Genomic DNA, 115,343 nt, shown 5'->3' on the forward strand with positions numbered 1-115,343 from the left:
CAGCAAGTTGCCAAGGGCGGGCGTGCCGCGAAGCACCGACGCAAGCTGGGCGCATGACAACGGAAACGATCACCGCCGCCGCGGCGGGTACCTGGCAGCTGGGCGACCGCACCGTCAACCGGATGGGCTTCGGCGCCATGCGGCTCACCGGCACGCCCCCCGACCGCGACCGCTCCATCGCGGTGCTGCGCCGGGCGGTCGAGCTCGGTGTCAACCACATCGACACCGCCGCCTTCTACTTCTCGCCCCAGCTCTCGGCCAACGAGCTGATCAACGCCGCGCTCCGGCCGTACCCCGAAGACCTGGTGATCACCTCCAAGGTCGGCCCCGGCCGCGACCCGTCGGGCGAGTTCCTCACCGCGCGCCCGGAGCAGCTGCGCGGCCAGGTCGAGGAGAACCTGCGCCAGCTGGGCCGCGACCACCTCGACGTGGTCAACCTGCGCATAGGCCAGGGGCTCGAGCGCGGCACCGGCTCCCTCGCCGAGCGCTTCGGGGTGCTCGCCGAACTGCGCGAAGAGGGCTTGATCCGGCATCTGGGCATCTCGAACGTCGGACCGGAGCACCTGGCCGAGGCACAGGCGGTCGCGCCGGTCGTCTGCGTGCAGAACCAGTACGGCCTCGGCGTCCGGCGCGAGGACGACGAGCTGCTGCGGCTCTGCGGCGAGCAGGGCATCGCGTTCGTGCCGTTCTTCTCCGTCGCGCACGGGCACGAGGACGAGGCCGTGCTGGCACTCGCACGGGCACACGGCGTGACCGCCGCGCAGCTCCGGCTGGTCTGGACCTTGCACCAGGGGGCACATGTGCTCGCCATTCCGGGCACCGGAAATCCCGCACACCTCGAGGAGAACATCGCCGCCGGCGCGCTGCGACTGTCCGAAGAGGAGCTGCGCCAACTCGACCCGATCCGGTGACGGTGGCAGTCACGGCCGGGCGGCGGGTGCGTGAACAGGGCCTTAACCCGGGGCCAACAGTTCCCCTGGAGGTGTCAGAGGCGTCACGACTGGCCTGCCAAGGCTAGGTCAAACGGACATCTTCGTGCTTACGATTCAACCGTGAGCGTGAGTGCTGCACTCGCCCTGGCTGTCGGCTGCCTGGTCGTCGGCACGGTCACCGGCTCCCTGGTCGCGCGGGGCCGGCACCGGCGGGCGGACCGTCGCCCGGCCGGGCCGACAGTGGCGGAGCTGCTGTTGCGCCTGGTGCGCTCCTCCAACAACGGGGTCGTCGTCCTCAACCGCTTCGGCGACATGGTGTTGCACAACAACCGCGCCGAGACGCTCGGGCTGGTCCGGGACAACCGCGCGGACAACCGGGCCCGCCAGGCCAGCGAACAGGTCATCGAGACCGACGAGGGCGTCGAGGTCGACCTCTCGCCGCTGGAGGCCCGCGGCCGCCAGCCCGAGGCCGTGGTCGGGCACGTCCGGCCGCTCGGCGACGGGTTCACCGTGGTCGAGGCGGTCGACCACTCCGAGGCGGCACGGCTGGAGGCGGTCCGCCGCGACTTCGTCGCCAACGTCAGCCACGAGCTCAAGACCCCCGTCGGCGCGATCGCGTTGCTCACCGAGGCGGTGCTGGACGCCGCTGAGGACGTCGAGGAGGTGCGCCGGTTCGGCGGCAAGATCCTGCACGAGTCGACCCGGCTCGGCACCCTCGTCACCGAGCTCATCGCGCTGTCCCGGCTGCAGGGCGCCGAGCGGCTGCCGGACCTCAACGTCGTCGAGGTGGACGCCGTCGTCCGGGAGGCACTCGGCCGCACGAAGCTGTCCGCCGAGTCCGCGGACATCCAGGTGACCGCCGACGCGCCGAGCGGGCTGCTCATCGAGGGCGACCGGACGCTGCTGGTCACCGCGCTGTCCAACCTGCTCGAGAACGCCATCGCGTACTCGCCCGCGGGCAGCCCGGTGTCGGTCAGCAGGCGGCGCGCCGACGACATGGTCGAGATCGCGGTGACCGACCGCGGCATCGGCATCGGCGAGGAGGACCAGCAGCGGGTCTTCGAGCGCTTCTACCGGGCGGACAAGGCGCGCTCGCGCGCCACCGGCGGCACCGGGCTGGGCCTGGCGATCGTCAAGCACGTCGCCGCGAACCACGGTGGCGAGGTCAAGTTGTGGAGCCTGCAGGGCACCGGTTCGACGTTCACCCTGCGGCTGCCGGTCTACCAGGGCGCGAGCGGCAACGGTAGCGCCCACAGCACTGCCCCCGAAACCCCCGAGCGGATACCCCGGCTCGTGGTGACCAGTCCGGAACAGGGAGGAAAACAGTGACGAGGGTGCTCATCGTCGAGGACGAGGAGTCGTTCGCCGACCCGTTGGCCTTCCTCCTGCGCAAGGAGGGCTTCACCGCCGCCGTGGCAGGCAACGGCCAGCAGGCGCTGGAGGAGTTCGACCGCAACGGCGCCGACATAGTGCTGCTGGACCTGATGCTGCCCGGGATGAGCGGCACCGACGTGTGCAAGCAGCTGCGGCAGCGCTCGGCCGTTCCGGTGATCATGGTGACCGCGCGGGACAGCGAGATCGACAAGGTGGTCGGCCTGGAGCTGGGCGCCGACGACTACGTCACCAAGCCCTACTCGGCCCGCGAGCTGATCGCGCGGGTGCGCGCGGTGCTGCGCCGCGGCGGCGAGAACGGCGGGGAGGGCGAGCTCGCGCCGTTGGTGCTGGCGGCCGGACCCGTGCGGATGGACGTCGAGCGGCACGTGGTGACCGTGGACGGCGCCGAGGTCTCGCTGCCGCTCAAGGAGTTCGACCTGCTGGAGTACCTGCTGCGCAACGTCGGCCGGGTACTGACCCGCGGCCAGCTGATCGACAGGGTGTGGGGCGCGGACTACGTCGGCGACACCAAGACCCTGGATGTGCACGTCAAACGGCTGCGATCGAAGATCGAGCCCGACCCGGGCTCGCCGCGGCACCTGGTGACGGTGCGCGGTCTTGGTTACAAGTTCGAGACTTAAGCCGCCTTCCGGGTAGCGTAGGGCTTTGTGCGCCTAGGGGTACTCGACGTGGGGTCCAACACCGTGCATCTGCTGGTGGTGGACGCGCATCGTGGTGCCCATCCGACGCCGATGCATTCGGAGAAGATCGTGCTGCGACTCGCCGAACAGATCACCAAGCACGGCGAGTTGGCCAAATCCGGGGCGGATGCGCTGGTCGAGGCCGTACGCACGGCGAAGAAGTCCGCGGCCGAGCTGGGCTGCGCGGAGGTCATGGCCTTCGCGACCTCGGCGGTGCGCGAGGCGACGAACTCGCCGAAGGTGCTGCGCAAGGTCGTCGAGGAGACGGGCATCGAGCTGAGAGCGCTTTCCGGGCCGGACGAGGCGCGGATGACGTTCCTGGCCGTGCGCCGCTGGCTCGGCTGGTCGGCAGGGCAGCTGCTGGTGCTCGACATCGGTGGCGGCTCGCTCGAGGTCGCGATGGGCATCGACGAGGAGCCGCTGCTGGCCGAGTCGCTGCCGCTCGGCGCCGGGCGGATCACCCGGACCCGGTTCTCGCACGATCCGCCGAGCCGCTCGGAGCTGGTCGCGACGTCGGCGTGGCTCGAGGAGCAGCTGGCGCCGCTCGCGCACAAGGTCACCGAGCTGGGCAGACCCGACCGGGTGGTGGCCACGTCCAAGACGTTCCGCTCCCTGGCCAGGCTGGCCGGGGCGGCTCCCTCCGCCGCGGGACCACGGGTACGCCGTACCCTGTCCGACACCGCACTGCGGCAGCTCATCGCCTTCATCTCCCGGATGACGGCGGCCGACCTGGCCGAGCTCGAGGGAGTCAGCGCGAGCCGGTCGCACCAGCTGGTCGGCGGCGCGCTGGTCGCGCAGGCCGCGATGCGGGCGCTGTCGCTGCACGAGCTGGAGATCTGCCCCTGGGCGCTGCGAGAGGGGCTGATCCTGCGGCGACTGGACCGTTCGAACGGTGAGGACGAAACTGCACCGGGAGCGTGGCGCAGTTCGCCGCGCGAACGGACCGATGACAGCACCCCGGTAGACGGGAGCGACGCGGTGAGGGCACGGTGGAAAGGTGGAAGGGATGCGTGAGGTGGTGCGCGCGTGCCGTGTCCGTTGCCGCGCTCGGAGGCTACGCGATGACGCACGTGCGGTTGGGGTGAAACGCTGATGAGTCGAGAAAGCGGTCAGGACCGTTCCCAGAAGACGGTCGCCGAGCTGCTCGCGCTGCACGGCGGCAACGTCGAGGGCAGGCGGCGGCACCGTCGTGCCGCCGACGAGGAGGACGAGCAGCAGCCGAACCCGGGCCAGAACGGCTCGGCGAACGGCACCGACGCGCCGCGGCGTGCTCGCGGCGTCACCGACACCGGCCCGCAGGCCATCATCGACCGGGTCCGCGGGGACAACCCGCCGCCGCCCAACGGCCGCCGCAACGGCGGCCGGCGGGCACTGCCCGAGGACGAGGCGCCCGCGGCGCCGCCGGTCCCGCCCGCCGCGCCGCGGCAGGACCCGCCGCCGTTGCCGCCTCGCGCGAACGGCGCACCGCCGCAGCACCCGTCGGGCACCTTCGGCCGCCCCAACGGCGCGGTCCCGCCGCCCGCCCCGCCTGCGTCGGGCGCGTTCCCCAAGCCGAACCTCAACCCGCCGCCCGCGCAGCCGGAGTCCGGTGCGTTCCCGCGGCCCCCGCAGGAGTCCGGCACCTTCCAGCGCCCCGGTGGCGCCCCCGACTCGGGCGGGTTCCCGCGGCCGAACGCGCCGTCGCCGGAGTCGGGCGGATTCCCGCGTCCCAGCGGTCCGGGTGGGCTGCCCGGCCGCAGACCGCCGCAGGATTCGGCGCCGATGCGCCGCCCGCCGCAGGACTCCGGCGGGCTGCCGCTGCCCGACCAGGGGCCGAAGGACGGGCCACGGCCACCGGCCCGTGGTCCCGAGGAGACGCGTCAGGTGCCGCCGCTGCGCCGTGCCCAGCCCGGTGGGCTGGCCGCGCGCCTGGACGGGCTCGATGTCCCCGCCCCCGAGGACACCCCGGACCCCGGCCCGCCGCCGGGCGGCATGCCCAGCGGCGCCTTCCCGGCCCCGCCGCGCCGTCCGCGCCGCCCACCGGCGCGGCGCCCGGCCGAGCAGGAGCCGCACACCGAGCAGTTCCGGGCGGTCAACGGCAAGCGGCCCCCGGAGGCGGCCGTCCCGCCCGAGGCGCCGCCGGCCGGCCTGTCGCGCTGGCGCCGCCAGCGTGAGCAGGTCAGCTCCGAGGACACCGAGATCGGCGTGATGCCGCCGGTGCGTGGCGAGCAGGACGCCCCCGCGCACCCATCGGGTTTCGCGCGCGGGCCGCAGGCGCCGGACGAGCACCTCGAGGCGACCGGCTTCCACGACCCCTTCGCCGACGACGACGAAGAGGTCGACGAGTTCGGCGACTTCGGCGAGGCCGAGCCCGAGCGGCTCGGCGCCGGGTACGACTACGAGCCCGAAGCCGCGCAGGCCGAGGACTACGAGGACGAAGAGGAGCCCGAGGGCGAGGCCAGCCCGGCCAGGCAGTGGCTGTCCATGGCCGCCCAGCTCGCGCTGGGCGTCGTCGGCGGCGCCGCGGTGTGGCTCGGCTTCAACTGGCTGTGGGGTCAGCTCCCGGCGGCCGCGCTCGTGGTGGCGCTCGTCGTCATCGTCGGCCTGGTCTGGATCGTGCGGAAGATCCGCCGCGCGGACGACATCCAGACGATGGTGCTGGCGGTGCTGGTCGGCCTCGTGGTCACCGTCTCGCCCGCGGCCCTGCTGCTGCTCTCGCGTTGATCCCGGTCGGTCTGTCGACCGCTTCGGTGTGGCCGTTGCGGGCCGGCACGGGCTTCGAGCTGGCCGCGGACCTCGGCTACGACGGGGTCGAGGTCATGGTGTGGGTCGACCCGGTGAGCCAGAGCGTGCCGGAGCTGCGCCGCTGGTCGCGCCGCACCGGCATGCCGGTGCTGTCGGTGCACTCGCCGTCGCTGCTGATCACCCAGCGGGTGTGGTCGCCCGACCCGGTCGTCCGGCTGCGCCGCAGTGTCGAGGCCGCGCTCGACCTGGAGGCCCGCACGGTCGTCGTGCACCCGCCGTTCCGGTGGCAGCGGCGCTACGGCGACGGGTTCGCCGACCTCCTCGCCGAGCTGGAGGACGAGAGCGGCGTCGAGATCGCGGTCGAGAACATGTTCAAGGTCCGGCCGCCGGGCGGTAAGCGGGACGCGCGGATGTCGGCGTTCCGGCCGTCCATCGACCCGACCGACGTCGGCTACCGGCACTACACGCTGGACCTGTCGCATTCCGCCGCCGCTCAAATGGACGCACTCGAGCTGGCCGGGCGGATGGGGTCCGGGCTCACCCACGTGCACCTCGCGGATGGCACCGGGGTGCCGAAGGACGAGCACCTCGTGCCCGGCCGGGGTGGCCAGCCGTGCGCGGAACTGCTCGAAAAGCTCACCACGAGCGGCTTCGGCGGACAGATCGTGCTCGAAGTGAACACCCGGCGAGCACCAAGCTCCGCCCACCGGATGAAGGACCTGGCGGAGGCGTTGTTGTTCGCCCGGTTCCACCTCGGGCACTGAACCGTCAACAAGATCAACTTCACTCTCACCGTGCGGCGAGGAGCATGGGCTTCCGATATGTGAACACGTAAAGTTTCCGACGTGAACCCGCTGCGCTCGTTGATCCTCGCTGCCGCCGGAAGCGACGCGATCCGTCGTGTCGTGACTGCCTCTCCCGGGACCAGGGGTGTCGTCGAGAGGTTCATCGCGGGAGAGACCGTGGCCGACGCCGTGACCACGGTGGGCCGCCTGGTCGACGACGGCCTGTACGTGAGCCTGGACCACCTCGGCGAGAACACCACCGGCGCGCGGCAGGCGGAGCGGGCGGTGCAGGCGTACCTGGAACTGCTCGACCGGCTGCACACCGAAGGGCTGTCCACGCGCACCGAGGTGAGTCTCAAGCTGTCCGCGGTGGGGCTGCGGCTCGACGAGAAGCTGGCGCTGGACAACGCCTGGCGGATCTGCGCCGCCGCGGAACAGAACGCCACGACCGTGACCCTCGACATGGAGGAGCACGACACCGTCGAGGCGACCCTGCGGGTGCTGGCGGAACTGCGGCACACCTGGCCCTGGGTCGGCGCCGTGCTGCAGTCGTACCTGAAACGAACCCAGGGCGACGCGGCCGCGCTCGCCGCACCCGACTCCCGGGTCAGGTTGTGCAAGGGCGCCTACGCCGCGACGTCCGATGTCGCCCACCGGAGTGGCCATCACGTCGATCTGAGCTACGTCCGGGCGGCGAACACCCTGCTGGCCGGGGATGGTTACCCCATGTTCGCGACGCACGACCCTCGGTTGATCACGCTGCTGCACGAGCGGGTGCGGTGGTACGGCCGCAAGCAGGGCAGCTACGAGTACCAGATGCTCTACGGCGTCCGGCCGGACGAGCAACGACGACTCGCCGCCGAGGGCGAGACCGTGCGCGTCTACGTGCCCTTCGGCGCGAACTCCTACGGCTACCTGATGCGGCGGCTGGCCGAACGGCCGGCCAACCTGGCCTTCTTCCTGCGCGCACTGGTCAGCCGTTCGTGAGCACGGTGGAAGCCCAGGACCCCGCGGCCTTCGAGGTGGCATGCGCGGTGCGGTCACTGGGAGACGGCACGCTGACCGCGGACCTTCGCCAAGAGTGGTCGATCGGTCACCATCCGCACGGTGGGTTCCTGTTGTCGCTCATCGCGAAGGCCGCCGTCGCCGTGCTGGCCGAGCACGGCGACCCGGCCGCGGAACCGCTGGTCGTCAGCGCGGAGTTCCTCCGCCCGCCGGCGATCGGGCCGGTGCTGCTGCGCACGGACCTGCGCAAGGTCGGCCGCCGCGCGACGGTCGTCGCCGTGCGGCTGGAGCAGCGCGGCCGCAGCTGCGTCGAGGCAACGGTGACCGCGGGCCGGCTGCCGATCCGGCGGCCGGAGTGGACCGATCTGAACCCGATGCCCGCCGAGCCGCCGCCGCGGGCGATCCCGCTCGGCGGGGACACCGCGGAGGGGGCGTTCAACCTCGCCAAGGGCTGTGACGTCCGGCTGGACCCGGCCACCGCCGGATACCTGACCGGCCGCACGGGCGATCCGCCGCGGCTCCGGTTGTGGGTCCGGCCGCGACACGGCCTGCCGGACCCGTACTTCGTGCTGCTGGCCGGGGACATCAACCCGCCGGTGGTGTTCAACCTGGGCCGGTTCGGCTGGGCGCCGACGGTGCAGCTGACCGCGATGCTGCGGGCCCGCCCGGCGACGGGCTGGCTGCGGGTGCAGGTCGAGTGCCGCTCGATGCACGAGTCGTGGTTCGACTCGGACGCGACGGTGATCGACTCGGCAGGCCGGCTGGTCTGCCAGGCCCGGCAGCTGGCGCTGGCGCCCGCGCCCTAATCTCAGGGGTATGACCACGATTGCTGTGCTGGGTGCGGGAAAGATCGGTGAGGCGCTGCTGGGGGGCCTGCTGCAAGGCGGCCGTGGCGCGGAGGAACTGCTGTTCACCGAACGGCACCCGGAGCGCGCGGCCGAGCTGACCGCGCGGTACGGCGTCGCGGGGGTCGAGGTCGACGAGGCCGCCAAGCGGGCCGACGTGCTGGTCGTCGCGGTGAAGCCGCAGGACATCGAGCCGGTGCTCGCGGAGCTGGCCCCCGTGGTCGGCCCGTCCTCGCTGGTCGTGTCCCTGTGCGCGGGGCTGCCGACGGCGCTGTACGAGCGCCGGCTGCCCGAGGGCGTGCCCGTCGTCCGGGTGATGCCGAACACCCCGATGGTCGTCGGCGAGGCGATGAGTGCCATCTCACCCGGCACGCACGCCACCCCGGAGCACGTCGCGCTGGTCAAGGACCTGCTGTCGGCGGTGGGCCAGGTGATCGAGGTCCCCGAGTCGCAGCAGGACGCCGTCACCGCGCTGTCGGGCTCCGGGCCTGCCTACTTCTTCTACCTGGTCGAGGCCATGATCGACGCCGGGATACTGCTCGGCCTGCCGCGCGCGGTCGCGGAGAAGCTGATCGTCCAGTCGGCGGTGGGCGCCGCGAAGATGCTCGCCGAGAGCACCGAGCACCCGGTGATCCTGCGCGAGGCGGTGACCTCGCCCGCCGGCACGACCATCAACGCGATCCGCGAACTGGAGAAGCACGGCGTCCGCGCGGCCCTGCTCGACGCGATCGAGGCCGCCCGCGACCGGTCCGCCGAACTCGGCCGGTGACTCTCCGTCGAACACCGATCCACAGCGCGCTGCGCCAACCGAAGCAATAACAGGCTATTTGTCCGTCCGGAAGTCGACAATGTGCTGGTCGGCGCGCCCGGTTGGACCAATTCTGGCGTCAGACGTCGCACTGGTCCCACCAGTCCCGCTACTCTCAGGGATGAAGCACGTGCGTGTCGAACCGCCGGTGGGGAAGCCGAGCGGCACGACGCGTGTCGAAGGGCACGGTGACGTATGCCGTCGAACAAGAAGGACGTGCCCGCTGTCGGGCAGGTCCAGTTCCTGACGGTCGCCGAGGTGGCCTCGCTGATGCGGGTCTCCAAGATGACCGTCTACCGCCTCGTGCACTCGGGCGAGCTGCCGGCCGTACGGGTCGGCAAGTCGTTCCGGGTGCCGGAGAAGGCTGTGCACGAATATCTGGAAGGCGCCTATTTCGACGTCGGCTAAGAAGGGGGGCCCGCGCCCCCGCACGGACCCGCGGGTAGTCTGGGAGACCGCTCGCGCCTGATGCGCTCCATTCCGCTGGACGCTGCGCGAGGCAGCGTCGACCAGACGAAACGTGAAGGAGCACCCGTGGGCTCAGTGATCAAGAAGCGCCGCAAGCGCATGTCGAAGAAGAAGCACCGCAAGCTGCTTCGCCGCACGCGGATGCAGCGTCGGAAGCAGGGCAAGTAACGCCCAGGCGAACGGCATCTTTCCGCGACCCGTCCGGTTACCCGGGCGGGTCGCACCCATTTGGGTGACCGCGTTGACCTGCGTTAATAGCGTGTAATTGGTCCTGACTTCGCCGCGGCGGCGGGGGTAGCATCGCCTGCGCCGCCGGAAACCAACCCTGTCGCAGGGGGTTCAATGCCGTCCAACGTCGTGCTCGTCACCGGGGTCGGGGGTGAGCTCGGAGGCAGGCTCCTCGCCCGCCTCGGCACCAACCCGGAGTTCGACCGCGTCCTTGGCGTGGACACCACGCCCCCGGGCAAGCACGTGCTGCGCAGGCTCGGCCGGGCCGAGTTCGTCCGCGCCGACATCCGCAACCCGCTGATCGCCAAGGTCATCGCGGACGCCCACGTCGACACCGTGGTGCACGCCGCCACCACCTGTCATCCCGCGGCTCCCGCCCGCCGGGGCGCGCTCAAGGAAGTCAACGTCATCGGCACGATGCGCCTGCTCGCCGCGTGCCAGCGGTCGGCATCGGTGCGCAAGCTCGTCGTCAAGTCCACGGCCGCCGTCTACGGTGCCGGCGCGCGCTCGCCCGCGGTGTTCACCGAGGACTCCGAGCTGATCCCCGCCTCCGCCGACGGCTACGCGAAGGACGCCGTCGAGATGGAGGGCTACGTGCGGGGCCTGGCACGCCGCCGGCCCGACCTCACCATCACCCTGGCGCGGTTCGCCAACGTCATCGGGCCCGACGTGGACACCGTCCTGGCCCGCTACTTCGCGCTGCCGGTGGTGCCCACGGTGCTCGGCTACGACGCCCGGCTGCAGCTGCTGCACTCCTCGGACGCGCTCGCCGTGCTGGAGCTGGCGACGCTGGAGGACAGGCCCGGCGTGTTCAACGTGGGCGCGGACGGGGTACTCACGTTGTCTCAGGCGATCCGGCGGGCGGGCCGCCTCGAGCTTCCGGTTCCGCGCGCGGTGATTCCGTCGGTCGCCAAGATGCTGCGGGGCGCACGCGTGGTCGACTTCTCGCACGACCAGGTGCGCCTGTTGAACTACGGCCGGGTCGTGGACACCTCGCGGCTGAAGGAGGCCTTCGGCTTCCGGCCGCGGTGGACCACGGCTGCGGCGTTCGACGATTACGTGCGCGGCCGCGGACTACGCCCGTCGTCGACGGCGAGCAGCTCGCCGCGATGGCGGACAAGGTCGTGACCGCCGCGGCGACCGGCCAGACCAGATGAACCCGGAACCAGGAGCGTCACGAGTGACCACCACCGTAGAAGCCCAGGTCATCCCCCTCCGCCGAACGCGGGAGAAGCCCACCGCGCCGCCCCGGCCCGTCGAGGCAGCGGTGGCGCGGCCGCCCGTGCCGCCGCAGCCCGATCCGGTGACCAATGCGCTGACCTTCCTGCGTAACCGGCTCACCGGCGAGTACGAGGTGGACGAGTTCGGCTTCGACCGCGAGCTGACGGAGACACTGCTGCTGCCGCCGCTGCGCCTGCTGTACGAGAAGTGGTTCCGCGTCACCACGCACGGCATCGACAACGTGCCCAAGGACGGCGGCGCGCTGATCGTGTGCAACCACTCGGGCACCCTGCCGCTGGACGCCGTGATGACGGCGGTGGCGGTGCACGACGAGCATCCCGCGCGCCGGCACCTGCGGATGCTGGGCGCGGACCTGGTGTTCCGCACGCCGCTGCTGAGCGCGCTCGCCCGCAAGTCGGGCCAGACGCTCGCGTGCCACCCCGACGCCGAGCGGCTGCTCTCCTCGGGCGAGCTGGTCGGCGTGTGGCCGGAGGGCTTCAAGGGCATCGGGAAGCCGTTCTCGTCGCGGTACAAGCTGCAGCGCTTCGGCCGGGGCGGCTTCGTGTCGGCGGCGCTGCGGACCGGGGTGCCGATCGTGCCGTGCTCCATCGTGGGCGCGGAGGAGATCTACCCGAAGATCGCGAACCTGAAGCCGCTGGCGCGGTTGCTCGGGCTGCCGTACTTCCCGGTGACCCCGTTGTTCCCGCTGCTGGGGCCGCTGGGCGCGGTCCCGCTGCCGACGAAGTGGACCATCGAGTTCGGCGAGCCCATCCGCACGGACGCCCTCGACCCGGACGAGGCCGACGACCCGATGCTGGTGTTCAGCCTGACCGACCAGGTGCGCGAGTCGATCCAGCAGACGCTGTACCGCCACCTGGCGCAGCGGGAAAGCGTTTTCAAGGGCTAGCTAGCGCCGCCGGTAGGCCCTGATGACAGGGGCGGGCGGAGCTATTTCAGCAGCTCGATCACCGCTGCGAAGGCGGCCATACTGCGCTCGACGACGGTGACGTAGGTGATTCCAAGCCGCTCGCGGTGCTCGAGCAACTGTTCCGCTATCTCTTTCGGAGTGCCGATGAGCACAGAGGGCACCCGCAGCATTTCGTCGGCGGACAAGGAACGTAGCGGCTCCAGCCGACGTGCTTCTTCCACCCTGTCCTCGGTAATCAGAACTCGCCAGACCAGGATGTTCAGTTCGACTTTCGCAAGGCGTTCGCCCAAGAGTCCGCGGGCGAACAACACTCGCTCCGTGACAGCGTCGAGGTTGTCGAGGTAGGAGCTACTGCCGTCGCGGCTGGTGGTGAACCCGGTAAATCCCACGATGTCAGCCTTTTGCGCAGCCATCGTCAGAATTCTGTTGCCGTGCCCCGCGAGCCATAGCGGTGGTCCAGATGGTTGCACGGGACGCGGCTTGTAGCCGGGGTCGGAGAACAGCTCACGCAATCTCGTTGTCATTCGATCGAGATGATCCACTCGCTCCTTTGCTCGCAAGAACGGCAGGCCAGCTTCATCGAACTCCGATTTTACGTAGCCCGCACCGAGCCCGAGTTCGAGGCGGCCGCCAGTCAGCTGATCCGCCGTCGCGACGTCTCTGGCCAGCAGAGTTGGATTGTAGAAGCCAGCGTTCAGCACTGCGGTAGCAAGGCGAGGATGGGTGGTCGCTTCGGCGGCTGCTACCAGCGCCGAGAACGGGGCCGGATTGCCCAGGTGGTCGGCTACGGAGAGGACGTCGTAGCCGAGGTCCTCAGCCTTCGTGCACTTGCCCACCCAATCCTGCCGTGAATCCGAAATCGCCAGACCGACTCCGAATCTGAACGGACGGGCCGAAGGATCCGTCAACAGGCTCATGGCAGTAAACTCTGGTGCTGCCGGACGGGGCACGGGGAGGGACCGACTTCACCTAGCTAGCGCCGCCGGTAGGCCACCCCCGCCGCGACCGCGCCGGCCAGGGCTCCCGCGCCGAGCACCGAGGGCACGCCGATCTTCGCCGCCTTGCGGCCGGTGCGGAAGTCGCGGATCTCCCAGCCGCGGGCGCGCGAGATCTCCCGCAGGCCCGCGTCCGGGTTCACCGCGACCGCGGTGCCCACCACCGACAGCATCGGCACGTCGTTCGACGAGTCCGAGTACGCCGTGCAGCGCCGCAGGTTGAGCCCTTCCCGCGCGGCGAGTGCGCGCACCGCGTGCGCCTTCGCGCGGCCGTGCAGCAGATCGCCGACCAGCCGCCCGGTGTACACGCCGTCGACGTGCTCGGCGACGGTACCCAGCGCGCCCGTCAGCCCCAGCCGCCGCGAGATGATCGCCGCCAGCTCGACCGGCGTCGCCGTCACGAGCCACACCCGCTGCCCGGCGTCGAGGTGCAATTGCGCGAGCGCGCGCGTGCCCGACCAGATCTTGTCGGCCATCAGCTCGTCGTAGATCTCCTCGCCGACCTCGGTCATCTCCTGCACGGTCTTACCGGCCACAAAGGACAGTGCCTGCTCGCGGCTGGACTTGACGGTGTCGGAGGTCTCCCGGCCGCCGATCCGGAACTTCACCTGGCGCCAGGCGAACCCGGCCAGGTCGGAGGTGGTGAAGTACTTGCGCGCGGCGAGCCCGCGGGCGAAGTGGAAGATCGACGCGCCCATCATCATGGTGTTGTCGACGTCGAAGAACGCGGCCGCGGTCAGGTCGGGGGTGACGGGCGGCGGCGGCAGCTCGACGCCGTCGAGCTGCGCGGTCTCCATCGCGACCGCGGCATCGGCCGACGCTTCGCCGGCCAGCGTGGCGAGTCGTTCGAGTTCCGGGCCCTTGCCCCTGCCGCGCCACACGCAGACCGCCTCCTGACTCGGGTGTCTGAGCCAAGGGTAGCGAGCGCGCTCAGCCGATCCCTACCCCGGGAAGGCCCGGGAGCAGGGGCGGAATCGAGATCAGCGGCGGCTGCGGAACGGTGGGCGTGGGCAGGCGCGGGCTGGTCGGAGCCAGCACCGGCGGGCTGAACACGGGCGGCGCCTGGCCGCCGGTCGACGGCGGCAGCGGGCTGGTCGGCGAAGGGGTCGACGGTGCGATAGGGGTCACCGAACTGGTCATTTGCTGTGCCGGCGCCGGTTCGCTGCGGGGCGGGGCGGGCAGCGGCAGCAGCGGCTGCTGCCCCCGGACCGCGTCCGTCGGCGGTTCGCAGGAGCCGGACTGCGGGACCGCGCCGAGGTCGTCGGTCTCGCCGGTGGTGATCTGCTGGCAGTTGAGCCGGGCCAGCAGCGTCTGCGCCCGGGCCTCGATCCGGGACAGGAGTTCCGCCGAAGAGGTGAACTGGGTCAGTGCCGCCTGGGGGATCGCGGACCGGGTCGCCAGCAGTTTCGCGCGCTGGTCGAGCGACCACGACCGCAGCTGGTCCAGCGGCTGGCCGCTGCCCTGTGTCGCGGCCCCGGTCAGCTCCGCGGTGCCCGCCCGCGCCTCCCGCTGGAAGTCGGCCAGCGTCGACTCGTAGGCGCGCGGGTTAGCCGTGCCGAGCTCCTTCAGCTCGTCCAGCCGGTTCGCCGCGAACTCCAGGTGCTTCTGGGCCTTGGCGGAGTCGCCGAACGCGAGCCCCAGCTCGGCGGACTCGCCGGCGCGCTTGATCCCGTAGAGGGCGTCGCCGGGCAGCGCGTCCTTGGACAGCAGCATCCCGACCCCGCCGAGCGCGATCGCCAGTGCGACCGCGGCCGCCAGCACCTCGGCGACGATCCGCCGCCGCCGGCCCGGCCTGCGCCGTTCCTGCTCGGTGAGCCGCTCGAGAATGCCGGTGTGGATGCGTTCGCGGGTGGCGGCGTCCGGTTTCGCGGCGTCGCCGAGTTGCCGCAGCCCGGAGATGACTTCCAGGTCGCGCCCTGTCCACCCGGGTACGTCCACGTCCAGTGAACGAACGATGACCAGGTCCGTTACGGTCCTCAGCGCCAGGTTGGCGGGAGCAACTGGGCCAGCTTGCGCACGGCGCGGTGCTGCAGTGCCTTGATCGCGCCCTCGTTGCGCTTCATGATCTGCGCGGTCTCGGTCAGCGAGAGGCCCTGGATGAACCGGAGCACGATGCATTCGCGCTGGTCATCGCCCAGATCGGCGATGCACTTGAGCAGTGCCTCCCGGGTGGCGCCGGTCATCGCCTGCTGCTCGGGGCCGGTGCCTTCGCCCGTGCTCTGCCCGGCGAACGGGGCGGAGCCGGACTCGGAGACCTCATCGGTCACGATCTCGAGCTTGTAACGGCTCGACTTCACGTGGTCGAACACGATGTTGCGGGCGATGGTGATGAACCACGCGCCGACGTCGCGGCCCTGGTAGCTCACCGACGTGATCCGGCGCAGCGCACGCAGGAAGGTCTCGCTCGTGATGTCCTCGGCCAGCTCCCGGTCGCCGAGCCGGAAGAACACGTACCGGTACACGACGTCCACGTAGCGGTCGTAGAGCGTGCCGAAGGCGATGCTGTCGCCCTTCTGCGCGGCGTGCACGAGGTCCCAGGACTCGGGCTGCTCGTCCGGCGGGTCCATCGGGCGCGCGAGCGTGCCCACGTGCAGCCCCGGGGGGCGTGCAGCAAGCCAGTTCGTCACGTCTGCTCCTCTGTCCCGGCCTCGAGTGACCATCACCACTCCGGCGCTAGAGCAGCATACGTGTTGTTACCCGGAAGTAGGTAGTGGTCCCGGTTGCGGAAGTGCGACGATCCGCGAGCTTTCCCAGGATGGGGGAGGAGAGGGGACACTGGGGTCATGGGCAACATCGCCGATCTGCTCGCCGGGGCCGCCGCGCGGTGGCCGGATGCCGGGGCGCTCACCGACACCACCGCGGGGACGGCCGTCACCTGGGCACAGCTCAATTCTGCGGTCGACGGCCAGGTACGCAAGCTGGCGGAGCACGGAGTGCGCCCGGGTGATCGGATCGTGCTCAGGTTGCCGACCTCCGCCGACTTCGCCATCGCGCTCTTCGCGACCGCTCGCGCCGGCGCCGTCGCGGTGCCGATCTCCCCCTTGGCGCCCGAGCCCGAGCTCGCGACCGTCGTCGAGCACAGCGGCGCCCGGTTCGTCTTCAGCCGCAGCCCCGGCGACGCGCGGCCGGAGGTGCCGGTGCTCACGCCGTCGGCCGAGCCGGGGGAGCCAGTGGACGCGATCGGCGGCGACGAGGACATCGCCGTCGTGTCCTACACCTCGGGCACGACCGGCCCGTCCCGTGGCGTGATGCTGTCCCACCGGGCGCTGCTGGCGAACCTCGAGCAGGTCGGCGCCGTGCCGGGCACGCTGGGGCACCTCGACCGGGTGTTCATCGCAATCCCGCTGTTCCACGTCTACGGCCTCGGCCCCGGCCTGCTGCACGCGACGTCGGTCGGCGCGACGGTGGTGCTGGCCGAGCGCTTCGACGTGGTCAAGGCGCTGGAGGTGTGCGCGGCGCAGCGGGTCACGGTGATCGGCGGGGTGCCCGCGATGTACGCCGAGTTCGCCCGGATGCCCGCCCACGAGCTGGGCGAGGGGCTGGCCACGGTCCGGCTGCTCAGCTCGGGCGCCGCGCCGCTGCATCCCAAGGTGCTCGCGACGATCCGGGAGAAGACCGGGCTCGCGATCTTCGAGGGCTACGGGCTGACCGAGACAGCGCCGGTGGTGACCTCGACGCTGGTCACCGGCTACGCGAAGCCGGGCTCGGTCGGCCGGCCGGTGCCCGGGGTCGAGCTCCGGCTGGTCGAGTCGGACGGGCTGGCCGAGCCGGTGCCGCTGGACCCCGACGACCTCGACGACGCGTTCGTGGAGGACGACGCGGGCGCCGGGCTGGTGTCGGTGCGCGGGGCGAACCTGTTCTCCGGCTACTGGCCCGAGGGCGCCCACGGCCCGGACGAAGAGGGCTGGTTCCGCACCGGCGACGTCGGCTACCTCGACGTCGACGGCGACCTGCACCTGGTCGACCGCGCGAACGACCTGATCATCGTCAACGGCTTCAACGTCTTCCCGCATGAGGTCGAGGAGGTCATCGTCGCGCTGCCGGAGGTCGCGGAGGTCGCGGTGGTCGGCGTGATCGACGAGCGCAGCGGCGAGTCGGTCAAGGCGGTCGTCGTCCCCGCGCCCGGGGCGTCGCTGTCGGAACAGCAGGTCGTGGACCACTGCGCGGAGAAGCTGGCCGGGTACAAGGTGCCCCGCACGGTCGAGTTCGCCGAGGCCCTGCCGCATTCCGCGACCGGGAAGCTGCGGCGGACACGTTTGCGGTCGTAGGATCGAGGACCGCACGAAGCGGGCGCGACGGAGGAATGTCCCGCGGAGGAGGACCGGACGGGTGCGGAACACCGCGAAAGCACAGGTGACGGTGATGAGTCGCGAGGGTTGTCACGCCTGTGAGCAGGCCGAACAGGACGTCGAGCGGATCTGCGGCGAGCTGGGTGTCGGGTGGACGACGGCCGATGTCGACTCGGACCCCGAATGGCGCGCCGAGTACGGCGACCGGGTGCCGGTGATCCTCGTCGACGGGGTCGAGCACGGGTACTGGAAGGTCGAGGAGGACCGGCTCCGTAAGGCACTCGTAACCAGCACCTGACGGTGTTTTCGCGGTACTCGGGCGAAGAATGAACCCGTGAGCACCGACCTGCTGAGCCCAGCCCCCGCCGACGCGCCGCCGAGGCTCAGCGCGGCCGTCGCCGGTCTGATCGGCGTGCTGTCACTCGCCGCCGCGCTGGCCGCCGGGCACCTGGTCGCCGCCTTCGTCGGGGCGGGCGCTTCGCCGTACCTCGCGGTCGGCAACGCCGCGATCGACCTCACGCCGACCTGGCTCAAGGACTTCGCGGTCAGCAGCTTCGGCACGAACGACAAGCCGGTGCTGCTGGGCGGCATGGCCGTGGTGATGGTGCTGCTGGCGATCCTCGCCGGGCTGATCTCGCGGAGCCGTCCGCTGCCGGGCCAGATCGTCATCGTGGTGTTCGGCGCGGTCGGCATCGCCGCGGTCTACGGCCGTTCGGACCTGGGGCAGCTCGCGCTGGCCGCACCGGCCGCGAGCCTGCTGGCCGGGGTTTTCGCGTTCCGCCTGCTGCACCGCGCCGCGCTGTCGCAGGGCGTCTCCGCGAGCCGCCGGCAGTTCCTCGTCGTCGCGGTGGCGGCCGGGGTCGCGGGCGTGGTGGGGCAGTGGGTGGGTTCGCGCAAGGACGCGACCGGGTCCCGTGCCGCAGTCGGGCCGCTCACGCCCGCCCGGCCCGCGCCGCCGGTCCCCGCCGACGCCGACTTCGCGAAGCTGGGCACCCCGACGTTCATCACCCCGAACAGCGACTTCTACCGCATCGACACCGCGTTGGTGGTGCCGCAGGTGCCGGCCGAGGACTGGAGCCTGCGCATCCACGGCATGGTCGACCGCGAGCTGACGTTCAGCTACGACGACATCCGCAACCGGCCGCTGGTCGAACGCATCGTGACCCTGTGCTGCGTGTCGAACCCGGTTGGCGGCCCGTACATCTCCACCGCCCGGTTCCTGGGTGTCGACCTCGCCGAGCTGCTCGGCGAGGCAGGCGTCCAGCAGGGCGCCGAGCAGCTGTACTCGACCAGCACGGACGGCTTCACGGCGGGCACGCCGGTGTCGACGATCATGGAGCCGGGGCGTGGGGCGATGCTCGCCATCGGCATGAACGGCGAGCCGCTGCCGATCGAGCACGGCTTTCCCGCACGACTGCTCGTGCCGGGCCTCTACGGCTACGTGTCGGCGACGAAATGGGTCACCGAGCTGGAACTGACGACGTGGGACGCGAAGCAGTCCTACTGGCTGGAACGCGGCTGGTCCGAGCAGGGCCCGATCAAGACGGAGTCCCGCATCGACGCGCCCACCGGCAGCGTGGCCGCGGGCAAGGTCCGGGTGGCGGGTATCGCGTGGGCGCAGCACACCGGGATCGACAAGGTCGAGGTGCAGGTGGACGGCGGGCCGTGGCAGCGGGCCGTGCTCTCGACGGAGGTCACCACCGACGCCTGGCGCATGTGGTGGGCCGAGGTCGACGCCACCCCGGGCCACCACACCGCGACCGTCCGCGCGACCGACCGCACCGGCTACACCCAGACCGACCAGATCGCCGACGTCGTGCCCGACGGCGCGACCGGCTGGCACACGATCACGTTCAGTACGCGGTAAAAATCGCAGTGTGTCTCTGGTCATGCCCTCCGACCAGCGACTTTGTGCCTGCGTTCACAAGTGGCTACCGTATTGCCAGACCCTCCGCGCGGGCCGGGTATCAAACCGGACTTCGTCCGCCGGGTCAAGGGGAAGTTTTCGGAGCGGTAGCGAAGCGTGTTGACGGTGTCTGACGAGGAGGCCAGCGTGGTGGCACGGCGTGGCCGGCGGAACGGCGCCGAAGTCAAGCTCGACGCCGACAACGCACCCACCGCCGAGATGCCGGCCGTCACCGGCGCCGCCCCCGACCCGGTCCGGGTGAAAGCCATCCCCGAGGCCGCCGTCGCGCGCCTCGCCGTCTACCTGCGGGTGCTCTCCGCGATGGCCGAGCAGGGCGCGACCACCGTCGCGAGCGAGGAGCTCTCCGCCGCGGCGGGCGTCAACTCCGCCAAGCTGCGCAAGGACTTGTCGTACCTGGGCTCCTACGGCACCCGTGGTGTCGGCTACGAGGTGCAGGTGCTCGTCGGTCAGATCGAGCGCACGCTCGGGCTCACCCGGCAGCACAAGGTGGCCGTGGTGGGAATCGGCAACCTGGGCCATGCGTTGGCTAACTACGGCGGGTTCCCCGGCCGGGGGTTTCCCGTCGAAGCGCTGTTCGACGTGGACGCGGACCTGATCGGCGTGCCCGTGGGCGGGATCCCGGTGTCGCACCTGGAAGACATTCCGGCGGTGTGCGCCGAGCGCGGCATCTCCATCGGCGTGATCGCGACGCCACCGACGGCGGCGCAGTCGGTGTGCGACCGGTTGGTCGCCGGGGGTGTGCAGTGCATCCTGAACTTCGCGCCCGTGGTGCTGCAGGTGCCCGAGCAGATCGAGGTTCGCAAGGTGGATCTCGCGGTGGAGCTGCAGATCCTGTCCTTCCACGTCGCCCGGCGCGCCGAGGAAACGAATAGCTCCCACCCGGTGGGCAACGGAATGGTGGTGCGGTAAGTGTCTGTCCTGGCCGTCGGGCTGTCGTATCGCACCGCGGACCTGCGCACCCTCGAGCGTGCCGCCATCGGCGCCGCTGAGCTGGACAAGGTCCTGCACCAGCTGCAGCAGTCCGAGCACGTCGACGAGGCGATGCTCGTCTCGACGTGCAACCGGATCGAGGTATACGCGGTCGTCGAGACCTTCCACGGCGGGCTGGCGGACGTGTCCGAGGTGCTGGCGCGGCACGCCGGATGTGCCGCCGCCGACCTCTACGACAACCTCTACGTGCACTACGCGGGCGCCGCGGTCGAGCACATCTTCTCGGTGGCCTCGGGCCTGGACTCGATGGTCGTCGGCGAGACCCAGATCCTCGGTCAGGTCCGCAACTCCTACGCCGTCGCCCGTGCGGCCGGCACCGTCGGCCGCACGCTGCACGAGCTGATCCAGACCACACTGCGCGTCGGCAAGCGCGTGCACACCGAGACCGGGCTGGACACGCTCGGTGCGTCGGTCGTGTCCGAGGCGCTGGGCGAGACGTCCGGCCTCGAGGGCAAGCACGCGGTGATCGTCGGCGCGGGCTCGATGGGGGCGCTGTCCGCGAGCCAGCTGCGCAAGGCCGGGGTCGGCCGGATCACCGTGGTGAACCGGACGCCGGAGAACGCGCAGCGGCTGGCGGCGAACGTCCGCGAGCTGGGCGTGCCCGCGGTGGGCGTCGGGATGGCCGAGCTGACCGTGCGGCTCGCCGAGGCCGACCTGGCGGTGAGCTGCACCGGCGCCCAGGACGTGGTGCTGGCGGCGGAGCACATCCTGCCGCGCAACGGGCGTGAGCTGGTGATCTGCGACCTCGGGCTGCCGCGGGACGTCGACCCGTCGGTCGCGGCGGTGCCGGGCGTCCGGGTCGTCGACCTGGAAACCGTGCGGCGGCGCATGGACGACACCGGCGGCACTTCGTCGGCGAAGCAGATCGCCCGTGCCACCGGGATCGTGCTCGACGAGGTGCGCGAGTACCTGGCCGGTCAGCGCAGCGCGGCGGTCACCCCGACCGTCACCGCGTTGCGCAAGCGGGCCGCCGAGGTGGTCGACGCAGAGCTGCTCCGCCTGGACCACCGGCTGCCCGAGCTCGAGCCGGGCGTGCGCGACGAGTTCGCGCGCACCGTGCGCCGGGTGGTCGACAAGCTGCTGCACGCGCCGACGGTGCGCGTCAAGCAGCTGGCCGCCGACGCGCAGGGCACCGATTACGCGAACGCGTTGCGGGAACTCTTCGAGTTGGACCCCGCCTCGCCCGCCGTGGTCGCCAGCCCCTCTCCCCAACCCAACACAGACGGTGAAAGCAAGTGACGAGAACCATCAGGATCGGTACGAGAGGCAGCGCGCTCGCCCTCGCCCAGACCGGCATCATCGCCGACGCGCTGCGCCGGGCGGGCGAGAACGTCGAGATCGTCAAGGTCTCCACGCCCGGTGACCGGTCACACGCCCCGATCGCCGAGATCGGCGTGGGCGTGTTCACCTCCGCGCTGCGCGAAGCCCTGCTGGCCAAGCAGGTCGACGTCGCCATCCACTCGTACAAGGACCTGCCGACCGCGCCCGAGCCCGGCATCGTGCTGGCCGCCGTGCCACAGCGGGAGGACCCGCGGGACGCGCTGATCGCCCGCGACGGCCTGACTCTGGGTGAGCTGCCGCCGGGTTCCACGGTGGGCACCGGTGCGGCGCGGCGAATGGCGCAGCTGCGTGCGCTCGGGCTCGGTTTGGAAATCGTGCCGATCCGAGGCAATATAGACACCCGGTTGCGCAAGGTTACCGACGGCGAGCTCGACGCCGTCGTGCTGGCGCGAGCCGGTCTCGCCCGGCTCGGCCGGGCGGGCGAGATCACCGAGACCCTGGACCCGATCCAGATGCTGCCCGCGCCCGCCCAGGGTGCGCTGGCGGTGGAGAGCCGCGTCGACGACGTGGACATCGAACACCTGCTTCGGTCCACTGTGGACGACGAAGCGACACGGGCCGCCGTGACGGCGGAACGTGCCATGCTGGCCGCGCTCGAAGGTGGGTGCAGTGCACCCGTCGGGGCGCTGGCCGAAGTGGTGGAGGACCTCGACGCGGACGGCTCGGTGCTCGAGCGGATCTCGCTGCGCGGGGTCGCCGCCGCCGGGCTCGACGGCGAGTCCGTGGAACTGATCCGCGCCTCGGCACTCGCGGACAAGGGCGAAGCGGAGCGACTCGGCCGTGACCTGGCCGCGGAGCTGCTCGACCTGGGCGCCGGCGCGTTGTCCGGCCCCGGCCGCAACTGACGTTGACAGAGATATTCGGTACTGGAGAAAGAAAGACAATGACCCCCGCGCGGAACACCGCTGGGCGCGTCGCGTTCGTGGGCTCAGGCCCCGGCGACGCCGGATTGCTGACCGTTCGTGCCCAGGAACTGCTGGCCAAGGCCGAGGTCGTGGTGACCGACCCCGACGTGCCTGCCGGTGTGCTCGCCACTGCCAGCGCGGACGCCGAGGTGCGTCCCGCCGTCGGCGAACCGGGCGAGGTGGCCAAGGACCTGGCCGGTGAGGCGAAGGCCGGGCGGCTCGCGCTGCGCCTGGTCGGCGGCGACCCGCTGACCCTGCCCGCCGTCGTCGCCGAGGTGCAGGCGGTGGCCAAGACCAGCGCCGTGTTCGAGATCGTGCCCGGTGTGTCGCCGGGTGCCGCGGTGCCGGCGTACGCCGGTATCGCACTCGGCGGCACGCACACCGAGGTCGACGTCCGCGGCGACGTGAACTGGGCCGGGCTGGCCGGCACGCCGGGCCCGATCGTGCTGCACGCGACCTCGGCGCACCTCGCCGAGGCGGCCGGCGCGCTCGTCGAGCACGGCCTCACGTCGCAGACGCCCGTCGCGGTGACGTCGAACGGGACGATCAACACGCAGCGCACCCTCGACAGCACCCTCGCCACGCTGGCGCAGGACGCCGGCGAGCTCGTCGGCCCGCTGGTGGTGACCATCGGTGAGGCGGCCGGGCACCGCGCGAAGCTGTCGTGGTGGGAGTCGCGGGCGCTGTACGGCTGGAAGGTGCTGGTGCCGCGCACGAAGGAGCAGGCGGGCGAGATGGCCGAGCGCCTGCGCCAGCACGGTGCGACTTCGCACGAGGTGCCCACGATCTCGGTCGAGCCGCCGCGCAGCCCCGCGCAGATGGAGCGCTCGGTGAAGGGCCTGGTCGACGGGCGGTACCAGTGGATCGTCTTCACCTCGGCCAACGCGGTGCGCGCGGTGTGGGAGAAGTTCGACGAGTTCGGCCTGGACGCCAGGGCGTTCTCGGGCGTGAAGATCGCCTGTGTCGGCGAGGCCACGGCGGAGCGCGTGCGGGCGTTCGGCATCAACCCGGAGCTGGTGCCGAAGGGCGAGCAGTCCAGTGACGGATTGCTGGCGGAGTTCCCGCCGTACGACGACATCCTTGATCCGGTGAACCGGGTGCTGCTGCCGCGGGCCGACATCGCCACGGAGACGCTGTCGGCAGGCCTGATCGACCGAGGCTGGGAAGTCGACGACGTCACGGCGTACCGGACCGTGCGAGCGGCCCCGCCACCGGCGGAGACCCGCGAGATGATCAAGACCGGCGGTTTCGACGCGGTGTGCTTCACATCGTCGTCGACGGTGCGGAACCTGGTCGGCATCGCGGGCAAGCCGCACACGCGCACCCTCGTGGCGTGCATCGGCCCGAAGACCGCGGAGACCGCGGTGGAGTTCGGCCTGCGGGTGGACGTCCAGCCGGAGAAGGCGGACATCCCTCACCTGGTCGACGCCCTGGCCGCCCACGCGGCGAAGCTCCGCGCCGAGGGCGCGTTGCCGCCGCCCCGGAAGGCCAAGCGCACGCGACGTTCGTGATGTGATCTATCGGAAGAGTGCCCTCCTTCACCTTCGAAGGAGGGCCTTTTTCGTGCGGAGTACCGTCGATGACGTGTTTCCCGAGCATCGTCCCCGCCGGTTGCGTACCACTCCGGCGATGCGGCGCCTGGTCAGTGAGACCACGCTCCGCCCGCGTCAGTTGATCCTGCCCATGTTCGTCGCCGAGGGGGCTGCGCAACCGCGGCCCATCGCCAGCATGCCGGGTGTCGTCCAGCACACCCGGGAGTCGCTGCGCAAGGCCGCCGTGGACGCGGTGCAGGCCGGCGTCGGCGGGCTCATGCTCTTCGGGGTCCCGGCGACGCGGGACGCCGTCGGCTCCGGGGCGACCGACGAGAACGGCATCCTCAACGTCGCGCTCCGGGACCTGCGCAGCGAGCTGGGCGACGACACCGTGCTGATGGCGGACACCTGCCTCGACGAGTTCACCGACCACGGTCACTGCGGCCTCCTCGACGCCGACGGCGGCGTGGACAACGACGCGACCCTCAAGGTGTACGCCGAGATGGGTGTCGCGCAGGCCGAAGCCGGGGCGCACCTGCTCGGGCCCAGCGGCATGATGGACGGCCAGGTCGGCGTCATCCGCCAGGCGCTCGACGACGCCGGCCACCAGGACACCGGCATCCTGGCCTACTCCGCCAAGTACGCGAGCGCGTTCTACGGCCCCTTCCGAGAGGCCGTCGACTCGCAGCTCAAGGGCGACCGCAAGTCCTACCAGCAGGACCCGGGCAACGCCCGCGAAGCGCTGCGCGAGATCGAGCTGGACGTCGCCGAGGGCGCGGACGCCATCATGATCAAGCCCGCGCTGTCGTACCTGGACGTCCTGCGGGCGGCGGCGGAGGTCTCGCCGGTGCCGGTCGCGGCGTACAACATCTCCGGTGAGTACGCCATGGTCGAGGCCGCCGCGGCGAACGGCTGGCTGGACCGCGAACGCACCATCCTCGAGGTCCTCACCTCGATCCGCCGCGCGGGCGCCGACATGGTCCTGACCTACTGGGCGACGGAAGCAGCCGCCTGGCTGGACTGAGCCACGAACGGGCGAAGTAAACTCCGCGCGTGACCGCAGCCGAATCGGACGACGAGCGCCGAGCCAAGGGCCTGCCGCCCGCGCCCCTGCTGCCCGGCGAGGAGCCGGAGCAGGTGGATCCGCCCGGGCCGGTGCAGGTGTCGTTCTGGCTCTGGATCGCGTCCGGGATCGTGTTCGTCGTCGGCTACGCGATCATCTTCTTCGCGCGTGACAGGATCATCGACCAGCTGATCCAGGCCAACACCAACGGCGCGGTGAAGGCGGACCAGATCCGCTCCGGCACCACCGTCCTGCTCGCCGTCCTCCTGGTCGGCGCGGTCTCCTTCGCGGCCCTGTACGTCCTGTTCGCGTACAAGGCGCGCCAGGGCACCCGCTCGGCCCGCACGGTGCTCACCGTCCTGATGGTGATCACGCTGGTGTTCCAGCTGATCCTGCAGTTCGCGAGCTTCGTCACGCTGCTGGCGACCCTGATCGGCCTGGTCGCGCTGGTGCTGATGTACCTGCCGAAGGTCGCGCCGTACTTCCCGAAGGTCGGCCGCAGGAAGTCGTGAGCGAGACGCGGTACCTCGAGTCCGGCGCGAAGTGGACGGCCCTGCTCTACGGGCCGTTCTTCGCCGTGTTCGGGTACCTGGCGGAGCTCGCGACCGGTGCCACGCACGCCGTCGCGTGGGTGCTCGTCGGGCTCGGGCTCGCGGCGATCACCGCCCCCTGGGTGTACGCGCGCCGCCGGTTCCTCACCGTCCGGGTCACCGGCACCGAGCTGTGGGAGGGTCGGGAGTCGTTGCCGCTGGCCGAGATAGCCGAGACGCAGGACGTCGGCGCGCCCACCGGCGCGCGGGTGCTGGGCGGCGGCTGGAGCACCCCGCGCAAGTACGACGAGCTGCCGATTCGCCTGAAGGACGGCACAGTGGTCCTTGCCTGGGCGAAGGATGTCCACGCGTTGCGTGCCGCGATCGAGGGAGCATGACTTGAACACTCAGCCGAAGCTGCACCGGCCGTGGCGCGCACTGGTCGCGCTCGCCGAGATCATCCTCGCGGCCGTCGCCGTCTGGCTCGCCTTCCCGCTGTGGGCGATGGGCCTGAAGACGCTCACGGTCAACCTGACCGACGGCGTCGTGCTCACCTCCACCCGCTACATCGGCAGCTGGATGGCCGCCGCCATCGGCCTCGGCCTGCTCGCGGCGCTGCTGCTGGTCGACGCCATCCGTGAGCTGCTGCTCGCGGTGCACGCGAAACACCGCGCCAAGCCCCGCGAGCAGGACCCCGAGGGCTTCTTCGAGGGCCACCTGAACGAGGCCTGACAGGGCCTTTGCAAGACTGGCAGTCGTGACCCACGGAGTCGATCAGTCCAAGGCATGGTTCGAACGGGCAACGGCCGCGACACCCGGTGGCGTGAACTCGCCGGTACGCGCGTTCAACTCGGTCGGCGGTACCCCACGGTTCATGGTCCGCGGCGAGGGCCCGTACCTGTGGGACGTCGACGGGAACCGCTACGTCGACCTGGTCTCCTCGTGGGGCCCGATGATCCTCGGCCACGCCCACCCCACCGTCGTCGAGGCCGCGCGGAAGGCGGCCGCCAGTGGCCTGTCGTTCGGCACTCCCACCATCGGTGAGGTCGAGCTCGCCGAGGAGATCATCTCCCGCGTCGACCCCGTCCACCAGGTGCGGCTGGTCAACTCCGGCACCGAGGCGACGATGAGCGCCATCCGCCTCGCCCGCGGCTTCACCGGCCGTAGCAAGATCATCAAGTTCGCCGGCTGCTACCACGGGCACGTCGACGCACTGCTCGCGCAGGCGGGCTCCGGCGTCGCGACGCTCGGCCTGCCGACCTCGCCCGGTGTTACGGGCGCTCAGGCCGCCGACACGATCGTCCTGCCCTACAACGACATCGAGGCCGTACGTCGGTCCTTTGCGGACAATGCAGGGCAGATCGCGGCGGTCATCACCGAGGCCGCCGCCGGCAACATGGGGGCCGTCGCGCCGGTCGAGGGCTTCAACGCCGGACTGCTCGAGCTCGCCCACGAGAACGGCGCGCTGCTCATCATGGACGAGGTCATGACCGGCTTCCGCGTATCGCGCGCGGGCTGGTACGGCCTCGAAGCGGTGCCCGGCGACCTCTACACCTTCGGCAAGGTCATGTCCGGCGGGTTACCCGCCGCGGCGTTCGGCGGCCGCACCGACGTGATGGCCAAGCTCGCCCCCGGCGGTCCCGTCTACCAGGCGGGCACCCTCTCCGGAAACCCGGTCGCGGTGGCCTCGGGTCTGGCGACGTTGCGTGCGGCGGACGACGACGTGTACCGGGCGCTCGACTCGAACTCCCAGCGTCTCGGCGCCCTCTTCACCGAGGCGCTCACCGCCGCCGGCGTGGCTCACCACGTCGCGTACGCGGGCAACCTCGTCAGCGTGTTCTTCACCGAGGAGCCCGTGCGCAACTACCACGACGCCACCAACGCGGAGACCTGGCGTTTCCCGGCCTTCTTCCACGCACTGCTCGACCGCGGCGTCTACCCGCCGCCGAGCCCGTACGAGGCGTGGTTCGTCAACGCGGCCATGGACGACGCGGCGTTCGAGGTCATCGAAGCGGCCCTGCCTGTCGCGGCCGTGGCGGCCTCGGAGGCACGCCAGTGAGCACGATCGTGCATCTGCTCCGGCACGGCGAAGTGCACAACCCGGACCAGATCCTCTACGGCCGCCTGCCCGGGTTCCGGCTCTCCGAGCGCGGCCAGCGCCAGGCGCTCACCGTGGCCGAGGCCCTGGCGGGCCACGACATCGCTCACGTCGTCGCCTCTCCGCTGCAGCGTGCGCAGGAGACGGCCGCGCCCATCGCGGGTGCGCACCGGCTCGATGTGCACACCGACGAGCGGCTGATCGAGGCGGGCAATGAGTTCGAGGGCAAGCGGGTCGCCGTCGGCGACGGCGCCCTGCGCAACCCCCAGCACTGGCCGAAGCTGCGCAACCCGCTCCTGCCGTCCTGGGGCGAGCCGTACCTCGACATCGCGCGCCGCATGCTCGGCGCCGTCTACCGGGCGCGTGCCGCGGCGGACGGGCACGAGGCGTTGTGCGTCTCACACCAGCTGCCGATCTGGACGCTGCGCCGGTTCCTCGAGGCGAAGCCGCTGTGGCACGACCCACGCAGGCGGCAGTGTTCGCTGGCCTCGCTGACCAGCCTGGTGTTCGACGGCGAGGCACTGGTCGACATCGTGTACAGCGAGCCGGCCGGGGCGACCGACCCGAAGGTGACCGGGGCATGAGGCGCGCGCTCCTCGGCCTGCTCGTGCTCGTGCTGGTGGCCGGCTGCTCGACCGGCAAGGACGCGGTTTCGCAGGGCAGCAGCTTCGAGTTCGTCGCGCCCGGCGGCAAGACGGACATCACCTACGACGTGAGCGACCGCAAGCCGATCCCGAACCTCTCCGGCGACGACCTGATGAACGAGGGCAAGCAGCTCTCGCTCGCCCAGTTCAAGGGCAAGGTCGTCGTGCTCAACGTCTGGGGCCAGTGGTGCGCGCCGTGCCGTACCGAGTCGCCCGAGATGGAGCGGCTCTACCAGAGCGAACAGGCCAAGGGCGTGCAGGTGCTCGGCTTCGACGTGCGTGACTACGACCGCTCGGCGCCGCAGGACTTCGTGCGCGACCGCGGGCTGACCTACCCGTCGATCTACGACCCGCCGGGCCGGGGCCTGCTGCAGCTGAAGGGGTACCCGGTCAACGTCGTGCCGTCGACGATCGTGCTCGACAAGCAGCAGCGCGTCGCGGCCGTCTACCTGCGCAGCCTGCTCGCCGGCGACATCCAGCCGCTGGTGCAGAAGCTCGCCGCGGAGTAGCGCCGCCCCGAAAAGCTCACACCGAACTCACTGCTTACCCTCAGCAGAGTGAACTCCGTGACCGAGCTGGCGACCTCCGGGCCGCTGCTCCTCGCTGCCGGAGTCGCCCTCGTCGCCGGCGCCATCTCGTTCGCCTCGCCGTGCGTCGTGCCGCTCGTCCCCGGCTACCTCGCGTACCTCGCGGCCCTGGTCGGCGCGGACGCGCCGGCGGTCACCGCGGGCGAGGAGCGCAAGAAGGGCCGCTACGCCGTCGTCGGCGCGGCCGCGCTGTTCGTCCTCGGGTTCACCGTGGTGTTCGTCGCCGGGCTCGGCACGCTGGTCTGGCTCGCCGACGCGGTCCTGGGCAACCAGGACCTGCTGCAGCGCATCGGCGGCGTGGTGACCATCGCCATGGCACTGGTGTTCCTCGGGCTCATCCCGGCCCTGCAGAAGGACATCCGCTCGCACCGCGTACCGCGCGGCGGGCTGCTCGGCGCGCCGCTGCTGGGCGCGGTGTTCGGCCTCGGCTGGACGCCGTGCATCGGCCCGACGCTGTCCGGTGTGCTGGCCATCGCGACCGCGACGGGCGGCGAAGGGGCCCGCGGGTTCCTGCTGGTCCTGGTCTACTGCCTCGGCCTTGGCCTGCCGTTCCTGCTGATCGCGATCGGCGCGCGCTGGGCGGTCCGCGCGACCGACTGGCTGCGGCGCAACGGCCGCCGCGTGCAGATCTTCGGCGGCACGCTGCTGCTGGTGGTGGGCATCCTGCTGGTCACCGGGCTGTGGGGGGACCTGGTCAGCTGGCTCCGCGATGCGGTCGTCACCGACACGGTGCTGCCGCTGTGACCGCCACCGAGACGCCGCCGAGGCCGCAGTACCGGCCGAGCCCCGCGAAGCGGGTGCTGGGCTTCCTCCGCAACACCTGGCGCGGCCTCACCGCGATGCGCACCGCGCTGATCCTGCTGTTCCTGCTCGCGCTGGCCGCGCTGCCCGGCGCGCTGCTGCCGCAGCGGGCGCTCAACCCGCCGAAGACCGCGCAGTACATCACCGACCACGGCTGGTGGGGCACGCTGCTCGACCGGCTGCAGTTCTTCAACGTCTACTCCAGCGTCTGGTTCTCGGCGATCTACCTGCTGCTGATGGTGTCGCTGGTGGGCTGCCTCACCCCGCGCACCTTCGACTACTTCCGGTCGATGCGGGCCAAGCCGGTGCTGACCCCGCGCAACCTGTCGCGGATGCCGCACTTCCGCGAGGCGACGGTCGAGCGCGGCGCCGACGACGTGCTGGCCGATGCCCGGTCGCGGTTCCGGGGCTGGCGGACCGTCGAGCGTGACGAGGGTGACGGCGTCCGCAGCATCAGCGCCGAGCGCGGCTACCTGCGCGAGACCGGCAACCTGATCTTCCACTTCGCCATGCTCGGGCTGATCATCGCGTTCGCGCTGGGCAAGATGTACAGCTACGACGGCCAGGTGATCGTCCAGGCCACCGGCGGCCAGGACTCGGTGTTCTGCAACTCCGGCATCTACGCCTACGACTCGTTCAACCCGGGCCTGCGCGTCGACGGCACCGACCTCGACCCGTTCTGCGTGAAGGTCGGCGACTTCTCGGCGCAGTACACCGCATCCGGTGAACCCACGCACTACTCCTCGAACATCCAGTACCAGTCCGGGGCGAGCCTGCAGTCCGGCACTTGGCAGCCGTACCTGCTCGAGGTCAACTCGCCGCTGCGGACCGCGGGCGACCGCGTCTACCTGCTCGGGCACGGCTACACGCCGATCTTCACCGTCACCTACCCGAACAGCGAGAAGCGGACGCAGGCCACCCAGTGGCGCCCGGAGAACCAGACGACGTACCTGTCGGACGGCGCGACGAAGTTCGACCCGCCGGGCATCACCGACGCGGCGGAGCGGCGGACGAAGCAGCTCGCGATCACCGGCCTGTTCGCGCCGACGTCGTTCCTGCACGGCGGGGTGCTGACCTCGACCGCGCCGGGGCTGGACAACCCGATGGTGGCCATCGACGTGATGCGCGGGGACCTCGGCCTCGACTCCGGCCAGGGGCAGTCGATCTTCGACATCGATCAGTCCATGGTGGACGACGGCAGGCTGAAGCAGGTCGCCCGGCAGAACCTCGCGGTCGGCCAGTCGCTGGCCCTCGACGACGGGACGAAGATCAGCTTCGACGGCGTCCAGCAGTGGGTGTCGCTGCAGGTTTCGCACGACCCGACGCAGGACTACGTGCTCGTCTTCGCGATCGCCATGCTGCTCGGGCTGGCCTCGTCGCTGCTGGTCAAGCGGCGGCGGGTGTGGCTGCGGGTACGACCTGCGGACGAGCCCGGAAACGGTACCGTGGTGCAGGTGGGCGGACTGGCCCGCACCGACCAGGCGGGCTACGGCGAGGAGTTCACCCGTATCGCGGACGAACTGCTCACAGGTGGAAAGAGGAAGTAGAAAGTGCCTGTCAACGAGACGTTGTCCCAGTACAGCGACTGGTCCTACACCACAGCGACGGCGATCTACGTACTCGCGCTGGTCTTCTTCCTCATCGAGCAGTCCTTCGGTGCCAAGGGCCGCAGTGCCGCGGAACGCACCAGGGCCCGCCAGCTGGTCGGCGCCGGCGCCCCGGTCGACGTGGCCGAGGTCACGACGGACGTGCCCCCCGCCCGGCGGGGCCGGGCCGAGCGGATCGGCCGGATGGGCGCCGCGCTCACGGTCCTCGGCGTGCTGCTCCACCTCTCCGCCCTGGTGCTGCGCGGGCTCGCGACGCATCGCGTGCCGTGGGGCAACATGTACGAATACATCATGGCGGTGACGTTCATCGCCGTGGTGACGTGGCTGTACGTGATCCGCAAGTTCCCGGTCCGCCACCTGTCCGGGTTCATGCTGCTGCCGATCGTGATCCTGATGTTCATCGGCGGTACCGCGCTGTACACGGTCGCGGCCCCGGTGGTGCCGGCGCTGCAGTCGTACTGGCTGTGGATCCACGTCACGGCGGCGATCATCTCCTCCGGCGTGTTCATGGTCCCCGGGGTGGCCAGCATCTTCTACCTGGTGCGCAATGCCCATGAACGGAACCCGCAGCGCTTCGCGAGGTTCGCGCCCAAGCTTCCCGCCGCCGACGTGCTCGACCGGATCGCCTACCGCGCGACCGTGCTCGCGTTCCCGCTCTTCACCTTCGGCGTGCTCTGTGGTGCCGTCTGGGCGGAGTCGGCCTGGGGCCGGTTCTGGGGCTGGGACCCCAAGGAGACCACGGCTTTCGTGGCGTGGGTGGTCTACGCGGCGTACCTGCATTCGCGGGCCACGGCCGGCTGGCGCGGCACCCGCGCCGCCGCGATCAACATCGTGGGCTTCGCGGTGATGGTGTTCAACCTGTTCTTCGTCAACCTGGTCACGACGGGCTTGCATTCGTACGCCGGGGTCGGCTGATGACGGATCCTCGCGAGTTCTCCGAGGAGCGCACGGACTCCACGTCCCACCCCGCGCGGCGCGGGCAGCGGCCGCCGTTTCCCCAGGGCTACGACCCGAACCTGCCGCCGTTGCAGCCGCCGGCCTCCCCGTACCCCCCACTGCCGCAGCCGTCCCGGTCGCGGCCGGAGATGCCCGGCGCGCCCGTGGTGCGGCCCCCGAAGCGCACGCCGCGCTCGGGCTGGCGCAAGGCCGTCTACGTGGGCAGCGGCAAGCTGATCAACCCGGGGGAGAGCCCGGCGGAGCGGCGGCAGCGCGAGCTGGTCGCGCGGGTGAACCAGCCGCTGCGTGGCTGCTTCAAGATCGCGATGATGAGTCTCAAGGGCGGTGTGGGCAAGACCACGATCACGACCACCCTCGGCTCGACGTTCGCATCGCTGCGCGGTGACCGGGTGATCGCGGTGGACGCGAACCCCGACCGCGGGACGCTGTCGCAGAAGATCCCGATCGAGACCACGGCGACAGTGCGCCACCTGCTGCGGGACGCGGACAAGATCACCCGGTACAGCGATGTGCGCGCGTACACGTCCCAGGGCGCGTCGCGGCTGGAGATCCTCGCCAGCGAGCAGGACCCCGCCGTGTCGGAGGCGTTCTCGGAGACGGACTACCTGCGGGCGGTCAGCCTGCTGGAGCACTACTACAACATCGTGCTCACCGACTGCGGCACCGGCCTCATGCACTCGGCGATGAAGGGTGTCCTCGACTCGGCCGACGCGCTCGTCGTGGTGGCCTCTGGCTCGGTGGACGGGGCCACGAGCGCCTCGGCGACGATCGACTGGCTCGAGGCGCACGGCTACGGCGACCTGGTCAAACGCTCGATCGTCGCGATCAACTCGGTGCGCCCGAAGGCGGGTTCGGTCGACCTGGAGAAGCTGGCGGCGCACTTCAGCGCCCGTGCGCGAGCGGTGTGTCAGATCCCGTTCGATCCGCATCTGGAGGAAGGCGCCGAGATCGAACTCGACCGCCTGCAGCCGGCGACCCGGCTGGCGCTGCTGGAACTCGCGGCCGCGATGGCCGACGCGTTCCCCCTGAAGGGTCTGTAGGGCTAGCTGCCGTCGTCCTCGGGGCGGCGGCGCTGCTGCTCGCCGAGCTTGCGCAAGAAGTCCGGATCGTCGTCGGGCGCCACCGGCGCGCGACGGGAGGGCACGCCGACCCGCTCCGGTCCGAACGCCCGCCACAGCAGGACGGCGACGGTGAGCGCCCCGATCAATGCGAGCAGGTAGATCATGCCCCGCTCCCTTCCGAAACCGTGGTGCCGCCTAATGCTGACACGAGGGTAGTCCCTTTACGGTTCACGCGGGCGCGGCACCACTGGCCCGCGGCTCCCGGCGGTTCGCCCCGCCGGGCCGCGGGTCTGTCCGGAACTCAGCCGCGCGTCGGTTCGCTGGCGTCCGTGGTCAGCTCGGCGAGCAGCTCGTTGACCTCGGACTCCCGGAACCGCCGGTGACCACCGGGGGTGCGGATGGAGCCGATCCGGCCCGCGGTCGCCCAGCGGGTCACGGTCTTCGGGTCCACCCGGAACAACGCGGCGACTTCGCCGGGAGTGAGCAGCCGCCCACCTACGGTCGCGGTCATTTTCCGCCTCCTTAACGCCTGCACTGCTATACCGAAAGCGTCGGACGCTTCGGATGACAACACGGCAATCGTTGCACTTCACCCGGCAGGTACTCGAACGGTTGTCGAAGAGTAAAGAGGTAGTAAGGGACGAATCGCCCAGTCCGGACAGCGCTAGGGTGACCAGTGTGGACGCACTGGACCGCAAGATCATCGCCGCGCTCCGGATGAACGGGAGAGCGACCTACGCGGAGCTCAGCAGAACGGTCGGACTGTCCGCGTCATCGGTCCACGAGCGGGTCGGCAAGCTCGAGGCGGCGGGCGTCATCACTGGATATCACGCGGTCGTCAACCCCGGCACGGTCGGCCTCGGCGTGACCGCGCTGGTCGGCATCCACCCCACCGACACCGCGGAGAACGACGAGCTCGCGGAGGCCCTGGCGGACCTGCCGGAGGTCGAGAGCTGTTACGCCGTCGCCGGGGACGAGGCGTTCGTGGTGAAGGTGAGGGTGTCCACGGTGGACGACCTGGAGCAGACGCTCGGCGGGCTGCGGCGCATCCACGGGGTGGCGCGCACGCGGACGACGGTCGTGCTGTCCACCCGGTTCGAGGGGCGACCCAACAACAGCGAGCTGAGCGGCGCGTAACCTTGGTGGCCGTGAGCGAACGACAGACACTGGGCCGCGACCTGACTCTTTACCTTCTGGCGCGCTTCGGTCTGATCGCAGTCGTGGCCGTCGTGCTGATCCTGGTCAAGGTGCCGCTGCTGGTCGCGCTCGCGGTCGGGATCGTCGTCGGGCTGCCGATCGGGTTGCTCGCGTTCCGCGGGCTGAACTCCCGGGTCACGGCAGGCCTGGCCGTCCGCAACGAGCGTCGTGCGCGCGAGCGGGCGAAGCTGCGGGCCGAGCTGCGCGAAGCTGAATGAACCGCGCCTGGGTGCGGGAGGCGGTCCGCCTGATCGAGGCCGACGCCAACCGCAGTGCCGACACGCACCTGCACGTCTTCCCGCTGCCCGCCGAGTGGGGCATCGACCTGTACCTGAAGGACGAGTCGGTGCATCCGACCGGCTCGCTCAAGCACCGGCTGGCCCGGTCGCTGATGCTGTACGCGCTGGTCAACGGCGAGATCGGCCCGGACACGACGCTGATCGAGGCGTCGAGTGGGTCGACCGCGGTGTCGGAGGCGTACTTCGCCCGGATGCTGGGGCTGGAGTTCATCGCGGTGATGCCGCGCAAGACCAGTCCGGAGAAGGTGCAGCTGATCGAGTTCTACGGTGGTCGGTGCCACTTCGTCGACCGCCCGCCGGAGGTCTACACCGAGGCCGAGCGGCTCGCCGCCGAGTGCGGTGGGCGTTACCTGGACCAGTTCACGTATGCCGAGCGGGCGACGGACTGGCGGGGGAACAACAACATCGCGGAGTCGGTGTTCGCGCAGATGCGCCTGGAGCGCCACCCGGTGCCGGCGTGGATCGTGGTCGGCGCGGGTACCGGTGGCACCAGCGCGACCTTCGGCAGGTACGTGCGGTATCGGCGGCACACCACGAAGATCTGTGTGGTGGACCCGGAGAACTCGTCGTTCTACGGTGCCTGGCAGACGGGCGCGATGGACTACACGACCGGGATGCCCTCGCGGATCGAGGGCATCGGCCGGCCGCGGGTGGAGCCGTCGTTCATCCCCGGGGTCATCGACGAGATGATCCAGGTCCCGGACGCCGCGTCCATCGCCGCGATCCGGCTGTTGCGTGAGCGTACGGGCCACTGGGCGGGCGGCTCCACGGGAACGAGCTTGTACGGCGCGTTCCAGCTGATCGCGCGCATGCTGGCGGTTGGTCAGACGGGTTCGGTGGTGACCCTCCTCTGCGACGGCGGGGAGCGTTACGCGCACACGTACTACAACGACGAGTGGGTCACTGAGCAGGGCCTTGCCGTCGAGGCGGAGCAGGCGGTCATGGAGGACTTCCTGGCGACGGGGCAGTGGCCTGCCGGGTGAAGTCGTGCCCTGTTTGCACAGTTCCCCGTGCCTGATCCTCATGTCATGGTGGAAATCAAAATCATCGGCGCGCACAAGCAGGTGCTCGAACTGAGCGTCGAAGAATCCGTTGTGGCGCAGACAGAGCTGAAGATTCAGTCCGGAAATGGCTACGACCATTTCGTGCTGGATCATCACGACCTGCACGATGGTCGTGACGTACCGGTTTTCGTCTGGGACCAGCGGACGAGAATCGCCGAGTGATCAGCTCAGTGCGAGTGCGATTCCACTGAGGACGGACCACCCCAGCATCACCAGGCCGGTGTCCCGCAGCACGGGGATCAGCCCCGGTCCGGTACCGCCGCTGAGGATGGCCTTCAGCGGGGCGCGCAGGAGCACCGCGGTGATCAGGGCGATGAGCACCAGCGGGTGGAACACGCCGAGCAGAATCGTGATCACGTAAGGGATCGCGACGAGCGTCAGGTAGAACCGCCGGGTGCCGGTGTCGCCCAGGCGGACCGCCAGGGTGTTCTTGCCCACCTCGCGGTCGGTGGGGATGTCGCGCAGGTTGTTCGCCGTCAGCACGGCCGTCGAGAAGCAGCCCACGGCGACCGCGGCCCCGAGCGCCGCCCAGCTGAGCCGGTCCGCCTGCACGTAGACCGTCCCCAGCACGGCCGCCAGCCCGAAGAACACGAACACCGCGATCTCGCCGAGGCCGACGTATCCGTAGGGCTTCTTCCCGCCGGTGTAGAACCACGCGCCGAGGATGCAGACCGCCCCCATCACCAGCAGCCACCAGCGGCCGGTCGCGATCACGAGCACCAGGCCGAGGACCCCCGCCACGCCCAGGCAGGTCAAGGCGGCGGTCAGCACCAGCTTGGGCGCGGCGACGCCGGAGCCGACCAGCCGCAGCGGTCCGACGCGGTTCTCGTCGGTGCCGCGGATGCCGTCGGAGTAGTCGTTGGCGAAGTTGACGCCGATGATCAGCGACAGCGCGACGAGGAGGGCGAGCAGCGACTGCCACCACGAGAAGGCGCCCAGCTGGATGGTCGCTCCCACACCTGCCACGACCGGGGCCACCGCGTTGGGCAGCGTCCGGGGGCGGGCCCCCTCGATCCACTCTGCGACTGTCGCCATGTCACCTATTCTGGCGAACGGCCACTACTCCGCGTTGGTCGGGAGGGACCAGGTGAGCGTGCCGCTGCCCGGTTCGTCCGTGGCCGTGGCAGCCGACGCCGCGGGCGCGCCGGCGATCGCCAGGGTCAGGAAGGCCAGGGCGGCGAAGACGAAGCGTTTCATGCAGCCGAGTGAAAACCGGTTACTCGCAAGTTGTCAACCAACTGTGGGGAAAACTCGCGCCGCCACGGCCGCTCGGTCGATCTTCCCGGGACCACGCAACGGCAGGGCGTCGACGAACTCGAATCGCTTCGGCACCGCCGCCGCACCCGCCGAGGCACGCACGGCCGCCCGCAGGTCGTCGACGGCGACCGGACTGTCGGCGACCACCGCTGCGGCGACGATCTGGCCCCATTCCGCGTCCGGCAAGCCCACGACGCACGAGTCCCGCACGCCCGCGCACGCAGCCAGGGCGCGCTCGACGGCGGCCGCCGGGACCTTGACGCCGCCGGTGTTGATCACGTCGTCCAGGCGGCCGAGCACCTCGAGCCTGCCGTCGACCAGCCGTCCACGGTCGCCAGTGCGGAACCAGCCGTCGACCAGGGCGTCGGCGGTGAGATCCGGCCGTAACCGGTACCCGTGGGTGAGCACGGCGCCGGAGATCAGCACCCGCTCGTCCGGCCCGATGCGCACCTCGACGCCGTCGAGGGGCACACCGTCGTACACGCATCCGCTCGCGGTCTCGCTCATGCCGTACGCAGGCACGATCCTCACTCCCGCCCCTGACGCCCGCTCGCGCAGTCCCGCCGAGGTCGCCGCGGCACCGATGATGATCGCGTCGAACGCGCGGGCCGCGGCCAGCCCCGCACTGCCGCTGTCGAGGATGCGAGTGAGCTGGGTGGGCACCAGCGCGGTGTAGCGCGGTCCGTCCTCGCGAAGGACGGGCGCCGCGGCTTCCGCGAACAGATCCCCGGTGAAATGACCCGCCGGCAGCGCAGCACAGGTCGTGCCCGCGAGCAACGAGCGGACGATGACCTGCAGGCCGCCGATGTAGTTCGCCGGCGTCGCGAGCAGCCAGTGCCCCGGGCCGCCGAGGCGCTTGTGGGTCGCCGTCGCCGAGGCCCGCAAGGCGTCCGCGGACAGCAGCACGCCCTTGGGCTCGCCGGTCGAGCCGGACGTGGCGATGATCACGGCCGTGTCCGGCTCGGCGGCCTCCGACGGCGTCATCGCATCCCGCAGCTGCTCCGAACCCGGCGCCAGCGGCAACACAGCCGGCCCGCCGTCGAGCGCGTCGGCCAACGCGTTCCGCAGCTCGTCGACCGGGCCTTTGATCTCTACTACGCGCAACGGGGGACCTCAGTAGTAGTAAGGGAAGTTCGACCAGTCGGGCGAGCGCTTCTCGAGGAACGCGTCACGCCCCTCGACGGCTTCGTCCTGCATGTACGCCAGTCGCGTCGTCTCGCCTGCGAACAGCTGTTGGCCGACCAGGCCGTCGTCGATCAGGTTGAACGAGTACTTGAGCATGCGCTGGGCCGTGGGCGACTTGCCGTTGATCTCCCACGCCCACTGCAGCGCCTCGGCCTCGAGCGACTCGTGCGGGACGGCGGCGTTGACCGCGCCCATCTGGTGCATCTGCTCGGCGGTGTACTCGCGGCCGAGGAAGAAGATCTCCCGGGCGAACTTCTGCCCGACCTGGCGCGCCAGGTACGCCGACCCGAACCCGCCGTCGAAGGAGCCCACGTCGGCGTCGGTCTGCTTGAACCGGGCGTGCTCGGCGGAGGCCAGCGTGAGGTCGCACACGGCGTGCAGCGAGTGGCCGCCGCCCGCGGCCCAGCCCGGGATCACGCAGATCACGACCTTCGGCATGAACCTGATCAGGCGTTGGACCTCGAGAATGTGCAGGCGGCCGGCCCGCGCGGGGTCCACCGTGTCGGAGGTCTCGCCGCTCGCGTACTGATAGCCGGACCGACCGCGAATACGCTGGTCACCACCGGAACAAAAAGCCCACCCGCCGTCCTTGGGCGACGGGCCGTTCCCGGTGAGCAGGACGCAGCCGACGTCCGAGCTCATCCGCGCGTGATCGAGTGCGCGGTAGAGCTCGTCCACGGTGTGTGGCCGGAAGGCGTTGCGGACCTCGGGACGGTCGAACGCGATGCGCACTACACGCTTTCCGGAGCGTGCTTCTGCGGAGCGGTGGTAAGTGATGTCGGTGAAGCCGAAACCCTCGACCTCGGTCCACGCGGCGGGGTCGAACAGCTCGGAAACCTGGGCGTCATGCACGTTTGGGAGAATAGGACCTGTGGCCGAGATGATGGACGACACACCAGGGAGGACCTGGTGAACCCGTCGACCGCGCAGGCCAGAGTCCTCGTCGACGAACTCGTCCGCAACACCGTTTCCCACGTCGTGCTGTGTCCCGGTTCGCGCAACGCGCCGCTGTCGCTGGCCCTGCACGACGCCGCGGCGGCCGGCCGGCTGCAGCTGCACGTCCGGATCGACGAGCGAGGTGCCGCGTTCCTCGCGCTGGGCATCGCCGCGCGCACCGGGCGCCCGGTCGCGGTGATCTGCACCTCGGGCACGGCGGCTGCGAACTTCCACCCGGCGGTGCTAGAGGCCGACCGCGCCGGGGTGCCGCTGATCGTGCTGACCGCGGACCGGCCGCCGGAGCTGCGTGCTGCGGGGGCGAACCAGGTCGTCGAGCAGCAGCGGCTCTACGGCAATGCGGTGCGGTACTTCGACGAGCTCGCCGTGGCCGAGCGCCGTGCCGGGCAGAACGCGTACTGGCGCAGCCAGATCTGCCGGGCGTGGAACGCGGCCTACGGCGAGTGGCGGTGCGGCCCGGTGCACCTGAACATCCCGTTCCGCGAACCGCTGGTGCCCGACGGCTCGGACGAGTGGTACGAGTCGCTGGACGGGCGGCCGGGCGGGGCGCGGTGGACGGAGTTGCCGGACTTCGGCGCGTTGCCGTCGTTCGTGGTGCCCTCGGCGCGGTGCGGCCTCGTGATCGCCTGTGACAGCGGGGTGCGCGCGGCGAGCGAGTGGGCGGAGCAGCACGGCTGGCCGGTGGTCTCGGAGACCGGCGGGCTCGGGTTGTCCGGTTCGACGGGTATCGCGAGCGGCGTGTGGTTGCTGGGGGCGGCGGAGTTCATCGCGGCGCACAAGCCCGAGCAGGTGCTGTGCATCGGGCGGCCGACGGTGTTCCGGCAGGTGCAGGCGCTGTTGTCGGATGCCGACGTGGAGGTGTTGCTGGTCCGGCCGGATTCGGACTGGCCGGCGCCCGCGCACAACGTGCGGCAGGTCGGGCAGTGGTTCGACGAGCCGACGAAGCCGGCTGACCCCGAGTGGCTGGCGAGCTGGCAGCGCGCGGATCGGGCGGCGGGGGCGGCGGTTCGGGAGGCCTTGGGGCGCGAGCAGTGGCCGAGCGGCTTGCGGATCGCGACGGAGTTGATCGACGCGGTGCCGCCGGACGCGTTGCTGGTGGTCGGCTCCTCGAACCCGACGCGGGATGTGGCGCTGGCCGGCCGGATGCGGCCGGACGTGCTGGTGCACCGCAACCGCGGGGTGGCGGGCATCGACGGCACGGTGTCGACGGCCATCGGCGCGGCGAGTGTGCACCGCGGCCAGTCGTACGCGCTGCTCGGAGACCTGACCTTCCTGCACGACGTCAATGCCCTCTTGGCGGACGACCGCCCCGACTTGACAATCGTGGTGCTCAACGACGACGGCGGCGGGATCTTCTCGCTGCTGGAGCAGGGCGCGCCCGAGCACCGGGACTCGTTCGAGCGGGTCTTCGGCACCCCGCACGGCGCCGACCTGGGGGCTTTGTGTGCGGGGTTCAACGTGCCGCACCAGCTGGTCTCCAGCGTGGCCGAGTTCCGCTCCGCGCTACGGCCGGCGCCGGGCCTGCGAGTCGTGGAGGTGCGAGTGGACAGGTCGCGGCATCGCGACTTGCACGCCCGGGTGCGGGAGGCTGTGTCGTCGGCCTTGGGGTGAGGCGGGCTGGCGGGTGAGTTGGCTGCCGGGTGGCGGGTGAGGTGGCCAGCGTTGGGGCGTTGCGCGAGGTGCCCACTGGTGGCGTGCGAGATGCCTAGTGGTGCCCGCGCGAGGTGCCCAGCGGTGCCGTGCTGCACGAGGTGCCCACTGGTGCCTGCGAGATGCCCACTGGTCGGGCGCGAGGCGCCTAGCGGTGCCCGCACGAGATGCCTACCGATGGCGCGCGAGATGCCTAGGGTGCTGCGCCGTGCGAGATGCCCACCGATGCGGTGCCAGGTGCCCACCGATGCGGTGCCAGGTGCCCACTGGTGCCGTGCGAGGTGCCCACTGGCGGCGCACGACTTGGCCACTCGTGGCCCGCGACTTGCCCATCCCCGAACCCACCGCACGCCCCCCCGTGGCCCGCGACTTGCCCAGCCATGAACCCACCACTCGCCCACCCGTGCCCCGACCCCGCCACCCACCCCAGCCCCCCGTCCCCACCCAGCCCGCCCAGACCCCCGTCGCACCCCAGACCCCCGTCCCACCCCGCACCCGCCTCACCCCCAACGCCCGACCACCCGGACCACCCCACCTGTCCACTCGGGCAAAAACCGCCCGGAGTGCGTCCCGGACAGTAAGACCCTCCTTAAGGCCGTATCCCGTTGTCCGTTTTCTCGCTAATTTCGCCGCCATGCGTCTGCGAACTCGAGCGGGCCTGGGGGCTGTCGCCACCGGCATCGCGACCACTCTGCTCACCGCCACAGCCAGCGCCGCCCCCGCGGCGGGTGCGTCGGGCGTCGGCGACCCCTACTACCCCTACGCGGGCAACGGCGGCTACGACGTCTCCCACTACGACATCCGCCTGACCTACCAGCCCGCCACCGACCTCCTGTCCGGCACGACGACGATCCTCGCCAAGGCCACCCAGGACCTGTCCAGCTTCGACCTCGACTTCGGGCTGCACGTCAACTCCGTCCTGGTCAACAACGTCCCCGCGACCTTCCACGCCGACCCGAACGAGAACGGCGAGCTCGTCGTCACCCCGGGCAAGGCGCTGAACAAGAACCAGAGCCTGACCGTCGTCGTCAACTACGCCGACACCCCCTCGAAGGTCGTCATCGACGGCTACACGGCCTGGAAGAAGACCCCCGACGGCGCACTCGCCGTGGACGAGCCGCAGAACTCCCAGTGGTGGTTCCCCGCCAACGACCACCCCACCGACAAGGCCACCTACGACGTCTCGGTCGAGGTTCCCGACAACGTCTCCGCCCTCTCCAACGGCACACTCGTCCGCACCACGAAGCAGCGCCCCGGCTGGACCCGCTGGAACTGGCGCAGCACTCAGCCCCAGGCGACGTACCTCACGACCCTCGAGGTCGGCGCCTTCGAGGTCAACCAGTCGACCACCCCGGACGGCAAGCCGTTCATCACCGCCTACGACCCGGCGGCAGGCGAATCGCTCGACGCGGCGAAGGCGAGCGTCGAGCGCACGCCCGAGATCGACGCGTTCCTCGCGACGCAGTTCGGGCCTTACCCGTTCGAGGCGCAGGGCGGCGTCGTCTCCACAGGCCTCAACTTCGCGCTCGAAGCGCAGACCCGGCCGGTCTACGGCGCGGCGTTCTTCCGGTCCGGCAGCAACACCTCGGTCATCGCGCACGAGAACACCCACCAGTGGTTCGGCGACGCCGTTTCGCTCGGCCGCTGGAGCGACATCTGGCTCAACGAGGGCTTCGCCTCCTACGCCGAGTACCTCTGGTCCGGGCACGAAGGCGAAGGCACCCCCGCCGAGCTCGCCCAGTACGTCTACGACTCGCACCCCGCGAACGACGCGCTGTGGCAGGTGCTGCCGGGCGACCCTGGAGCGGCCAACCAATTCGACGACGCCGTGTACGACCGCGGCGCGCTGACCCTGCAGGCGCTGCGCACCGAGGTCGGCGACGACGCGTTCTTCACGATCCTCAGGACCTGGGTGGCCCAGCACAAGGGCGGCGACGCACGCATCCAGCAGTTCATCGCGCTGGCCGAGCAGATCTCCGGCAAGCCGCTGCAGGACCTGTTCACCACGTGGCTGTTCACCAAGGGCAAGCCGGCCATCGGCCCGAACGGTGCGAGCACCTTCCGCACGGCACAGGCGCCCACAGCGCCCAAGTCGTACGCGAAGATCCAGCAGACGCACGAACTACTGGCGGCCGCCCACCAGTACTGACGTCCTGGCTACCCTGGAGGGGTGAGGAGCACCCAGCGGCAGCGCATCGCACGACGCGTCGTGCTCGGCGCCGCGGTACTGATCACGGTGCTGTGCGTCGGCCTGCTCCTCGCCGCGATCCGCAACGACGAGGCCATCACGAGCCACCTCGGCGCCGCCAACGCCGAGGTGGACTCGGTCTCGTGGGACCGCACGATCATCCGGTTCGACACCCCGGACGGCATCGTGCACATCCCGGCGAACGGCGTCCTCTATCCCGGCGGCCTGGTGGCGGGGGACCTGGTGCGGGTCGAGTACGACACGGCCAACCCGGAGCTGGCCCGCGTCGCCGGCCGCACCGCGACGCTGACACTGCTCCCGCTGGGCACGACGACCCTGGTCACCTGGGTGGTGGCAGGCGGACTGCTGTGGTGGATCCGCTACCGCAGCCGCCGTGCCACGCCCGCGGTCGCCGAGCCCGCGCCCGCACTCACGGGCAAGTAGTCAGTTGCCCGGGTACGGCTGCTGCCCAGGCGCCTGCGGAGCAGGAGCAGGGGGCATCGGCGGCTGAGCCTGGCCCTGCATCACCTTCGTGACCACGCGCCGCAGGACGTGTGCGCTCGGGTTGCCGCAACGCCCGCACAGATCGCCAGGTCGCGCACATAGCGACGCCAGCCGTAGATGATCACCAGGTCACTCCGACCGGTGGGGAACGACCCTGTAGACGCACGACCGGCCCAGCAAGATCCATTCAGTTCACCCCGGCCGTCTCCTGCCACCAGGACAGCACTTCCTCGGCCGCGCTCGGTGCCGCGACCAGCAGCCCGTCGCCCGGCAGCGCGGTGCCCTCGCCGCGGCGGTCGAGCACCGACGCACCTGCTTCGAGCGCCAGCGCGACCGAACCCGCGACGTCGCATTCGTGATAGCTGTGCAGCACCGCGGCCGACGCGTGCCCGAGTGCGACCTGCGCGATCGACAGCGCCGCCGACCCGAGCACCCGGACGCCGGCGTGCGCGGCGGCAGCCCGTTCGATGAACTCGCCCATGCCCGGCCACGGTCCGCGCCGCGCGAGCTCGGTGCACACGATCGCGCCTTCGGTGATCCCGCGGTCGATCAACCGCACCGGCTTGCCGTTCGCGCGGGTGCCACGGCCACGCGCGGCGGCGTAGATCTGCGCGCGGTACGGGTCGGCGACGACCCCCACGACCGGTCCGGACGCGTCGATCAACGCGAGGCTGTAGGCGCACCACGGCACCCCGGCGACGTAGTTCGCGGTTCCGTCGACCGGGTCGACGACCCAGCGGTACGGCGCGTCCTCGGCGCCGTGGTCCGCGCCGAACTCCTCGCCGACCACCGGAATTCCGGGGAACTCGGCGGTCAGCACGCGGCGGGTGTGCCGCTCCAGGATCCGGTCGGTGTCGGTGACCCAGTCGAAGGGCGAGTCCCTGGTGTCGGGGTGGGCGCCCCGGCCCGCGGTCGCGGTGATCACGTCGGTGGCGTCGTTGGCGAGCCGTCCGGCGACCTCGAGCGCCCGTGACAGCAGGCCGGGCTCGACCGGCTGGGACGGGCGGGCGGATAAAAGGGTCACGCCGGTTTAGTGTGGCCGCGCTGAGTGGCCGGGACGCTACGACGAGATGAAGTGTCTACTCCGGAAGGCGTAGCTCCGAGAAGTTCCGGCACCGTTCAAGTGGCAGTTACACGGCCTTCCCCGGACGAACCGGACGCCGTGAGACGTTGACCGGGTGCGAGTCGCCATCGTCACCGAAAGCTTCCTCCCGCAGGTGAACGGCGTGACCAACTCCGTACTGCGAATCGTGGAGCACCTGCGCGAGCGCGGTCACGAGGTGCTCGTGGTCGCCCCTGGGCTGACCGGCCCCGCCGAGTACCGGGGCGCGCCGGTGGTCCGGATCCCCGCCGTTGACCTGCCCGTGGTCAACTCGCTGCCGATCGGGCTGCCGACCAGGACCGTGCTGACCGCGCTGGCCGGGTTCCGCCCCGACGTGGTGCACCTGGCGTCGCCGTTCGTGGTGGGCGCGCGCGGACTGGCCGCCGCCCGGCGGCTGCGGGTGCCCTCCGTCGCGGTCTACCAGACCGACATCGCCGGCTTCGCCACCGCGTACGGCCTCGGCCTCGGCGCCCGGGCCGCGTGGCGCTGGGTCCGGCGGCTGCACTGCAAGGCGGACCGGACCCTGGCACCTTCCACCGACGCCGTAGACAACCTGCGTACACACGGCATACCGCGCGTGTACAAGTGGGGCAGAGGTGTCGACGTGGACCGGTTCGCGCCTGGACACGCCGATCCGGCGCTCCGCGCCGAACTCGCGCCGAACGGGGAGCTGCTCGTCGGGTTCGTCGGCAGGCTCGCGCCCGAGAAGGAGGTCGACCGGCTCATCGCGCTGGCCGGCGTCGAGGGCGTCCGCGTGGTCGTGGTCGGCGACGGGCCCGAACTCGAGCTGCTGCGCGAACGCATCCCCGACGCGGCCTTCCTCGGCGCCCGGTACGGCGGCGAGCTTTCCGCGGCGTACGCGAGCCTCGACGTGTTCGTCCACACAGGTCCGTACGAGACGTTCTGCCAGGCGGTGCAGGAGGCGATGGCCTCCGGTTTGCCCGTGCTGGCGCCGGATGCCGGCGGTCCCAAGGACCTCGTACTGCCCGGTCGCACCGGCTACCTGCTCCCTGCGGACCGGCCCGGCTTCGAGCGCGAGCTGGTCGCCAGGGTGAACGACCTGCGCGACCCGGCGCTGCGGGCGCGGCTCGGGCGGAAGGCCCGCAAGGTGGTGCTCGGACGGACCTGGCCCGCGGTGTGCGCGGAGCTCGTCGGGCACTACGAGGCCGTGACCGGCCGCGTCGCACGCGCGGCGTGAGCGATGCACATCGTTCAGCTGGCCAACTTCTACGGACCACGATCCGGCGGCCTGCGCACCGCGCTGCACCACCTCGGCGCCGGGTACGTCGCGAGCGGGCATCAGGTGACCCTCGTCGTACCCGGGAGTAGCTATCGCGAGGAGTGGCTGCCCACCGGCGTGCGCCGGTTTTCCCTGCCCGCGCCGAAGATCCCGGCGACGGGCGGTTACCGCGCGGTGGACCCGTTCCGCGTGCAGGCGCTGCTGCGCGAGCTGCGGCCCGACCGGCTGGAGGTGTCCGACCGGCTCACCCTGCGCGGGATGGGTGGCTGGGCGAGCCGCCACGGGGTGCCGAGCGTGGTGATCTCACACGAGCGGCTCGACCGGCTGCTCGAGCAGTTCCTGCTGCCGACCCCGCTGGCCCGCCGCGTCGCGGACGCCGCGAACCGCCGGATGGCGAGCAGCTACGACAAGGTCGTCTGCACCACCGCGTTCGCCCGCGAGGAGTTCGACCGGATCGGCGTCCCGAACGTGCAGCGGGTCCCGCTCGGGGTCGACCTCGCCGCGTTCGCGCCCCGGCGCCGGGACGAGGGCTGGCGGACCGCCCTGGCCGGCGGCGCCGACGCGTTGCTGGTCCACTGCGGACGTCTATCGCCCGAGAAGCACGTCGAACGAAGTGTGGACACCGTCGCCGAGCTGACCGAGTCGGGCGACCGGGTGCGGCTGGTCATCGCGGGGGACGGGCCACGACGACGCGCCTTGGAACGGCGGGCGCGCGGCCTACCTGTGACATTCCTGGGCTATGTGTCCAGTCGCACCGAGGTGGCCCGGCTGCTCGCGAGCGCCGACGTGTCGCTCGCGCCCGGGCCGCACGAAACCTTCGGGCTGGCCGCGCTGGAGGCGCTGGCCTCGGGTACCCCGGTCGTCGTATCCGCTTCTTCGGCCTTGCGTGAAATAGTCGGTCCCGGCTGCGGCGCCGCCGTTCCTGATCTTTCGGTGGCGTTCGCGAGCGCGGTTACCGGTTTGCTGGAAAGCCCGGAAGAAGCGCGCCGAGCGGCGGCACGGGCCCGCGCCGAAGAATTCACCTGGCCCGAGTCGGTGCGCGGAATGCTCTCCGTCATGCCGCATTGACCACCCGCTTGTGAGGCGCTCGTCCCTTTCGCTAACATCTCGCTTCGGTTCAGAAGCGTAGCCAGGGAAGAGTTGCCGAGCTGGGACTTCCAGCCCGGCCGTACCGCCGTGAAGCGCTTCCTGCGTTTCAACGGTGTTGGCGGTTCAATAGATCGGGCGGGTCGGAATTGTGGAGCGGAAATCCGTGGAGGTGTTTCCGGTGGGGGCTGAGATAGTGACGAATCAGAAATCCAAACCACCTAATAGTGTGGTTTGGATTTCGAAAACTCCGAAGATCTTGGCGCTCCGTAGTCGGACGCTATTCGGCGGCCGGGTTCGTCCCGGGCCGCACACTTCGTGCGCGCGGACCACCCCCGTGCCCGCGCGCACGAACAGAGCTGAACGAGACCTGGACCGAGGCACGAGACATGGCTGACTACCTGACTGTCACCGCACCGGGCGCGACCTACACGCCCCACCTCATCCCGATCACGGGCGACCGGCTCATCCACCCCGCCGACGTGCCCAACGACCTGGCCCGCATCGTGCTGCGCTGGGGGAGGAGCTGGGTGCCGCAGACACTGGCCGCGCGCGACCATTTCGATGCGCTCGGGTTCGGCGACGGTGAGCCGCCGCGCTACTCGGACGAGCACGTGCGGGGCTGGCTCTTCCTGCCCGCGGAGCCGGATTCCCTGGCCGCGCAGGTGCGCAGCGGCGAGCTGGACGTCGCCACCGCCCTCTCGGTCGAGGCGGAAGCCTGGCCCGCCGTCGGCTGACAGGTTCGGACCACCAGTTCGAGTGGAACAGTGAAGCTGCCGCTACAGCCTCTCTCTGGGCATCGGGCGCGCTGGCGTTACAGCCGTCCCCCCTATCGAGTGCCCCCGGCAAAACGAACACTGTTGATTCGATTTCCGTTGGGTATCTTCGGTTCGAGGCCTCGAAACGATCAACCGGCAACAGGCGGACTTCGACGATTGACAGTACTGCAGGCCGCCTTTCACTGTTGAAAGGGAGACAGAACAACCATGTCTCTGCGCAAAAAGGTGGTGGGAGCCGGGGTGCTCGTAGCCCCCTTGTTCCTGTTCATGAGCGGCACCGGCACAGCCGGCGCCGACACCTGGCACGACTGGGGCGGAAGCTCCTTCGGTGTCTCGGGTTCCTATGCCGGGTTGGGAGGTGCCGCCACGTTCGACCAGAGTTCGAGCGCCGATGACGACGGCGCCTCGTACTCGGCCGACGGTTCGTGGGCGGGCATCGGCGGCGCCGGTGTCTTCGACCTCGCATCCAGCAGCCACGAGGACAGTGACCACGGCAACTCGTGGGCCGACACCGAATGGTTCGGTTACGGCGGTCACGACCGCAAGGCCGAACCGGCGGGCCGGCACAAGGCCGCCGAGACGCCGAAGTGCGGCGGCGGCTGTCACGACGCGGACGACAACGACCAGGACGCCACCGTCGTGTACCACGAGTCATCCGGCTGTGGCTGCCACGACACCGACGACAACGAACACCACGCCGTGCAGCACGAGCCGGCTCACGATGAAGCCGTTGTGCACCACGACGCCAACGATGAACACGAAAACGTTGTGCACCACGAGGCCGATGTCCCCGACACCGTCTCGGTGCACCACGATTCGGCCACCGCGGCCGGCCCTGGCGGTGCCAGCTCTCACGGCACCGGCGCGCTGGCCACCGGCGATCACTCCCGTTACCACAAGTGGAGCTACTCGGCCGGACCCGAGGGTGCGAGTGCGTGGCAGCAGTTCAGTGCCGCGGACGAAGACAGCGCGGTGTACCACGTGGACAGCTCTGCGGCTGGTCACGATGGCGCCGCGAGCTACACCAACTCCAGTGGTGCGTTCGGCGACGACTGACCGCCGCTGGAACTGATCGCGAAACCTTCTGTTGTGGACCGGGCTCTGCGTCGGCTTCGTGCCGGCGCAGAGCTCTTTTCAGCGCTGCCTGGCAACACGAACGGACTCCTTCCAACGCGGCGGGCACGAGCGTACTGTGGACGACAGCGGGACCGGAACTCGACACGCCGCAGCCAACCCCTTTCCCCACCAAAGGTTTCTCCTCGGAGGACAACGGAATCGGGGTAGCACAAAGATCGTCTTCGAGCCAAGCGTAAAAGTGCATGCACCCCAACGGGTGACGAAATACCCGGTCAGAGCCTTGCGGGCCGACACGATGGTGGCGCCCGGTGGATGGGTGCGGTGATGGTGGGTACTTTTGCTGCACGGGCGGGGAAAATGATCTCTCGAAAGAACAAGCCCGGTGTCCCTGAATCCGAAACTTCTTGAGGAGTTCCTTGTGTTGAAGAAGATGGGTTTTGTGGCCGCGTCCGCGGCCGCTGGCATGCTGTTGCTGGGCGGCGTCGCGTCGGCGAGCGAATCCCACCACTACCGGGGCGGCGACGACGACCACCAGGTCGGCCTCGTCAACGTGAACAACCTCGACGCGCTGCACAACGTCAACGCCACGGTCGGCTTCTGCCACAACAACGTGAACGTGCTCGGTGTCCAGGTGCCGGTGCAGGACTCGGCCAACGGCATCGGCGTGCCGATCCTGTCGCCGGGCCACAACGGCGCCGCGGGGGAGAACCCCGACAACTGCGCCTCCGGCGGGGTTGAAGACGGCGGCACGAGCCAGGACAACTGACTCCAGACCGTTTCCCGGGGTGACGGTCCGCCCGAACCGTGACCTCCTTGGTCGATGACGCGAGGTGGGACTGGGCCGCATGATCACTCGATCGTGTGCCCGCCCCACCTCGCGCCCATTGGTTGTATCTCACTTCTGTTTCTGATCGTCGACATCTTCAAGGAGTTATTCAGTGCTTAAGAAGGTTGGCTTCGCCGCATTCGCCATCGCCGCTGGTGCGGTCCTGTTCAGCGGCACCGCGTCCGCTTCCGAGTACGGCCACCACTACGACGGTGACACCGACCAGGCCGCGCTCGCGAACCTGAACAACCTGGACCTGGCGCACAACGTCAACGTCACCCCCGGCATCTGCAACGACAACGTGAACGTGCTGGGTGTCCAGGTGCCGGTGCAGCACGTGGCCAACGGCCTCAACGTGCCGGTCCTGTCGCCGGGCCACAACACCGGGGCCGGCGAGAACCCGTACAACTGCGCCTCCTCGGGCGTGGCGGACGGCGGCACCTCGCAGGACAACTGATCCAGGCTCCCGGCTGCCGAACGAAGGTTCCCCGTTCGCGCGCCTGCCGGTGGGTGGAGGGATGCGGGGCCCGGACCTACAGGTCCGGGCCCCGCATCGTATTTCAGCCCAGTTGCGGCTTGCCGTTCTCGAACCGGACGGGCAGCGAGTACATGCCCCGTCCTTTGTGGTCCGCGGTCAGCCAGCCGTGGAAGAAGATGTGGTCCGCCACGACGTCCGCCCCACCGGGACCGTTGACCTGGTTGCCCAGCCCCGCGGTGCTGAGCAGCGGCTGGTCTGCCTTCGTGTACGGGCCTTTCAGCGTGGTCGACGTCGCGTAGCCGGTGTGGTAGTTCGGGCTTTCGTAGGTGTCCGCGGAGTAGAACAGCACATAACCGGAGCCGATCCGCACCAGCGACGGCGCTTCGGTGTCGTTGGCCTCGGTGTCGCGGTCGGCGTGCAGGAGTGGCACGCGGCCACCGACGAGGGTGGTGCCGTCGGTGGCGATCTCCTGCAACCAGATCGTCGTCGGCATCGCGTTGCTCTTGTAGAGCAGATAGTGCGTCCCATCGGAATCTACGAAGGACTGTGGGTCGATGTCGCCGTTGTCCTCCGGCGGGCAGATCAGCGGGGCGTCGTCCGCCGGCTGGAACGGCCCGGCGGGCGACCGGGCCGTCGCGGTGCCGATGCACATCTGGTTGTTCGACGGGAGCTGGCCGGAGAAGTACATGCGGTACTGGCCGTCGTCGGTGCGTCCCACGTCGGGCGCCCAGAAGGCCCCGTCGGGCTTCGCCCAGCGGGGCGCGCGGGCGAGCGCGTCGCGCTGCACCGCCCACGGGCCGTCCGGGTCCCTGGCGAGGGCGTAGGGGATCTTCGCGGAACTGGTGCTGGTGCCGTAGGCGAAGTAGCCGCCGGTCGTCTGCAGCACGGCCGGATCCGGGAAGTCCTGGTTGATCAGCAGTTTCGGGGTGACGGGATCGACGCGCGCGGCACCGGTGGTGAGCAGGGCAGCCACCGCCGCCACGGACAGGGCCCGCAGCCGGCTCTTCTTCATGACCTCACTCGTAGACGACGTACGTCGGCGCGGGACGCAGTGCCAGCACCTCTTCTGGCTTCATCAAGGGAGTTCCGTGCCGGGTGTCCTCGTCGTAGAAGAGCTTGAACCCGGCCTGCACGTGGTCGGGTTTCTGCTTCATCACGAGGTTCCAGGTCGCGATCTTCGCCGCCGCGCTGCCGATGCCGTCGACGACCTTGATCGGCACCACGCCGTCGTGCGGCTTCAGGTCGCCTTCGTCGCGGACGACGGACGTGGCCACCTGGTGGTAGATCATCATCTTGGGCGGCAGGTTGTTCCGGCGCACCAGATCCGAGACGTAGCTGGAGACCTGGTCCAGCACGGCGCCCGAGACGTGCCCGAACTTCTGGCCCGGCCGCACGCCGGGGTCCACCGCCCACTCCGGATCGAGCGCCAGCCCGACGTCGGGTTCGTTCAGCCATCTCTCGAAGGCGCGGACCTCGGTCGGGAAGTCGGCGTGACCCGGTTGGATGTTGAGCAGCAGCATACCTTTCAGCCTGCGCGCCTCGTCCAGATAGGACTGGATGGTGTTGTCGCTCTCGCGGCTGCGGTACATCCCGTCGGCGCCCGGGGTGGAGACCACCCGGGTCGCGATGAGCTCGACGACCGGCTGGATCGGGTGGCCGGTGTGGTACTCGGCGATCTGGCGGGTCAGCTGGTCGCCCGCGCTCTCGAGGTTCCCCGTCATGCGGCCGAGGGCGGGGGCGTTGGGGCCACCGCAGAACCCGATCCGTAGCGGGGTGTCCGCGGTCGACCGGGCGACCGCGAGCGGGGAGGGCGACGCGAGGGAGACCGAGGGGGTGGGCGGCGGCGGGACCGGCACGGGCTTCGGCGACGGAACCGAGACTGGGTTCGCGCGCCCGGCGACGGTCACCATCGGGCCGGCGCAGGCACTCGCCAGACCGCCGACGGCCAGGAGGAGGAACGCCCGACGGCCGACCTTTCCACTCACCCGCTCGCCACCCACGGATCGTGCCCCCTCCGTCACTGCCTGTTCACCGCATCATCCAGGTGCCCAGTTCGTGAAAACTTCACACCTGCTGACGGTGGCTTCGCCCGATAGAAGTAGCGGGACGCCGCCCTCCGGTGACCAGCCGGAACCCCCACAGCTAGTTTCTAGCTATGTCCCGAGCGAACCTCGACAAGGACCCGCACGAGGTCGCCGCCATGTTCGACGGCGTCGCGGGCGGCTACGACCGCGCGAACTCCTTCATGACGTTCGGCTTCGACCGGCGCTGGCGGACCACCACCGCGCGGGCGCTCGACGCCTCGCCCGGCGAGCGGGTGCTCGACCTCGCCGCCGGCACGGGAGTCTCCACCGCCGAGTACGCCCGGGGCGGCGCCTGGTGCCTCGCCGCCGACTTCTCGCTCGGCATGCTTCGCAGCGGCAAGCACCGCGGGGTACCGATGGTCGCCGCGGACGCACTGCACCTGCCGTTCGCCGACGAGAGCTTCGACGCCGCGACGATCACCTTCGGCATCCGCAACTTCGTCGACACCAAGGCCGCGCTGGTCGAGATCGCGCGCGTGGTCAAGCCCGGGGGGCGGCTGGTGATCTGCGAGGTGTCGACCCCGCCGTTCCCGCCGATCCGGTTCCTCTACCGCAGGTTCATCCTGCGCGCGATGACACTGGTGGGCCGCTTCTCCTCGACCAACCCCGAGGCCTACTCCTATCTCGCCGAGTCGATGGCGGCCTGGCCCGACCAGCGCACGCTCGCGCAGACGATCGCGTCCGCCGGCTGGCGCAGCGTGGAATGGATGAACCTCACGTTCGGCGTCGTCGCCATCCATCGCGCGATCAAGCCACCTCTAGACTCGGAGGCATGACAGCTGACGCCCAGGTAATCGTCGTCGGGGCAGGCCCGGCCGGGTCGACCGTGGCCACCTACCTGGCGCGCGCGGGGGTCGACGTCCTGCTGCTGGAGAAGACGGAGTTCCCGCGCGAGAAGGTGTGCGGCGACGGCCTGACCCCGCGCGGCGTCAAGCAACTGATCGACCTGGGCATCGACACCAGCCAGGAGGCGGGCTGGGTGCACAGCCGCGGGCTGCGCATCCTGACCGGCGACCTCACCCTCGAACTCGACTGGCCGGATCTGACGAGCTACCCGCCGTACGGGGTTTCGCGCACCCGGCACGACTTCGACGACCTGCTGGCGAAGATCGCGGTCAAGGCCGGCGCGCGCCTGCAGGAGCGGACCACGGTGACCGGCGCGATCACCGACGAGCGCACCGGGCGCGTGGTCGGTGTCGAGGCGAAGACAGGCCCGGAGAAGACGCCGGTCAGTTACCGGGCGCCGCTCGTGCTGGCCTGCGACGGGGTGTCCGCGCGGCTGGCCAGGTCGGTCGGCATCGAGACCGACGACAAGCGGCCCATGGGTGTCGCGGTGCGCCGGTACTACAAGAGCCCGCGCCACGACGACCCGTTCATCGAGGGCCACCTCGAGCTGTGGGACCGCAGCGACCCGCGGAACCCGAAGCTGCTGCCCGGCTACGGCTGGGCGTTCCCGCTCGGCGACGGCACCGTCAACGTCGGCCTCGGCATGCTGTCGACGACGAAGGCCTTCCGCAACACCGACTACCGCGCACTGCTGCGGTCGTGGCTGGACTCGACGCCCGGGGAGTGGGGCTACCGCGAGGAGAACGCCGTCGGCCGGATCGGCGGCGCCGGGCTCCCGATGGGCTTCAACCGCACCCCGCACTACCGCGACGGGCTGCTGCTGCTCGGCGACGCCGGCGGCATGGTGAGCCCGTTCAACGGCGAGGGCATCTCCTCGGCCATGGAGTCGGCGCAGCTGGCCGCCGAGTTCGTCGTGCAGGCGCTGGCCCGCCCCGAAGGGCCGTCCCGCGAACGGGCGCTGCACGGTTACCCACTGGCACTGAAGGAGCTGATGGGCGGGTACTACCGCCTCGGCAACGTGTTCGCCAAGGCCATCGGGCACCCGAAGGTGATGCGAGTCGCGACCAAGTACGGGCTGCGTGTCAACCCCCTCATTCCGCTGATCTACAAGGGTCTTTCCGGCTGTTACGACGCCAAGGGCGGCGACTCGGTGGACCGGATGATCGCTCTCGCGGCCCGGGTTACGCCCAGCGCGTGAAACATCCCGCGTGGGTTACGTCACATTGACTCTCCGTGAACACGGATGCTGCTGACGATCTTGCTCCTTTTGTCCCAGGTCGGGGCCGCTCGGGCACTTTCGCGGCCCTCGGCGAGTTAGGTCTGCCTTAAACCAAGGACCCCGCGACAACGGTGTGAGCCGCGTCCTACACTGCCCCCATGCTTTGTGAACCCGTTCACAACTTCGTCGGAAGGCTTGTGAACAATTTCACAATCACCGCGACGCTGCGGAAGGGGTGTGACACGTGGTGTTAGCGCAGAGCGCGTCAGCGAGTCCGGCGATGTACGTGCCGCTGGTCCTGTTGTTCGTGCTGGCGGCGGCTTTCGCCGTGCTCTCGGTGCTGCTCGGTCCGCTGATGGGCCCGAGCCGCTACAACAAGGCGAAGCTGCAGGCCTACGAGTGCGGGATCGAACCGTCACCGCAGCCACTGGTCGGCGGCGGCCGGATGCCGGTGGCTTACTACATCACCGCGATGCTGTTCATCCTGTTCGACATCGAGATGGTCTTCCTCTACCCGTTCGCGGTCTCCGCGGACTCGCTCGGCCTGTTCGGGCTGGTGGAGATCGTGTTGTTCATCGCCACGGTCGGCTTCGCCTACGCGTACGTGTGGCGGCGCGGCGGGCTGGATTGGAACTGAAGATGGGTCTCGAAGAGAAGCTCCCCAACGGCATCCTGCTGGCCAGCCTGGAAGGCCTGGTCAACTGGGCGCGCAAGAACTCCCTGTGGCCTGCCACCTTCGGCCTGGCCTGCTGCGCCATCGAGATGATGACGACGGGCGGGTCCCGGTACGACATCGCGCGGTTCGGCATGGAGCGGTTCAGCGCGACCCCGCGGCAGGCGGACCTGATGATCGTCGCGGGCCGGGTGACCCAGAAGATGGCGCCGGTGCTGCGTCAGATCTACGACCAGATGGCCGAGCCGCGCTGGGTGCTAGCGATGGGCGTCTGCGCCTCCTCCGGCGGCATGTTCAACAACTACGCCGTGGTGCAGGGCGTCGACCACGTCGTGCCGGTCGACATGTACCTGCCCGGCTGTCCGCCGCGGCCGGAGATGCTGCTCGACGCGATCCTCAAGCTGCACGCCAAGATCCAGGACGAGCCGATGGGCCCGCGCCGCGCCGCGCTCAGGGCGGGCAAGCGCACCGAGCTGATCCCCTCGTCGATCAAGTACGCGAAGAAGTGATCCCAGGTGCCTGAAGAGAAACCCCAGACGGGCGGCGAGCAGTCCAGCGCCCAGCGGCCCGAGACCGGGCTGGAGGCCCAGGGCGTGCGCCCGGCGCAGCCGGTGGTCGCGGGCCGGGCCCGCGCCGGCATGTTCGGCGTGTCCGACAGTGGCGACACCTCCGGCTACGGTGGCCTGCGGCTGCCCGCCTACACCCCGGCGCCGGCCGAACGGCCCTACGGCGGCTGGTTCGACGAGTTCGCCGACCAGTTCTTCGCCGCGCTGGGCGAGAACGGCGTGCCCACCGAGGCGGTCCAGCAGGTCTCGGTCGACCGCGGTGAGATCACCCTGTACCTGGACAGGCAGTACCTCTTGCAGACGTGCCGGATCCTGCGCGACGACCCCGGGCTGCGGTTCGAGCTGTGCAGCTCGGTGTCCGGAGTGGACTACGGCCCGGACGTGCCGCAGCGGCTGCACTCGGTGTACCACCTGACCTCGATGACCTACCGGCGGCGGATCAGGCTCGAGGTCGCCGTCGAGGTCGGGGACCCGCACCTGCCGTCGGTGGTGGAGGTGTACCCGACCGCCGACTGGCAGGAGCGGGAGGCCTACGACATGTTCGGCATCGTCTACGACGGACATCCGGCGCTGACCCGCATCCTCATGCCCGACGACTGGGACGGGTTCCCGCAGCGCAAGGACTACCCGCTGGGCGGCATCCCGGTGGAGTACAAGGGCGCGGAGATCCCGCCGCCGGACCAGCGGAGGTCGTACTCGTGACCACTGAACGACTCTCGGACGTCACGACCGGAACGGACACCACGGCGCCCGGCTCGGACAGCAGCGACGACGTGAACTACGCGGACTCCCGCGAGACCACCGAAGGCCGCATCTTCCACGTCAGCGGCGGCGACTGGGACGACGTGCTGTCCGACGCCGACCACGACGAGCGCATGGTCATCAACATGGGCCCGCAGCACCCGTCGACGCACGGCGTGCTCCGGCTCGTGCTGGAGCTGGAGGGCGAGACCGTCACCCAGCTGCGGTCGGTCATCGGCTACCTGCACACCGGCATCGAGAAGAACACCGAGTACCGGACGTGGACCCAGGGCGTCACCTTCGTGACGCGCATGGACTACCTGTCGCCGCTGTTCAACGAGCTGGGCTACTGCCTGGCCGTGGAGAAGCTGCTGGGCGTCGAGGCGCCGAAGCGGGCGCAGCTGATCCGGGTGTTGCTCTGCGAGATCAACCGCATCGGCTCGCACCTGGTCTACATCGCCACCGGCGGCATGGAGCTGGGCGCGACGACCGCGATGACGCTCGGCTTCCGCGAGCGCGAGGAGGTCCTGCACCTGCTCGAGTACCTGACCGGGCTGCGGATGAACCACGCGTTCATCCGGCCGGGCGGGGTCGCACAGGACCTGCCGACGGACGCGCACGCGAAGATCAGCGAGTTCGTCAAGGTGATGGACAAGCGGCTTCCCTTGTACGACAAGCTGTTCACCGGTCAGCCGATCTGGCGCAACCGGCTCAAGGGCGTGGGCTACCTGCCCGTGGACGCCTGCCTCGCGCTCGGCGTGACGGGTCCGGTGCTGCGGTCGGCCGGGCTGCCGTGGGACCTGCGGAAGGTCGAGCCGTACTCCTCCTACGACGAGTTCGAGTTCGACATCCCGACCTCGACCGACGCCGACTGCTGGGCGCGGTACCTGTGCCGGGTCGAGGAGATGCACCAGTCGCTGCGGATCATCAAGCAGGCGCTCAAGCGGCTCGACGAGCCGGGCCCTGTCATGGTCGAGGACAAGAAGATCGCGTGGCCGGCGCAGCTGTCGATCTCCAGCGACGGGATGGGCAACTCGCTCGAGCACGTCAAGAAGATCATGGGCCAGTCGATGGAGTCGCTGATCCACCACTTCAAGCTGGTCACCGAGGGCTTCAAGGTGCCGCCGGGCCAGGTGTACGCGCCGGTCGAGTCACCTCGCGGGGAGCTGGGCTTCCACGTCGTGTCCGACGGCGGCACCAGGCCGATGCGGGTGCACGTGCGGGAACCGAGCTTCGTCAACCTGCAGTCGATGCCCGCGATGTCCGAAGGCGGGCTGGTGGCGGACGTGATCGCCGCCGTCGCCTCGATCGACCCCGTGATGGGGGGAGTGGACCGATGACGACACAGCGTACAGAGCCTCAGGCACAGATCTTCGACGCCGAAATCGTTGCCAAGGCGCAGAACCTGATCAACCGGTATCCGCAGTCGCGCTCGGCGCTGCTGCCGATGCTGCACCTCGTGCAGTCGGTCCAGGGGCACGTCAGCCAGGAGGGCATCGACTTCTGCGCCCAGCAGCTGGGCCTGTCCGAGGCCGAGGTCAGCGCGGTCGTCACGTTCTACACGATGTACAAGCGGCGGCCGTGCGGCGAGCACCTGGTGAGCGTCTGCACGAACACGCTGTGCGCGGCGCTCGGCGGGGACGCGATCTACAAGCAGCTGGGCGAGCACCTCGGCGTCGGGCACGAGGAGGTGGCCGGCGAGCCCGGCGCCCCCGGTTCGATCATGCTGGAGCACGCGGAGTGCCTGGCCGCGTGCGACCTCGGGCCGGTGCTGCAGGTCAACTACGAGTACTACGACAACCAGACCCCGGAGTCGGCTCTCGAGCTCGTGCAGGCGTTGCAACGCGGGGAAAAGCCGGCGCCCAGCCGTGGCGCGCCGCTGACCGACTTCAAGGGGGCGGAGCTTCAGCTCGCAGGCTTCTTCCCGGAGGACGAGGAAACGTACCGGTCCCATGTGGACGGTCCGTCGCAGGCGGTGGAAACCCTGCGCGGGGCCAGGATGGCCGCGGACCGCGGCTGGACGGCACCCGTGATGGAAGACGTTCCGCTGCCGGAGGTGGAGAAGAAATGACAGATCCGCTGACGCCGGTACTGACCAAGCGCTGGCTTTCGCCGAACTCGTGGCGGCTGGAGACCTACGAGCAGCTCGAGGGCTACACCGCGATCCGCAAGGCGCTCGCGGGCACGCCCGAGCAGCTCGTGCAGCTGGTCAAGGACGCGGGCCTGCGCGGCCGCGGCGGCGCCGGGTTCCCGGCGGGGGTGAAGTGGTCGTTCATGCCGCCGAACGAGGACAAGCCGCACTACCTGGTGATCAACGCCGACGAGGGCGAGCCGGGGACCTGCAAGGACATCCCGCTGATGATGGCGGACCCGCACTCGTTGATCGAGGGCTGCATCATCGCCGCGTACGCGATGCGCTCGCACCACTGCTTCATCTACGTCCGTGGCGAGGCGCTGCACTGCGTCCGCCGGCTCAACGCGGCGGTGCGTGAGGCCTACGGCGCCGGCTACCTCGGCGAGAACATCCTCGGTTCGGGCTTCGACCTGGAGATCACCGTGCACGCCGGCGCCGGCGCCTACATCTGCGGCGAGGAGACGGCGCTGCTGGACTCGCTCGAAGGACGGCGCGGCCAGCCCCGGCTGAAGCCGCCGTTCCCCGCCGCCGCCGGGCTCTACGCGGCGCCGACGACGGTGAACAACGTCGAGACGATCGCCAGCGCGCCCTTCATCGTCAACGCCGGGTCCGACTGGTTCCGCAAGATGGGCCGCGAGAAGTCGCCGGGGCCGAAGATCTACTCGATCTCCGGCCACGTCGAGCAGCCCGGCCAGTACGAGGCGCCGCTGGGCACCAGCCTGCGTGAGCTGCTGGAGCTGTGCGGGGGCATGAAGGACGGCATCCCGCTGAAGTTCTGGACGCCAGGCGGCTCGTCGACGCCGATGTTCACCGCCGAGCACCTCGACATCCCGCTGGACTTCGAGGGCGCCGCGGAGGCCGGCTCGATGCTCGGCACGACGGCGGTCCAGGTGTTCAACGAGACCGTGTCGGTGCCCTGGGCCGTGATGAAGTGGACGCAGTTCTACGAGCACGAGTCCTGCGGGAAGTGCACGCCGTGCCGTGAGGGCACCTACTGGCTCGCGCAGATCCTCGAGCGCATGGTCGAGGGCCGGGGGACGCCGCAGGACATCGACACCCTGCTCGACGTCTGCGACAACATCCTCGGCCGCTCGTTCTGCGCGCTCGGCGACGGTGCGGTCAGCCCGATCCAGAGCGGCATCAAGTACTTCCGCGACGAGTTCCTCGCTCTGTGCGAGAGCAACAAGCGCGAGCTGGTGGGAGCACAGGCATGACGATGGCGCCAGAAGAGCCCAAGACGGAGACCCCGGTTCCGGAGGGGCACGTCAAGCTCACGATCGACGGCGAAGAGGTCATCGCGCCCAAGGGCGAGCTGCTGATCCGTACCGCCGAGCGGCTGGGGACCGTGATCCCGCGGTTCTGCGACCACCCGCTGCTCGACCCGGCGGGCGCCTGCCGTCAGTGCCTGGTCGAGGTCGAGATGGGCGGGCGCCCGATGCCCAAGCCGCAGGCCTCCTGCACGATGACCGTCGCGGACGGCATGGTCGTCAAGACGCAGCTGACCTCGCCGGTGGCGGACAAGGCGCAGCAGGGTGTGATGGAGCTGCTGCTCATCAACCACCCGCTGGACTGCCCGGTGTGCGACAAGGGCGGCGAGTGCCCGCTGCAGAACCAGGCCATGGCGCACGGGCGCGCGGAGTCCCGGTTCGTCGACACGAAGCGGACGTTCCCGAAGCCGCTGCCGATCTCGACGCAGGTGCTGCTCGACCGTGAGCGGTGCGTGCTGTGCCAGCGGTGCACCCGCTTCTCCGCGCAGATCGCCGGCGACCCGTTCATCGAGCTGCTCGAACGCGGGGCGCACCAGCAGATCGGCACGGCGGAGACCGCGGACGTGCTGGACATGGCCTCGCGGACCTCGTCGGGCAAGCCGTTCCAGTCCTACTTCTCGGGCAACACCATCCAGATCTGCCCGGTCGGCGCGCTGACCAGCGCGCAGTACCGGTTCCGCTCGCGGCCGTTCGACCTGGTGTCCTCGCCGAGCGTGTGCGAGCACTGCTCGTCGGGTTGCGCGGAGCGGACGGACTTCCGGCGCGGCAAGGTGATGCGCAAGCTCGCCGGCAACGACCCGGAGGTCAACGAGGAGTGGATCTGCGACAAGGGCCGGTTCGCGTTCCGGTACGCGCAGGCCGAGGACCGGATTCGCCGCCCGCTCGTGCGGGACTCGTCCGGTGTGCTTCGCGAGGCCTCGTGGACCGAGGCGCTGCGCGTGGCCGCTACCGGCCTGGCGAAGGCGCGTGACGCGCGCGGGGTAGGTGTGCTGGCCGGTGGCCGGCTGACCTTGGAGGACGCGTACGCGTACTCGAAGTTCGCGCGGGTTGCCTTGCGCACCAACGACATCGACTTCCGGGCCCGCGCGCATTCGGACGAGGAGCTGTCGTTCCTCGCCACCCAGGTCGTGGGCACCCCCCAGGACGACGGGGTGACCTTCGCGGCGCTCGAGAAGGCGCCGACGGTGCTGTGCGTGGCCTTCGAGCCGGAGGACGAGGCGCCGATCGTGTTCCTGCGGCTGCGCAAGGCGGCCCGCAAGCGCACCGCGAAGATCGTCCACCTGGGACAGTGGACGACGTCCTCGGTCCGCAAGACCTTCGGTGAGCTGCTGGCCTGCCCGCCCGGCGGGGAGCCCGCCGCGCTGGCGGCCCTCGCGTCGCATGCGCCCGACCTGGACGCGGCACTGACCGCCGAGGGCGCGGTGATCCTCGTCGGCGAGCGTGCCGCCGAGGTGCCGGGCCTGTTCTCCGCCGTGCACGAGCTGGCCGCGCGGACGGGCGCCAGGGTCGCGTGGATCCCGCGGCGCGCCGGCGAGCGGGGTGCGCTGGAGGCCGGCGCCGCGCCGACGCTGCTGCCCGGTGGCCGTCCGGTCACCGACGCGGCGGCTCGCGCGGAGGTCGAAAGCTCCTGGGGCGTCTCGGTTCCCGCCGAACCGGGCCGCGACACCAGCGGCATCGTCGCGGCGCTCGCGGACGGTTCGCTGAGCGGCGTCCTTGTCGGCGGCGTCGATCCGAACGACCTGCCGGATCCCGGGCTGGCGCGACGTGCGCTGGAGCAAGCCGATTTCGTGGTGAGCCTGGAGCTGCGGCCCAGCGACGTCACGGAGCGCGCCGACGTGGTCCTGCCGATCGCGCCGGACGTCGAGAAGGCGGGCAGCTACCTGAACTGGGAGGGCCGCCGCCGCCCGTTCGACATCACGCTGGAGAACACCGGGGCGCTGCCCGACTGCCGGGTGCTCGACACCCTGGCCGTCGAGATGGACGCGGACCTGTTCACCCAGACCTCGGCCGCCGCGTACGGCGATCTGGCCCGGTTGCCGCTTTGGGTGACGCGCCCGCCGTTCGTGCCGGTCGCCGCTTCGCCCGCCGGGCGGGAGCTCGACCGCGGGCAGGTCCGGCTGGCGACCTGGCGGCAGCTGCTGGACAACGGATCGCTGCAGGCCGGCGAGCCGCACCTGGCCGGGACGGCGCGTCGCGCGGTGGCGCGGGTGTCGCCGGTCGCGGCGCGCGAGCTGGGCGAGACGGTCACGGTGTCCAACGAGCGGGGTTCGATCACGCTGCCGGTCGAGGCGGCCGACGTGCCGGACGGGGTCGTCTGGCTGCCCGCCGACTCCGACGGTTCCCGCGTGCGGGCCACACTCGGCGCCGGGCACGGGGCAGAGGTTTCCATCGAGGCGGGAGGCGAGCGATGACACCGTTACTCGCGCAGGAACAGCTGACCAGGGCGGAGCTGCTGGCCGACGACCCGTGGTGGCTGATCCTGATCAAGGCCGTCGTGATCCTGCTGATCGGGCCGATCCTGACGATCCTGCTGATCGTCTGGGAGCGCAAGGCGGTCGGGCGGATGCAGAACCGTCCCGGCCCCAACCGCGTCGGCCCGAACGGCTACCTGCAGTCCCTCGCGGACGCGATCAAGCTGCCGTTCAAGGAACAGATCATCCCGGACACCGCCGACCGCAAGGTGTACTTCCTCGCGCCGGTGATCGCGGTGGTGCCTTCGCTGATCGCGCTGGCGGCGATCCCGTTCGGGCCCGAGGTGTCGATCTTCGGACAGCGCACGGTGCTGCAGCTGGTCGACCTGCCGGTCGGGGTGCTGGTGATCCTGGCCTGCTCGTCGGTCGGGGTCTACGGGATCGTGCTCGCGGGCTGGTCCTCGGGCTCGCCGTACCCGCTGCTGGGCGGGTTGCGCTCGGCGGCGCAGGTGATCTCCTACGAGATCGCGATGGGCCTGTCGATCGTCGCGGTGGTGCTGTACGCGCAGTCGATGTCCACCGGGGACATCGTGAACGCGCAGGCGCACGGCTGGTACTTCTACCTGACGATCCCGAGCTTCGTGATCTACCTGATCTCGATGGTCGGCGAGACGAACCGGGCGCCGTTCGACCTGCCGGAGGCGGAGTCGGAGCTGGTCGGCGGGTTCCACACCGAGTACTCGTCGATGAAGTTCGCGATGTTCTTCCTCGCCGAGTACGTCAACATGGTGATCGTCTCGGCGTTCTGCACGACGCTGTTCCTCGGCGGCTGGATGTTCCCGTTCGTCGGGCTGGACTCGCCGCTGAACCAGGGGTGGCTGCCGCTGATCTGGTTCGCCGTCAAGCTGTTCGCGCTGCTGTTCGGGTTCATCTGGCTGCGCGGCACGCTGCCGCGGTTCCGGTACGACCAGTTCATGAAGCTGGGCTGGAAGGTCCTGGTGCCGGCGAACCTGGTGTGGATCGTCGTGGTCGTGGCGTTCCGCGCGATCCGGCAGAATGGCGGGCTGTCCACGTCCCAGGTCGTGATCGGCGTGGTCATCGTGGCCGTCGTCGCGATCGCCGTCGCGCTGCTCGTGCCGGACCGGCGCCCGCCCGAGGACGACCGCGTGCCGATCACCGGTGGCGGCTTCCCGCTGCCGCCGCTGGACTTGCACGTGCCGCAGGTGCCGGACCGCGCCGCCGCCGCGAAACGGAAGGGCCGGCGTGCGGTTCCGGCCGCCACAGAACCTGCGCAGGTTGGGAGTTCCGATGGGAATGTTTGATCCCCTCAAGGGTTTCGGGGTCACTTTCTCGATGATGTTCAAGAAGGTGGCGACGGAGGAGTATCCGGAGATCGGTGCGCCTGCCGCGCCGCGCTACCACGGGCGGCACCAGCTCAACCGGCACCCGGACGGGCTGGAGAAGTGCGTCGGCTGCGAGCTGTGTGCGTGGGCCTGCCCGGCGGACGCGATCTTCGTCGAGGGCGGTGACAACACCGAGGACGCGCGGTACTCGCCGGGCGAGCGGTACGGCATGGACTACCAGATCAACTACCTGAGGTGCATCGGCTGCGGCCTGTGCGTCGAAGCCTGCCCCACGCGCTCCCTGACGATGATCAACTTCTACGAGATCGCCGACGACGACCGCCAGCGGCTGATCTACACCAAGGAGGACCTGCTGGCCCCGCTGCTGCCGGGCATGGAGCAGCCCCCGCACCCCATGCGCCTGGGCAACAGCGAGCAGGACTACTACGTCAACGGCCCGGAACTGGCTCGTGGCCGAGGGGTCCCCACAGGCGAGACAGTCGAGACGGCCCACGAGGAGGTCATCGGATGACCAGCTCGTTCGCTATGGCTGCCAGTGGCGGGGGCGGTGTTTCCCGGGGGCGCGGGTCGCTGGTTGTGCCCGCCGCTGGCTCGGGTGTGTCCGGGGCTCCCGGCTCGCTCGCTGTCACCGCCGCTGACTCGGGTGCTTCCCGGGCTCGCGGCTCGCTCGCGGTGCCCCCCGCTGGTGTGGCCGGCGTGTCCCGGGCTCGTGACCCGCTGGCTGTTACCGCCGCTGGCTCGGGTGTTTCCGGGGCTCGTGGCTCGCTCGCGGTGCCCCCCGCTGGCGTGGCCGGCGTGTCCCGGGCTCGTGACCCGCTGGCTGTCATCGCCGCTGGCTCGGGTGTTCCCCGAGTTCGTGGCCCGCTCGCTGTGCCCCCCGCTGGCTCAGGTGCCGGGATCGCGCTGGTTCGCGGCGGCTGGCCCGCGGCGGTCACCGCGGCATCCGGTGGCACGCAGGCCCTGATCGCGCGAGCGACGCGTGGCTCCGAAACGTCCCCCGTGGTAGCCGCTCCGCCTCCCGCAGTCGTCGGCGCACCCGCGTCGTCGGTGGCGACCGCCGCCGGCACCCAGATGGAGGTGGCCGGATGCTGACCTCACTGGTTCTCGCACAGGCGATCGACCAGAGCACGTCGACCGGAGAGGCGGTCGCCTTCTGGATCCTCGGGCCCATCGCCCTCCTCGGCGCGCTCGGGCTGATCTTCGCCCGCAGCGCGGTCCACTCGGCACTGTTCCTCGCGATGACGATGTTCTCGCTCGCCGTGCTGTACATGGTCCAGCAGGCGCCGTTCCTGGGCTTCACCCAGATCATCGTCTACACCGGCGCGATCATGATGCTGTTCCTGTTCGTGCTGATGCTCGTCGGCAGGGAAAGCTCCGACTCGGTGGTCGAAGTCCTTCGTGGACAGCGGCTCTGGGCCGGCATCCTCGGCATCGGCATCGCGGGGCTGATCGTCACCGGGCTGCTGAACGCGCTGTCGAACGTCAGCCCGGCACCCGCGCCCAACGGCACCGCGGGCGGTCTCGGCCGGCTGGTCTTCACCACCTACCTGTTCCCGTTCGAGCTCACCTCGGCGCTGCTGATCACCGCCGCGCTCGGCGCGATGGTGCTGGCGTTCAACGAGAAGCGCGGCCGTCGCACGCAGAAGGAGCTGGTCGAGGCCCGGTTCCGCGGCGAGTACGAGCGGATCTCGCCGAAGCCAGGCCCCGGTGTCTTCGCGACCTCGCACTCGGTGACGACTCCCGCCCTGCTGCCCGACGGCACGGTCGCGCAGGACTCGCTGTCCGCGATCATCGAGTCCACGCCGACCGCCCAGCTCGAAGCGGAGCGGAAGTTCGTGGAGGGCAAGGAGCCACACCCGGACGCGCACGCGCTGACCGGTTCGGAGGAGAAGAAGTGACTCCCACCTACTACCTGCTGTTGTCGGCCCTGCTGTTCTCCATCGGCGCCGTCGGCGTGCTGGTGCGGCGGAACGCGATCGTCGTGTTCATGTGCATCGAACTGATGCTCAACGCCGTGAACCTGTCGCTGGTCACGTTCTCCCGCATCAACGGGAGCCTCGACGGGCAGGTGATGGCGTTCTTCGTCATGGTCGTGGCCGCTGCCGAGGTCGTCGTGGGCCTGGCGATCATCATGTCCATCTTCCGGACCCGGCGCTCGGCCTCGGTCGACGACACGAACCTGCTCAAGTACTGAGGGCTAGGAGCTAGAGAGTGACTGCATCATCGTGGCTGCTGGTCGCGTTCCCAGCTCTGGGCGCGCTGATCCTGCTGGCCGGCGGCAGGCGGACGGATGCGTGGGGGCACCTACTCGGTTGTCTCACCGTCATCGCGTCCTTCGTGTACGGGCTGGTGCTGTTCTTCGGCAGTGACGGCAAGCCCGCCGACACGAAGATCTATTCGTGGTTCCCTGTCGGCAACCTGTCGATCGACTTCGGCTTCCGGATCGACGCGCTTTCGCTGGTCTTCATACTGCTGATCACCGGTGTCGGCTCGCTGATCCACATCTACTCGATCGGCTACATGGCCGACGACCCCAACCGCCGCAAGTTCTTCGGCTACCTGAACCTCTTCGTCGCCTCGATGCTGGTTCTGGTGCTCGGCAACAACTTCATCGCCCTCTACCTCGGCTGGGAAGGCGTCGGTCTGGCGTCCTACCTGCTCATCGGGTGGTACACCGACCGGCCGTCGGCCGCGACCGCCGCGAAGAAGGCGTTCCTGATGAACCGGGTCGGCGACGTCGGCCTGGCCGTGGCGATCTTCCTGATGTTCAAGTACCTCGGCACGGTCAGCTACGCCGGTGTGTTCGCCAACATCGGTAGCGCCCCGCCCGGCGTGATCACCGCGATCGCGATCCTGCTGCTGCTCGGTGCGTGCGGTAAGTCCGGCCAGTTCCCGCTGCAGGCGTGGCTTCCGGACGCGATGGAAGGCCCCACTCCGGTGTCGGCCCTGATCCACGCCGCGACGATGGTGACCGCCGGGGTCTACCTGGTGGCCCGGTCCAACCCGATCTTCAACGAGACCGCGAGCGGACGGCTGATCGTCACCCTAGTCGGCGCGGTCACGCTGTTGATCGGGTCCATCATCGGCTGCGCCTACGACGACATCAAGAAGGTGCTCGCCTACTCCACGGTGAGCCAGATCGGTTACATGATGCTGGCCGTCGGGCTCGGCCCGTTCGGCTACGCGCTGGGCATCATGCACCTGCTGACACACGGCTTCTTCAAGGCAGGACTCTTCCTCGGCGCCGGGTCGGTCATGCACGGCATGAACGACGAGGTCGACATGCGGAAGTTCGGCGGGCTCTACAAGCGGATGCCGATCACCTTCGTCACCTTCGGGCTCGGCTACCTCGCACTCATCGGGTTCCCCTTCCTCTCGGGCTACTTCTCCAAGGACGCGATCATCGAGGCCGCGTTCGGCCAGGAAGGCTGGCGCGGCTGGGTGTTCGGCCTCGCCGCCATGCTGGGCGCGGCGCTGACCGCGTTCTACATGACGCGACTGGTGCTGATGACCTTCTTCGGCAAGGAACGCTGGAAGGACATCAAGTCCACCGACGGCCGGGACTTCCACCCGCACGAGTCGCCCGCCGTGATGACCGTTCCGATGATCATCCTGGCGATCGGCTCGGTCGCAGCCGGCGCCTTCTTCTCCCTCGGAGACCGGCTCTCGACGTGGCTCATGCCCTCCCTGGGTGAGCTCGGCGAGGCCGAGCACACCGCGATCCCGCACTCGCTGATCCCATGGATCACGGTCCTCCTTTCCGCACTCGGCGTGCTCGTGGCATGGCTGGTGGTCGGGCGGCGCGACACCCCGGTCGAGCGGCCGGAGAACGTGTCCGCCGTGGTCCGGGCGGCCCGTCGCGACCTGTACGGGAACGCGCTGAACGAGTCGCTGGTCGCGACACCCGGGATGTGGCTCACCCGGTTCTCGGTCTACCTGGACAGCCGCGGCGTGGACGGCGCTGTCAACGGCCTGGCCGCCGCACTCGGTGGCGGGTCAGGACGGCTCAGGCGCCTGCAGACCGGTTTCGTCCGCTCCTACGCACTTTCGATGTTGGCCGGTTCGTTCGTGCTGGTCGCGGCCCTGCTGTTGGTGAGGTTCTCATGACCTGGGTACTGGCGCTCATCCTGTTGCCGCTGGTCGGCGCGCTGGTCCTGTGTGGCCTGCGGAAGAACGACCGCACGGCGATGGCCGTCGGGCTGGCGTTCTCGATCGTCGAGTTCCTGCTGATGATCCCGATGTGGGCGACCTACCACCCCAGCGGCGACCGCCTGCAGCAGACGACGTCGATGGACTGGATCCCGACCTTCGGCATCCACATCGCATTCGGCATCGACGGCATCGCGTTGATCATGATCGCGGTGATCACCTTCCTGGTGCCCATTGTGATCGGCGCCCTGGGCACCGCGGACAAGTTGCCCGAGGGCCGCAGCGTCGGCGGTTACCTCGCATTGATCCTGGTGCAGCAGGCGCTGACCATCGCGGTGTTCGCGGCGATCGACGTGTTCCTGTTCTACGTGCTGTTCGAGATCATGCTGATCCCTATGTACTTCCTCATCGGCGGCTACGGCGGCGCGAACCGGCAGTACGCGGCGGTCAAGTTCTTCCTGTACTCCTTCCTCGGCGGTCTGATCATGCTCGCGTCGGCGATCGGCGCGTACTCGATCTCCTCGGACAAGCTGGGCAAGGGCACGTTCGACTGGGCCACGCTGGTCACGGTCGTCCGGGACGCGCCGACCGGCACGCAGATCTGGCTGTTCCTCGGCTTCTTCCTCGCGTTCGCGATCAAGGCGCCGCTCGTGCCATTCCACACCTGGCTGCCGGACGCGGCCGGTGAGGCTCCGATCGGGGTCGCGGTGCTGATCGTGGGCGTGCTGGACAAGGTCGGCACCTTCGGGTTCCTGCGCTACTGCCTGCCGATGTTCCCCGCAGCCAGCAAGACGCTGGCGCCGCTGGTGCTGATCCTGGCCGTGATCGGCGTGCTCTACGGCTCGATCCTCGCGGCGGGACAGCAGGACATGAAGCGTTTCGTGGCTTACGTGTCGATCGCGCACTTCGGGTTCATCGCGCTCGGCATCTTCGCGTTCACCCAGCAGGCCACCGTCGGCTCGGTGACCTACATGCTCAACCACAGCCTCGCGACCGGGATGCTGATCGTCGTGCTCGGCCTGGTCATCGCGCGCGGCGGCTCGACGCGGATCTCGGACTACGGCGGTATGTACAAGGTGACTCCTCTGCTGGGCGGCATGCTGCTCATCGCGGGTCTGTCCACGTTGTCCTTGCCGGGTACCAACTCCTTCGTCAGTGAGTTCCTGGTGCTGCTGGGCTCGTTCGAGACCCAGCCGGTCTACGCGATCCTCGCGTCGGTCGGCATGGTGCTCGCCGCGGCCTACGTGCTGTGGCTGTACCAGCGCGTCATGACCGGACCTGTCCGGGGCAACGCGCTCGTCGGCGCCGGCGGAGGACCGGGCACGGCCATCGCGCCCGAGCTCGGCGCGAAGAAGACCATCCGGGATCTGGGAGCCAAGGAGCTCGCGATCCTGGTTCCCATGGTCGTGCTGATCATCGGCCTCGGGTTCTATCCGAAACCGGTGCTCGACACGGTCGGACCGTCGGTGCAGGCCACGCTTTCGGCCGTGCAAGGAGGGCACTGAAAGTGATCCACGTGCTGGCCCAGCAAGGGCAGATCGCTATGCCGCAGGTCGAGTACGCCGCGATCCTGCCGGTGCTGATCGTGCTCGCGGCGGGGTGCGTCAGCGTGCTGTTCGAGGCGTTCTTGCCACGGCACATGCGCTGGCCCGGACAGGTCGTGCTGAGCCTGCTGGCGCTCGTCGCCGCCGGCATCTCGCTGGCCGTCTACGTCAGTGGCTCCCCCAAGGCAGGGCTCACGACCCTGGCAGGCGCGATCTCGGTCGACAAGCCCGCCCTGTTCCTGTGGGGCACGCTGCTCGCACTGGCGCTCGGCGCGGTGTTGCTGATCGCCGATCGTTCTGTCGAGCCCGGTGGTGCCTTCGTGGCACAGGCGTCGATCCGTCCCGGCACGTTCCAGGACCGTGCGCAGGTCGGGTCGACCGGGATGCAGACCGAGGTCTTCCCGCTGACGTTGTTCGCCCTCGGCGGCATGATGACCTTCTGCGCGGCGAACGACCTTCTGACAATGTTCATCGCGCTCGAGGTGCTGAGCCTGCCGCTCTACCTCATGTGTGGTCTCGCACGGCGTCGTCGCCTCCTTTCCCAGGAATCGGCGGTCAAGTACTTCCTGCTCGGTGCCTTCTCCTCGGCGTTCTTCCTCTACGGCCTCGCTTTGCTCTACGGCTATGCGAACTCGGTCAAGCTGGCCGATATTGCCAACGCTGCGGCGGGGTCGGACCGCTCGGACACGCTGTTGTTCGCCGGGATGGGCCTGCTCGTGGTGGGCCTGCTGTTCAAGGGGTCGGTCGGGCCCTTCCACACCTGGACGCCGGACGTCTATCAGGGCGCGCCGACGCCGGTGACCGCATTCATGGCGGCTTGCACGAAGGTGGCCGCGTTCGGTGGGATCCTGCGGGTGCTCACAGTCGGCTTCGAGTCGACGAGCTGGGAATGGCGCGGGGTGCTGTGGGCGGTCGCAATCGTCTCGATGGTCATCGGCGCGATCCTCGGCCTGACGCAGACCGACGTGAAACGCATGATCGCCTACTCGTCCATCGCGCACGCCGGGTTCCTGCTCGTGGGCACGATCGCGATGACCGAGCAGGGGCTTTCGGGGACGTTGTTCTACCTCCTCGCCTACGGGTTCACGACACTCGCCGCGTTCGGTGTGGTGTCGCTGGTGCGCGACTCGTCCGGTGAGGCGACACACCTCTCGGCCTGGGCCGGCCTGGCGAAACGTTCGCCGGTGCTGGCGGGCGTGTTCACGTTCCTGTTGCTCGCCCTCGCCGGCATTCCATTGACCAGTGGGTTCGTCGGGAAGTTCGTGGTGTTCTCGGCTGCGCTGCAGGACGGGATGGCACCGCTGGTGGTGATCGCGCTGGTGTTCAGTGCGGTCGCGGCGTTCTTCTACCTGCGAGTGGTCGTGCTGATGTACTTCTCGCAGCCGGCGACGGACGGCCCGACAGTGAGCGTGCCCGGCGCGTTCACGACAGCGGCGATCACGCTCGGCGTGATCATCACACTGCTGCTCGGCGTGGTCCCGTCATTCGCACTCGGATGGGCCGGGGCGGGCACGTTCGCCTTCTGATCGCTCGGACGCCTGCGCAACGGGTGTCCACGCCGGTTATCGCCGGGGTGGACACCCGTTTGCCATCATGGGGGAGGCTTCGGCCCGCCCGGTTCCGGAATGGACGCACTGAGCAGACAGATCACGTCGTCATACGAGCAGGCGTGACGATGCACTGACTGCACCTCGCATTGGCAGCTTTCTCCGACAGCTGCGCGGAGGCGACGCAGCTTCAGCGCGTGGCGCTGCGCGATCCCGTGGCTGCGGGCCTCGTTCAGTTCGAGTCGGACGAGCCGGTTCTGAGCACGACGGCCCATTATCGACGGTTCAGTCATCGGTTGGTTCTCCCTTCGGTTCTGCGTGCTCGAGAGTCACAGCTCGAGCGTGCCCCGGCGGCGACAGGCGTGGGGAACCGAATTGAATTCTGGGGATAACAGAGAGGCATGTGGACAACCTCGGTGTTCGGCGAGGTTGATGCTTGCGGAAAGCTGCGGTTTGCGGGAAGGTCGGATTCGGGTCGGTGGTGGGGTTGCGAACGTGAGTGGACGGCCGGGCCGGTGGTGGCCGGCGGCCGACACAAGCGGATGCCGACGGGCATTCGATTGTGGGAAACCATGGTGTGGCAGGAATATTGCCGGTTGATTCCGAGAATGCGGGTGGTCGAAAAGACGTCAAGATCGCTGGCTGCGAGGAAGGTGTCGCCAGGCAAGCCGTGCACGCGGAGGCTGGGAAAGCGGGTCCGAAAGGAGGTGGTGATAGCTAGGTAGCGTGGAGTGCTAGGAAGCGACGGGTGTCGAGGCGATGGTGTGACGGCCGGTGGACATTTCGCGGCTGTTGCTGATCAGCTCTTCCGCGATTTCGTCTACACAAGCGGTGAGGGTGGAGTCGGTGGACTCCTCCGCCAGGGAGTCGAGCAGCCAGGACCGCCATGCCCCGACCAGGCGGGTGAACGTGTCGGTGCCTAGACCGGTGAACCGGTAATGCCCGTCCGCTTCGGACAGATAGCCGAGAGTCAACAGGTGGGTTGCGGTGGGCTCGAAAATGCCTGCAGGGACGATGGTTTCCTCCGCGATCTCCTGCAGTGTGGCGTTTCCGTCGTCGACGCTGTTGCGGTAGATCTGCACCAGCAGCCAGCCCTGTGCATAGGTCAGCTGCACCCCGGAGCGAGCGAGGATCGCCGGGCCGGGGTCACCCTTTTGCTGGCGCCACAGGCTCGCGACCACCTTCTCGAGCTCCTGGCGCGAGTCGCCGGTACCGGGTTCGGAGAAGCCGCTGTTGCTGGAGGCCACCGCCTTCGTCGCGTCGCGTAGTGGGATCTCCTTCAGGAACAGGGCCACGACAAACGAAAGGATGCCGATTGGGGCGGCTAGGAGGAACATTGTGTGAATAGCGTCCACATAGGATGGAACCGTTGGTACCACGGGTAGTCGGCTGGTGAAGATAGTGCCGAACACCGCGACGCCGAACGAACTTCCCAAGGTTCGCAGGAAGCTCACTCCAGAGGTCGCGACGCCCAGGTCCTCGTAGTCGCTGGTGTTCTGCACGACGATCGTCGGCACTTGCATGCAGCATCCGAGCCCCAGTCCGAGCACGATCATGTACCCGGAGGTGACCCAGAAGCTCGTTCCGACATCGAGCGTGGACATCAGGAACAGGCCGGCCGTCATGATCAGCGAGCCCACTACCGGGAAGATCTTGTACCGGCCGGTGCGACTGATCACGTTGCCGCTGAGCATCGCCGTGATGAGCAGCCCGACGACGAGCGGCAGCATCCGCAACCCGGACTCGGTCGCGCTCGCGCCCTGTACCCGCTGCAGGTAGGTCGGCAGATACGTGATGCCGCCCAGCATTGCGAAGCCCACGACAAAACTCAGCACACTCGCCACCGTGAACACCCGGCCGCGGAACAGGCGCATCGGCAGCATCGGTTCCTCGGCACGGAGCTCGACCAGCACGAACAGCACCAGCAGCACGATCGAACCGACGGCCATCCCGATGATCGTCGGGGACGTCCACGGGTACTCGGTCCCGCCCCAGCTGGTGACCAGTGTCAGGCCGGTCGCCGCCAGTGCGATCAGCAGGATGCCCAGGTAGTCGATTCGCGGGCGGGTCGTGCTCTTGACGGCCGGCAGGGCGGCCGCGGCGATCAGCACGACGACGACGCCGAGCGGGATGTTCACATAGAACGCCCACCGCCAGCTGAGCTGGTCCACGAACAGCCCGCCCAGCAGGGGGCCGGCGACCGTCGCGACACCGAACATGGCGCCGATCGCGCCCTGGTACTTGCCTCGTTCCCGCAGCGGCACGACGTCGGCGATCACGGCTGACGATGTGACCATCAGGCCGCCGCCACCGAGGCCCTGTACGGCCCGAAACGCGATCAGCCAGACCATCGAGTCGGCCCAGCCGGAGAAGAAGGAGCCCACCAGGAACAACAAGACGCTTGCGAGAAAGGCCTTCTTGCGACCGAACAGGTCCCCGAACTTGCCGATCAGCACTGTCATGATCGTCTCGGCGAGCAGGTACGCCGTGACCACCCAGGACAGATGGTTCGCGCCGCCCAGATCAGCGACGATCGTCGGTAGCGCGGTCGAGACGATGGTCTGGTCGAGCGCAGCCAACAGCATCCCGAGCATGATCGCCGCGACGATGGTGTTCTGCCTCTTCCTGCTGGTCACAGCCGGAAGGCTAATGGCGCGCAACCCCGTCGGACGGGCTCCTCACCCGATGGTGGGCGCCGAGTTGTCACGTTCGTCACCCAGGCCCTTGCCCAGCGGCTCTCGGTGCCGTCCTGGCTTGCCATTACGCTGGTGAAGACCGCAACGGAGTGCGAGAGGGCAGGGGAACGTGTCGGTTCAGAGTGGCACCATCGAGGATCTGCGCGCGAGCGTGGGCCTCCGGATCGCCGATGAGCAACTGCTGCGCACGCTCGCCGGCGGGCTCGCCGATGTCGAGAACCTCCTGCGCGAGACCGCCCGCAGCGAGGTCAAGGCCGTGAACGACGCCGCATCGCACCTGGTCGAGGCGGGTGGCAAACGTTTTCGTCCGATGTTCACCCTGCTCGCCGCCGAGTTCGGCGAGGGCAACCACAAAGGGGTCGTGACCGCGGCCGCGGCCGTCGAGCTGGTCCACCTGGCCACGCTGTACCACGACGACGTCATGGACGAGGCCACGATGCGCCGCGGTGCGCAGAGCGTGAACGCGCGCTGGGACAACACCGTTGCGATCCTGACCGGGGACTTCCTGTTCGCGCACGCGTCACGGCTCGTCTCCTACCTGGGCACCGACGCAGCGCGGATCATCGCCGAGACCTTCGGTGAGCTGGTCACCGGCCAGATGCGGGAGACGGTCGGTCCTGATGTCGGCGAGGACCCCGTCGAGCACTACCTGAGCGTGATCGCGCAGAAGACCGGCTCGCTCATCGCGACCGCGGGTCGCTTCGGCGGCATGGTCTCGGATGCGAAACCCGAGTACATCGAGGCGCTCACTCGCTTCGGCGACATCATCGGGACCGCCTTCCAGATCTCGGACGACATCATCGACATCGCCTCCCCGTCGGACGAGTCCGGCAAGACCCCGGGCACCGACCTGCGGGAGGGCGTGCGCACCCTGCCGATGCTCCTCGCGCTGGCCGACCCCGACACCGACCCGCGGCTGGTGGAGCTGCTGGCCGGCCCGATCGCCGAAGATGCCCTGGTCGAAGAGGCCCTCGACCTGCTGCGGGCCTCCAGCGGGCTCGACCGCGCCATGGTGACGCTCTCCGACTACGCTCGTCGCGCGAGGGTGGAGTTGTCCGCGCTGCCCGCTTCGGTCGCGCGCGACGCGTGTGAGTCCGTCGCCGACTATCTCGTCGCGCGGACGCGTTGATCTGACTCCGCCGCGTCATGAGTGCGCCGCTTGGGTGTCACTGACAGTGGTAGTGGTGCGGTTGGGAAAGAAAGGACAGCGCGGATGTCCATCTTCGGGCAGGTGTGGCTGTGGAGCGCCGCGGCCTTCGTGGTCGGTGTACTGCTGACCTGGTTGCTGCTCGTCCGGCCTGCACAGGCGCGGAGCCGTGCTCTCCAGCGCCGGCTCGAGGCGGCACAGGCTGCCGCCTCGGAGCGCCAGTCCGCGAACGCCATGCCGACGCGCACCTTCGGCAACGACTCGGCCGCGCGGCTGCACGAGCCCACACCCGTGACCGAGCACCTTCGGCCGCTCGAGGAACCCGGGCCCGTCGCTGCGTCCGAGCCGAACTGGTACGACCGGGACAGCTTCGATGGGCGGATGCCCGACGAGTCCTCGTTCGAGCCGGAGTCGGACGCCGAGAAGACTTCAATTTTCAGGCCGCACCAGATGCCCGAGCACGGCTCGTTGTTCGACTCGAACGCTGAAATCGAGCGCGGGGCATTGTTCGACTCGAACGCGGAGGTCGAGCGGGGAGCCTTGTTCGACGCGGACGCGGAGGTCGAACGGGGGGCACCCTTCGATCCGAACGGGCCGGCCGAGCGTGGCTCGCTGTTCGGGCAGGAGGCCGAGGCCGGGCGCGGGCATCGGTACGCACCTGAGGCCGAGCCGGAGCACGGGTCGCAGTTCGGCCAGGAGACCGCTGACGGGCGCGGGCATCGATACGCAGCTGAGGCGGACGGCGAGCAGGAGCAGCACCGTTCGCTGTTCGGGCAGGAGGCTGAGCCGGAGCGCGGGCATCGGTATGCGCCCGAGCCGGAGGCCGAGGTCGAGCGTGGCTCGCTGTTGGGGCAGGAAGGTGGGCTCGAGCGCGGGGCATTGCTCGGGGAGCAGGCGGAACCTGAGCACGGGACGCCGTTCGGGCAGGGCGCTGGGCCGGACCATGGGGCCTCCTTCGGGCAGAAGGTAGAGCCCGAGCGTGCGGCCGCCTTCGGGCAGGAGACCGAGGTCGAGCGTGGGTCGCTGTTCGGACAGCAAGCAGAGTCCGAGCGCGGGGCGTTGCTCGGGCAGGGAGCCGGGGCCGAGGATGCGTCGTTTGCCCAGCGGGGCGAGCATGCGGCGTTCGGGCAGGGTGCCGAGACCGACGATGCACCTTTCGCACAGGGAACCGGCCGTGCGGCATTCGCGCAGGGAACCGGGGCCGGCGATGCGGCATTCGCGGAGGGAACCGAGGCCGCTGACGCGCCTTTCGGACAGGGGGCTGGGGCCGGCGATACGTCTTTCGCGCGGGGCCCCGAGGCTGACGACGTGTCTTTCGGACAGGGCACCGAGGCCGGAGATGTCTCCCATACGCGGGGCGCACCGGTCGAGGGGACGTCTTTCGCGCAGCAAAGCGCGCCCGAGGATGCTTCGTTCGGGCGAGGTGCTGAGCAGGAGCAAAGCGGCTTGGTGTTCGGGCAGCAGGCTGGGGCTGAACGTGGCCACCGGTACGCGCCCGAGCCCGAGGCCGAGCAAACTTACGGCTCGCACGCGGCTGCCGAAGACGAGCCGCCGGCTTACGCGTTCGGTGGTGGAGAACCCGAGTCGCCGGTCGAGGAGGAGAAGGCCACCGAGACGACCGCCGTTCTGCCCAAGCGCCAGCCGCGCTCGACGCCGCCCAGCAGCTTCGAGCCGCCGCGTCCCTCGATGCGGTCGATCGAGCGTCGCGAGCCCGTGGTGGACGAAGGTGGCCGCAGTGGTTCGCTGTTCGAACCCACCGTGCGCCGCAACACTGCCCCGGGCTCCCATGCCGCGCCCGAGCCGGCGCCAGCTCCTCCGCCGCCTGCCCGCGCCCACGTGTCTGACCGCAGCGTCCCGCCTGGGCCCTTCGGCCCGGGGTCGGCGATGCCGCGTCCGGGAGGCGGCCGCCCGTCCGACGAGTTCGAGGTCAAGGCGAGCGTGACGGCTCTGCGTTACTGCACCGAGGAATCGCCGCAGTTCAACCGGATGGTGGCCGAGGTGTGGTTCCGCTCCGCTGCGGACGCCGAGCGCGTTGGATTCCGGCCGCTGGGCTGACACTGGGATTTCGGCCCAGTTTGGAAGCCGCCGGTCCGGGTCCTGGAGGGGATCGGAGGGGGCTCCTGAACGGCGGGGAGCGGGTTCTGGCCCGAGGCGTGGACGAGACGGGCGGTGCTGGAAGGTCGGACTGACCGGTGCTCTGACAGACGGAGTCCGGCCGCGGACTTGAAGGAACTGGGGAGACTGACCGGTGCTCTGACAGACGTGGGGTCCGGCCGCGGATTTGAAAGAACTGGGAGACGGACTTTGCGTCTGTCCATTGTGGTGGAAGGCGATGGGGCCCGGCCGCTGTTGTGAAGGACGGGTGGGGCTGACCGCCGTCGTGGAGGTTGGGTCGGTCCCCGTTCTGGAAGATGTGGGGGACCGGCCCGCCGCCTTGAAAGGCCTGGGGGACTGGCCGCCGTGGTGAAGGGTGTTGGGGGAACGGTCCCGTTCGGAAAGACGTGCGGACCGGCCCTGTGAAGGACGTCGGGGATCTGTCCACTGTGGAAGCCGACGGGACGGCCGCGGGCCTGAAGGACGTCGGGGGTCTGTCCACTGTGGAAGCCGACGGGACGACGACGGGACGGCCGCGGGACACTAGCCCCATCGTGAAGACGTCGGAGTCCGGCCGCCGTCGCGAAACACGTGAACCGGCCCCTGCAACAAAAACGACGAAAGCCGGCCCCCCGCGTGGGTGGGCCGGCTGTCGCTGCCTGGGTCAGGCGATGACTGTCCAGGTGTCCTTGCCGGTGAGCAGGGACTGCAGGTTCGGCGCCTTCGCGGTGCGGGCGTCCTCGACCTGGGCGCGGGCCTGGTCGTCGTAGGTGGGGCGGGCCACTTGGCGGAAGATGCCCGTCGGGGTGTGGTTGAGGTTCTGGTCGCCCAGCCGGGACAACGCGAAGGCGTAGGCGGTATCGGTGATGCCCGGGTCGTGGACGATCACGTTGTCCTCGCCGATCTCGGACACCTTGCCGACCTCGAAGCCGCCCCAGCCGGTGGTCGTGACGCCGAACTCCTGCTCCGGGCCGAAGCGGATCGGCTCGCCCGCGCGCAGTGGGATGAGCCGGGTGGCGGCTTCGTCCTTGTCCTTGAGGACGTCGAAGGCGCCGTCGTTGAAGATGGGGCAGTTCTGGTAGATCTCGACGACTGCGGAACCGCGGTGTTGCGCCGCGGCGGTGAGCACCTCCGTGAGCCCGGCTTTGTCGCTGTCGAGGGCGCGGCCGACGAACGTGGCCTCGGCGCCCAGGGCGAGGGACACCGGGTTGAACGGGGTGTCGACCGAGCCCATCGGGGTGGACTTGGTGACCATGCCCTGCCCGGAGGTGGGCGAGTACTGGCCCTTGGTCAACCCGTAGATCCGGTTGTTGAACAGCAGGATCTTGATGTTCACGTTGCGGCGCAACGCATGGATCAGATGGTTGCCGCCGATGGACAGTGCGTCGCCGTCGCCGGTGACGACCCATACCGACAGGTCCGGCCGGGTGGTGGCCAGGCCGGTGGCGATCGCGGGGGCGCGGCCGTGGATGGAGTGCATCCCATAGGTGTTGAGGTAGTACGGGAACCGCGAGGAGCAGCCGATGCCGGAGACGAACACGATGTTCTCGCGCTTGAGCCCGAGTGTCGGCAGGAACGACTGGACGGTGTTGAGCACGACGTAGTCGCCGCAGCCGGGGCACCAGCGGACTTCCTGATCAGACTTGTACTCCTTGGCCTTCTGCGTCTCGTCCGTGTGCGGGACGAGGTCGAGGCCACCAGGTACCGGCAGTCCGAGGTCGGTGGCGGTCATGCGGGCACAACCCCTTCGATGATGTCGGTGAACACGTGTTGCAGCTCTTCGGCCTTGAACGGCAGGCCGGCCACCTTGGTGTAGGACTGGACGTCGGTCAGGTACTTCGCGCGCAGCAGCATCGCCAGCTGGCCGAGGTTCATCTCCGGCACCACGACCTTGTCGTAGGAGGCCAGGATCGCCCCCAGGTTCTTGGGGAACGGGTTGAGGTTGCGCAGATGCGCCTGCGCGATCGGCATCCCGGCCTTGCGCACCCGGCGGCACGCGGCGCCGATCGGGCCGAACGTCGAGCCCCAGCCCAGCGCCAGCACGCGCGCCTTGCCACCGGAGGGGTCATCGACCACCAGGTCGGGCACCTCGATGTTGTCGATCTTGCGTTGGCGCAGCCGGACCATGTGGTCGTGGTTGTCCGGGTCGTAGGAGATGTTGCCCTTGCCGTCGGCCTTCTCCAGCCCGCCGATGCGGTGCTGCAGCCCCGGCGTGCCCGGGATGGCCCACTCGCGGGCCAACGTCTCCGGGTCCCGCACATACGGCCAGAACTCGTCCGACCCGTCCTGCGCGTTCGGCTTCGACGCGAACTCCACCCGCAGGTCCGGCAACGTCGAGATGTCCGGGATCAGCCACGGCTCGGAACCGTTCGCGTTCGCCCCGTCGGACAGGATCAGCACCGGGGTGCGGTACTTCAACGCGATCCCGACCGCTTCCAGCGCGGCGCCGAAGCAGTCACCCGGCGACTGGGGCGCGACGATCGGCACCGGCGACTCGGAGTTGCGCCCGAACATCGCCTGCAGCAGGTCGGCCTGCTCGGTCTTGGTCGGCAACCCCGTCGACGGGCCGCCGCGCTGCACGTCGATCACGATCAGCGGCAGCTCCAGCATCACACCCAGACCGATGGTCTCCGACTTCAGCGCGATCCCCGGACCCGAGGTCGACGTGACACCCAGCGCACCGCCGTAGGAGGCGCCCAGCGCCGCACCGATCCCGGCGATCTCGTCCTCCGCCTGGAAGGTGAGCACGCCGAAGTTCTTGTGCCGGGACAGCTCGTGCAGGATGTCCGAGGCCGGGGTGATCGGATAGGTCCCCAGCAGCACCTTCAACCCCGACTGCTGTCCCGCCGCCACGATTCCGTAGGCGAGCGCGGTGTTGCCGGTGATCTGCCGGTACGTGCCCGGCGCCAGCTTGGCCGGGGCCACCTCGAACGTCGTCACGAACGACTCGGTCGTCTCGCCGTAGTTCCAGCCCGCGCGGAACGCCAGGATGTTCGCCTCGGCGATGTCGGGCTTCTTCGCGAACTTCTCCCGCAGGAACGCCTCGGTGCCCTCGGTCGGCCGGTGGTACATCCACGACAACAGCCCCAGCGCGAACATGTTCTTACACCGCTCGGCGTCCTTCTTGCCCAGACCAGTGTCCGCCAGCGCACCCTGGGTCAGCGTCGACATCGCGACCTCGTGCACCTGATACGCCGAGAGCGACTCGTCCTCCAGCGGATTGGCGTCATAGCCGACCTTCGTCAGGTTCCGCTTGCTGAACTCGTCGGTGTTCACGATCAGCGTCCCCTGGTGGGGCAGGTCCGCCAGGTTCGCCTTCAACGCCGCCGGGTTCATCGCCACCAGCACGTCCGGCCGGTCGCCCGGGGTCAGGATGTCGTAGTCCGCGAAATGGACCTGGAAGGACGACACACCAGGGATCGTGCCCTGAGGCGCGCGGATCTCAGCCGGGAAGTTCGGCAGCGTGGCCAGGTCGTTCCCGAACGCGGCAGCCTCCGAGGTGAACCGATCACCCGTCAACTGCATGCCGTCACCGGAGTCACCGGCGAAGCGAATCACCACCCGGTCCAGCTTGGAGATCTCGGTCTGACGGGTTGCCGACAACGCACCGTTGCCATTGGCACTCGTGCTCATAGGTCAGGGAATCCCTCTCTCCAGGCCTGCCGTGTCTGCGATGACACCTTCCGCCGGGCGCACCTCTGCCGATACCTCTACCTTACTTTGCATTTTGGGCGGCCGTCCCATGGTGTGACCCGGCTTACCTGCTACTCGATGGTAACGGTTACTTTCCGCTGCTGATCCTGGCCTGCATCGCACTCAGCCGGTGGCTGAACTCCGGCGATGCGAGTGACTCCACCTGGGGCCCGAGCTCAGTCTCCACCGCATCCGCGTGCTCGGTAAGAGGCAAGGTCAGCCGCATCGACCGCTTCGTCGTGAGTACCAGATCCCGGGGTGCGGCCGCAGCCGGCGCGGCCAGTTCGAGCGCGGCGGCCAGTAACTCTTCGTGAGTACCATCGACTGTCCGCATGGTGAGACCGGCCTGCTCCGCCCCGGCGGCGTCGAGCGACTGGCCGAACAAGGTCATCGCCCGTGCCCGCTGTACCCCGACCGCGCGCTGCAGCATCCAGGTCATGCCCCCGCCCGGGTGCAATCCGAGCTCGAGGAACCGGGGGATGAACTTCGCCCTCGGCCCGGCGAGGCGGACGTCCGCGGCGAGCGCGAGGTTCAGACCGGCGCCCACGGCTGCCCCGCCCACCGCGGCGATCGTCGGCAGCGCGCACCGCGCCACCGCGAGGAAGCCCGCGTAGACCGCGCGAAGCCCTTGTTCCCGTGCCTCGCCCAGCGCACTCAGGTCCGCGCCCGCGCAGAACGCCGGCGGCGTACCGGTCACGATCAGCGCGTGGACGTCGCTGTCCTGCTCGGCGTCGGCCACCGCGCTCGCCAGGTCCGCCGACAGCGCGAGGGTGAGCGAGTTGCGCCGTCCGGGAGCGTCGACGGTGATCACGGCGACCTTGCCCACGCGTTCGGCCAGAATCTGTTCGGTCATGCCGACCATCATGTCCCTGGCGTCGGCGGGCGCTCCAGCAGCCTCGACAGCACGACGGTGGACACGGTCCGGTCGATGATCTCCAGCCCGCGCAGCCGTTCCAGCGCCGTCTCGAGCTGGTGGATGTCGGCGGCCCGCAGGTGCACGATCGCGTCCGCCGCGCCCGTCACCGTGTAGGCGGCCACCACCTCGGGCAGCGGTTCCAGCCGGGCGCGGATGCGCGCGGGCGGCACGTTGCCGCGGCAGTGGACCTCGACGAACGCCTCCGTGCCCCGGCCCAGCGCCTCCGGGTCGACCACCGCGGTGAAGCCGCGCAGCACCCCGGTCTCGAGCAGGCGGTCCACCCGCCGTTTCACCGCGGGCGCGGACAGGCCGACCACCTTGCCGATCTCGGCGTAGCTGGACCGCGCGTTGGTCACCAGGCACGAAACGATTCGCTGATCTAACGGGTTCACACGCAATGTTTAGCAGGTATGAGCGCAAGGAGCCGCGATTGATTGTCGCTGAATCGAGCCATACCGTAGGTTCATGACTCCTCGGGTGCCGCTGACCCGCCGCTACCTCATGTGCCCGCCGCGGTACTTCGCGGTCGACTACGCGATCAACCCCTGGATGGACCCGAGTCGCCCGGTCGACGTGCAGCGCGCGCTGGCGCAGTGGACCGCGCTGCGCGACACCTACCGCCGCCTCGGGCACACCGTGGAGGAGATCGAGCCGCAGCCCGGCCTGCCCGACATGGTCTTCGCCGCGAACTCCGGCACCGTGATCGACGGACGGGTCCTCGGCTCCCGGTTCCGCGCGCCGCAGCGCGTGCCCGAGGCCGATCACTACCGCCGGTGGTTCGTCGAGCACGGCTACCGCGACGTGGTGATGCCGTCGCGGATCAACGAGGCCGAGGGTGACTTCGCGTGGACGGGTCGGATGATCCTCGCCGGCACCGGCTTCCGGACCGACCCCGAGGCACACGGGGAGGCGCAGGAGATCCTCGGCGTGCCCGTGTTGTCACTGCGTCTGGTGGACCCGCGCTACTACCACCTCGACACGGCGCTGTTCGTGCTGAGCGAGGCGACCGAGTCCGCAGCCGCCCAGATCGCGTACTATCCGGAAGCCTTTTCCGTTGGCTCACAACGGGTTCTGGCGCGCCTGTTCCCCGACGCCGTGCTCGCCGGTGCGGCGGACGCGGAGTGCTTCGGGCTGAACGGGGTGTCCGACGGGCGCAACGTGGTGTTGCCGGTCGAGGCGACCGCGCTCGCGAAGCGGCTCGCCGAGCGGGGCTACGAACCCGTGTTCGCCGACATCTCCGAGCTGCGCAAGGCAGGCGGCGGTCCTAAGTGCTGCACGCTGGAGATTCGCAAGTAACGAGATGACGTTCGGGTTGGTCGAATAATTTCCCTCGTGCCACAAGGGTTTTCGGCCAAGCCGAAGACGATGTCTCATTTCGAGATCGGAGCTGTTCGGCTCGGTCCGGCTTTGTAACAACACTCCTGAACTCCCCGAATCAGGGGTGTACGCACGCCGCGTCCGGGAGCCGAGGAGCCGATTGCCGATGACCACCTGCCGACTCTGCGGTTCGACGAACATGGAAAGTGTCGTCGATCTGGGCGCGACTCCGCCCTGTGAGCGATTCCTCACTGTAGAGCAGCTGGCCGAGCCGGAGATCACGTATCCGTTGCATTTGCAGGTCTGTACCGACTGCTGGCTGGCGCAGATCCCGCCGCTGATCACGCCCGAGGACACCTTCACCGAGTACGCGTACTTCTCGTCCTTTTCGGAATCCTGGGTCGAGCACGCGCGCAGGTTCGTGCGGGACGCGGCCGAACGGGTCGGACTCGACGAGAGCTCGTTCGTCGTCGAGGTCGCCAGCAACGACGGGTATCTGCTCCGGCACGTTGTGGCACAGGGGATTCCCTGCCTGGGCGTCGAACCTTCGGTGAACGTCGGGCAGGCGGCCCGCGACGGCGGGGTGCCGACGCTGACCGCGTTCCTCAGTCCGGAGACCGGCGCGGCCGTCCGCGCGGAACACGGCCCGGCGAACCTCGTCGTCGCCAACAACGTCTACGCGCACATTCCCGACGTGATCGGGTTCACGCAGGGCCTGCGTGCGCTGGTGGCCGACGACGGCTGGGTCTCGATCGAGGTGCAGCACCTGCTCACGCTGATCGAGAAGACCCAGTACGACACCATCTACCACGAGCACTTCCAGTACTACACGGTGGAATCGGCGCGGCAGGCGCTGGCGACCGGCGGTCTGTCGCTTGTGGACGTCGAGCTGCTGCCGACGCACGGCGGGTCGATCCGGCTGTGGGCGCGGCCTGCGGAGGTCGCCGGTGCGCCCTCGCCGCGGATGGTCGACGCGCTGGCCGCGGAGAAGGCGGCCGGGCTGCACGAGCTCGCCGGCTACACCGAGTTCGCCGCCAGGGTCGCCCGGGTGCGCCGTGACCTGCTGAAGTTCCTGGTCGCGGCCGCCGAGGAGGGCAAGACGGTCGTCGGCTACGGGGCGCCGGGCAAGGGCAACACGCTGCTCAACCACTGCGGCATCCGGCCGGACCTGCTCGCCTACACGGTCGACCGCAACCCGTACAAGCACGGCCGGTACACCCCCGGCACCCGGATTCCCGTGCTGCCGCCGGAGCGCATCGCCGCCGACCGGCCCGACTACGTGCTGGTCCTGCCCTGGAACCTCCGGGCGGAGCTGTCCCAGCAACTGTCCTATGTGGAGGAGTGGGGCGGGAAGCTGGTGTTTCCCATCCCGCACCTGGAGATCGTCGAGGGGAAATCGTCGTGAAGGTCGTCCTGTTCTGCGGGGGATACGGCATGCGGATGCGCAGCGGTAGCGCCTCCGACGTCCCGAAGCCCATGGCCATGGTCGGGCCCAGGCCGCTCATCTGGCACGTGATGCGTTACTACGCGCATTTCGGCCACCGGGAGTTCATCCTGTGCCTCGGCTACGGCGCGCACCACATCAAGGACTTCTTCCTCAACTACGAGGAGACCACGTCCAACGACTTCGTGCTGCGCGGGGGCAAGGCGCGGCTGTTGTCGACGGACATCTCCGACTGGTCGATCTCGTTCGTGCAGACCGGAATCGAGTCGCCGATCGGGGAGCGGTTGCGGCGGGTGCGCGAGTACCTCGACGGCGACGAGATGTTCCTCGCCAACTACGCCGACGTGCTCACCGACGCGCCGTTGGCGACCATGATCGAACGGTTCGAGAAGGCCGACGCGGGTGCGTCGATGATGGTCGTGCCGCCGCAGTCGTCCTTCCACTGCGTGGAGATGGACGAGGGCGGCCTGGTCGGCTCGATCACCGCGGTCAGCGAGATGCCGCTGTGGGAGAACGGCGGGTACTTCGTGCTCCGCCAGGAGGTCTTCGACCACATCCCGGAGAACGGCGACCTGGTCGCGGACGGCTGCGGCGAGCTCGCCAAGCGCGGGCGCCTGCTGGCCTATCCGTACCGCGGCTTCTGGAAGCCGACTGACACGGTGAAGGAGCGCTTCGCGCTCGACGAGGGCTATACGCGTGGCGAGCGGCCGTGGGCGTTGTGGGAGAACGACCGAGTCGTGGCGAGCATCGCGTGATCAGCCTGGGGGCCGGCCGCCTGCGCAGTCTGGCGGTGCTGGGGGCGCACTGCGACGACATCGCGATCGGCGCGGGCGGCACCCTGCTGACGATCTGCTCCGCCCGGCCGGGCCTGCGGGTGGACGCATTGGTGCTATCGGGCGGTGGCAGCGAGCGGGAAGACGAGGAACGCGCCGCGCTCGCTGCCTTCTGCCCGGATGCCCGGCTGTCGGTGACCGTGCTCAAACTGCCCGACGGCCGGTTTCCCGCGCACTGGGACGACGCGAAGTCCGCGCTGGAGGAGCTGCGCGGGCGGACCGACCCGGATGTGCTGTTCGCGCCACGCGCCGACGACCTGCACCAGGATCACCGCGGGCTGGTGAAGCTGGTGCCGACCGCGTTCCGCGACCACCTGGTGCTCGGCTACGAGATCGTCAAGTGGGACGGCGACCTGGCGAGGCCGAACGCCTACCAGCCGCTCACGCCGGTGCTGGCCGAGCAGAAGGCCGACCTGCTGCAGGAGCACTACGGCTCGCAGCGCCACCGGCCCTGGTACGACCGCGAGGCCTTCCTCGGACTGGCCAGGATCCGCGGGATCGAGTGCAACTCGCGCTACGCCGAGGCCTTCCACCTTTCCAAGCTGACTCTCGGACTAGAGGAGGGCTGACCGATGCGCGTTCTGCTCACGGGACACCAGGGGTATCTGGGCACGGTGATGGCGCCGGTGCTGGCGCAGGCCGGGCACGAGGTGGTCGGCCTGGACGCGGGGCTCTTCGCGGGCTGCCTGCTGGGGCCACGGCCGCAGGACCCGCCGGGCCACGAGATCGACCTGCGCGACGTCACGCACGAGCACGTGTCCGGGGTGGACGCGGTGATCCACCTCGCCGCCCTGTCGAACGACCCGCTCGGCGCGCTCGCGCCGGAGCTGACCTACGACATCAACCACCGCGCGGCCGTCCGGCTGGCCCGGCTGGCTCGGGATGTCGGGGTGCGGCGCTTTCTCTACGCCTCGACCTGCTCGGTCTACGGCGCTTCGGGCGGGGACGGACTGGTCACCGAGGACGCGCCGCTACGCCCGGTCACGCCGTACGCGGAGTCGAAGGTCCGGGTAGAGGACGACGTGCACCAGCTCGCCGACGACCACTTCACGCCCGTCTACCTCCGCAACGCCACCGCGTTCGGCTACTCACCGCGGCTGCGGGCGGACATCGTGCTGAACAACCTCGTCGGCCACGCGATCCTGACCGGCGAGGTGCGGGTGCTCTCCGACGGCACGCCGTGGCGGCCGCTCGTGCACGCCAGGGACATCGCGCACGCCTTCGCCGCGGCACTGGTCGCGCCGAAGGAAGCCGTGCACGACAAGGCGTTCAACATCGGCACCGAGCGCAACAACGTGACCGTCGCCGAGATCGCCGGCGAGGTGGCCGAGGCGGTGCCCGGCTCGCGGCTGGTGATCACCGGCGAGGCCGGTGCCGACCCGCGCTCGTACCGGGTGGACTTCTCTCGTTTCCGTGCGGCGGTTCCCGGGTTCGGTTGCGAGTGGACCGTCAAGGCCGGCGCGCTGGAGCTGGTCGAGGCGTACCAGAAGTTCGGCCTGACGCAGAAGGACTTCGAGGACCGCTTCACCCGCCTGGCGTGGCTGAAGCACGGCGTTCCCGTCGACGAGACCCTGCGGCGCCGATGACCGCCGGCGAGGAGATGCACGCTCTGGTGGAGCGGCTGTACCCGTTGTGCCGCAGCATCACGGGCGACGGGGTGCGCCGCACGCTGGAGATCGTCTCCGAGTACCTCCCGCTGGAGACCTTCGAGGTGCCGACCGGCACCGAGGTCTTCGACTGGACCGTGCCGCAGGAGTGGAACATCCGCGACGCCTACATCGCGGACGCGAGCGGCAGGCGGGTCGTCGACTTCCGCGAGTCGAACCTGCACGTCGTCGGCTACAGCACGCCGGTCGACGCCCGGATGACGCTCGAACAGCTGCGCCCGCACCTGCACACGCTGCCCGAGCAGCCGTCCCTGGTGCCGTACCGGACCAGCTACTACTCCCCGAGTTGGGGGTTCTGCCTCGCCCAGGAGGCGCTGGACCGGCTGCCCGACGGCGAATACGACGTCCGCATCGACTCCACTGTGGACGATGGGCAGCTGACCTACGCGGAGCACGTCGTGCCGGGACAGGTCACCGACGAGGTGATCGTCTCATGCCACACCTGTCATCCGTCGCTGGCCAACGACAACCTGGCCGGCATCGCGGTTGCGGCGTTCCTGGCGCGGGAGCTGAAGAACCCTTGGTACACCTACCGCTTCCTGTTCATGCCGGGCACGATCGGCGCGATCACCTGGCTGTCGCGCAACGCCGAGCGGATCGACAAGGTCAAGCACGGCCTGGTGCTCGCCTGCGCGGGCGACTCCGGGCAGCTGACGTACAAGAAGAGCCGCCGCGGGGACGCGGAGATCGACCGCGTGCTGCAGTACGTCTTGCGCGGGCGCACGCATGAGGTCGTCGAGTTCTCGCCGTACGGCTACGACGAGCGCCAGTTCTGCTCGCCCGGCTTCAACCTCGGCGTCGGGTCGCTCTCGCGGACCCCGTACGCGCGTTACCCCGAATACCACACCTCCGGCGACAACCCCGCCTTCGTGCTGCCGGAGGCGATGGAGGACACCCTCGCTGTCTGTCGCGACGCGTTCGCCGTGCTCGACCGCAACCGCCGTTACCTGAACCTGAGCCCGTACGGCGAGCCGCAGCTCGGCAAGCGCGGGTTGTACGACTCGCTCGGTGGCCGCAGTGACGCCAAGCAGGCGCAGCTGGCGATGCTGTGGGTGCTCAACCTCGCCGACGGCGAGCACAGCCTGCTCGACGTCGCCGAACGGTCCGGCCTGCCCTTCGACTCCGTCGCCGGTGCCGCGCACGCGCTGCACCGCGCCGAACTGATCAAGGAGTAGGGGCGATGTCCGCGGTCACCGAAGGGACTCCGCGCCGCGGCAGGCACCGCGCCGAAAGGCCGGGCTCGCCGTTGCGCGCGATGGCCGGGCGGCTCGGCTGGGGGCTCGGGGACCAGGCGGTGTCCAGCCTCACCAACTTCGCCGTCGGGCTGTACGTCGCGCGCTCGCTCGGGGCCACGGCGTTCGGTGTGTTCAGCCTCGCGTGGGTGACCTACGGGGTGATCATCAACATCTCCCGCGGCCTCGGCACCGACCCGCTCATGGTCCGGTTCAGCGGGGTCGCGACGCAGATCTGGCGGGCCGCCACGGCGCGGGCCGCGGGTACGGCGCTCGCGGTCGGGGTCGGCACCGGGGCGCTCAGCGTGCTCGTCGGCCTGGCGATCGGCGGGCAGGTCGGGCTCGCGTTCGTCGGGCTGGGCATCGTGCTGCCGTTCCTGACGCTGCAGGACTCGTGGCGGTTCGGGTTCTTCGCCGCCGGTCAGGGGCACAGGGCGTTCCTCAACGACGTGGTGTGGGGGGTCGCGCTCGCGCCCGCGATGATCTTCGCCGCCAAGCACGGCAGCGTGCTCGGCTTCGTGCTGGCCTGGGGACTCTCGGGTGGGGTCGCCGCACTCTTCGGCTGCTTCCAGACCGGCATCCTGCCGCGGCCGTCGGCGGTTCGCGGCTGGCTGCGCGACCAGCGGGACCTCGGCACCCGCTACCTGATCGAGAACGTCAGCAACAGCGGTGCCTCCCAGCTGCGCGCGTACGGGCTCGGCGCGATCGCCGGGCTCGCCGCGGTCGGCACCGTGCGGGGTGCCGAACTGCTGCAGGGACCGTTCCAGGCGGTGCTGATGGGACTGTCCCTGGTCACGGTCGCGGAGGCGGCCAGGGTGCTGCGCCGGGCGCCGCACCGGCTGCCGCTGTTCTGCCTGCTGCTCGGCGCGGGACAGGCCGTGGCCGCGCTCGCCTGGGGGCTCGCACTGCTGTTCCTGCTGCCCGACGTCATCGGGGTGCACCTGCTCGGCTCCATCTGGTCCGGGGCACAGGCGCTGATCCTGCCGGCCACGATCTCGGTGATGGGCGCCAGCTTCTCGACCGGCGCCGCCTCCGGGCTGCGCGCGCTCGGGCTCGCCCGGCGCAGCCTGCGCTCGCAGGTCATCGTGTCCGCCTGCTACCTCGTCGGCGGCCTCATCGGCGCGGCCGTCGCCGGTGCGGTCGGCTCGGCGTGGGGCGTCGCGATCGCCACGACCACCGGCTCCGCGATCTGGTGGGTGCAGCTGCGCGCCGGGATGCGCGAGCACTCTCATCTGTCCACCGTCGAAATGAGGCCGATATGACGACCCCGCGGTTGAGCCTGGGCTTGCCCGTCTACAACGGCGAGGAGTATCTGGCGGAGTCCCTGGACGCCCTGCTCGGGCAGAGCTTCGAGGACTTCGAGCTGATCATCTCCGACAACGCCTCCACCGATGGCACGGAAGAGATCTGCCGCACCTACCTGGCCAAGGACTCGCGCATCCGGTACGTACGGCTGGCCGAGAACATCGGGGCCGGGCCGAACCACAACTTCGTGTTCGCCGAAGCCCGGGGCGAGCTGTTCAAATGGGCTTCGCACGACGACCTCTACGGCCGCGACCTGCTGCTGCGCTGCGTGGAAGCGCTTGACGAGCGGCCGGACATCGTCCTGGCGCACAGCTGGAACGCGATCATCGACGAGCACAGCCGGGTCACCCAGCCCTTCGACTACACCCTCGCCACGGACTCGCCGCGCGCGCCGATCCGGTTTCGGAGCCTGCTGCTCGAGCCCGGTGGGGACGACTTCTACGGGGTGATCCGCTCCGACGTGCTGCGCCGGGTCAAGCCGCACGACAGCTACCACCACGCCGACCGGGTGTTCGTCGCGGACATCGCCCTGCACGGGCCGTTCTACCAGGTCCCCGAGCTGTTGTACTTCCGTCGCGACCATCCCGCGCGTGCGGAACGGGCCAACCCGACGCTGCGCAAGCGGTGCGCGAACCTCGACCCCAGGCGGGCGGACAAGCGGCGGCATCCGATGGTGCGGCTGCTCGGCGAGTACGTGCTCGGGTTCGTCGGCGCGGTCCAGCGGGCGCCGCTGTCGGCCGCGGACCGCCGCGAGTGCTACCGCCACCTGGGCGAATGGCTCACCGCGCGGGCCCGGCCGGGTTCCGGCGAGCGCATCGAGGACCGGCCGCCCGTCGACTTCACCGACTTCGACCTCGACGCGGTCGTGCCGGGAAGACAGGGGAGAGTCCGATGATCCGGGTCGGCCTGTTCGGGTTGCTCGGCTCGGGCAACCTCGGCAACGACGGCTCGCTGGAGGCCGTGCTGCGGTTCCTGCGCTCGGAGCACCCGGACGCGCGGCTGAGCGCGTTCTGCGGCGGGCCGGACCTCGTGTCCGCCCGCTACGGCATCGACGCGACCCCGCTGCACTGGTTCGGCGGCGAGTACCGGACGGCTTCGGGCGTGCGGGCGATCGCGTTGAAGGGGCTCGGCAAGTTCGTCGACGTCTGGCGCACGGCCGCCTGGGTCCGGCGCCAGGACGTGGTGATCGTGCCGGGCATGGGGGTGCTGGAGGCGACGCTTCCGTTGCGGCCCTGGGGTTTCCCGTACTCGCTGCTGTTGCTGACCGTGGCCGGCCGGCTGCTGGGCACGAAGGTCGCGCTGGTGAGCGTCGGGGCGAACGTGATCGGTCACCGGGTGACGCGCGGCATCGTGAAGACGGCCGGGAGCCTGGCCTCCTACCGGTCCTACCGGGATGCCGGTTCCCGCGACGCGATGGCCGAGATGGGCGTCGACACCTCGGCGGACGAGGTCTACCCCGACCTCGCGTTCGCGCTGCCGGTGCCGTCCGCGGAGCGCGCGCCCGGCACCGTCGGCGTCGGGGTGATGGCCTTCCGCGGCGGGAACGACGAGCGCGCGCGGGCCGAGGAGATCTATCGGTCCTATGTGGACGGTATGAAGCGGTTCGTGCACTGGCTGGTCGACCGCGGCCGTCCGGTGTGGCTGTTCACCGGCGACCAGGTGGACGCGCCGGTGGTCGACGAGATCCTCGCCGAGTGCGGCCCGCTGGTGAGCGCTTCGGCCGCGTCCTCTTTGGACGCCATCATGCGGGAGATGGCCGCTGTGGACGTCGTCGTGGCGACGCGCTACCACAACGTGCTGTGCGCGCTGAAGGTGTGCAAGCCGACGATCTCCGTCGGGTACGCCGCGAAGAACGAGGCGCTGATGGCCGGGATGGGCCTCGGCGAGTACTGCCATCCCGCGCGGCACATCGACTTCGACCGGCTCACCGCGCAGTTCACCTCGCTGGAGACCCGGTCGGACGAGCTGGGCGCGACCCTCGCCGAGCGCAACGCCGCGTCCGAGCAACGGGTCAAGCACCAGCTCGCGGCCCTGTCCGCGGTCTTCCCCGGGGAGGTGCGATGAGAGCCGTCCCGGTGCCGGCGATCGCCGGCGCGTACCTGTTCGAACCCACCCCGCACGTGGACGAGCGCGGCTTCTTCAGCCGCACGTTCGACCGCGAGGTGGTCCGGTCGGCGGGCATCGACCCGGACTCGTTCGCCCAGGACAGCCTTTCCCGCTCCACCAAGGGCGTCGTGCGCGGGATGCACCTGCGCTCGGGTGCGGGCGAGGCCAAGCTCGTCCGCTGCTCCTACGGCGAGGTGTTCGACGTCGTGGTCGACCTCCGCCCCGGTTCCCCGACCTACCGGAACCAGGAGTACTTCGAGCTGTCCGGGCGCACGCAGGTCTCGCTCTACATCCCCGCGGGCTGCGCGCACGGCTTCCAGGCCCTGACCGATCCCGCCGACGTCTCCTACCGGATCGACCGGCCGCACGAGAAGTCCGAAGACGTCACGATCGCCTTCGACGACCCCGAACTGGCCATCCCGTGGCCCGTCCCGATCACGTTGATCTCCGAGCGCGACAAGCAGGCGCCGACGCTCGCCGAAGCACTGAAGATGTCGAGGTAACTGCCATGGACACGGCTCATCCGTTGCCGCGGTCGCGCAAGGCGAACCAGCGGCTGCACTTCCTGATCCCCGGTGGCGCCCACACCTACGCCAAGGGCGACGACCAGTTCCCCGAAGGCATGGCGCCCGTCATCTCGCACGGCAAGGGCGCGCACGTGTGGGATGTCGACGGGAACGAGTACATCGAGTACGGCGCAGGGCTCAGGTCCGTCAGCCTCGGGCATGCCCATCCGCGGGTGATCGAGGCCGTCGGGCGTGAGCTGGTGCGTGGTTCCAACTTCGTGCGCCCGAGCTTCCTGGAGATCGAAGCGGCGGAACGGTTCCTCGCGACCGTGCCGACCGCGGAGATGGTGAAGTTCGCCAAGAACGGCTCGGACGTGACCACCGCGGCGGTGCGGCTGGCGCGGGCGGCGACCGGGCGGCGGCTGGTGGCCGTGTGCCAGGACCACCCGTTCTTCTCCACCGACGACTGGTTCATCGGGACCACGCCGATGAACGCCGGCATTCCCGCGCGGACCACGGATATGACGGTCAAGTTCCCCTACGGCGACCTCGCGGCGACCGAGGAGGTCCTGCGCGGCGGCGATGTCGCGTGCCTGATCCTCGAAGCCGCGACGCACGCCGAGCCCGCGCCCGGCTACCTCGCGGGTCTGCGCGACCTCGCGCACAGGTACGGCTCGCTGCTGATCTTCGACGAGATGATCACCGGCTTCCGCTGGTCGGACTTGGGTGCGCAGGGGCTGTACGGGGTGCAGCCGGACCTGTCGACGTTCGGCAAGGCGCTCGGCAACGGGTTCGCGGTGTCGGCACTGGCCGGTCGCCGCGAGGTGATGGAGCAGGGCGGGCTGCGTGACTCGCGCGAACGCGTGTTCCTGCTGTCCAGCACGCACGGCGCCGAAACGCACTCGCTCGCCGCGGCGATGGCCGTGATGGAGACCTACGTCGAGGAAGGCATCTCGGCGCGGCTGCACGCGCTCGGCACCCGGCTCGCCGACGGGGTGCGTGCGGCCGCCGTGGGTATCGGCGTCGGGGAGCACGTGCTGGTGCGCGGGCGCGCGAGCAACCTGGTGTTCGCGACGCTGGACGAGAACCTGCAACCGTCGCCGCTCTACCGGACGTTGTTCATGCGGCAGCTGATCAGCGGCGGGGTGCTCGGGCCGTCGTTCGTGGTCAGCAGCGCTCTGTCGGACGAGGACATCGACCGCACGGTCGACGTGGTCGCGCAGGCGTGTGTCGTGTACCGCAAGGCGCTCGACTCCGGCGACCCGACGACTTGGCTGGGCGGGCGCCCGGTGCAGCCGGTCTTCCGCCGCTACGTCTGAGGTACTGGCCGAGATCCGCGACAGACGTCAGCCGACGGCGTCCGACCGGTGCGCTCGCGCTACATCCGCGTGGAAGGAACCCTGTCGACCGCCCAGGCGGTCGGCGGCACCACCGCCAGCGCGGTGCAGAAGCCGCCGATCGCGTCGGTCGGGTAGTGCGCGCTGAGGGCGACCTCGGTCCAGCCCATGACCGCGCCCGCGAGGAGCGCCACGCCCAGGACCAGCGCGGTCCCGGCCACCGGGCCGAGTTGCAGCCGGTCGGCGGCGATCAGCGCCAGTACCAGCGCCAGCGCGGTGGCGAAAGCCGTGTGGCCGCTCGGGAAGGACAGGTAGCCGCCGTGGATCGTGCGGTCGACGACGGGTTTGAGCAGGGTCGTCACGCCGACCGTGACGCCGGACGCGACCAGCACCAGCACGGCCGACCTGCGCCGCCCGGCCAGCCAGCAGCCGCCGGTGAGCACCACGAGCAGGAGCACGGACCCGACGGGCTCGCCGAGGAAGTCGATGCCGAGCGCGATGTCCCGCAGTGACCCGCCCAGCCCGTCCACCGGCGCGACCCACTCGCCACTGCTGTCCCCGGCGTAGGCCAGCGCCTGGACGAGCACCACGAGTGCGGCGACGACCGCCCCGACCGCGAGCGGCAACCGCAGGGCACGGGTCAACGCCGGTGGCGCGGATACGAGGGTCACCTGGGGAAGTCGCGGGGGAGGCGCGCTTCGTTTCGACGGGCGGGACCTGACTCGGTCTCCCGAAGCTCAGCCGATCGCTGCCCGGTATCCCGACAACAACCGGTCCAGGCCGACGGACGGGGTGAACTCCTTTTCGTACCGGAGGCGGGCCGCGTCACCCAGCTCGCGGTTGCGGGCCGGCGCCACGACGCGGCGCAGGGCCGCCGCCAGCGCGGGCGCGTCGCCTGGCGGGTGCAGCAGGCCGGTGACCTCGTCGTCGACCAGTTCCGGGAACGCGCCGTGCGCGGGGGCGACCGCGGGCACCCCGGCGGCCATCGCCTCGACGACCACCAGGCCGAACGCCTCCAGCCACACCGACGGCGCCACCACCGCCGACGCGCGGGCCAGCAGCGCCTGGCACTCCGCCTTCGTGCGCAGGCCCAGGTACTGGACGTCGGCGCGACCGGCGGCCCACGAAGCCACCTCGTCGGACAGCGGGCCGGTGCCGGCCAGGACCAGCGGCATGCCGACGTCCGCCACCGACCAGGCGTCCATCAGCAGCCGGACGCCCTTCTCCTCCGTCATCCGCCCCAGGTACAGCACGTGCTCGCCGGGCAGTTCCCGGCGCAGCGCGGGATCGTCGACGAAGTTGTGCTTCACCACCAGGGACTCGCCGGGCATCCCGGCCGAGACCAGCAGCTCCCGCTGCGCCCCGGAGATGCAGAAGAACCGCGAGATCCCCGACCACCAGCGGCGCCGGTTGACCGCGGTCGACAACGCCATCGGCAGCGTCGCCACGCGTGAGCCGCGGTAACAGCCGTGCCGGACCGCCGGCACCGGCTGCCCGCCGACGCACGACGTGCACACGTGCCCGTCGCGGTACAGCGTCCCCGGCGGGCAGACCATGCCGTAGTTGTGCAGGGTCGCGACCGCGGGCACCCGCGCGTCCGAACACGCGGCTACGACCGACGGCGACAGCAGCGGGAACGTGTTGTGGATGTGCACGACGTCCGGCCGATCGGCCCTCAGCTGCTCCACCAGGTACGTGCGCACCGCCGAGTTCCACGGCACGCGCAACGGCACGGTCGCCTTCCCGACGAACGACATCGACGCGATGTCGTCGCTGCGCCGCTCGAACAACCGCACGTCGTGCCCGGCCGAGCGCAGCAGCCCGACCTCCTGGTCGACGACGTTGTTCTCCCCGCTCGGCTGCTCCGAGCGGTACCGGTTGTGGACGACGAGGACCTTCACGAAACCTCCGGACGGGCGGGACGGGCCAGCAGCGAACCCGCCACGGCCAGGTGCAGCAGGTACGGCGACGCGTCGCCCAGCCCGGCCTCGGTGTAGGACGCCGAGATGCAGTAGACGATCAGGAAGATCGCGCACGCCCGCTCCAGCGACGGCGGCCGCAGGGCCGCGACCCCGGCCAGCACCAGCAGGAACGCCGCGACCAGTGCGCACCCGACCAGACCCTGCTCGTGGAACACGGCGAGCCAGCTGTTGTCGATCGGCAGGCCGTCGTAGGACTTGTCGCCGAGGCCGATGCCGAAGAGGTTCTCCCCGACGGTCCGTGGCGCGTTCAGCAGGGCGTCCCACACCTTCGCGCGACCGGTGAGCGTCGAGAAGTTGTCCTCGGACTGCCCGCGCAGGAACCACGCCTGCAGCAGCGAGCCCAGCGCGATCACCGAGAACGCCGCGATCAGCCCGAACCACGCGAACACCCGCCGCGCCCGGGCGCTGGTCAGCCCGAGCGACAGCAGCGCGACGAGCAGCCCGATGATCAGGCCGAGGGTGGCGGTCCGGGTGTGCGTCAGCATCAGCAACGCGATCGCCGGGATCGAGATGATCAGCGCGCTGCGCCGGTCGATCCGCTTGCCCAGCCACAGCAACAGCGCCAGCCCCGAGATGACCGCCGCGTACTGGCCGATCTGCGGCGGGGTGAGCGGCCAGATCGCGCCCGCGAGCCGCCCGCCGTAGATGCCCGGCAACGCCTTGCCCGGGGCGATCGCGAGGCCGACCGCGACGGTCAGCAGCACCACGCCGTAGGCCTTGATGTGGAACCGGACGAAGTTCGTGCTGCCGTTCCACCACCGGGTGAGCAGCCACAGGGTGCCGACGAACACCGCGAGCCGGAAACACCGGAAGAGCGCGCCGAGCCCGGCCTCCAGGTGCGCGCTGGAGAGGATGCCGACCACCAGCAGCAGGCTGAGCAGCAGCAGGTACGCGCTCGGCCGGATGCGCAGCTTGAGGTTCACCACGAGCGCCAGCGCGAACGCGGTGATCAGTGCGCCCATCGTGACCAGCTGGATGACCGAGCGCGGCAGCGGGATGACGGTCTGGGCGCCGGTGGAGCCCAGCGTGTTGAGGATCAGCAGTCCCCACGCCACCGCGACCGCGCGTGGCGTGCGCTCGGTGGCGGTGACCTGTGGTGCGAGCTGTGTCAGCGCCATCTCAGCCCCCCTTGGTGAACGTGCTGCCCTGGTCCTGCTGCTGGGCCCCCTGCCACTGGAAGGAGTCCAGGATCTGGCTCGTGTCGGAGCTGACGAAGGTCCACGGGCCGCTGTAGGTGTTGTCGTGCCACTGGTTGTGCTGGTTCGACGTGATGGCCTCCTGGACCACGTCGCCCTGGTACGGGGACCAGTCCGGGTAGGTGCCGTAGTTCGACAGCAGCGCCATCCGCCCGCAGGTCACCTGGCAGTTCACGACGGCGGGATCGAGCTCGAACCGGTTGTCGTGGATGTCCACGTTCTTCGTCTTCCACCGGCAGTCGCTGTACAGCGGCTCCGTCGCGATACCGGGCTGCGCGCATTTCGCCGCGTCGGGCTGGACGAGGGTGCAGGTGCCGGACGAGGTGTTCGCGGGACTGTTGCAGAACCGGTCGGCGTTCTCCCACAGTGTGATCCCGGACCAGTTGTCCTGCAGCACGTTGCCCTCGATGTCGAGGCTCGCCGTGCGGGCGGGGACGCGGGGCTCGCCGCCGGACTCGGAGATGTAGATGGTGGCGATGGGGAAGCTGTCGCCGCGGTCGGCGTACTTGCGGCCGTCGACCCAGTTGTTCCGGCGGATCGTGTTGTCGCGGATGGTCGCGTTGTAGCTGGTCTCGTACTCGATCGCGGCGCTGTCGTTGTTCTCGATGACGTTGCCCTCGATGAGGAAGTCGTTGTTGTTCGTGTCCGCCCACAGGGCGACGCCGCGGTTGTCGTGCACCCAGTTGCCGCGCACGTCGGCGCCGTTGACGGCCCAGAACTTGATGCCGCCGCTGCAGCCGCAGCCGGGGCTCTTGGTCTCCCAGTCGTCGGTGTTGTTGCCGGCGATCTCGTTGCCCTGGACGACGAGCCCGGTGATGGTGCCGTCGCCCTTGTAGGCGTTCATGCCGTACTGGCCGTTCTCGCGCAGGCAGTTGCCGATCACCTGCTGACGGGCACCGGCCATCAGCGCGGCGCCGCTGTTGTGCTGCACCGTGTTGTCCTCGATCACCCAGCCGTCGCCGGAGTCGTGGTTGACCACGCCCTCGTCGTGCGGGGCGTCGAAGTCCTGCACGGTCAGGTGCTGGATGCGCACGTTCTGCGCGTGCCCGGTGAAGGCGTACTGGTTGACGTGCCCGCCGTCGACGATCGCGCCCGGCGCCCCCACGTAGACGTCGCCGTCCTTGGGCATGACCTGGTCGTAGTTCCCGCTGCCGAGCCGGTGGGTGCCGGGGGCGAGCCAGAACGTGGTGCCGGCCGGGCCGGCCTTCGTCTTGGCGATGAGGTCGCCGACGACGTTCGGGTCCACGGCGACCGCGCCGGCAGGCGCGGCTGCCGGGCCCGCGCGCTCCTTGTCGCACACGGCGGCCGTCGAAGCCGAAGCCGGGGCCGCGGCGGCTGCCGCGGAGGGTTTGTCCTGTGTGGTCGATGGACTGCAGGCAACCAGCAGCAGCGGGCTCAGCACGCCGAGGAGTGCCCAGCGGATCTTCACAGTGGGCGAACCTCCTGGCCGCCGAAGCGGAGCACGGTGGACAGCACGCGCGCGTGGCCGGTGCCGATGAGCGTGGTGGCGGGTTCCTTGCGGCCGAAGCCCGGCGAGTACCAGCCCAGCGGTGGCTCGGTTTCGCCGCGGTGCAGCGACCAGTTCAGCTGGTCCGGCAGCTGGAGCACACCGGTTCCGCCGTCCCAGCTCAGCCGCGCCGTGCTTCCGTCGAGCTCCACCGACACGGCGGGGCCGAGGTGGAAGGCGAGCCGCGTGCGATGCCGCCGGGGGCCGACCACCTCGTCGGCGATGTGCAGCTCGGACTCCGCGAGCTGCACCCACCGGCGGTGCACGGCGGGGGCGTAACCGTCGTGCTCGGCGGACCAGGTCTCCGGGCCCGCGGTGAGCACCCGGGTCTGCGCGTGCCGGGTCCACATGAACGGCCCGCCCGACGCGGACTGGTCCCGGTCGTCGAGCTGCAGGGTGTTGTGCCCGAGGGTGGACCGGAAGTAGGAGCGCCACGCCGGCTGGCCGTGGTAGCAGAAGGTGCCGGGATCGGCGAGGATGTCGACCCCGTTGTGCCGCACCTCGACCGAGAGCGCGTCCGCGTGGGCGTGCGCGGCGATCGACAGGAACCCGTGCGGGCCGCCGTCGCACCGGCACCAGATCTCGCCGTCGCGCAGGATGGTGAGCCCGGCGTCGGCGAAGTGGCTCGGGCGTCGCTCGGGCCGGGCCACGGTCACCTTGGGGCTTTCCGCGAGCGCCGCGAGCAGGCTGGTCCGGACGTCCGGCCGCGGCGTTACGGGCCACCAGTCCAGGCGGCCGAACAACGCGGCGCCGGTCGCCAGCAGGGAGGCCCAGCGGTCCGCTCCCGCGCCGTCGACGATCAGGCCGTACCCGTCGTCGGCATCCCCCTGCCTCGGCGGGCGCGACTTGTCGTCCACAATGGACGCGAGCGCGTCGGTCATCCGCAGCAGCAGCTGCCACGTCGACTCGGGCACCGGTGTGCCCGCCGCCTCCGCCTCCAGTGCCGCGGCCAGGCCCAGCTCCAGCACGAGGCCGTGGTACTCGGTCGCCAGCTCGCGGTTGAGCCCGGACTCGAAGGTGTTGCGGGCCAGGTGCTCGTCGAGCGAGCTCGTCGCCTGGGTGCGCCAGAGCATCGACTCGGGGAACCACGGGAACGCGCAGGCGGCCGCGAGCTGTCCGGCGGCCTCGGCGATCGCGTGGTTGTTCGCCGACGAGCCCCGGCTGGGAAACGCGGCCAGCCAGCGCTGGTGGTGCCAGATCTGGTGCAGGGCCTCGGGATTGTCCTCGAACAGCCCGGGCGCGCCGGCCCAGCCGTCGAGCAGCCGGCGCGTCCACACCCAGGACAGCAGCCGGATGCCCAGTTCGATCCCGCTGACCCAGTGCACCCCGCGCAGCGGCGGGTTGGCCGCCCACCACGACTTCAGGTGGTCGGCGACGCGTTCGGCGTAGTGGTCCTCGCCGGTCGACGCGTACGCGGCGGCGAGCACGGTGAGGTGCTGGTGCCGCGAGGGCTCCCAGATCTGCTTGATGTCGCCGACCGTGTCCTCGCTGCGGTAGGCGATGTCGAAGGAGTACAGGTCGGTCGGCGCGCGGCGGCCGGTCTTCGGGTCGAACGACCAGTCCGGGCCGACCATGTCGTCGCGGCTGACGCCGAAGTACTCGGCGTGCCCGTCGAACAGCCGGTCGGCCGCCGCGATCACCGCGTCCGCGGCCTCGCGCGGCACGGTGCCGAGCGCGTCCGGGGGCAGTGCCGTGGTGAAGTCGCGCTGGCCCAGCCAGGCCGCTTCGCTCGGGGCGTCGGCGATGCGGCGCCACCGCCGCTTGCGCACGACGTCGGCGGCGCGGCCGCGGATCTCCTGCGGTCCCATCCGGGACAGCCGTCGCAGATACCAGCCGGGACCCATCATGACGGCACCTCGATTCGCACCGGAACACCCGTGGCGAGGCTGGTGTTCACCGCCAGCGTGGCCAGGGTGGTCGACACCAGGGAGTCCAGTGGCACGGGCATCGGGCCGCCGGAGGCGACGGCGTCGACGAACGCGTCCACTTCGGACTTCTGGCCCTTGTCACGACCCTTGGGGATGCGCGGGCTCGACCACTTCTTGCGCGAGAACACCGACGTGCGCAGGAAGTCGTCGAACCTGAGCACCTTGCCGTCCGCCAGCAGGTCGAGGGTCTCCTTCTGGAAGCCCGTGGAACCGCTGGTGGCGTAGGAGATCGTCGCGGTCGAGCCGTCCGGGTAGCGCAGGACGATCTGCAGGTCCTGCTGTCCCGGCGTGCCGCAGGCGTAGACCGACACCGGGTCCTCGCCGAGCAGCCAGCTCACCGTGTCGACGAAGTGCCCGCCCTCGCCCGCGAACCGGGTGCCCTCGGTGTCGGCCTGGTTGTACCAGCTGCCCGCCTCCAGCCGACCGGCGTTGACCAGGTACCGCACGGAGGCCGGCCCGATGCGCTTGCCGAACTGCGTCTTCGCCTCGTTCAGCAGTGGTGCGAAGCGGCGGTTGAACCCGACCTGCAGCCGGTCGTTGCCGGACTCCTCGATCGCGGCGAGGATCTTGCCGACCTCGGCCTCGGACAGCGCGAGCGGTTTCTCGACGAAGACGGCTTTGCCGGCGAGCAACGCCCGGCGGGTCAGCTCGGCGTGCGAACTGTGCCGCGTCACCACGAATACCGCGTCGATCGAGTCGTCGTCGAGCAACCCGTCGACGTCCGTGGTCGCTTCGGCGAAGCCGAACTTGCGGCGCGCGTTGGCCCCCGAGAGCGCGGAGGTGGTGGCGACCTGCTTCAGCTCGACGTCGCCCCGCTCGGCCAGGTGCGGCAGCAGCATCGACGAGGCGTAGTTGCCCGCGCCGACGAACCCGACCCGGACCCGGCCCATCGGATGCGCGGTGCGCACGGGGGAGGGCACCGGGGCCGAGGCCAGCACCGGTTCCGTCACGGCCGGCGCCTCCTGCGGATACCGGAACAACACGGCGACGGCCTTCAGCTCACCGTCGTTGAGCCGCTGGTACGTCTCCACCGCGGTCGAGAAGCCGGCGACGTGCGTGATCAGCGGCTCGACGTCGACGCGCCCGCGCGCCGCCAGGTCGAGGAAGCACTCGATGTTGCGGCGCTCGGTCCAGCGCACGTAGCCGATGGGGTAGTCGCGGCCTTCGAGCTCGTACGACGGGTCGTAGCGGCCCGGACCGTAGGAGCGGGAGAACCGGACGTCCAGTTCCTTCTCGTAGTACGCGTTCCACGGCAGGTCGAGCCGGCACTTGCCGATGTCGATCACCCGCCCGCGGTCGCGGGACAGCCGCGCGGCCAGCTCCACCGGCTCGTTCGTGCTGCCGCCCGCCGCCAGGTACACCTGGTCCACGCCGTGCCCGTCGGTCAGCTCGCCGACCGCGGTGTCCACGATCCCCGAACCCGGCGTGCTGCACACGAGTGCGCCGAGCCGCCCGGCCAGCTCGCAGCGGCCCGGGTCGGGATCGACGCCGAGGACGCGCACGCCGGACGCGGTGAGCAGTTGCACGACGAGCTGTCCGATCAGGCCGAGCCCGATCACCAGCGCGATGTCGCCCAGCTGCGGCTCGCCCCGGCGGACGCCCTGCATCGCGATCGAGCCGACGGTGCCGAACGCCGCGTGCCGCGGGTCCAGCCCGGCGGGCACCCGCGCGTAGAGGTGCTTGGGCACCCAGTTCAGCTCCGAGTGCAGCGCGTGCTCGTTGCCCGCGCACGCGACGAGGTCGCCGACCGCCACGTCCTCGATGCCGGCACCGACCTCTTCCACCACACCGGCGAGCGAGTAACCCAGCGGCGTATAGGAGTCCAGCTTGTTCATCACCTTGCGATAGGTCGCGCCGACGCCGTTCGTGGCCACGCTCTGCATGACCTTCGCGACCTGGTCCGGGCGCGAGCGGGCCTTGCCGACCATCGACATGCTCGCCTCGGACACCTTCATCAGCTCGGTGCCCGTGGAGATCAGCGAGAAGGCGGTCCGCACCAGCACGCCACCGGGCTTGCACGCCGGCGCCGCCACGTCGAGGAGCGCCAGCTCCCCGCTCTTGTAGTTCTGCACTACCTGCTTCACGACGCTCCTTGTGACGTTGCGCTCCGGTACCAGTACTCGAGGGTCAAGATGTGCCAGAGGTGCTTCGACCGGTCCTGCCGGCCGGAGGCGTCCTCGTCGACGAGCCGCTGCAACGCGTCCTGGCGCAGGAAGCCCGACCGCACGAGGACGCCGTCGTTGACGACCTCGCGCATCAGCGGCGCCAGGTCCCGGCTCATCCACGCCCGCAGCGGTGCGCTGAACAGGCCCTTCGGCCGGTACACGATCTCGCGCGGCAGGAGGCCCGACGCCGCTTCCTTCAGCGCCGCTTTCCCCTGCCGCCGCACGATCTTGCGGTTGCCGGGGATCGCGAACGCGGCCTTGACGACCTCGACGTCGACGAACGGCACACGTACCTCCGTGGACGCCGCCATGCTGGCGCGGTCGGTGTAGGCGAGGTTGAGGCCGGGCAGGAACATCCGCGCGTCGGCCAGGCACATGCGGTTGACGAAGTCGTCCAGCCGGTTGTCGTGGTAGGTGTCGGCGTGCTCGGTCAGCACGTCGTCGACCACCGGTGCGAGATCGGGGTTGACCAGGCCCACGAGCTCGGCCTGGTCGTACATGGTGTAGCTGCGGCGGAAGGCGGTCTCCTCGGGCAGCTGCGCGAAGGACAGGAAGCGCTTGGCGAACCGGACCGACCGGTACCCGCGCTTCGCCGTCGCCACCGGAAGTCTGTCCACAAGGGACTCGACGGGCCTGCGCGCGATGCCGGGCACCCGTTGGTAACGCAGGGCCAGCAGGTTCGCCAGGTGCTTGCGGTAACCGGCGAACAGCTCGTCCGCACCCATCCCGGACAGCATCACCTTCACCCCGGCCTCGCGGGCCGCAGTGCAGATGAGGAACGTGTTGATCGCGGCGGGGTCGCCGATGGGCTCGTCGAGGTGGTAGGTCATCCGCGGCAGCAGGTCGAGCACCTGCGGCGCGATCTCGATCTCGTGCAGGTCCACGCCGAACTTCGCGGCGACCTGCCGGGCGTAGCGCAGGTCGTCCGGCATGGCCTCGAACTTGGCGTCCTCGGCGCGGAAGCCGATGGTGTAGGCCGAGATCCCGGGTTGGTGCTTCGCGGCGAGCGCGGTCAGGTAACTCGAGTCGAGCCCGCCGGACAGGAACGTCGCGACCGGGACGTCGGCGAGCAGGTGCCTGCGCGTCGAGTCCTCGATCACCGCGTCCAGGTCCGGGAACGGCGCCTCCTGCGCGTCGGCCGCGACGTCCCGGATGGACCAGAACCGGCCCTGCTCGACCCGGCCGTCCCGGCGCATCCGCAGCCATGAACCCGGCGGCAGCTTCTCGGCCTCGCGGAACGCGCAGCGGGCGTCGGGCACCCAGTAGTAGAGCAGCGAGGCGATCATCGCGGCCTCGTCGACGTGCAGCGAACCACTCAGCTCGTTGGCCAGGGCCTTCAGCTCCGACGCGAACACGATCCCCGCGCCCCGGCGGACGAAGAACAGCGGCTTGATCCCCAGCTGGTCGCGCACCAGCACCAGGTCACCGGTGCGCTCGTCGAACACCGCGAACGCGAACATCCCGCGCAGCCGGGGCAGGCAGTCCGTGCCCCAGCGCCGCCACGCCTCCAGCAGCACCTCGGTGTCGGAGGTGCCGCGGAACCGCACGCCCGCCGACTGCAGCTCGGCCCGCAGCTCCGGTGCGTTGTACAGCTCGCCGTTGTAGGTCAGTGCGAGCCCGTCGGACACCATGGGCTGCGCCCCGGTCTCGGACAGGTCGATGATCGAGAGCCGGCGGTGTCCCAAGTGGACTTCGCCGGAGTCGTACCGGCCCTGCCCGTCCGGGCCGCGATGGGCGAGCGTCTTGGTCAGCCGGTCGGTCAGCGGCCCGCCGTCCGGCCAGCGGAGCGCGCCCGCGATTCCGCACATGGGTCAGTCCTCCTGCGGGCCGACGGGCGCGAACCGCCGGGTCGGCAGCTCGCCGTTCACGCTGCCGTGGCCGTTTCCGTTGACCGGCACGAACTTCCTGGTCTCGTCGGACTTCGCCGCCCGGCTCGTGCGGGCGCGCAGGGCCACGTGCAGCCCGTCCCACAGCGTGCCGTCGGTGCGGTCCTTCGGGTCCGGATCGACCAGCACGACGCCGATGACGGTGATCTGGCAGTCGGCCAGCTGCCGCGCGACGGTGTGCAGCCAGGCGGTGCTCGCGTGGCCGCTGCGCACGACGAGCACGGTCTCGGTGCCCAGATGCGCCAGGTCGGTCCAGGCCGTGCCGGGCTCGACCGCGCCCACGCCGAGCCGCAGCTGCCCCGGTGCCGGCATCTCGCTCGCGTCCACGATCCGGAACTTCACGTCCCGGGCGGCGGTGGTCAGGTCTTGCCTCGGCAGGTCGTCGATCAGCACGGTCGGCACCGAGTCCGCCAGGTCCCCGGCCAGGTCGAGGGCAAGCGCGGCGGTGACCTTGGGGGCGCCGAGGTCCAGCAGCGACACCGTGCCGCCCTCGGCGCGAACCATACGCGCCAGCGTCGCGGCCACCCGCCTGCGTTCAGCGGCGGCCTTCTTCGGCCGCCACAACCGGGCGAGCCCGCGCCGGCGTGGCGCCAGCTGCGCGATGACCGAGGCGCCGAGGTTCGCGGCGACCTCGCGCCGCAGCACCGGCCGGTCCCGCACCACGGCGGTCACCGCGGCCAGCGCGAGCCCGAGCGCGAGCCCCAGCACCAGCCCGATCCCGCCGTTGGTGGCCCCGGTCTTGAGGAACGAGTGCGGGGTGACCCTCGGCGCGTCCACGATCTGGGTGCCTGCCGCGATCTGCGGTGAGCCGATACCGGCCTGCTGCGCCTGCCCCTCGAAGTCGGAGACCTTCGAGGCCAGCTCGGCCCGGCGGCCGTAGAGGGTCTCGAGCGTCGTCGCGTTGGCCCGGCTGCCCCGCGCGGACTCCGTCGCGATCTGCTGGTCGACCTGGTTCAGGTCGCCCTGCGCCTGGTCGCGCTGGTTGATCAGCGCCTGCGCCTCGGCGTCGGCCGCGGCCTGGTTGCGCTGCACGTGGTCGGCGATGAACGCGTCGCCCAGCGCCTTGGCCTTCGCCGTCGCGTCCGCCGCGGTCTTGCCCTCCACGGTGATCTGCAGGACGTTGTTGGTCAGCCCGAGGCCCTGGTACTCCTTCATGAAGTCCTCGGCGGACTCCGTGCTGTGCAAGGACTTCAGTGCCGCGTCGGCGATCTTCGTGGTGCCCAGCACGGCAACGTCGGTGCGCATCAGCGTCCCGCTGTCGGTCGGCGAGTCGTCCTGGTGGATCACCAGCAGCTTCGTCACCGCGGTCGGCGGCGCCGGGATCACGACGGCGAGCGCGAGGCCCGCGAGCAGGCCGAGCAGCCCGGCGGCCAGCCACATCCGGCGGCGCCGGCGGATGGCCACCACGAGCCGCTGCAGATCGACCAGCGGCGGGGAGGGGTTGGTCGTCGTCACGCTGAACCTGCCATCGCGTCACGGTCGCTGGCGACCTCGGGCTGCTGGGTGGTGGTGGGGCGAACGGGCTGGGTGAGCACGACGCCGAGCACGTCGTGGTCCGCGTCGGCGCACGCCTCGGCGATCCCGACGAGCTCCCAGGCCGTCCTGGTGCCGACGGTGAGCACGACGAGCACGCCCGCGGCGTCCGGGTCGTCGGGGACCGCCGGCCTGCCGGGCGAAACGTCGACGACGCGCAGCGAGGTGCGCGACCCGGCCGCCGCGGCGAGCTGGGTGACCGCCCGGTGCGCGGGTGCGTCGCCTTCCGGCACGAGCACCAGCAACCGGCGCCCGGACGTGCGCAGCCGGTTGAGCACCCGGCGGTAGCGCGCGTCGCGGCTGAGCTCGTCGGCCGAGACGGACAGCTGCGGCAGGTCCCACGGCCGGTCCGCCTGCACCAGCCGGCGCAGCCGGGCACGCCAGCCCCTCGCCGCTTCCGGCGCCTGCTCCGGGATGTCGACACTGCCGAGCACCGTGGCGTTCAGCGCCGCGGCGATCTCCGGCTCGTCGCGCAGCCGCTTGTCCGCGCGGGCCGCGAGGAGGTGGCCGAAGACGCCGATCAGCAGGAACAGCACCGCGCCACCGGCGATCAGCTGGGTCATCGTGGGCGCAGCCGGGCTGGTCGGCCGCTCGGCCGAGCCGAGCACGACCATGTTCGCCGAGCTGGTCGCCGCGTCCGCCTGGTTGAGGTTGTTGATCGCCTGCTCCAGTGACGTCCGCAGTCCTTCGAGCTGCGTGCGCACCTGCACGCTTTCCACCGTCAGGCCACCGCCCACCTGCTGCGCGAGCTCGCTGACCCGTTGCGTGGTGAGGGTGACCTGCTGGCGCAGCGACTCCCGCTGCTCCTGCGCGATCTGTGCGGCGGCGTCGGTCGAGCCGCTGATCAGCTGGGTCGAGTAGCGGACGAACTCGGCCGCCACCTTGTCCGCCAGCTGCTGCGCGTGCTCCGGGGTGCCGGCGGACGCGCTGATCGTCACGACGTTGCCGTTGGCGACCGACGAGGACACCTCGTCCTTGAGGTCGGCGCCCGTGGTCTGCCAGCTCAACCCCGCCGCGGCCCGGTCGAGCACCACGGAGCTGGTCGCGACCTGTGCCTCGGTGAGCAGCTCGTCGGCCTGCCGCGGCCCCTGCAGCAGCACGCTGGAGGTGGTCTCGTAGCCGGGGGAGAACACCAGCGAGGCACCGGCACCCACGAGCGCGCCGAGCACGGCGAGCACGGCGAGTAACCGCCAGCGGCGGCGCGCGAGCTGTCCCACCGCGGACAGGCGCACTGTTTCGTCACTCAACGCGGCTTTCTCCCCTCGAAAGAAATGCGGCCCATCGCGTGGATGGGCTTTCACCAACTCGTCGCCGCGATTACCGCATTGGTTACAGGGCTGTCCGCGTCTTGTTCAAAACGCGATCGTTGCTTATTGCCCGGAATGGTTTCCGGACGGGTTGAAACCGTCGTATGCGGCCAGCAACGCCTTCGTGGACTCCCGCCACGCCAACGGCCCTTCGACCCGCGCCTGGCCGAGTTTTCCCATCCGGGACCGCTCTTCGGGGTCGTCGAGCAGCTGGCCGATGAGCTCGGAAAAGACCTGCTCGTCGTTCGCCGGCGCGTACAGCGCGGCTTCCCCGGCCGAAACGCGCGCCTCCTTGAGGTCGAAGGAGACGATCGGTTTGGCCATGGCCATGTACTCCATGATCTTGTTCATGGTCGACACGTCGTTCAGTGGATTCAGCGGATCCGGTGACAGGCAGACGTCGGCGGTCGACAGATAGCGAACCAGGTCGTCGTCCGGAATACGGCCGGTGAATTCCACGTGCTCGGTGAGCCCGATTTTCCCGGAGAGCTCCACCATCGCGTCGAAAGTGTCCCCGGCGCCGACGAAAACCGCGTGCCAGTCCGTCCGTCGTTCCCGCAGGAGCGCGAGCGATCGCAGAGCGTAGTCGACTCCGTCCTGCGGCCCCATGACACCGAGGTAGCAGAGCAGGTGCGGCTTGCCGCGCTTGAGCTCCGGCTCGGGGGGCACCTGCCGGAACCGCTCGACGGCGGGCGCGCTGCGCACCACGTACACGTCCTCAGGCCGCTTGCCGCCACGGCTGATCGCGACGTCCCGGTAGCTCTCGTTGGTCGCGATGACCACGTCGGCGGCGCGGTAGGTCTCCCGCTCCAGCGCGCACACGCCGCGGTAGAGCAGGTCCTCGCCGCGGTCGAAGCGCGACAGGTACAGCTCCGGCACGAGGTCGTGCTGGTCGAAGACGAACTTCGCACCCCGGCGCTTGAGCATCCGGGCGACGAGGAACAGCAGGTCCGGCGGGTTGCACGCGTGCACGACGTCGACCGGACCGACCCTGCGGGCCAGCCGGAAGGTGTGCCACAGCGCGCTGCCGTACTCCTGGAGGTAGCCGGCGGGGCCGCCGGTGGCCGCCTTCAGCGGGTACCGGTGGATGCGCACCTCGCCGATCACGGCTTCGGGCTCGGTGTCCCGCTTCGTCCCTTGTGGACAGATGACGTGCACCTCCCAGCCCGCGTCGCGCAGCGTGGTGCATTCCTGCCACACACGCCGGTCGAACGGAACGGAGAGGTTCTCGACGAGGATCAGCGCTTTACCAGGCAAGGCCAACGTATCCCTCTTCGGTCCGGCGCACCTCGGCGTCCGGAAGGCGGACGAGGTCGATCAGGACGTGCTCGCCGCCGTGCGGCAGCGCGGCCAGCACCGACGGGTCGGTCGAGCCGACGAGACAGACGTCGGCGTGTTCGAGCACCTCTTCCACCGAGCCGGCCAGCAGTTGCCCCAGATGCGGCAGCCTGCCCTCGATGTACTCGCGGTTGGCGCCCATCAGCCGCGACAGGCTCACGTTCGCGTCGTAGATGCGCAGGTCGTATCCCTTGCCCAGCAAGCGTTCCGCCAGCTCGACGAGCGGGCTCTCCCGCAGGTCGTCGGTGCCGGGCTTGAAGGACAGGCCGAACAGCCCGACCTTGCGCTTGCCGGTGCGCGCGACCAGGTCGAACGCCCGGCGCAGGTGCTCCTCGTTGGACGGCAGGATGTGCGCGAGGATCGGCACCGCGACGTCGGCGCGCTGCGCGGCGTGCACGAGCCCCCGCAGGTCCTTGGGCAGGCACGAGCCACCGAAGGCGAAACCGGGCCGCAGGTAGGCGGGGCTGATGTTGAGCTTGCGGTCGGCGAGGAACACGTCCATCACGCGGTGCGAGTCCAGGCCGATGGCGCGGCAGATGGCGCCGAGCTCGTTCGCGAAGCCGATTTTCAAGCCGTGGAAGGCGTTGTCGGCGTACTTCGCCATCTCCGCCACCGGGATCGGCACGCGGAACACGTCACCGGGCAGGCCCTCGTACAGTGCGGCGACGGCGTCACCGCTGGCGGTGTCGATCTCGCCGATGACCGTCTTGGGCGGCTCGAAGAAGTCCCGCACGCTGGTGCCCTCACGCAGGAACTCCGGGTTGACCGCGACGCCGAAGTCGACGCCCGCCATCAGGCCCGAGGCCTTCTCGAGGATCGGCACCAGCAGTTCGAGGCAGGTGCCCGGCAGCATCGTGCTGCGGAAGACGATGGTGTGCCGGTGGTCCTGCTCCTTGAGCGCCTCACCGATCTCCTCGGTCACGCGCTCGAGGTACGTCGTGGAGAGGCTGCCGTTGGGCTCCGATGGGGTGCCGACGCAGATCAGCGACACCTCGCTGTGCGCGATCGCCTCCGCGACGTCGTCCGTGGCGCGCAGCGCACCGGTCCGCACGACCTCTTCGGTCAGCTCGCCGATCCGCTCCTCGACCACTGGTGCGCGCCCGCTGCGCACGAGGCCGATCTTGATCGGGTTGACGTCGACCCCGATCACGTCGTGGCCACGACTCGCGAGGCACGCGGCGGACACACAGCCCACATAGCCGAGCCCGAAGACACTTATCTTCATGAAAGAACTCCCGCCGCATCCGACTGCCCGAGAGGTCGGGCTGCGGCGGGATGCCGTTACAGGCGGGGCACTTCGTGAATTAGTGCCCCGCCGCCGGCGAAATCAGAAATTCGCCGCCTCGGGAATGACGTCCTTGGCGAAGATCTCGAACGGCTTGAGATCGGGGACCGTCGGGCAGCCACCGATCGCCGCGTCCACACCGAGCGAGGCCAGGCGGCGCAGCTCGGTCAGCAGCTCCTCGGTCTTCTCGCCGTTGGCGCCGACGTCCAGCGGCTGGTAAACGGTCTTGGTGATCTCGTCGTAGTCGCGGCCCTCCTTTTCGCAATGGCCGCGCAGCACGTCGAGTTTGTGTTCCAGTTCGGGGCCGTTGAAAATGTTGCAGGCGTCGCCGTATTTCGCGACGAACCGCAGTGTTTTCTGCTCGCCGCCACCGCCGATCATGATGGGCGGGTGCGGTTTGCTGAGTGCCTGCGGCACGTTCATCAGCCGCTCGGCGTGGATGTAGTTGCCTTCGAAGGGGCCGTCGTCGTCGGAGAACATCTGGTGCACGTAGCGCAGCGTCTCTTCGAGCATTTCGAACCGTTCCTTGGTGGAGGGGAACGGAAAACCGAGGCCGCGGGACTCCTCCTCGTTCCAGCCGGCGCCGATGCCGAGCATCGCGCGGCCGCCGGAGAGGACGTCCAGAGTGGTCACCGCCTTCGCGAGCACGCCCGGCTGGCGGTAGATCACGCCGGTGATCACGGTGAGCAGCTTGGCCCGCTCGGTGTGCGCGGCCAGGTAGCCGAGTGTGGTGTACGCCTCGAGCATGTCGTTCTCGCTCGGCCCGACCACCTTGATCTGGAAGAAGTGGTCCATCACCGCGAGGTATTCGAACCCCGCCTCGTCCGCGGCGTGTGCCACTTCGGCGAGTTCGGTCCCCAGCTTGGTGGGCCCGTTGGGCCAGGTGAAATTGGGAATCTGCAGTCCGAGTTTCATGGAAAATACCTCCGCGATCGAACGTATACCCGGAGTGGCTCCAGGTTCAGAACCCGCTGATCACGTACAACTGATCGTGCAGCGGGTCGGTCACACAGACGGTGCCGGTGCGCTGGTCGACGGCGATTCCGCCGGGGTTGATCCCGAGCGAGAGTTGGTCGACGATCTTTCCGGCCACGCCATCGATCTTGACGATTCCGTCGGGGCCGCCGTTGGCGTAGACGGTGTGGCTGGCCTGGTGCACCGCGACCGACGAGGCCTCGCTGCGCAGGAGGATCGTCGCGCGCTGCGCGCGGGTAGCACCGTCGACGACCGACAGGTGGTGAATTGCCGAATTGGCCACGTACAGGGTGTTGCTCGTTTCGTGCAGCGCCAAACCCGTGGGTGACTGGCCGACTGAGATGCTCGCCACGAACTTACTCGCCGTGAGGTCGAGAACCTCGACGGTGTCGGTGTACACGCTCGACAGGTAGGCGACGCCCCGCTGCCCGTCGACCCTGAGGCCGCCGAACCCTTGTCCCGGACCGTCGACCAGCCGGGTGAGCGCGCCCGCGACGGTGTCGACCACGGCGACCGAGCCGGTGGTTCCGCTGCCGACGTAGAGCCGGTTGTCGCCGGGGTCGAGGTCGAGTACCCGGGCCCCGGGCCCGCCGGCGACCACGCTGTGGAGCCGGCCGCCCGCCTGGAGGACGGTGACCGTGCCCGCATCCTGGCTTGCGACGTAGACCAGGCCGCTGCTCTCGTCGACGACCAGGTCGGTGGGCTCGCCGCCGACGCGGAGGTCGCTGCCACCGACGACGGAGACGGTGCTGTCGCCGTTCCCGACGTAGATGGCGCCGGAGCCGGAGTTGATCGCGACGGGGCCGGGGCCGGGGCCCGCCCCGACCTGGACGGCGGTGACGCGCGGTGAGGCGCTCGCGGGGGCGACGGTCAGGGCGCCGATGCCCGCCACGAGGGTGAACAGTGCACGCCTGCCGAACATCGGACCTCCCTGGTGAAACCCTAACGCGGCGGAGGTGTGATGTCGGCCGGTCGAGGGTAGGAGCACCGTTACGGTGGAACTTTCACGGACCGCCCACGCGTTCACCTGTCGGATGGGAAGGAGGCGGAGGGCCAGTGCACAGGCATCAGAACGGGTTGAAGACAGCGGTGCTGCTCGGCCTGCTCAGTGCCATCATCATCGCGATCAGTTCGCTGTTCGGGCGGACGGCGTTGTTCGTCGGGCTGGTGCTCGCGCTGGGGATGAACGCCTATGCCTACTTCAAGTCGGACACGCTGGCACTGCGTGCCATGCGGGCGCGGCCGGTGTCCGAGGCGGAGCAGCCCGCGATGTACCGGATAGTTCGTGAGCTGGCCACCTCGGCGCGGCAGCCGATGCCGAGCCTGTACGTCAGCCCGACCGCGGCGCCGAACGCCTTCGCGACCGGCCGCAACCCTCGCCATGCGGCGGTCTGCTGCACGCTGGGCATCCTGGCTCTGCTCAACGAGCGCGAGCTGCGCGCGGTGCTCGGGCATGAGCTGTCGCACGTGTACAACCGGGATATCTTGATCTCGTGTGTCGCCGGGGCGCTGGCGAGCATGGTCAGTGTGCTGGCGAACCTGGCGATGTTCGCGGGCGTGTTCGGCGGGGGGAACGACCGTGAGGGCGGCAACCCGCTGGTGTCGTTACTGTTGATCCTGGTGGGCCCCATCGCGGCGGCGGTCATTCGGCTGGCGGTGAGCCGTTCGCGGGAGTACCAGGCCGATGCTTCGGGCGCCGAGCTGACCGGGGACCCGCTCGCGCTGGCGTCCGCACTGCGGAAACTGGAGATCGGCACCCGGCGGGCGCCGCTGGTGCCTGAGCCGCAGCTGGTGTCGCAGTCGCACCTGATGATCGCGAACCCCTTCCGGCCCGGCGAGTCGTTCTCCCGCCTGTTCTCGACGCACCCCCCGATGGCCGACCGCATCGCCCGTCTGGAGGAAATGGCCAAGCGCCGCTTCTGACCTTCGCGCGGCGGGGCCCCTCCGGGCGCGGCGGTGGGCCCTCCCGCGGTGCTGTGCGCCCTCCCACAGTGGTGGGCCTCCCGCGGGCGGTGGACCTCCCGCGGTGCTGTGGGCCCCTCCCGCGGTGGACCCCTCCGGGCGGTGCTGTGCGCCCCTCCCGGTGTGCTCTCTCCTTCGGGGGTCGCGTGGACCATGGTGGCATGGGCCCTCGGGGCGTGCCGTCTCCCCTTCGGCGGTGGCGTGGGCCCTCCGGGCGGGCGGCTCTCCTTCGGTGGTGGCGTGGGCCCTCCGGGGGCGCGCACGCCGTCGTCGTCGGCGGTCCCTCCGGCGGCGCGGGCCCTCCAGGCGCTCTTCTTCTGGTGGTGGCGGTCGCGGTCGCGGTGGCGTGGGCCTTTAGGCGTGCACTCCATCGGCGATGGCGCTCTCTTTCCGCTGGTGACGTGGGCGGTCGCGGTGGCGTGGGCCCTGTGGGCGCGCGCTCTTCTTCCGGTGTTGGCGTGGCCGGTCGCGGTGGCGTGGGCCTTCCAAGCGCGAACTCCTTCGGTGATGACGCTCTCTTTCCGCTGGTGGCGTGGGCCGTCGCGGTCGGGTGGGCCTTAAGCGCGCGCTCTTCTTCTTCGGCGGGGCGGCCCTCCAGCGGCGGCGTCGGCGTCTCGCTTGGCGCTCCATTGCCGGTGGTGGCGGCCGCCCTCACGTGGTCGCGGGTTTTCGGGCCCGGAGCCCTCCTCCGGGGGCGGCGGCCCTCCCTCGGTGGCTGCCCCTTCTGGCGCGGAGCCCTCCTCCGGCGGCTTTTACTCGAGCGGCCCCGGCCCCGGCCCCGGCCCCTGCCCAAGCCCCGGCTCCTGATCAAGCGGCAGTCCGGCTTTTTGCTCAGGCGGCATTGCGTCCTTGGCTCGGGCCGCCCCGGCCTCTTGCCTGGGGGTCCAGCCTTTTCGGCGGCCTATGTCCTGCTGGCCTGGCTGAGCGGCCATTGCTGGCTCTGGCTCAATCGGCCTAGCCTCGGCAACCCTGCCGCGATTGGTCCCTTCCCGCCCGCCGCGCCTGCAGTCCTCTGCTGCCAACCCTGGCCGCCCCCAGCCTGCGTTGCTCCGGTCCGCGTGCCCAACCCGGGTAGCTGCCTGCTCCCGCCCGGGTGCCTACGGGGATGGCATGCCTCCTCCGGCGCCGACCACCCTGCACTGCTCCGCCAACCGGCACCACGGCGACGCCCGGTTGCCGCCACGTCCGGCTGGCCGCCTACCGCCGTGACGTCGGCTCCGGCGCTGCAGCTCTCCGGACCACTCGCTGGCGCTCTACAGCCGCCTCATCCGCCGAGTGCCGCCGCTGGCGCGGCGTTGCCGCTGGCGCGGCGTTGCCGCTGGCGCGGCGTTGCCGCTGGCGCGGCGTTGCCGCTGGCGCGGCGTTGCCGCTGGCGCGGCGTTGCCGCTGGCGCGGCGTTGCCGCTGGCGCGGCGTTGCCGCTGGCGCGGCGTTGCCGCTGGCGCGGCGTTGCCGCTGGCGCGGCTGGACCTCCTTCTACTGCCCCCCACCTGCGGCCCGAGCGACGGCTGTCACGTAGTCGCCGTAGCCGGACTTCGACAGCTTCAACCCCAGCGCAAGGCACTCGTCCGCGTCGATGAAGCCCATCCGCAGCGCGACCTCCTCCAGACAGGCGATCCGCACCCCCGTCCGGTGCTCGAGCACCTGCACGAACTGCCCCGCCTCCAGCAGCGAGTCGTGCGTCCCGGTGTCGAGCCAAGCGAAGCCGCGCCCAAGGTCGACCAGCTTCGCGCGCCCCTCCCGCAGATACGTCAGGTTGACGTCGGTGATCTCCAGCTCGCCGCGCGCCGACGGCTTCAACTCGCGCGAGATCTCGACCACCTGGTTGTCGTAGAAGTACAGCCCGGTAATGGCCTTGTTCGATTTCGGCTGCTTCGGCTTCTCCTCGATCGAGACCAGCCGCCCGTTCCCGTCCGTCTCGCCCACGCCGTAGCGCTGCGGATCCTTCACCGGGTATCCGAACAGGACACAGCCATCCAAAGTAGACACTTCCTGCTGCATTCGGCTCGAGAAGCCCTGCCCGTAGAAGATGTTGTCGCCGAGCACGAGCGCGACATCGTCGCCACCGATGAAGTCCGCGCCGATGACGAACGCCTCGGCGAGCCCGTTGGGTGCTGCCTGCTCCGCGTAGCTCAGCCGCAGCCCGAACTGGTCCCCGGAACCCAGCAGGCGCTGGAAGCTCGGCAGGTCCGTCGGCGTCGAAATGATCAGGATCTCGCGGATGCCGGCGAGCATGAGCACCGAGATCGGGTAGTAGATCATCGGCTTGTCGTAGACCGGCAGCAGCTGTTTGGACACCGCCTGTGTGATCGGGTGCAGGCGCGACCCACTGCCGCCCGCCAGCACGATGCCCTTCATCGCATCCCCCTCGTCGAGTCAGTCTTTCGTGGAGCCACCCTAGCGGCTCTATTTACATACATACAGTACGTATGTAAGGATGGCAACCGTGAAAGAAACAGGACAAGAACGCCGAGTCGCCCTTCCTCAAGGCGAGTTGCGCTACCACGAACTGGGATCCGGCCGCCCCGTCGTCTTCGTTCACGGGGTGCTGACCAACGCCAACCTGTGGCGAAAAGTCGTGCCCGGCCTCGCCGAGGCCGGGTTCCGCTGCATCGCGCCTGACTGGCCGCTCGGGTCGCACGAGCTGTCGATGAACCCCGGGGCCGACCTGTCGCCGGTCGGTCAAGCCGAGCTCATCGCCGACTTCCTCGAAGCCCTGGACCTGCGGGAGGTGACACTCGTGGCGAACGACACCGGCGGCGCACTCACCCAGATCATGCTGTCGCGCCGTCCTGAACGGGTCGGCCAGGTCGTGCTGACACCGTCGGACAGCTTCGAGTACTTCTTCCCGCCGATCTTCAAACCACTGTTGACGTTGGCCCATCTGCCCGGCGCGATGGTCCTGCTGGCCTTGCTACTGCGGGTCAAAGCGCTTCGCCCACTGCCGATCTTCTTCGGCTGGGTGGCCAAACACCCGCTCCCGGACGACATCGCCAGGTCGTACCTGTGGCCGCTCGGCCGCTCCGCCGGCGTCCGGCGTGACCTTCGGAAACTGCTCCGTGGGGTGCATCCGCGGCACACTCTCGCGGCTGCGGAGAAACTGCGTGGACTGCATCGACCGGTACTGCTGGTGTGGGGGAGCGAGGAGAAGCTCTTCCCTCTCAAGCTCGCACACAGGCTCGTCGAAGTGCTGCCGAACGCCCGGCTGA

The 115,343-nt window shown here is 70.0% G+C and carries 106 protein-coding genes and 1 pseudogene (1 of these 107 running past the window's edge); 75 read left to right on the top strand and 32 right to left on the bottom strand.

Annotated elements, in window-relative coordinates; genetic code table 11:
• The first annotated feature begins 53 nt into the window (after positions 1 to 53).
• From LWP59_RS02020 to LWP59_RS02080, 13 genes and pseudogenes are all read left to right on the top strand, one after another.
• Positions 54 to 911 (top strand): oxidoreductase, encoded by an 858-nt coding sequence (locus LWP59_RS02020; RefSeq protein WP_144646155.1) that lies wholly within the window; start codon positions 54 to 56, stop codon positions 909 to 911.
• A 141-nt stretch (positions 912 to 1,052) separates the two neighbouring features.
• On the top strand, positions 1,053 to 2,261 hold the full coding sequence (locus LWP59_RS02025) for a sensor histidine kinase (RefSeq protein WP_144646157.1): 1,209 nt from the start codon (positions 1,053 to 1,055) through the stop codon (positions 2,259 to 2,261).
• Entirely contained in the window at positions 2,258 to 2,947 is a 690-nt protein-coding gene (locus LWP59_RS02030; RefSeq protein ID WP_144646159.1) for a response regulator transcription factor, read from the top strand. The genes LWP59_RS02025 and LWP59_RS02030 overlap by 4 nt, the downstream gene beginning before the upstream one ends.
• Positions 2,948 to 2,974: 27 nt before the next feature.
• Positions 2,975 to 4,021: a Ppx/GppA phosphatase family protein gene (locus LWP59_RS02035; RefSeq protein ID WP_144646161.1), complete on the top strand. Its 1,047-nt coding sequence runs from the start codon at positions 2,975 to 2,977 to the stop codon at positions 4,019 to 4,021.
• Between the two features lie 78 nt (positions 4,022 to 4,099).
• Positions 4,100 to 5,710 carry a hypothetical protein gene (locus LWP59_RS02040; RefSeq protein ID WP_191334844.1) on the top strand — a complete coding sequence of 537 codons (1,611 nt, stop codon included), beginning with the start codon at positions 4,100 to 4,102 and terminating at the stop codon, positions 5,708 to 5,710.
• The gene (locus LWP59_RS02045) at positions 5,707 to 6,495 is read left to right on the top strand and encodes a sugar phosphate isomerase/epimerase family protein (RefSeq protein WP_267903836.1); all 789 of its coding nucleotides are present in this window, start codon (positions 5,707 to 5,709) and stop codon (positions 6,493 to 6,495) included. Before LWP59_RS02040 ends, LWP59_RS02045 begins: the two co-directional genes overlap by 4 nt.
• Positions 6,496 to 6,576: 81 nt before the next feature.
• Positions 6,577 to 7,503: a proline dehydrogenase family protein gene (locus tag LWP59_RS02050; protein ID WP_144643479.1), complete on the top strand. Its 927-nt coding sequence runs from the start codon at positions 6,577 to 6,579 to the stop codon at positions 7,501 to 7,503.
• Positions 7,500 to 8,327, top strand: coding sequence for a thioesterase family protein (locus tag LWP59_RS02055; protein WP_186383500.1), 828 nt, complete (start codon positions 7,500 to 7,502; stop codon positions 8,325 to 8,327). The genes LWP59_RS02050 and LWP59_RS02055 overlap by 4 nt, the downstream gene beginning before the upstream one ends.
• 10 nt (positions 8,328 to 8,337) lie before the next feature.
• Positions 8,338 to 9,135 carry a pyrroline-5-carboxylate reductase gene (proC, locus tag LWP59_RS02060; protein WP_144643478.1) on the top strand — a complete coding sequence of 266 codons (798 nt, stop codon included), beginning with the start codon at positions 8,338 to 8,340 and terminating at the stop codon, positions 9,133 to 9,135.
• A 234-nt stretch (positions 9,136 to 9,369) separates the two neighbouring features.
• Positions 9,370 to 9,582 carry a helix-turn-helix domain-containing protein gene (locus LWP59_RS02065; RefSeq protein WP_144643477.1) on the top strand — a complete coding sequence of 71 codons (213 nt, stop codon included), beginning with the start codon at positions 9,370 to 9,372 and terminating at the stop codon, positions 9,580 to 9,582.
• Between the two features lie 126 nt (positions 9,583 to 9,708).
• The gene (locus LWP59_RS02070) at positions 9,709 to 9,810 is read left to right on the top strand and encodes a 30S ribosomal protein bS22 (RefSeq protein WP_017986394.1); all 102 of its coding nucleotides are present in this window, start codon (positions 9,709 to 9,711) and stop codon (positions 9,808 to 9,810) included.
• A 174-nt stretch (positions 9,811 to 9,984) separates the two neighbouring features.
• Positions 9,985 to 11,027 (top strand): annotated as a pseudogene (locus LWP59_RS02075) (NAD-dependent epimerase/dehydratase family protein).
• Positions 11,024 to 11,998, top strand: coding sequence for a lysophospholipid acyltransferase family protein (locus LWP59_RS02080; protein WP_144643476.1), 975 nt, complete (start codon positions 11,024 to 11,026; stop codon positions 11,996 to 11,998). Before LWP59_RS02075 ends, LWP59_RS02080 begins: the two are co-directional and overlap by 4 nt.
• Positions 11,999 to 12,039: 41 nt before the next feature.
• Here the strand turns inward: LWP59_RS02080 and LWP59_RS02085 are convergent, their stop codons facing one another.
• Genes LWP59_RS02085 through LWP59_RS02100 form a run of 4 tightly spaced genes read right to left on the bottom strand, consistent with a single transcriptional unit; the run spans position 12,040 to position 15,581 of the window.
• Positions 12,040 to 12,936 carry a TIGR03621 family F420-dependent LLM class oxidoreductase gene (locus LWP59_RS02085; RefSeq protein ID WP_144643475.1) on the bottom strand — a complete coding sequence of 299 codons (897 nt, stop codon included), beginning with the start codon at positions 12,934 to 12,936 and terminating at the stop codon, positions 12,040 to 12,042.
• A gap of 56 nt (positions 12,937 to 12,992) precedes the next feature.
• Positions 12,993 to 13,895 carry an HAD family hydrolase gene (locus LWP59_RS02090; protein WP_144643474.1) on the bottom strand — a complete coding sequence of 301 codons (903 nt, stop codon included), beginning with the start codon at positions 13,893 to 13,895 and terminating at the stop codon, positions 12,993 to 12,995.
• Between the two features lie 49 nt (positions 13,896 to 13,944).
• Positions 13,945 to 14,952, bottom strand: coding sequence for a DUF5667 domain-containing protein (locus tag LWP59_RS02095; protein WP_144643473.1), 1,008 nt, complete (start codon positions 14,950 to 14,952; stop codon positions 13,945 to 13,947).
• A 38-nt stretch (positions 14,953 to 14,990) separates the two neighbouring features.
• A complete protein-coding gene (locus LWP59_RS02100) occupies positions 14,991 to 15,581 on the bottom strand; it encodes a sigma-70 family RNA polymerase sigma factor (RefSeq protein ID WP_229857979.1) in 591 nt (196 codons plus the stop codon).
• 216 nt (positions 15,582 to 15,797) lie between these two features.
• On the opposite strand from LWP59_RS02100, the gene LWP59_RS02105 reads away from it, so the two are divergent.
• From LWP59_RS02105 to LWP59_RS02190, 18 genes are all read left to right on the top strand, one after another.
• Entirely contained in the window at positions 15,798 to 17,282 is a 1,485-nt protein-coding gene (locus tag LWP59_RS02105) for an AMP-binding protein (RefSeq protein ID WP_144643471.1), read from the top strand.
• Positions 17,283 to 17,376: 94 nt separating this feature from the next.
• The gene (locus LWP59_RS02110) at positions 17,377 to 17,601 is read left to right on the top strand and encodes a glutaredoxin family protein (protein WP_144643470.1); all 225 of its coding nucleotides are present in this window, start codon (positions 17,377 to 17,379) and stop codon (positions 17,599 to 17,601) included.
• Between the two features lie 36 nt (positions 17,602 to 17,637).
• Positions 17,638 to 19,170, top strand: a complete 1,533-nt coding sequence (locus tag LWP59_RS02115) for a molybdopterin-dependent oxidoreductase (RefSeq protein ID WP_229857964.1) — start codon at positions 17,638 to 17,640, stop codon at positions 19,168 to 19,170.
• A gap of 186 nt (positions 19,171 to 19,356) precedes the next feature.
• A complete protein-coding gene (locus LWP59_RS02120; protein WP_144643484.1) occupies positions 19,357 to 20,139 on the top strand; it encodes a redox-sensing transcriptional repressor Rex in 783 nt (260 codons plus the stop codon).
• On the top strand, positions 20,140 to 21,459 hold the full coding sequence (locus tag LWP59_RS02125; RefSeq protein WP_144643469.1) for a glutamyl-tRNA reductase: 1,320 nt from the start codon (positions 20,140 to 20,142) through the stop codon (positions 21,457 to 21,459).
• Positions 21,456 to 22,406: a hydroxymethylbilane synthase gene (gene hemC / locus LWP59_RS02130; protein WP_186383499.1), complete on the top strand. Its 951-nt coding sequence runs from the start codon at positions 21,456 to 21,458 to the stop codon at positions 22,404 to 22,406. The genes LWP59_RS02125 and hemC overlap by 4 nt, the downstream gene beginning before the upstream one ends.
• Positions 22,407 to 22,444: 38 nt before the next feature.
• Positions 22,445 to 23,977 (top strand): bifunctional uroporphyrinogen-III C-methyltransferase/uroporphyrinogen-III synthase, encoded by a 1,533-nt coding sequence (locus tag LWP59_RS02135; protein WP_144643468.1) that lies wholly within the window; start codon positions 22,445 to 22,447, stop codon positions 23,975 to 23,977.
• Positions 23,978 to 24,050: 73 nt separating this feature from the next.
• On the top strand, positions 24,051 to 25,022 hold the full coding sequence (hemB, locus tag LWP59_RS02140) for a porphobilinogen synthase (RefSeq protein ID WP_144643482.1): 972 nt from the start codon (positions 24,051 to 24,053) through the stop codon (positions 25,020 to 25,022).
• Positions 25,023 to 25,051: 29 nt separating this feature from the next.
• Positions 25,052 to 25,573 carry a hypothetical protein gene (locus tag LWP59_RS02145; protein WP_144643467.1) on the top strand — a complete coding sequence of 174 codons (522 nt, stop codon included), beginning with the start codon at positions 25,052 to 25,054 and terminating at the stop codon, positions 25,571 to 25,573.
• Positions 25,570 to 25,989, top strand: a complete 420-nt coding sequence (locus tag LWP59_RS02150) for a DUF3093 family protein (RefSeq protein WP_144643466.1) — start codon at positions 25,570 to 25,572, stop codon at positions 25,987 to 25,989. The genes LWP59_RS02145 and LWP59_RS02150 overlap by 4 nt, the downstream gene beginning before the upstream one ends.
• A 1-nt stretch (position 25,990) precedes the next feature.
• A complete protein-coding gene (locus tag LWP59_RS02155) occupies positions 25,991 to 26,323 on the top strand; it encodes a hypothetical protein (protein WP_144643465.1) in 333 nt (110 codons plus the stop codon).
• 25 nt (positions 26,324 to 26,348) lie between these two features.
• Positions 26,349 to 27,650, top strand: coding sequence for a glutamate-1-semialdehyde 2,1-aminomutase (gene hemL / locus LWP59_RS02160; protein ID WP_144643464.1), 1,302 nt, complete (start codon positions 26,349 to 26,351; stop codon positions 27,648 to 27,650).
• Positions 27,647 to 28,273 carry a histidine phosphatase family protein gene (locus LWP59_RS02165; protein WP_144643463.1) on the top strand — a complete coding sequence of 209 codons (627 nt, stop codon included), beginning with the start codon at positions 27,647 to 27,649 and terminating at the stop codon, positions 28,271 to 28,273. Before hemL ends, LWP59_RS02165 begins: the two co-directional genes overlap by 4 nt.
• Positions 28,270 to 28,842: a TlpA family protein disulfide reductase gene (locus LWP59_RS02170; protein ID WP_144643462.1), complete on the top strand. Its 573-nt coding sequence runs from the start codon at positions 28,270 to 28,272 to the stop codon at positions 28,840 to 28,842. Before LWP59_RS02165 ends, LWP59_RS02170 begins: the two co-directional genes overlap by 4 nt.
• Before the next feature lie 48 nt (positions 28,843 to 28,890).
• Positions 28,891 to 29,664, top strand: a complete 774-nt coding sequence (locus LWP59_RS02175; protein WP_144643461.1) for a cytochrome c biogenesis CcdA family protein — start codon at positions 28,891 to 28,893, stop codon at positions 29,662 to 29,664.
• Positions 29,661 to 31,268 carry a cytochrome c biogenesis protein ResB gene (gene resB, locus LWP59_RS02180; RefSeq protein WP_144643460.1) on the top strand — a complete coding sequence of 536 codons (1,608 nt, stop codon included), beginning with the start codon at positions 29,661 to 29,663 and terminating at the stop codon, positions 31,266 to 31,268. Before LWP59_RS02175 ends, resB begins: the two co-directional genes overlap by 4 nt.
• 3 nt (positions 31,269 to 31,271) lie before the next feature.
• Positions 31,272 to 32,243, top strand: coding sequence for a c-type cytochrome biogenesis protein CcsB (ccsB, locus tag LWP59_RS02185; RefSeq protein WP_144643459.1), 972 nt, complete (start codon positions 31,272 to 31,274; stop codon positions 32,241 to 32,243).
• Positions 32,243 to 33,325 (top strand): MinD/ParA family ATP-binding protein, encoded by a 1,083-nt coding sequence (locus LWP59_RS02190; RefSeq protein WP_144643458.1) that lies wholly within the window; start codon positions 32,243 to 32,245, stop codon positions 33,323 to 33,325. Before ccsB ends, LWP59_RS02190 begins: the two co-directional genes overlap by 1 nt.
• A gap of 2 nt (positions 33,326 to 33,327) precedes the next feature.
• Here the strand turns inward: LWP59_RS02190 and LWP59_RS02195 are convergent, their stop codons facing one another.
• Together LWP59_RS02195 and LWP59_RS02200 are read right to left on the bottom strand one after the other, a co-directional pair.
• A complete protein-coding gene (locus tag LWP59_RS02195) occupies positions 33,328 to 33,510 on the bottom strand; it encodes a hypothetical protein (RefSeq protein WP_144643457.1) in 183 nt (60 codons plus the stop codon).
• A 137-nt stretch (positions 33,511 to 33,647) separates the two neighbouring features.
• Positions 33,648 to 33,857 (bottom strand): BldC family transcriptional regulator, encoded by a 210-nt coding sequence (locus tag LWP59_RS02200; protein ID WP_139095352.1) that lies wholly within the window; start codon positions 33,855 to 33,857, stop codon positions 33,648 to 33,650.
• A gap of 167 nt (positions 33,858 to 34,024) precedes the next feature.
• Here LWP59_RS02200 and LWP59_RS02205 point away from each other — a divergent pair, with 167 nt between their 5' ends.
• From LWP59_RS02205 to LWP59_RS02220, 4 genes are read left to right on the top strand one after another with little or no spacing between them, the layout of a single operon-like run.
• Entirely contained in the window at positions 34,025 to 34,483 is a 459-nt protein-coding gene (locus tag LWP59_RS02205; RefSeq protein ID WP_186383498.1) for an Lrp/AsnC family transcriptional regulator, read from the top strand.
• A gap of 11 nt (positions 34,484 to 34,494) precedes the next feature.
• A complete protein-coding gene (locus LWP59_RS02210; protein WP_144643456.1) occupies positions 34,495 to 34,761 on the top strand; it encodes a DUF4229 domain-containing protein in 267 nt (88 codons plus the stop codon).
• Positions 34,758 to 35,825: an L-cysteine desulfhydrase Cds1 gene (gene cds1 / locus LWP59_RS02215; RefSeq protein ID WP_144643455.1), complete on the top strand. Its 1,068-nt coding sequence runs from the start codon at positions 34,758 to 34,760 to the stop codon at positions 35,823 to 35,825. Before LWP59_RS02210 ends, cds1 begins: the two co-directional genes overlap by 4 nt.
• A 45-nt stretch (positions 35,826 to 35,870) precedes the next feature.
• The gene (locus LWP59_RS02220) at positions 35,871 to 36,068 is read left to right on the top strand and encodes a DUF5988 family protein (RefSeq protein ID WP_144643454.1); all 198 of its coding nucleotides are present in this window, start codon (positions 35,871 to 35,873) and stop codon (positions 36,066 to 36,068) included.
• Here the strand turns inward: LWP59_RS02220 and LWP59_RS02225 are convergent, their stop codons facing one another.
• From LWP59_RS02225 to LWP59_RS02240, 4 genes are read right to left on the bottom strand one after another with little or no spacing between them, the layout of a single operon-like run.
• Positions 36,069 to 36,941: a 1,4-dihydroxy-2-naphthoate polyprenyltransferase gene (locus LWP59_RS02225; RefSeq protein WP_144643453.1), complete on the bottom strand. Its 873-nt coding sequence runs from the start codon at positions 36,939 to 36,941 to the stop codon at positions 36,069 to 36,071.
• Positions 36,942 to 36,965: 24 nt separating this feature from the next.
• On the bottom strand, positions 36,966 to 37,103 hold the full coding sequence (locus tag LWP59_RS02230) for a hypothetical protein (RefSeq protein WP_186383497.1): 138 nt from the start codon (positions 37,101 to 37,103) through the stop codon (positions 36,966 to 36,968).
• 33 nt (positions 37,104 to 37,136) lie between these two features.
• On the bottom strand, positions 37,137 to 38,267 hold the full coding sequence (gene menE, locus LWP59_RS02235) for an o-succinylbenzoate--CoA ligase (protein WP_186383496.1): 1,131 nt from the start codon (positions 38,265 to 38,267) through the stop codon (positions 37,137 to 37,139).
• A gap of 9 nt (positions 38,268 to 38,276) precedes the next feature.
• Complete coding sequence (locus tag LWP59_RS02240) at positions 38,277 to 39,200, bottom strand: 1,4-dihydroxy-2-naphthoyl-CoA synthase (protein WP_144643452.1); 924 nt, start codon at positions 39,198 to 39,200, stop codon at positions 38,277 to 38,279.
• 57 nt (positions 39,201 to 39,257) lie between these two features.
• On the opposite strand from LWP59_RS02240, the gene menD reads away from it, so the two are divergent.
• The 3 genes from menD (at position 39,258) to LWP59_RS02255 (ending at position 43,584) form a co-directional block, all read left to right on the top strand.
• A complete protein-coding gene (menD, locus tag LWP59_RS02245) occupies positions 39,258 to 40,913 on the top strand; it encodes a 2-succinyl-5-enolpyruvyl-6-hydroxy-3-cyclohexene-1-carboxylic-acid synthase (protein WP_186383495.1) in 1,656 nt (551 codons plus the stop codon).
• A 673-nt stretch (positions 40,914 to 41,586) separates the two neighbouring features.
• On the top strand, positions 41,587 to 43,101 hold the full coding sequence (locus LWP59_RS02250; RefSeq protein WP_144646031.1) for a M1 family metallopeptidase: 1,515 nt from the start codon (positions 41,587 to 41,589) through the stop codon (positions 43,099 to 43,101).
• Between the two features lie 21 nt (positions 43,102 to 43,122).
• Positions 43,123 to 43,584 carry a DUF3592 domain-containing protein gene (locus LWP59_RS02255; protein ID WP_194687748.1) on the top strand — a complete coding sequence of 154 codons (462 nt, stop codon included), beginning with the start codon at positions 43,123 to 43,125 and terminating at the stop codon, positions 43,582 to 43,584.
• Positions 43,585 to 43,831: 247 nt separating this feature from the next.
• Here the strand turns inward: LWP59_RS02255 and LWP59_RS02260 are convergent, their stop codons facing one another.
• On the bottom strand, positions 43,832 to 44,668 hold the full coding sequence (locus LWP59_RS02260) for an inositol monophosphatase family protein (RefSeq protein ID WP_144646029.1): 837 nt from the start codon (positions 44,666 to 44,668) through the stop codon (positions 43,832 to 43,834).
• 202 nt (positions 44,669 to 44,870) lie between these two features.
• Between LWP59_RS02260 and LWP59_RS02265 the strand changes: the two genes are divergently transcribed.
• From LWP59_RS02265 to LWP59_RS02290, 6 genes are all read left to right on the top strand, one after another.
• Positions 44,871 to 45,944 carry a glycosyltransferase family 4 protein gene (locus tag LWP59_RS02265; RefSeq protein WP_308431757.1) on the top strand — a complete coding sequence of 358 codons (1,074 nt, stop codon included), beginning with the start codon at positions 44,871 to 44,873 and terminating at the stop codon, positions 45,942 to 45,944.
• A gap of 3 nt (positions 45,945 to 45,947) precedes the next feature.
• Positions 45,948 to 47,054, top strand: coding sequence for a glycosyltransferase family 4 protein (locus LWP59_RS02270; protein ID WP_144646027.1), 1,107 nt, complete (start codon positions 45,948 to 45,950; stop codon positions 47,052 to 47,054).
• 407 nt (positions 47,055 to 47,461) lie between these two features.
• On the top strand, positions 47,462 to 47,809 hold the full coding sequence (locus LWP59_RS02275; protein ID WP_144646025.1) for a hypothetical protein: 348 nt from the start codon (positions 47,462 to 47,464) through the stop codon (positions 47,807 to 47,809).
• Positions 47,810 to 48,058: 249 nt separating this feature from the next.
• Positions 48,059 to 48,907 carry a hypothetical protein gene (locus tag LWP59_RS02280; RefSeq protein WP_144646023.1) on the top strand — a complete coding sequence of 283 codons (849 nt, stop codon included), beginning with the start codon at positions 48,059 to 48,061 and terminating at the stop codon, positions 48,905 to 48,907.
• Positions 48,908 to 49,346: 439 nt separating this feature from the next.
• Positions 49,347 to 49,694: a hypothetical protein gene (locus LWP59_RS02285; RefSeq protein WP_144646021.1), complete on the top strand. Its 348-nt coding sequence runs from the start codon at positions 49,347 to 49,349 to the stop codon at positions 49,692 to 49,694.
• Positions 49,695 to 49,866: 172 nt separating this feature from the next.
• Positions 49,867 to 50,211 (top strand): hypothetical protein, encoded by a 345-nt coding sequence (locus LWP59_RS02290; protein WP_144646019.1) that lies wholly within the window; start codon positions 49,867 to 49,869, stop codon positions 50,209 to 50,211.
• A 103-nt stretch (positions 50,212 to 50,314) separates the two neighbouring features.
• Here LWP59_RS02290 and LWP59_RS02295 read toward each other — a convergent pair whose 3' ends face one another.
• Together LWP59_RS02295 and LWP59_RS02300 are read right to left on the bottom strand one after the other, a co-directional pair.
• Positions 50,315 to 51,244 (bottom strand): glycoside hydrolase family 43 protein, encoded by a 930-nt coding sequence (locus LWP59_RS02295; RefSeq protein ID WP_144646017.1) that lies wholly within the window; start codon positions 51,242 to 51,244, stop codon positions 50,315 to 50,317.
• Positions 51,245 to 51,248: 4 nt separating this feature from the next.
• Entirely contained in the window at positions 51,249 to 52,217 is a 969-nt protein-coding gene (locus LWP59_RS02300; RefSeq protein WP_191334843.1) for a hypothetical protein, read from the bottom strand.
• 170 nt (positions 52,218 to 52,387) lie between these two features.
• On the opposite strand from LWP59_RS02300, the gene LWP59_RS02305 reads away from it, so the two are divergent.
• The 16 genes from LWP59_RS02305 to nuoN all read left to right on the top strand — a co-directional run bounded on the left by LWP59_RS02305 (position 52,388) and on the right by nuoN (position 70,757).
• A complete protein-coding gene (locus LWP59_RS02305) occupies positions 52,388 to 53,092 on the top strand; it encodes a demethylmenaquinone methyltransferase (protein ID WP_144642067.1) in 705 nt (234 codons plus the stop codon).
• Positions 53,089 to 54,360 carry a geranylgeranyl reductase family protein gene (locus LWP59_RS02310; protein WP_144642068.1) on the top strand — a complete coding sequence of 424 codons (1,272 nt, stop codon included), beginning with the start codon at positions 53,089 to 53,091 and terminating at the stop codon, positions 54,358 to 54,360. The genes LWP59_RS02305 and LWP59_RS02310 overlap by 4 nt, the downstream gene beginning before the upstream one ends.
• Positions 54,361 to 54,661: 301 nt before the next feature.
• Entirely contained in the window at positions 54,662 to 55,018 is a 357-nt protein-coding gene (locus LWP59_RS02315) for an NADH-quinone oxidoreductase subunit A (protein ID WP_144642109.1), read from the top strand.
• Between the two features lie 2 nt (positions 55,019 to 55,020).
• Complete coding sequence (locus LWP59_RS02320) at positions 55,021 to 55,563, top strand: NuoB/complex I 20 kDa subunit family protein (protein ID WP_144642069.1); 543 nt, start codon at positions 55,021 to 55,023, stop codon at positions 55,561 to 55,563.
• Positions 55,564 to 55,569: 6 nt separating this feature from the next.
• Positions 55,570 to 56,322 (top strand): NADH-quinone oxidoreductase subunit C, encoded by a 753-nt coding sequence (locus LWP59_RS02325; protein WP_144642070.1) that lies wholly within the window; start codon positions 55,570 to 55,572, stop codon positions 56,320 to 56,322.
• The gene (locus tag LWP59_RS02330; RefSeq protein ID WP_144642071.1) at positions 56,319 to 57,701 is read left to right on the top strand and encodes an NADH-quinone oxidoreductase subunit D; all 1,383 of its coding nucleotides are present in this window, start codon (positions 56,319 to 56,321) and stop codon (positions 57,699 to 57,701) included. Before LWP59_RS02325 ends, LWP59_RS02330 begins: the two co-directional genes overlap by 4 nt.
• The gene (nuoE, locus tag LWP59_RS02335; protein WP_144642072.1) at positions 57,698 to 58,432 is read left to right on the top strand and encodes an NADH-quinone oxidoreductase subunit NuoE; all 735 of its coding nucleotides are present in this window, start codon (positions 57,698 to 57,700) and stop codon (positions 58,430 to 58,432) included. The genes LWP59_RS02330 and nuoE overlap by 4 nt, the downstream gene beginning before the upstream one ends.
• Positions 58,429 to 59,709, top strand: coding sequence for an NADH-quinone oxidoreductase subunit NuoF (gene nuoF / locus LWP59_RS02340; RefSeq protein WP_144642073.1), 1,281 nt, complete (start codon positions 58,429 to 58,431; stop codon positions 59,707 to 59,709). The genes nuoE and nuoF overlap by 4 nt, the downstream gene beginning before the upstream one ends.
• Positions 59,706 to 62,174, top strand: coding sequence for an NADH-quinone oxidoreductase subunit G (locus LWP59_RS02345; protein ID WP_144642074.1), 2,469 nt, complete (start codon positions 59,706 to 59,708; stop codon positions 62,172 to 62,174). Before nuoF ends, LWP59_RS02345 begins: the two co-directional genes overlap by 4 nt.
• On the top strand, positions 62,171 to 63,496 hold the full coding sequence (gene nuoH, locus LWP59_RS02350; RefSeq protein WP_144642075.1) for an NADH-quinone oxidoreductase subunit NuoH: 1,326 nt from the start codon (positions 62,171 to 62,173) through the stop codon (positions 63,494 to 63,496). Before LWP59_RS02345 ends, nuoH begins: the two co-directional genes overlap by 4 nt.
• Positions 63,483 to 64,049 carry an NADH-quinone oxidoreductase subunit NuoI gene (gene nuoI / locus LWP59_RS02355; protein ID WP_144642076.1) on the top strand — a complete coding sequence of 189 codons (567 nt, stop codon included), beginning with the start codon at positions 63,483 to 63,485 and terminating at the stop codon, positions 64,047 to 64,049. Before nuoH ends, nuoI begins: the two co-directional genes overlap by 14 nt.
• 574 nt (positions 64,050 to 64,623) lie before the next feature.
• On the top strand, positions 64,624 to 65,436 hold the full coding sequence (locus tag LWP59_RS02360) for an NADH-quinone oxidoreductase subunit J (RefSeq protein ID WP_186383376.1): 813 nt from the start codon (positions 64,624 to 64,626) through the stop codon (positions 65,434 to 65,436).
• Positions 65,433 to 65,732, top strand: a complete 300-nt coding sequence (gene nuoK, locus LWP59_RS02365; protein WP_144642077.1) for an NADH-quinone oxidoreductase subunit NuoK — start codon at positions 65,433 to 65,435, stop codon at positions 65,730 to 65,732. The genes LWP59_RS02360 and nuoK overlap by 4 nt, the downstream gene beginning before the upstream one ends.
• 17 nt (positions 65,733 to 65,749) lie before the next feature.
• Complete coding sequence (gene nuoL / locus LWP59_RS02370; RefSeq protein WP_144642078.1) at positions 65,750 to 67,645, top strand: NADH-quinone oxidoreductase subunit L; 1,896 nt, start codon at positions 65,750 to 65,752, stop codon at positions 67,643 to 67,645.
• On the top strand, positions 67,642 to 69,192 hold the full coding sequence (locus tag LWP59_RS02375) for an NADH-quinone oxidoreductase subunit M (RefSeq protein WP_144642079.1): 1,551 nt from the start codon (positions 67,642 to 67,644) through the stop codon (positions 69,190 to 69,192). The genes nuoL and LWP59_RS02375 overlap by 4 nt, the downstream gene beginning before the upstream one ends.
• A 2-nt stretch (positions 69,193 to 69,194) precedes the next feature.
• The gene (nuoN, locus tag LWP59_RS02380) at positions 69,195 to 70,757 is read left to right on the top strand and encodes an NADH-quinone oxidoreductase subunit NuoN (RefSeq protein ID WP_144642080.1); all 1,563 of its coding nucleotides are present in this window, start codon (positions 69,195 to 69,197) and stop codon (positions 70,755 to 70,757) included.
• Positions 70,758 to 71,512: 755 nt separating this feature from the next.
• Here the strand turns inward: nuoN and LWP59_RS02385 are convergent.
• Complete coding sequence (locus LWP59_RS02385; protein WP_186383377.1) at positions 71,513 to 73,372, bottom strand: MDR family MFS transporter; 1,860 nt, start codon at positions 73,370 to 73,372, stop codon at positions 71,513 to 71,515.
• A gap of 211 nt (positions 73,373 to 73,583) precedes the next feature.
• Here LWP59_RS02385 and LWP59_RS02390 point away from each other — a divergent pair, with 211 nt between their 5' ends.
• Positions 73,584 to 74,603, top strand: coding sequence for a polyprenyl synthetase family protein (locus LWP59_RS02390; RefSeq protein ID WP_144642083.1), 1,020 nt, complete (start codon positions 73,584 to 73,586; stop codon positions 74,601 to 74,603).
• Between the two features lie 84 nt (positions 74,604 to 74,687).
• Entirely contained in the window at positions 74,688 to 76,676 is a 1,989-nt protein-coding gene (locus tag LWP59_RS40855) for a sunset domain-containing protein (protein ID WP_373299706.1), read from the top strand.
• Positions 76,677 to 77,379: 703 nt separating this feature from the next.
• Here the strand turns inward: LWP59_RS40855 and LWP59_RS02400 are convergent.
• The 4 genes from LWP59_RS02400 to LWP59_RS02415 all read right to left on the bottom strand — a co-directional run bounded on the left by LWP59_RS02400 (position 77,380) and on the right by LWP59_RS02415 (position 81,716).
• Positions 77,380 to 78,447, bottom strand: a complete 1,068-nt coding sequence (locus LWP59_RS02400; RefSeq protein ID WP_144642084.1) for a 2-oxoacid:ferredoxin oxidoreductase subunit beta — start codon at positions 78,445 to 78,447, stop codon at positions 77,380 to 77,382.
• A complete protein-coding gene (locus LWP59_RS02405; protein ID WP_144642085.1) occupies positions 78,444 to 80,348 on the bottom strand; it encodes a 2-oxoacid:acceptor oxidoreductase subunit alpha in 1,905 nt (634 codons plus the stop codon). The genes LWP59_RS02400 and LWP59_RS02405 overlap by 4 nt, the downstream gene beginning before the upstream one ends.
• Before the next feature lie 148 nt (positions 80,349 to 80,496).
• Positions 80,497 to 81,261 (bottom strand): enoyl-CoA hydratase, encoded by a 765-nt coding sequence (locus LWP59_RS02410; RefSeq protein WP_144642086.1) that lies wholly within the window; start codon positions 81,259 to 81,261, stop codon positions 80,497 to 80,499.
• A gap of 8 nt (positions 81,262 to 81,269) precedes the next feature.
• A complete protein-coding gene (locus tag LWP59_RS02415; protein WP_144642087.1) occupies positions 81,270 to 81,716 on the bottom strand; it encodes an Lrp/AsnC family transcriptional regulator in 447 nt (148 codons plus the stop codon).
• Positions 81,717 to 81,789: 73 nt separating this feature from the next.
• Here LWP59_RS02415 and ddaH point away from each other — a divergent pair, with 73 nt between their 5' ends.
• The 11 genes from ddaH to LWP59_RS02470 all read left to right on the top strand — a co-directional run bounded on the left by ddaH (position 81,790) and on the right by LWP59_RS02470 (position 93,053).
• The gene (ddaH, locus tag LWP59_RS02420; protein WP_229857963.1) at positions 81,790 to 82,620 is read left to right on the top strand and encodes a dimethylargininase; all 831 of its coding nucleotides are present in this window, start codon (positions 81,790 to 81,792) and stop codon (positions 82,618 to 82,620) included.
• A 187-nt stretch (positions 82,621 to 82,807) separates the two neighbouring features.
• Positions 82,808 to 84,046 carry a class I SAM-dependent methyltransferase gene (locus LWP59_RS02425; protein WP_144642088.1) on the top strand — a complete coding sequence of 413 codons (1,239 nt, stop codon included), beginning with the start codon at positions 82,808 to 82,810 and terminating at the stop codon, positions 84,044 to 84,046.
• Positions 84,043 to 84,840, top strand: coding sequence for a sugar phosphate nucleotidyltransferase (locus tag LWP59_RS02430; protein ID WP_144642089.1), 798 nt, complete (start codon positions 84,043 to 84,045; stop codon positions 84,838 to 84,840). Before LWP59_RS02425 ends, LWP59_RS02430 begins: the two co-directional genes overlap by 4 nt.
• Positions 84,837 to 85,487 carry a PIG-L deacetylase family protein gene (locus LWP59_RS02435; protein ID WP_144642090.1) on the top strand — a complete coding sequence of 217 codons (651 nt, stop codon included), beginning with the start codon at positions 84,837 to 84,839 and terminating at the stop codon, positions 85,485 to 85,487. Before LWP59_RS02430 ends, LWP59_RS02435 begins: the two co-directional genes overlap by 4 nt.
• A 3-nt stretch (positions 85,488 to 85,490) precedes the next feature.
• Positions 85,491 to 86,504, top strand: coding sequence for an NAD-dependent epimerase/dehydratase family protein (locus tag LWP59_RS02440; protein ID WP_144642091.1), 1,014 nt, complete (start codon positions 85,491 to 85,493; stop codon positions 86,502 to 86,504).
• Positions 86,501 to 87,760: a DUF4910 domain-containing protein gene (locus tag LWP59_RS02445; protein WP_144642092.1), complete on the top strand. Its 1,260-nt coding sequence runs from the start codon at positions 86,501 to 86,503 to the stop codon at positions 87,758 to 87,760. Before LWP59_RS02440 ends, LWP59_RS02445 begins: the two co-directional genes overlap by 4 nt.
• A gap of 80 nt (positions 87,761 to 87,840) precedes the next feature.
• On the top strand, positions 87,841 to 89,079 hold the full coding sequence (locus tag LWP59_RS02450) for an MATE family efflux transporter (protein ID WP_144642112.1): 1,239 nt from the start codon (positions 87,841 to 87,843) through the stop codon (positions 89,077 to 89,079).
• Positions 89,076 to 90,017 (top strand): glycosyltransferase family 2 protein, encoded by a 942-nt coding sequence (locus LWP59_RS02455; protein ID WP_144642093.1) that lies wholly within the window; start codon positions 89,076 to 89,078, stop codon positions 90,015 to 90,017. Before LWP59_RS02450 ends, LWP59_RS02455 begins: the two co-directional genes overlap by 4 nt.
• Positions 90,014 to 91,186 carry a polysaccharide pyruvyl transferase family protein gene (locus LWP59_RS02460; protein WP_144642094.1) on the top strand — a complete coding sequence of 391 codons (1,173 nt, stop codon included), beginning with the start codon at positions 90,014 to 90,016 and terminating at the stop codon, positions 91,184 to 91,186. Before LWP59_RS02455 ends, LWP59_RS02460 begins: the two co-directional genes overlap by 4 nt.
• Positions 91,183 to 91,731 carry a dTDP-4-dehydrorhamnose 3,5-epimerase gene (gene rfbC / locus LWP59_RS02465; RefSeq protein ID WP_144642095.1) on the top strand — a complete coding sequence of 183 codons (549 nt, stop codon included), beginning with the start codon at positions 91,183 to 91,185 and terminating at the stop codon, positions 91,729 to 91,731. Before LWP59_RS02460 ends, rfbC begins: the two co-directional genes overlap by 4 nt.
• Before the next feature lie 5 nt (positions 91,732 to 91,736).
• A complete protein-coding gene (locus tag LWP59_RS02470; protein ID WP_144642096.1) occupies positions 91,737 to 93,053 on the top strand; it encodes a glutamate-1-semialdehyde 2,1-aminomutase in 1,317 nt (438 codons plus the stop codon).
• 59 nt (positions 93,054 to 93,112) lie between these two features.
• Here LWP59_RS02470 and LWP59_RS02475 read toward each other — a convergent pair whose 3' ends face one another.
• The 13 genes from LWP59_RS02475 to LWP59_RS02535 all read right to left on the bottom strand — a co-directional run bounded on the left by LWP59_RS02475 (position 93,113) and on the right by LWP59_RS02535 (position 111,095).
• Positions 93,113 to 93,742 carry a phosphatase PAP2 family protein gene (locus tag LWP59_RS02475; protein WP_144642097.1) on the bottom strand — a complete coding sequence of 210 codons (630 nt, stop codon included), beginning with the start codon at positions 93,740 to 93,742 and terminating at the stop codon, positions 93,113 to 93,115.
• A 66-nt stretch (positions 93,743 to 93,808) separates the two neighbouring features.
• Positions 93,809 to 94,972, bottom strand: a complete 1,164-nt coding sequence (locus LWP59_RS02480; RefSeq protein WP_144642098.1) for a glycosyltransferase family 4 protein — start codon at positions 94,970 to 94,972, stop codon at positions 93,809 to 93,811.
• On the bottom strand, positions 94,969 to 96,171 hold the full coding sequence (locus LWP59_RS02485; RefSeq protein WP_144642099.1) for an O-antigen ligase domain-containing protein: 1,203 nt from the start codon (positions 96,169 to 96,171) through the stop codon (positions 94,969 to 94,971). The genes LWP59_RS02480 and LWP59_RS02485 overlap by 4 nt, the downstream gene beginning before the upstream one ends.
• 1 nt (position 96,172) lies before the next feature.
• On the bottom strand, positions 96,173 to 97,678 hold the full coding sequence (locus tag LWP59_RS02490; protein ID WP_144642100.1) for a right-handed parallel beta-helix repeat-containing protein: 1,506 nt from the start codon (positions 97,676 to 97,678) through the stop codon (positions 96,173 to 96,175).
• On the bottom strand, positions 97,675 to 99,600 hold the full coding sequence (locus LWP59_RS02495) for an alginate lyase family protein (RefSeq protein WP_144642113.1): 1,926 nt from the start codon (positions 99,598 to 99,600) through the stop codon (positions 97,675 to 97,677). The genes LWP59_RS02490 and LWP59_RS02495 overlap by 4 nt, the downstream gene beginning before the upstream one ends.
• Positions 99,600 to 101,768, bottom strand: coding sequence for a bi-domain-containing oxidoreductase (locus tag LWP59_RS02500; protein ID WP_144642101.1), 2,169 nt, complete (start codon positions 101,766 to 101,768; stop codon positions 99,600 to 99,602). Before LWP59_RS02500 ends, LWP59_RS02495 begins: the two co-directional genes overlap by 1 nt.
• Entirely contained in the window at positions 101,765 to 103,657 is a 1,893-nt protein-coding gene (gene asnB / locus LWP59_RS02505; RefSeq protein WP_144642102.1) for an asparagine synthase (glutamine-hydrolyzing), read from the bottom strand. The genes LWP59_RS02500 and asnB overlap by 4 nt, the downstream gene beginning before the upstream one ends.
• Before the next feature lie 3 nt (positions 103,658 to 103,660).
• Positions 103,661 to 105,190, bottom strand: coding sequence for a Wzz/FepE/Etk N-terminal domain-containing protein (locus tag LWP59_RS02510; RefSeq protein ID WP_229857962.1), 1,530 nt, complete (start codon positions 105,188 to 105,190; stop codon positions 103,661 to 103,663).
• Positions 105,187 to 106,515, bottom strand: coding sequence for a YveK family protein (locus LWP59_RS02515; protein WP_144642103.1), 1,329 nt, complete (start codon positions 106,513 to 106,515; stop codon positions 105,187 to 105,189). The genes LWP59_RS02510 and LWP59_RS02515 overlap by 4 nt, the downstream gene beginning before the upstream one ends.
• Before the next feature lie 123 nt (positions 106,516 to 106,638).
• On the bottom strand, positions 106,639 to 107,832 hold the full coding sequence (locus tag LWP59_RS02520; RefSeq protein WP_144642104.1) for a glycosyltransferase family 4 protein: 1,194 nt from the start codon (positions 107,830 to 107,832) through the stop codon (positions 106,639 to 106,641).
• Positions 107,822 to 109,138 (bottom strand): nucleotide sugar dehydrogenase, encoded by a 1,317-nt coding sequence (locus LWP59_RS02525; RefSeq protein ID WP_144642105.1) that lies wholly within the window; start codon positions 109,136 to 109,138, stop codon positions 107,822 to 107,824. Before LWP59_RS02525 ends, LWP59_RS02520 begins: the two co-directional genes overlap by 11 nt.
• A gap of 102 nt (positions 109,139 to 109,240) precedes the next feature.
• Positions 109,241 to 110,113, bottom strand: a complete 873-nt coding sequence (locus tag LWP59_RS02530) for an LLM class F420-dependent oxidoreductase (protein WP_144642106.1) — start codon at positions 110,111 to 110,113, stop codon at positions 109,241 to 109,243.
• Positions 110,114 to 110,159: 46 nt separating this feature from the next.
• A complete protein-coding gene (locus tag LWP59_RS02535; RefSeq protein WP_144642107.1) occupies positions 110,160 to 111,095 on the bottom strand; it encodes a YncE family protein in 936 nt (311 codons plus the stop codon).
• A 134-nt stretch (positions 111,096 to 111,229) separates the two neighbouring features.
• On the opposite strand from LWP59_RS02535, the gene htpX reads away from it, so the two are divergent.
• Positions 111,230 to 112,096 (top strand): zinc metalloprotease HtpX, encoded by an 867-nt coding sequence (gene htpX, locus LWP59_RS02540; protein ID WP_144642108.1) that lies wholly within the window; start codon positions 111,230 to 111,232, stop codon positions 112,094 to 112,096.
• A gap of 1,514 nt (positions 112,097 to 113,610) precedes the next feature.
• Here htpX and rfbA read toward each other — a convergent pair.
• Entirely contained in the window at positions 113,611 to 114,492 is an 882-nt protein-coding gene (gene rfbA / locus LWP59_RS02545; protein ID WP_144642533.1) for a glucose-1-phosphate thymidylyltransferase RfbA, read from the bottom strand.
• Between the two features lie 79 nt (positions 114,493 to 114,571).
• On the opposite strand from rfbA, the gene LWP59_RS02550 reads away from it, so the two are divergent.
• A protein-coding gene (locus tag LWP59_RS02550) for an alpha/beta fold hydrolase (RefSeq protein ID WP_144642534.1) crosses the window boundary here: on the top strand, positions 114,572 to 115,343 show its 5' portion. The gene runs 140 nt beyond the window's last position; the window shows 772 of its 912 coding nt (coding positions 1-772); it begins with the start codon at positions 114,572 to 114,574; its stop codon lies beyond the right edge, outside the window.

The sequence above is a fragment of the Amycolatopsis acidiphila genome, assembly GCF_021391495.1.
GTDB lineage: Bacteria > Actinomycetota > Actinomycetes > Mycobacteriales > Pseudonocardiaceae > Amycolatopsis_E > Amycolatopsis_E acidiphila.

Bases quoted from the DNA above. Each gene is read 5' to 3' on its own strand.
- LWP59_RS02020 (WP_144646155.1), top strand. From the start codon at position 54: ATGACAACGGAAACGATCACCGCCGCCGCGGCGGGTACCTGGCAGCTG.
- LWP59_RS02040 (WP_191334844.1), top strand. From the start codon at position 4,100: ATGAGTCGAGAAAGCGGTCAGGACCGTTCCCAGAAGACGGTCGCCGAG.
- proC (WP_144643478.1), top strand. From the start codon at position 8,338: ATGACCACGATTGCTGTGCTGGGTGCGGGAAAGATCGGTGAGGCGCTG.
- LWP59_RS02065 (WP_144643477.1), top strand. From the start codon at position 9,370: ATGCCGTCGAACAAGAAGGACGTGCCCGCTGTCGGGCAGGTCCAGTTC.
- LWP59_RS02080 (WP_144643476.1), top strand. From the start codon at position 11,024: ATGAACCCGGAACCAGGAGCGTCACGAGTGACCACCACCGTAGAAGCC.
- LWP59_RS02085 (WP_144643475.1), bottom strand. From the start codon at position 12,936: ATGAGCCTGTTGACGGATCCTTCGGCCCGTCCGTTCAGATTCGGAGTC.
- LWP59_RS02100 (WP_229857979.1), bottom strand. From the start codon at position 15,581: ATGGACCCGCCGGACGAGCAGCCCGAGTCCTGGGACCTCGTGCACGCC.
- LWP59_RS02105 (WP_144643471.1), top strand. From the start codon at position 15,798: ATGGGCAACATCGCCGATCTGCTCGCCGGGGCCGCCGCGCGGTGGCCG.
- LWP59_RS02110 (WP_144643470.1), top strand. From the start codon at position 17,377: ATGAGTCGCGAGGGTTGTCACGCCTGTGAGCAGGCCGAACAGGACGTC.
- LWP59_RS02135 (WP_144643468.1), top strand. From the start codon at position 22,445: ATGACCCCCGCGCGGAACACCGCTGGGCGCGTCGCGTTCGTGGGCTCA.
- LWP59_RS02170 (WP_144643462.1), top strand. From the start codon at position 28,270: ATGAGGCGCGCGCTCCTCGGCCTGCTCGTGCTCGTGCTGGTGGCCGGC.
- LWP59_RS02190 (WP_144643458.1), top strand. From the start codon at position 32,243: ATGACGGATCCTCGCGAGTTCTCCGAGGAGCGCACGGACTCCACGTCC.
- LWP59_RS02195 (WP_144643457.1), bottom strand. From the start codon at position 33,510: ATGATCTACCTGCTCGCATTGATCGGGGCGCTCACCGTCGCCGTCCTG.
- LWP59_RS02200 (WP_139095352.1), bottom strand. From the start codon at position 33,857: ATGACCGCGACCGTAGGTGGGCGGCTGCTCACTCCCGGCGAAGTCGCC.
- cds1 (WP_144643455.1), top strand. From the start codon at position 34,758: ATGAACCGCGCCTGGGTGCGGGAGGCGGTCCGCCTGATCGAGGCCGAC.
- LWP59_RS02220 (WP_144643454.1), top strand. From the start codon at position 35,871: ATGGTGGAAATCAAAATCATCGGCGCGCACAAGCAGGTGCTCGAACTG.
- LWP59_RS02225 (WP_144643453.1), bottom strand. From the start codon at position 36,941: ATGGCGACAGTCGCAGAGTGGATCGAGGGGGCCCGCCCCCGGACGCTG.
- LWP59_RS02230 (WP_186383497.1), bottom strand. From the start codon at position 37,103: ATGAAACGCTTCGTCTTCGCCGCCCTGGCCTTCCTGACCCTGGCGATC.
- LWP59_RS02250 (WP_144646031.1), top strand. From the start codon at position 41,587: ATGCGTCTGCGAACTCGAGCGGGCCTGGGGGCTGTCGCCACCGGCATC.
- LWP59_RS02270 (WP_144646027.1), top strand. From the start codon at position 45,948: ATGCACATCGTTCAGCTGGCCAACTTCTACGGACCACGATCCGGCGGC.
- LWP59_RS02275 (WP_144646025.1), top strand. From the start codon at position 47,462: ATGGCTGACTACCTGACTGTCACCGCACCGGGCGCGACCTACACGCCC.
- LWP59_RS02280 (WP_144646023.1), top strand. From the start codon at position 48,059: ATGTCTCTGCGCAAAAAGGTGGTGGGAGCCGGGGTGCTCGTAGCCCCC.
- LWP59_RS02295 (WP_144646017.1), bottom strand. From the start codon at position 51,244: ATGAAGAAGAGCCGGCTGCGGGCCCTGTCCGTGGCGGCGGTGGCTGCC.
- LWP59_RS02305 (WP_144642067.1), top strand. From the start codon at position 52,388: ATGTCCCGAGCGAACCTCGACAAGGACCCGCACGAGGTCGCCGCCATG.
- LWP59_RS02310 (WP_144642068.1), top strand. From the start codon at position 53,089: ATGACAGCTGACGCCCAGGTAATCGTCGTCGGGGCAGGCCCGGCCGGG.
- LWP59_RS02315 (WP_144642109.1), top strand. From the start codon at position 54,662: ATGTACGTGCCGCTGGTCCTGTTGTTCGTGCTGGCGGCGGCTTTCGCC.
- LWP59_RS02320 (WP_144642069.1), top strand. From the start codon at position 55,021: ATGGGTCTCGAAGAGAAGCTCCCCAACGGCATCCTGCTGGCCAGCCTG.
- nuoE (WP_144642072.1), top strand. From the start codon at position 57,698: ATGACGACACAGCGTACAGAGCCTCAGGCACAGATCTTCGACGCCGAA.
- nuoF (WP_144642073.1), top strand. From the start codon at position 58,429: ATGACAGATCCGCTGACGCCGGTACTGACCAAGCGCTGGCTTTCGCCG.
- LWP59_RS02345 (WP_144642074.1), top strand. From the start codon at position 59,706: ATGACGATGGCGCCAGAAGAGCCCAAGACGGAGACCCCGGTTCCGGAG.
- nuoH (WP_144642075.1), top strand. From the start codon at position 62,171: ATGACACCGTTACTCGCGCAGGAACAGCTGACCAGGGCGGAGCTGCTG.
- nuoI (WP_144642076.1), top strand. From the start codon at position 63,483: ATGGGAATGTTTGATCCCCTCAAGGGTTTCGGGGTCACTTTCTCGATG.
- LWP59_RS02360 (WP_186383376.1), top strand. From the start codon at position 64,624: ATGCTGACCTCACTGGTTCTCGCACAGGCGATCGACCAGAGCACGTCG.
- LWP59_RS02375 (WP_144642079.1), top strand. From the start codon at position 67,642: ATGACCTGGGTACTGGCGCTCATCCTGTTGCCGCTGGTCGGCGCGCTG.
- LWP59_RS02385 (WP_186383377.1), bottom strand. From the start codon at position 73,372: ATGCTCGGGATGCTGTTGGCTGCGCTCGACCAGACCATCGTCTCGACC.
- LWP59_RS40855 (WP_373299706.1), top strand. From the start codon at position 74,688: ATGTCCATCTTCGGGCAGGTGTGGCTGTGGAGCGCCGCGGCCTTCGTG.
- LWP59_RS02400 (WP_144642084.1), bottom strand. From the start codon at position 78,447: ATGACCGCCACCGACCTCGGACTGCCGGTACCTGGTGGCCTCGACCTC.
- LWP59_RS02405 (WP_144642085.1), bottom strand. From the start codon at position 80,348: ATGAGCACGAGTGCCAATGGCAACGGTGCGTTGTCGGCAACCCGTCAG.
- LWP59_RS02410 (WP_144642086.1), bottom strand. From the start codon at position 81,261: ATGACCGAACAGATTCTGGCCGAACGCGTGGGCAAGGTCGCCGTGATC.
- ddaH (WP_229857963.1), top strand. From the start codon at position 81,790: ATGACTCCTCGGGTGCCGCTGACCCGCCGCTACCTCATGTGCCCGCCG.
- LWP59_RS02425 (WP_144642088.1), top strand. From the start codon at position 82,808: ATGACCACCTGCCGACTCTGCGGTTCGACGAACATGGAAAGTGTCGTC.
- LWP59_RS02440 (WP_144642091.1), top strand. From the start codon at position 85,491: ATGCGCGTTCTGCTCACGGGACACCAGGGGTATCTGGGCACGGTGATG.
- LWP59_RS02445 (WP_144642092.1), top strand. From the start codon at position 86,501: ATGACCGCCGGCGAGGAGATGCACGCTCTGGTGGAGCGGCTGTACCCG.
- LWP59_RS02450 (WP_144642112.1), top strand. From the start codon at position 87,841: ATGGCCGGGCGGCTCGGCTGGGGGCTCGGGGACCAGGCGGTGTCCAGC.
- LWP59_RS02455 (WP_144642093.1), top strand. From the start codon at position 89,076: ATGACGACCCCGCGGTTGAGCCTGGGCTTGCCCGTCTACAACGGCGAG.
- LWP59_RS02460 (WP_144642094.1), top strand. From the start codon at position 90,014: ATGATCCGGGTCGGCCTGTTCGGGTTGCTCGGCTCGGGCAACCTCGGC.
- rfbC (WP_144642095.1), top strand. From the start codon at position 91,183: ATGAGAGCCGTCCCGGTGCCGGCGATCGCCGGCGCGTACCTGTTCGAA.
- LWP59_RS02470 (WP_144642096.1), top strand. From the start codon at position 91,737: ATGGACACGGCTCATCCGTTGCCGCGGTCGCGCAAGGCGAACCAGCGG.
- LWP59_RS02485 (WP_144642099.1), bottom strand. From the start codon at position 96,171: ATGGCGCTGACACAGCTCGCACCACAGGTCACCGCCACCGAGCGCACG.
- LWP59_RS02495 (WP_144642113.1), bottom strand. From the start codon at position 99,600: ATGGGTCCCGGCTGGTATCTGCGACGGCTGTCCCGGATGGGACCGCAG.
- asnB (WP_144642102.1), bottom strand. From the start codon at position 103,657: ATGTGCGGAATCGCGGGCGCGCTCCGCTGGCCGGACGGCGGGCCGCTG.
- LWP59_RS02525 (WP_144642105.1), bottom strand. From the start codon at position 109,138: ATGAAGATAAGTGTCTTCGGGCTCGGCTATGTGGGCTGTGTGTCCGCC.
- LWP59_RS02530 (WP_144642106.1), bottom strand. From the start codon at position 110,113: ATGAAACTCGGACTGCAGATTCCCAATTTCACCTGGCCCAACGGGCCC.
- LWP59_RS02535 (WP_144642107.1), bottom strand. From the start codon at position 111,095: ATGTTCGGCAGGCGTGCACTGTTCACCCTCGTGGCGGGCATCGGCGCC.
- rfbA (WP_144642533.1), bottom strand. From the start codon at position 114,492: ATGAAGGGCATCGTGCTGGCGGGCGGCAGTGGGTCGCGCCTGCACCCG.